This is a genomic window from Leifsonia sp. GW821-FHT13C09 (assembly GCF_058806435.1).
The window spans coordinates 679478-791909 of record NZ_JBXAPS010000001.1; the positions used below are offsets into that span (position 1 = coordinate 679478).

The 112432-nt window shown below is 70.8% G+C and carries 108 protein-coding genes and 1 tRNA gene (2 of these 109 cut by a window edge); 25 read left to right on the forward strand and 84 right to left on the reverse strand.

The window, feature by feature from the left end; genetic code table 11:
* From AC1ROW_RS03270 to AC1ROW_RS03325, 12 genes are all read right to left on the reverse strand, one after another.
* On the reverse strand, positions 1 to 457 hold the 5' portion of the coding sequence (locus tag AC1ROW_RS03270) for a PaaI family thioesterase (RefSeq protein ID WP_493017422.1). Its footprint begins 56 nt before the window's first position; 457 of the gene's 513 nt are visible here — the first part of the coding sequence; the start codon lies at positions 455 to 457; its stop codon lies off the left edge, out of view.
* Positions 454 to 2211: an APC family permease gene (locus AC1ROW_RS03275; protein ID WP_493017423.1), complete on the reverse strand. Its 1758-nt coding sequence runs from the start codon at positions 2209 to 2211 to the stop codon at positions 454 to 456. The genes AC1ROW_RS03270 and AC1ROW_RS03275 overlap by 4 nt, the downstream gene beginning before the upstream one ends.
* 121 nt (positions 2212 to 2332) lie before the next feature.
* Positions 2333 to 3253: an oxygenase MpaB family protein gene (locus AC1ROW_RS03280; protein ID WP_493017424.1), complete on the reverse strand. Its 921-nt coding sequence runs from the start codon at positions 3251 to 3253 to the stop codon at positions 2333 to 2335.
* Positions 3250 to 3810 (reverse strand): YbaK/EbsC family protein, encoded by a 561-nt coding sequence (locus AC1ROW_RS03285; protein ID WP_493017425.1) that lies wholly within the window; start codon positions 3808 to 3810, stop codon positions 3250 to 3252. The genes AC1ROW_RS03280 and AC1ROW_RS03285 overlap by 4 nt, the downstream gene beginning before the upstream one ends.
* 94 nt (positions 3811 to 3904) lie before the next feature.
* A complete protein-coding gene (locus AC1ROW_RS03290; protein WP_493017426.1) occupies positions 3905 to 4462 on the reverse strand; it encodes a GNAT family N-acetyltransferase in 558 nt (185 codons plus the stop codon).
* The gene (gatB, locus tag AC1ROW_RS03295) at positions 4459 to 5958 is read right to left on the reverse strand and encodes an Asp-tRNA(Asn)/Glu-tRNA(Gln) amidotransferase subunit GatB (protein WP_493017427.1); all 1500 of its coding nucleotides are present in this window, start codon (positions 5956 to 5958) and stop codon (positions 4459 to 4461) included. Before gatB ends, AC1ROW_RS03290 begins: the two co-directional genes overlap by 4 nt.
* The gene (gatA, locus tag AC1ROW_RS03300; protein WP_493017428.1) at positions 5958 to 7505 is read right to left on the reverse strand and encodes an Asp-tRNA(Asn)/Glu-tRNA(Gln) amidotransferase subunit GatA; all 1548 of its coding nucleotides are present in this window, start codon (positions 7503 to 7505) and stop codon (positions 5958 to 5960) included. The genes gatB and gatA overlap by 1 nt, the downstream gene beginning before the upstream one ends.
* Before the next feature lie 2 nt (positions 7506 to 7507).
* A complete protein-coding gene (gene gatC / locus AC1ROW_RS03305) occupies positions 7508 to 7804 on the reverse strand; it encodes an Asp-tRNA(Asn)/Glu-tRNA(Gln) amidotransferase subunit GatC (RefSeq protein WP_185277619.1) in 297 nt (98 codons plus the stop codon).
* A gap of 125 nt (positions 7805 to 7929) precedes the next feature.
* Positions 7930 to 9243 (reverse strand): alpha/beta hydrolase, encoded by a 1314-nt coding sequence (locus tag AC1ROW_RS03310; protein WP_493017429.1) that lies wholly within the window; start codon positions 9241 to 9243, stop codon positions 7930 to 7932.
* Between the two features lie 154 nt (positions 9244 to 9397).
* Positions 9398 to 11680, reverse strand: a complete 2283-nt coding sequence (ligA, locus tag AC1ROW_RS03315; protein ID WP_493017430.1) for an NAD-dependent DNA ligase LigA — start codon at positions 11678 to 11680, stop codon at positions 9398 to 9400.
* A 238-nt stretch (positions 11681 to 11918) separates the two neighbouring features.
* Positions 11919 to 13019 (reverse strand): tRNA 2-thiouridine(34) synthase MnmA, encoded by a 1101-nt coding sequence (mnmA, locus tag AC1ROW_RS03320; protein WP_493017431.1) that lies wholly within the window; start codon positions 13017 to 13019, stop codon positions 11919 to 11921.
* 9 nt (positions 13020 to 13028) lie between these two features.
* On the reverse strand, positions 13029 to 14231 hold the full coding sequence (locus tag AC1ROW_RS03325) for a cysteine desulfurase family protein (RefSeq protein ID WP_493017432.1): 1203 nt from the start codon (positions 14229 to 14231) through the stop codon (positions 13029 to 13031).
* A 48-nt stretch (positions 14232 to 14279) separates the two neighbouring features.
* Between AC1ROW_RS03325 and glgX the strand changes: the two genes are divergently transcribed.
* Together glgX and ybaK are read left to right on the forward strand one after the other, a co-directional pair.
* Positions 14280 to 16379: a glycogen debranching protein GlgX gene (gene glgX, locus AC1ROW_RS03330; protein WP_493017433.1), complete on the forward strand. Its 2100-nt coding sequence runs from the start codon at positions 14280 to 14282 to the stop codon at positions 16377 to 16379.
* The gene (ybaK, locus tag AC1ROW_RS03335; protein WP_493017434.1) at positions 16379 to 16867 is read left to right on the forward strand and encodes a Cys-tRNA(Pro) deacylase; all 489 of its coding nucleotides are present in this window, start codon (positions 16379 to 16381) and stop codon (positions 16865 to 16867) included. Before glgX ends, ybaK begins: the two co-directional genes overlap by 1 nt.
* Before the next feature lie 68 nt (positions 16868 to 16935).
* Here the strand turns inward: ybaK and glgP are convergent, their stop codons facing one another.
* Positions 16936 to 19503 carry an alpha-glucan family phosphorylase gene (gene glgP, locus AC1ROW_RS03340; protein ID WP_493018350.1) on the reverse strand — a complete coding sequence of 856 codons (2568 nt, stop codon included), beginning with the start codon at positions 19501 to 19503 and terminating at the stop codon, positions 16936 to 16938.
* Positions 19504 to 19585: 82 nt separating this feature from the next.
* Here glgP and AC1ROW_RS03345 point away from each other — a divergent pair, with 82 nt between their 5' ends.
* Both AC1ROW_RS03345 and glgB read left to right on the forward strand, forming a co-directional pair.
* Complete coding sequence (locus AC1ROW_RS03345) at positions 19586 to 21655, forward strand: alpha-1,4-glucan--maltose-1-phosphate maltosyltransferase (RefSeq protein WP_493017435.1); 2070 nt, start codon at positions 19586 to 19588, stop codon at positions 21653 to 21655.
* Positions 21652 to 23859, forward strand: coding sequence for a 1,4-alpha-glucan branching protein GlgB (gene glgB / locus AC1ROW_RS03350; protein ID WP_493017436.1), 2208 nt, complete (start codon positions 21652 to 21654; stop codon positions 23857 to 23859). The genes AC1ROW_RS03345 and glgB overlap by 4 nt, the downstream gene beginning before the upstream one ends.
* A gap of 3 nt (positions 23860 to 23862) precedes the next feature.
* On the opposite strand, the gene AC1ROW_RS03355 is transcribed toward glgB, so the two are convergent.
* From AC1ROW_RS03355 to AC1ROW_RS03365, 3 genes are all read right to left on the reverse strand, one after another.
* Complete coding sequence (locus AC1ROW_RS03355; RefSeq protein WP_493017437.1) at positions 23863 to 24648, reverse strand: SDR family oxidoreductase; 786 nt, start codon at positions 24646 to 24648, stop codon at positions 23863 to 23865.
* A gap of 71 nt (positions 24649 to 24719) precedes the next feature.
* Positions 24720 to 25703: a tetratricopeptide repeat protein gene (locus tag AC1ROW_RS03360; protein ID WP_493017438.1), complete on the reverse strand. Its 984-nt coding sequence runs from the start codon at positions 25701 to 25703 to the stop codon at positions 24720 to 24722.
* Between the two features lie 39 nt (positions 25704 to 25742).
* Complete coding sequence (locus AC1ROW_RS03365; protein WP_493017439.1) at positions 25743 to 27623, reverse strand: DUF8094 domain-containing protein; 1881 nt, start codon at positions 27621 to 27623, stop codon at positions 25743 to 25745.
* 184 nt (positions 27624 to 27807) lie between these two features.
* On the opposite strand from AC1ROW_RS03365, the gene AC1ROW_RS03370 reads away from it, so the two are divergent.
* Complete coding sequence (locus AC1ROW_RS03370) at positions 27808 to 31101, forward strand: apolipoprotein A-IV repeat region-like domain-containing protein (RefSeq protein ID WP_493017440.1); 3294 nt, start codon at positions 27808 to 27810, stop codon at positions 31099 to 31101.
* Positions 31102 to 31138: 37 nt separating this feature from the next.
* Complete coding sequence (locus tag AC1ROW_RS03375) at positions 31139 to 32176, forward strand: AI-2E family transporter (protein ID WP_493017441.1); 1038 nt, start codon at positions 31139 to 31141, stop codon at positions 32174 to 32176.
* 16 nt (positions 32177 to 32192) lie between these two features.
* Here AC1ROW_RS03375 and AC1ROW_RS03380 read toward each other — a convergent pair whose 3' ends face one another.
* Both AC1ROW_RS03380 and AC1ROW_RS03385 read right to left on the reverse strand, forming a co-directional pair.
* A complete protein-coding gene (locus AC1ROW_RS03380; RefSeq protein WP_493017442.1) occupies positions 32193 to 32936 on the reverse strand; it encodes an alpha/beta hydrolase in 744 nt (247 codons plus the stop codon).
* A 56-nt stretch (positions 32937 to 32992) separates the two neighbouring features.
* Positions 32993 to 33292, reverse strand: coding sequence for an Rv1322 family protein (locus AC1ROW_RS03385; protein WP_493017443.1), 300 nt, complete (start codon positions 33290 to 33292; stop codon positions 32993 to 32995).
* Between the two features lie 62 nt (positions 33293 to 33354).
* Here AC1ROW_RS03385 and AC1ROW_RS03390 point away from each other — a divergent pair, with 62 nt between their 5' ends.
* Positions 33355 to 34041 (forward strand): hypothetical protein, encoded by a 687-nt coding sequence (locus AC1ROW_RS03390; protein WP_493017444.1) that lies wholly within the window; start codon positions 33355 to 33357, stop codon positions 34039 to 34041.
* Positions 34042 to 34050: 9 nt separating this feature from the next.
* Here the strand turns inward: AC1ROW_RS03390 and AC1ROW_RS03395 are convergent, their stop codons facing one another.
* The 8 genes from AC1ROW_RS03395 to AC1ROW_RS03430 form a co-directional block, all read right to left on the reverse strand.
* Positions 34051 to 34764 carry an aggregation-promoting factor C-terminal-like domain-containing protein gene (locus AC1ROW_RS03395; protein WP_493017445.1) on the reverse strand — a complete coding sequence of 238 codons (714 nt, stop codon included), beginning with the start codon at positions 34762 to 34764 and terminating at the stop codon, positions 34051 to 34053.
* A 71-nt stretch (positions 34765 to 34835) separates the two neighbouring features.
* Positions 34836 to 35384 (reverse strand): DivIVA domain-containing protein, encoded by a 549-nt coding sequence (locus tag AC1ROW_RS03400; RefSeq protein ID WP_493017446.1) that lies wholly within the window; start codon positions 35382 to 35384, stop codon positions 34836 to 34838.
* Positions 35385 to 35396: 12 nt separating this feature from the next.
* Positions 35397 to 36395, reverse strand: coding sequence for a phosphatidate cytidylyltransferase (locus AC1ROW_RS03405; protein ID WP_493017447.1), 999 nt, complete (start codon positions 36393 to 36395; stop codon positions 35397 to 35399).
* The gene (gene frr / locus AC1ROW_RS03410) at positions 36396 to 36950 is read right to left on the reverse strand and encodes a ribosome recycling factor (RefSeq protein ID WP_493017448.1); all 555 of its coding nucleotides are present in this window, start codon (positions 36948 to 36950) and stop codon (positions 36396 to 36398) included.
* A gap of 89 nt (positions 36951 to 37039) precedes the next feature.
* The gene (pyrH, locus tag AC1ROW_RS03415; RefSeq protein ID WP_493017449.1) at positions 37040 to 37753 is read right to left on the reverse strand and encodes a UMP kinase; all 714 of its coding nucleotides are present in this window, start codon (positions 37751 to 37753) and stop codon (positions 37040 to 37042) included.
* 125 nt (positions 37754 to 37878) lie between these two features.
* A complete protein-coding gene (tsf, locus tag AC1ROW_RS03420) occupies positions 37879 to 38709 on the reverse strand; it encodes a translation elongation factor Ts (protein WP_493017450.1) in 831 nt (276 codons plus the stop codon).
* 42 nt (positions 38710 to 38751) lie between these two features.
* Positions 38752 to 39645 (reverse strand): 30S ribosomal protein S2, encoded by an 894-nt coding sequence (gene rpsB, locus AC1ROW_RS03425; protein ID WP_493017451.1) that lies wholly within the window; start codon positions 39643 to 39645, stop codon positions 38752 to 38754.
* 275 nt (positions 39646 to 39920) lie between these two features.
* Positions 39921 to 41429: a sugar porter family MFS transporter gene (locus tag AC1ROW_RS03430; protein ID WP_493017452.1), complete on the reverse strand. Its 1509-nt coding sequence runs from the start codon at positions 41427 to 41429 to the stop codon at positions 39921 to 39923.
* Positions 41430 to 41703: 274 nt separating this feature from the next.
* Here AC1ROW_RS03430 and AC1ROW_RS03435 point away from each other — a divergent pair, with 274 nt between their 5' ends.
* Positions 41704 to 42465, forward strand: coding sequence for a M23 family metallopeptidase (locus AC1ROW_RS03435; protein WP_493017453.1), 762 nt, complete (start codon positions 41704 to 41706; stop codon positions 42463 to 42465).
* Here AC1ROW_RS03435 and AC1ROW_RS03440 read toward each other — a convergent pair.
* The 9 genes from AC1ROW_RS03440 to AC1ROW_RS03480 all read right to left on the reverse strand — a co-directional run bounded on the left by AC1ROW_RS03440 (position 42428) and on the right by AC1ROW_RS03480 (position 49898).
* Positions 42428 to 43411: a tyrosine recombinase XerC gene (locus tag AC1ROW_RS03440; protein WP_493017454.1), complete on the reverse strand. Its 984-nt coding sequence runs from the start codon at positions 43409 to 43411 to the stop codon at positions 42428 to 42430. The genes AC1ROW_RS03435 and AC1ROW_RS03440 overlap by 38 nt on opposite strands.
* A 193-nt stretch (positions 43412 to 43604) precedes the next feature.
* Positions 43605 to 44657: a DNA-processing protein DprA gene (gene dprA / locus AC1ROW_RS03445; RefSeq protein WP_493017455.1), complete on the reverse strand. Its 1053-nt coding sequence runs from the start codon at positions 44655 to 44657 to the stop codon at positions 43605 to 43607.
* Between the two features lie 319 nt (positions 44658 to 44976).
* Entirely contained in the window at positions 44977 to 46518 is a 1542-nt protein-coding gene (locus AC1ROW_RS03450) for a YifB family Mg chelatase-like AAA ATPase (RefSeq protein ID WP_493017456.1), read from the reverse strand.
* Entirely contained in the window at positions 46518 to 46874 is a 357-nt protein-coding gene (locus tag AC1ROW_RS03455) for a YraN family protein (protein ID WP_493017457.1), read from the reverse strand. The genes AC1ROW_RS03450 and AC1ROW_RS03455 overlap by 1 nt, the downstream gene beginning before the upstream one ends.
* Before the next feature lie 125 nt (positions 46875 to 46999).
* Positions 47000 to 47323: a DUF2469 family protein gene (locus AC1ROW_RS03460; protein WP_018190696.1), complete on the reverse strand. Its 324-nt coding sequence runs from the start codon at positions 47321 to 47323 to the stop codon at positions 47000 to 47002.
* 26 nt (positions 47324 to 47349) lie between these two features.
* On the reverse strand, positions 47350 to 48012 hold the full coding sequence (gene rnhB / locus AC1ROW_RS03465; protein ID WP_493018351.1) for a ribonuclease HII: 663 nt from the start codon (positions 48010 to 48012) through the stop codon (positions 47350 to 47352).
* A gap of 2 nt (positions 48013 to 48014) precedes the next feature.
* Positions 48015 to 48755, reverse strand: coding sequence for a signal peptidase I (gene lepB, locus AC1ROW_RS03470; protein WP_493017458.1), 741 nt, complete (start codon positions 48753 to 48755; stop codon positions 48015 to 48017).
* A gap of 82 nt (positions 48756 to 48837) precedes the next feature.
* A complete protein-coding gene (rplS, locus tag AC1ROW_RS03475) occupies positions 48838 to 49185 on the reverse strand; it encodes a 50S ribosomal protein L19 (RefSeq protein WP_179606412.1) in 348 nt (115 codons plus the stop codon).
* A 218-nt stretch (positions 49186 to 49403) separates the two neighbouring features.
* Positions 49404 to 49898: a hypothetical protein gene (locus tag AC1ROW_RS03480; RefSeq protein WP_493017459.1), complete on the reverse strand. Its 495-nt coding sequence runs from the start codon at positions 49896 to 49898 to the stop codon at positions 49404 to 49406.
* Positions 49899 to 50013: 115 nt separating this feature from the next.
* Between AC1ROW_RS03480 and map the strand changes: the two genes are divergently transcribed.
* Positions 50014 to 50778 (forward strand): type I methionyl aminopeptidase, encoded by a 765-nt coding sequence (map, locus tag AC1ROW_RS03485; RefSeq protein WP_493017460.1) that lies wholly within the window; start codon positions 50014 to 50016, stop codon positions 50776 to 50778.
* Between the two features lie 72 nt (positions 50779 to 50850).
* On the opposite strand, the gene trmD is transcribed toward map, so the two are convergent.
* Together trmD and AC1ROW_RS03495 are read right to left on the reverse strand one after the other, a co-directional pair.
* Positions 50851 to 51534 (reverse strand): tRNA (guanosine(37)-N1)-methyltransferase TrmD, encoded by a 684-nt coding sequence (gene trmD, locus AC1ROW_RS03490; RefSeq protein ID WP_493017461.1) that lies wholly within the window; start codon positions 51532 to 51534, stop codon positions 50851 to 50853.
* 9 nt (positions 51535 to 51543) lie between these two features.
* The gene (locus AC1ROW_RS03495; RefSeq protein WP_493017462.1) at positions 51544 to 52776 is read right to left on the reverse strand and encodes an MFS transporter; all 1233 of its coding nucleotides are present in this window, start codon (positions 52774 to 52776) and stop codon (positions 51544 to 51546) included.
* A gap of 50 nt (positions 52777 to 52826) precedes the next feature.
* On the opposite strand from AC1ROW_RS03495, the gene AC1ROW_RS03500 reads away from it, so the two are divergent.
* Entirely contained in the window at positions 52827 to 53501 is a 675-nt protein-coding gene (locus AC1ROW_RS03500) for a GntR family transcriptional regulator (protein ID WP_493017463.1), read from the forward strand.
* A 68-nt stretch (positions 53502 to 53569) separates the two neighbouring features.
* Here the strand turns inward: AC1ROW_RS03500 and AC1ROW_RS03505 are convergent, their stop codons facing one another.
* Genes AC1ROW_RS03505 through rpsP form a run of 4 tightly spaced genes read right to left on the reverse strand, consistent with a single transcriptional unit; the run spans position 53570 to position 55373 of the window.
* On the reverse strand, positions 53570 to 53965 hold the full coding sequence (locus tag AC1ROW_RS03505) for a type II toxin-antitoxin system VapC family toxin (RefSeq protein WP_493017464.1): 396 nt from the start codon (positions 53963 to 53965) through the stop codon (positions 53570 to 53572).
* A 2-nt stretch (positions 53966 to 53967) separates the two neighbouring features.
* Complete coding sequence (rimM, locus tag AC1ROW_RS03510; RefSeq protein ID WP_493017465.1) at positions 53968 to 54663, reverse strand: ribosome maturation factor RimM; 696 nt, start codon at positions 54661 to 54663, stop codon at positions 53968 to 53970.
* Position 54664: 1 nt separating this feature from the next.
* Entirely contained in the window at positions 54665 to 54895 is a 231-nt protein-coding gene (locus AC1ROW_RS03515; protein ID WP_431346278.1) for an RNA-binding protein, read from the reverse strand.
* A 4-nt stretch (positions 54896 to 54899) separates the two neighbouring features.
* Entirely contained in the window at positions 54900 to 55373 is a 474-nt protein-coding gene (rpsP, locus tag AC1ROW_RS03520) for a 30S ribosomal protein S16 (protein WP_493017466.1), read from the reverse strand.
* A 205-nt stretch (positions 55374 to 55578) separates the two neighbouring features.
* Here rpsP and AC1ROW_RS03525 point away from each other — a divergent pair, with 205 nt between their 5' ends.
* The 3 genes from AC1ROW_RS03525 (at position 55579) to AC1ROW_RS03535 (ending at position 58283) form a co-directional block, all read left to right on the forward strand.
* A complete protein-coding gene (locus tag AC1ROW_RS03525; protein ID WP_493017467.1) occupies positions 55579 to 56754 on the forward strand; it encodes a glutamate--cysteine ligase in 1176 nt (391 codons plus the stop codon).
* A gap of 44 nt (positions 56755 to 56798) precedes the next feature.
* The gene (locus AC1ROW_RS03530; protein ID WP_493017468.1) at positions 56799 to 57473 is read left to right on the forward strand and encodes an SGNH/GDSL hydrolase family protein; all 675 of its coding nucleotides are present in this window, start codon (positions 56799 to 56801) and stop codon (positions 57471 to 57473) included.
* 117 nt (positions 57474 to 57590) lie between these two features.
* Positions 57591 to 58283 carry an SGNH/GDSL hydrolase family protein gene (locus AC1ROW_RS03535; protein WP_493017469.1) on the forward strand — a complete coding sequence of 231 codons (693 nt, stop codon included), beginning with the start codon at positions 57591 to 57593 and terminating at the stop codon, positions 58281 to 58283.
* A 22-nt stretch (positions 58284 to 58305) separates the two neighbouring features.
* Here the strand turns inward: AC1ROW_RS03535 and ffh are convergent, their stop codons facing one another.
* The 3 genes from ffh to ftsY form a co-directional block, all read right to left on the reverse strand.
* On the reverse strand, positions 58306 to 59874 hold the full coding sequence (ffh, locus tag AC1ROW_RS03540; RefSeq protein WP_493017470.1) for a signal recognition particle protein: 1569 nt from the start codon (positions 59872 to 59874) through the stop codon (positions 58306 to 58308).
* Between the two features lie 68 nt (positions 59875 to 59942).
* On the reverse strand, positions 59943 to 60443 hold the full coding sequence (locus AC1ROW_RS03545) for a DUF2004 domain-containing protein (protein ID WP_493017471.1): 501 nt from the start codon (positions 60441 to 60443) through the stop codon (positions 59943 to 59945).
* A gap of 7 nt (positions 60444 to 60450) precedes the next feature.
* The gene (gene ftsY, locus AC1ROW_RS03550) at positions 60451 to 61326 is read right to left on the reverse strand and encodes a signal recognition particle-docking protein FtsY (protein WP_454108202.1); all 876 of its coding nucleotides are present in this window, start codon (positions 61324 to 61326) and stop codon (positions 60451 to 60453) included.
* 29 nt (positions 61327 to 61355) lie between these two features.
* On the opposite strand from ftsY, the gene AC1ROW_RS03555 reads away from it, so the two are divergent.
* Positions 61356 to 62141 carry a CHAD domain-containing protein gene (locus AC1ROW_RS03555; protein WP_493017472.1) on the forward strand — a complete coding sequence of 262 codons (786 nt, stop codon included), beginning with the start codon at positions 61356 to 61358 and terminating at the stop codon, positions 62139 to 62141.
* Here the strand turns inward: AC1ROW_RS03555 and smc are convergent.
* From smc to AC1ROW_RS03585, 6 genes are all read right to left on the reverse strand, one after another.
* Positions 62138 to 65707: a chromosome segregation protein SMC gene (gene smc, locus AC1ROW_RS03560; protein ID WP_493017473.1), complete on the reverse strand. Its 3570-nt coding sequence runs from the start codon at positions 65705 to 65707 to the stop codon at positions 62138 to 62140. The two genes, AC1ROW_RS03555 and smc, sit on opposite strands and share 4 nt — an antisense overlap.
* A 118-nt stretch (positions 65708 to 65825) precedes the next feature.
* On the reverse strand, positions 65826 to 66539 hold the full coding sequence (locus AC1ROW_RS03565) for an ABC transporter ATP-binding protein (protein ID WP_493017474.1): 714 nt from the start codon (positions 66537 to 66539) through the stop codon (positions 65826 to 65828).
* A complete protein-coding gene (locus AC1ROW_RS03570) occupies positions 66526 to 67461 on the reverse strand; it encodes an ABC transporter ATP-binding protein (RefSeq protein ID WP_493017475.1) in 936 nt (311 codons plus the stop codon). Before AC1ROW_RS03570 ends, AC1ROW_RS03565 begins: the two co-directional genes overlap by 14 nt.
* Positions 67458 to 68618 carry a branched-chain amino acid ABC transporter permease gene (locus AC1ROW_RS03575; protein ID WP_493017476.1) on the reverse strand — a complete coding sequence of 387 codons (1161 nt, stop codon included), beginning with the start codon at positions 68616 to 68618 and terminating at the stop codon, positions 67458 to 67460. The genes AC1ROW_RS03570 and AC1ROW_RS03575 overlap by 4 nt, the downstream gene beginning before the upstream one ends.
* Entirely contained in the window at positions 68615 to 69625 is a 1011-nt protein-coding gene (locus tag AC1ROW_RS03580; RefSeq protein ID WP_493017477.1) for a branched-chain amino acid ABC transporter permease, read from the reverse strand. The genes AC1ROW_RS03575 and AC1ROW_RS03580 overlap by 4 nt, the downstream gene beginning before the upstream one ends.
* A gap of 116 nt (positions 69626 to 69741) precedes the next feature.
* A complete protein-coding gene (locus AC1ROW_RS03585; RefSeq protein ID WP_493017478.1) occupies positions 69742 to 70848 on the reverse strand; it encodes a branched-chain amino acid ABC transporter substrate-binding protein in 1107 nt (368 codons plus the stop codon).
* A gap of 339 nt (positions 70849 to 71187) precedes the next feature.
* Between AC1ROW_RS03585 and AC1ROW_RS03590 the strand changes: the two genes are divergently transcribed.
* The gene (locus tag AC1ROW_RS03590) at positions 71188 to 72258 is read left to right on the forward strand and encodes a GNAT family N-acetyltransferase (RefSeq protein WP_493017479.1); all 1071 of its coding nucleotides are present in this window, start codon (positions 71188 to 71190) and stop codon (positions 72256 to 72258) included.
* A 10-nt stretch (positions 72259 to 72268) separates the two neighbouring features.
* Here AC1ROW_RS03590 and AC1ROW_RS03595 read toward each other — a convergent pair whose 3' ends face one another.
* From AC1ROW_RS03595 to AC1ROW_RS03650, 12 genes are all read right to left on the reverse strand, one after another.
* Positions 72269 to 72559 carry a type II toxin-antitoxin system RelE/ParE family toxin gene (locus AC1ROW_RS03595; protein WP_493017480.1) on the reverse strand — a complete coding sequence of 97 codons (291 nt, stop codon included), beginning with the start codon at positions 72557 to 72559 and terminating at the stop codon, positions 72269 to 72271.
* Positions 72556 to 72789, reverse strand: a complete 234-nt coding sequence (locus AC1ROW_RS03600) for a type II toxin-antitoxin system ParD family antitoxin (RefSeq protein WP_493017481.1) — start codon at positions 72787 to 72789, stop codon at positions 72556 to 72558. The genes AC1ROW_RS03595 and AC1ROW_RS03600 overlap by 4 nt, the downstream gene beginning before the upstream one ends.
* A gap of 26 nt (positions 72790 to 72815) precedes the next feature.
* Positions 72816 to 73727, reverse strand: a complete 912-nt coding sequence (gene mutM, locus AC1ROW_RS03605; RefSeq protein WP_493017482.1) for a bifunctional DNA-formamidopyrimidine glycosylase/DNA-(apurinic or apyrimidinic site) lyase — start codon at positions 73725 to 73727, stop codon at positions 72816 to 72818.
* Positions 73705 to 74418 carry a ribonuclease III gene (gene rnc, locus AC1ROW_RS03610; RefSeq protein ID WP_493017483.1) on the reverse strand — a complete coding sequence of 238 codons (714 nt, stop codon included), beginning with the start codon at positions 74416 to 74418 and terminating at the stop codon, positions 73705 to 73707. The genes mutM and rnc overlap by 23 nt, the downstream gene beginning before the upstream one ends.
* 53 nt (positions 74419 to 74471) lie before the next feature.
* A complete protein-coding gene (gene rpmF, locus AC1ROW_RS03615; RefSeq protein WP_055919953.1) occupies positions 74472 to 74675 on the reverse strand; it encodes a 50S ribosomal protein L32 in 204 nt (67 codons plus the stop codon).
* A 2-nt stretch (positions 74676 to 74677) separates the two neighbouring features.
* Entirely contained in the window at positions 74678 to 75184 is a 507-nt protein-coding gene (locus AC1ROW_RS03620) for a YceD family protein (RefSeq protein WP_493018352.1), read from the reverse strand.
* A 77-nt stretch (positions 75185 to 75261) separates the two neighbouring features.
* Complete coding sequence (locus AC1ROW_RS03625) at positions 75262 to 77526, reverse strand: transglutaminase TgpA family protein (RefSeq protein ID WP_493017484.1); 2265 nt, start codon at positions 77524 to 77526, stop codon at positions 75262 to 75264.
* Positions 77519 to 78874: a DUF58 domain-containing protein gene (locus AC1ROW_RS03630; protein ID WP_493017485.1), complete on the reverse strand. Its 1356-nt coding sequence runs from the start codon at positions 78872 to 78874 to the stop codon at positions 77519 to 77521. The genes AC1ROW_RS03625 and AC1ROW_RS03630 overlap by 8 nt, the downstream gene beginning before the upstream one ends.
* Positions 78875 to 78877: 3 nt before the next feature.
* A complete protein-coding gene (locus tag AC1ROW_RS03635) occupies positions 78878 to 80017 on the reverse strand; it encodes an AAA family ATPase (RefSeq protein WP_493017486.1) in 1140 nt (379 codons plus the stop codon).
* A 13-nt stretch (positions 80018 to 80030) separates the two neighbouring features.
* Positions 80031 to 80513 (reverse strand): pantetheine-phosphate adenylyltransferase, encoded by a 483-nt coding sequence (gene coaD / locus AC1ROW_RS03640; RefSeq protein WP_493017487.1) that lies wholly within the window; start codon positions 80511 to 80513, stop codon positions 80031 to 80033.
* A 159-nt stretch (positions 80514 to 80672) separates the two neighbouring features.
* Positions 80673 to 82886: an ATP-dependent DNA helicase RecG gene (locus tag AC1ROW_RS03645; RefSeq protein WP_493017488.1), complete on the reverse strand. Its 2214-nt coding sequence runs from the start codon at positions 82884 to 82886 to the stop codon at positions 80673 to 80675.
* A complete protein-coding gene (locus AC1ROW_RS03650) occupies positions 82883 to 83656 on the reverse strand; it encodes a hypothetical protein (RefSeq protein WP_493017489.1) in 774 nt (257 codons plus the stop codon). The genes AC1ROW_RS03645 and AC1ROW_RS03650 overlap by 4 nt, the downstream gene beginning before the upstream one ends.
* Before the next feature lie 79 nt (positions 83657 to 83735).
* Here AC1ROW_RS03650 and AC1ROW_RS03655 point away from each other — a divergent pair, with 79 nt between their 5' ends.
* Positions 83736 to 84311: an RsmD family RNA methyltransferase gene (locus AC1ROW_RS03655; RefSeq protein WP_493017490.1), complete on the forward strand. Its 576-nt coding sequence runs from the start codon at positions 83736 to 83738 to the stop codon at positions 84309 to 84311.
* 119 nt (positions 84312 to 84430) lie between these two features.
* Here the strand turns inward: AC1ROW_RS03655 and thiL are convergent, their stop codons facing one another.
* Positions 84431 to 85426 carry a thiamine-phosphate kinase gene (gene thiL, locus AC1ROW_RS03660; RefSeq protein WP_493017491.1) on the reverse strand — a complete coding sequence of 332 codons (996 nt, stop codon included), beginning with the start codon at positions 85424 to 85426 and terminating at the stop codon, positions 84431 to 84433.
* A gap of 26 nt (positions 85427 to 85452) precedes the next feature.
* On the opposite strand from thiL, the gene AC1ROW_RS03665 reads away from it, so the two are divergent.
* Positions 85453 to 85980, forward strand: a complete 528-nt coding sequence (locus tag AC1ROW_RS03665) for a DUF3515 family protein (protein ID WP_493017492.1) — start codon at positions 85453 to 85455, stop codon at positions 85978 to 85980.
* Positions 85981 to 86141: 161 nt separating this feature from the next.
* Here the strand turns inward: AC1ROW_RS03665 and AC1ROW_RS03670 are convergent, their stop codons facing one another.
* From AC1ROW_RS03670 to AC1ROW_RS03730, 13 genes are all read right to left on the reverse strand, one after another.
* Positions 86142 to 87236 carry a D-alanine--D-alanine ligase family protein gene (locus AC1ROW_RS03670; protein ID WP_493017493.1) on the reverse strand — a complete coding sequence of 365 codons (1095 nt, stop codon included), beginning with the start codon at positions 87234 to 87236 and terminating at the stop codon, positions 86142 to 86144.
* Entirely contained in the window at positions 87133 to 88290 is a 1158-nt protein-coding gene (locus AC1ROW_RS03675; RefSeq protein WP_493017494.1) for an NAD(P)H-dependent glycerol-3-phosphate dehydrogenase, read from the reverse strand. Before AC1ROW_RS03675 ends, AC1ROW_RS03670 begins: the two co-directional genes overlap by 104 nt.
* A complete protein-coding gene (locus AC1ROW_RS03680; protein WP_493017495.1) occupies positions 88283 to 89080 on the reverse strand; it encodes a lysophospholipid acyltransferase family protein in 798 nt (265 codons plus the stop codon). Before AC1ROW_RS03680 ends, AC1ROW_RS03675 begins: the two co-directional genes overlap by 8 nt.
* Before the next feature lie 16 nt (positions 89081 to 89096).
* Positions 89097 to 90467 carry a UDP-N-acetylglucosamine 1-carboxyvinyltransferase gene (murA, locus tag AC1ROW_RS03685; RefSeq protein ID WP_493017496.1) on the reverse strand — a complete coding sequence of 457 codons (1371 nt, stop codon included), beginning with the start codon at positions 90465 to 90467 and terminating at the stop codon, positions 89097 to 89099.
* The gene (leuD, locus tag AC1ROW_RS03690) at positions 90464 to 91063 is read right to left on the reverse strand and encodes a 3-isopropylmalate dehydratase small subunit (RefSeq protein WP_493017497.1); all 600 of its coding nucleotides are present in this window, start codon (positions 91061 to 91063) and stop codon (positions 90464 to 90466) included. Before leuD ends, murA begins: the two co-directional genes overlap by 4 nt.
* Positions 91063 to 92523, reverse strand: a complete 1461-nt coding sequence (gene leuC, locus AC1ROW_RS03695) for a 3-isopropylmalate dehydratase large subunit (RefSeq protein ID WP_493017498.1) — start codon at positions 92521 to 92523, stop codon at positions 91063 to 91065. The genes leuD and leuC overlap by 1 nt, the downstream gene beginning before the upstream one ends.
* Positions 92524 to 92687: 164 nt before the next feature.
* On the reverse strand, positions 92688 to 93428 hold the full coding sequence (locus AC1ROW_RS03700; protein WP_493017499.1) for a PP2C family protein-serine/threonine phosphatase: 741 nt from the start codon (positions 93426 to 93428) through the stop codon (positions 92688 to 92690).
* Positions 93425 to 94495, reverse strand: coding sequence for a TerC family protein (locus AC1ROW_RS03705; RefSeq protein ID WP_493017500.1), 1071 nt, complete (start codon positions 94493 to 94495; stop codon positions 93425 to 93427). Before AC1ROW_RS03705 ends, AC1ROW_RS03700 begins: the two co-directional genes overlap by 4 nt.
* A gap of 178 nt (positions 94496 to 94673) precedes the next feature.
* Entirely contained in the window at positions 94674 to 95477 is an 804-nt protein-coding gene (locus AC1ROW_RS03710; protein ID WP_493017501.1) for an MBL fold metallo-hydrolase, read from the reverse strand.
* 103 nt (positions 95478 to 95580) lie between these two features.
* A complete protein-coding gene (locus AC1ROW_RS03715) occupies positions 95581 to 97089 on the reverse strand; it encodes a GMC family oxidoreductase (protein WP_493017502.1) in 1509 nt (502 codons plus the stop codon).
* A 12-nt stretch (positions 97090 to 97101) separates the two neighbouring features.
* Entirely contained in the window at positions 97102 to 97800 is a 699-nt protein-coding gene (locus tag AC1ROW_RS03720) for a DUF2182 domain-containing protein (protein WP_493017503.1), read from the reverse strand.
* 70 nt (positions 97801 to 97870) lie between these two features.
* Complete coding sequence (locus tag AC1ROW_RS03725) at positions 97871 to 98476, reverse strand: DUF1326 domain-containing protein (RefSeq protein WP_493017504.1); 606 nt, start codon at positions 98474 to 98476, stop codon at positions 97871 to 97873.
* A 369-nt stretch (positions 98477 to 98845) separates the two neighbouring features.
* The gene (locus tag AC1ROW_RS03730) at positions 98846 to 99055 is read right to left on the reverse strand and encodes a hypothetical protein (RefSeq protein WP_493017505.1); all 210 of its coding nucleotides are present in this window, start codon (positions 99053 to 99055) and stop codon (positions 98846 to 98848) included.
* Positions 99056 to 99979: 924 nt separating this feature from the next.
* On the opposite strand from AC1ROW_RS03730, the gene AC1ROW_RS03735 reads away from it, so the two are divergent.
* Complete coding sequence (locus tag AC1ROW_RS03735) at positions 99980 to 100456, forward strand: hypothetical protein (protein WP_493017506.1); 477 nt, start codon at positions 99980 to 99982, stop codon at positions 100454 to 100456.
* A 327-nt stretch (positions 100457 to 100783) separates the two neighbouring features.
* Here the strand turns inward: AC1ROW_RS03735 and AC1ROW_RS03740 are convergent, their stop codons facing one another.
* Entirely contained in the window at positions 100784 to 100996 is a 213-nt protein-coding gene (locus AC1ROW_RS03740; protein WP_493017507.1) for a hypothetical protein, read from the reverse strand.
* Positions 100997 to 101309: 313 nt separating this feature from the next.
* Between AC1ROW_RS03740 and AC1ROW_RS03745 the strand changes: the two genes are divergently transcribed.
* Complete coding sequence (locus AC1ROW_RS03745; RefSeq protein ID WP_493017508.1) at positions 101310 to 101705, forward strand: hypothetical protein; 396 nt, start codon at positions 101310 to 101312, stop codon at positions 101703 to 101705.
* A gap of 88 nt (positions 101706 to 101793) precedes the next feature.
* On the opposite strand, the gene AC1ROW_RS03750 is transcribed toward AC1ROW_RS03745, so the two are convergent.
* A complete protein-coding gene (locus tag AC1ROW_RS03750) occupies positions 101794 to 102342 on the reverse strand; it encodes a hypothetical protein (protein WP_493017509.1) in 549 nt (182 codons plus the stop codon).
* Positions 102339 to 102947 carry a hypothetical protein gene (locus tag AC1ROW_RS03755; RefSeq protein WP_493017510.1) on the reverse strand — a complete coding sequence of 203 codons (609 nt, stop codon included), beginning with the start codon at positions 102945 to 102947 and terminating at the stop codon, positions 102339 to 102341. The genes AC1ROW_RS03750 and AC1ROW_RS03755 overlap by 4 nt, the downstream gene beginning before the upstream one ends.
* A gap of 182 nt (positions 102948 to 103129) precedes the next feature.
* On the opposite strand from AC1ROW_RS03755, the gene AC1ROW_RS03760 reads away from it, so the two are divergent.
* Entirely contained in the window at positions 103130 to 104272 is a 1143-nt protein-coding gene (locus AC1ROW_RS03760) for a tyrosine-type recombinase/integrase (protein ID WP_493017511.1), read from the forward strand.
* Positions 104273 to 104317: 45 nt separating this feature from the next.
* On the opposite strand, the gene AC1ROW_RS03765 is transcribed toward AC1ROW_RS03760, so the two are convergent.
* Positions 104318 to 104390 (reverse strand) — tRNA-Glu (locus AC1ROW_RS03765).
* A gap of 82 nt (positions 104391 to 104472) precedes the next feature.
* Positions 104473 to 105387 carry a diacylglycerol kinase family protein gene (locus AC1ROW_RS03770; protein ID WP_493017512.1) on the reverse strand — a complete coding sequence of 305 codons (915 nt, stop codon included), beginning with the start codon at positions 105385 to 105387 and terminating at the stop codon, positions 104473 to 104475.
* Between the two features lie 110 nt (positions 105388 to 105497).
* Between AC1ROW_RS03770 and AC1ROW_RS03775 the strand changes: the two genes are divergently transcribed.
* Positions 105498 to 106136, forward strand: coding sequence for an MBL fold metallo-hydrolase (locus AC1ROW_RS03775; protein WP_493017513.1), 639 nt, complete (start codon positions 105498 to 105500; stop codon positions 106134 to 106136).
* Positions 106137 to 106182: 46 nt separating this feature from the next.
* Positions 106183 to 107580, forward strand: a complete 1398-nt coding sequence (locus tag AC1ROW_RS03780) for a cryptochrome/photolyase family protein (RefSeq protein WP_493017514.1) — start codon at positions 106183 to 106185, stop codon at positions 107578 to 107580.
* On the opposite strand, the gene AC1ROW_RS03785 is transcribed toward AC1ROW_RS03780, so the two are convergent.
* Together AC1ROW_RS03785 and AC1ROW_RS03790 are read right to left on the reverse strand one after the other, a co-directional pair.
* Positions 107568 to 107831, reverse strand: a complete 264-nt coding sequence (locus AC1ROW_RS03785) for a hypothetical protein (RefSeq protein ID WP_493017515.1) — start codon at positions 107829 to 107831, stop codon at positions 107568 to 107570. The genes AC1ROW_RS03780 and AC1ROW_RS03785 overlap by 13 nt on opposite strands.
* A gap of 34 nt (positions 107832 to 107865) precedes the next feature.
* Complete coding sequence (locus AC1ROW_RS03790; RefSeq protein ID WP_493017516.1) at positions 107866 to 110682, reverse strand: helix-turn-helix transcriptional regulator; 2817 nt, start codon at positions 110680 to 110682, stop codon at positions 107866 to 107868.
* A 135-nt stretch (positions 110683 to 110817) separates the two neighbouring features.
* On the opposite strand from AC1ROW_RS03790, the gene AC1ROW_RS03795 reads away from it, so the two are divergent.
* The 3 genes from AC1ROW_RS03795 to AC1ROW_RS03805 all read left to right on the forward strand — a co-directional run bounded on the left by AC1ROW_RS03795 (position 110818) and on the right by AC1ROW_RS03805 (position 112211).
* Positions 110818 to 111066: an SCO4226 family nickel-binding protein gene (locus AC1ROW_RS03795; protein ID WP_493017517.1), complete on the forward strand. Its 249-nt coding sequence runs from the start codon at positions 110818 to 110820 to the stop codon at positions 111064 to 111066.
* A 31-nt stretch (positions 111067 to 111097) separates the two neighbouring features.
* On the forward strand, positions 111098 to 111343 hold the full coding sequence (locus AC1ROW_RS03800) for a hypothetical protein (RefSeq protein ID WP_493017518.1): 246 nt from the start codon (positions 111098 to 111100) through the stop codon (positions 111341 to 111343).
* 64 nt (positions 111344 to 111407) lie between these two features.
* Positions 111408 to 112211, forward strand: a complete 804-nt coding sequence (locus AC1ROW_RS03805) for a nuclease-related domain-containing protein (RefSeq protein ID WP_493017519.1) — start codon at positions 111408 to 111410, stop codon at positions 112209 to 112211.
* 21 nt (positions 112212 to 112232) lie between these two features.
* Here AC1ROW_RS03805 and AC1ROW_RS03810 read toward each other — a convergent pair whose 3' ends face one another.
* On the reverse strand, positions 112233 to 112432 hold the 3' portion of the coding sequence (locus AC1ROW_RS03810; RefSeq protein WP_493017520.1) for an alanyl-tRNA editing protein. It continues 673 nt past the right edge of the window; only the last 200 of its 873 coding nucleotides appear in the window; its start codon lies beyond the right edge, outside the window; the stop codon is at positions 112233 to 112235.

The following is a 112432-nucleotide window of genomic DNA, read 5'->3' on the forward strand; positions in this document are numbered from 1 at the left end:
TCCCGTCCGTCACCACCCCGTCCGCGAACGCGACCCGGTTGCCGGGCTTGGTCACCGTCGCGCTGGCGGTGAGCGGACCGCTGCCCGCGAACACCGGCCGCAGATAGTTCACCTTGATCTCGATCGACGTATAGCCTTGGCCCTGCCCGAGCGTCGACTGCACCGCGCAGCCGATCGCCGAATCCAGCAGTGTGCAGACCAGGCCGCCGTGCACCGTCCCGATCGGGTTGTAGTGAGACTCGTCGGGCTCGCAGACGAACACCGCCCGTCCGGTCTCCGCCTCCGTCAGCGTCATCCCCATCAGACCGGCGATGGGAGGCGGCGGCAGCTCGCCAGCGATCATCGCCTGCAGGTAGGCGAGGCCGCTCATCGTCGGCATGACGGCGACGCCCGGCGCCGGGTCCTCCCAGTGGACCGTTCGGCTGCGCTGGCTCTCTCGGCTGCTCCGCTGGCTCACTCGACCCCCTTGCGCGGGAGGTCGGGATCGGCCGGCGGCAGGTCCGCCGGCTCGTCGACCGTTTCGAGGGTCTCCGCGTTGACCGGGGTCTGTCCTTCGGGAAGGTTGGAGAAGTCAGGCGCGATGACTGTCGCCGGGATGCGCGACGCCGCGGTCCCGAACGGCAGTTCGTCGCCGACGAGGACCGGCTCCAGGATGATGTCGTCGCTCTGCCGCGGCAGGGTGAGACCCTTGAAGTAGTCGGGCCGGATGATCCGCCAGATGATCATCAGCACGACGCCGATCAGGATGCCGCCGACGCCGACCACGGCCTCCGCGCCGATGCCGAAGATGGTCACGTTCTTCCCGTTGGCGTCCTGCAGCCAGTCCGGCGCCGCGAAGCTGATCACGCCGTAGATGAACACGGCCAGCAGCATCAGGCCGCCGAGCAGCGGGAACAGCCCGCGCATGATCGCGTGCCGGAAGCTCGTGAACAGCGTCCGGCGGTAGTACCAGACGCACGCGAAGCCGGTCAGGCCGTAGTAGAACGCGATCATCAGGCCGATCGAGCCGATCAGGGCCGTCAGCAGCGTGACGCTGATCGCGGTGAAGATCAGGTAGAAGGCCGCCGAGATCAGGCCCATCCCGATCGTCGACCAGGTCGGCGTCAGGAACTTCGGGTGGATGCGCGCGAACTTCTCCGGGATCGCCTTGTAGACCGCCATCGACAGGGTCGTGCGAGCGGTCGGCAGGATGGTCGTCTGCGTTGACGCCGACGCAGAGGTCAGGATCGAGAAGCCGAGCAGCGTCATCAGGATGGCCCCGACCGGCCCGCTGCCGAACAGCGTCGGCCCGATCGCGGAGAACACGTCGCCCGAGTTCGCGGGGTTCGCCAGCCCGATGCCCTTCGTGCCGACGCCCGCGAACGCGACAGTCGCGACGGTCACGATCGCGTAGGTGCCGAGCAGGAGGAGGGTGCTGATGATCGCGGCGCGCCCCGGGGTCTTGTCCGGGTTCTTGGTCTCCTCGTTGATGGAGACCGCGGTGTCCCAGCCCCAGTAGATGAAGATCGCGGTCAGCAGCGCCGGGGCGATGGTCTGGCCGAAGTCGAGGGTGAACGGGTTGAACCACGACCACTGCGGGATCAGCGAGTACGGCTCCGCGTTGCCCGTGTACACCTTCACCAGCGCGAACACGGCGAAGAAGATCAGGATGACCACCTCGAAGCCGAGCAGGAAGTACTGCAACCGTGCGGACACCTCGATGCCGCGATAGCAGATCCACGTCATCAGGGCGATCCAGACCAGCCCCGCGATCGTCACCGCGACGTTGTTGTTGGCGAGCGCCGCGACGCCGGGCAGCCCGAAGCCGCCGACGAATGTGAACGAGTACTGGCCGGCGATCTGCGCCAGGTTGGACATCACGATCACGTCGGCGATGATGATGCCCCAGCCGCCCATCCACCCGGTGATCGGCCCGAAGGCGCGCGCCGCCCAGGTGAACGTCGTGCCGCAGTCGGGCTCCGCCTTGTTGAGTTCCTGGTACGCGACGGCGATCAGGTACATCGGGATGAACGCGAGCAGCACGATGCCGGGCGCCTTGACCCCGGCGGCGAGCGTGCCGCCCACGACGATGAAGCCGAGGCTCGCGGCGAGGCTGTAGGCCGGCGCCGTGGAGGCCACGCCGACGACGACGCCGGACACGAGACCCAGCGCCCCGCTCTTGAGGCCCTTCTTCCCGGCCTCGCCGGGCGCGGTCGGACTGATGGATGTCATGGCAACACCTCCGGTGAGTCGGGTCCGCTCGGCTGTGAGCGGCCCACCGGCCACAGCGTAGCTCCCGGAGGGGGCGGAGAGGTTGCAGGTTCTCAGCGACGCGCCGGAGCGGAATGGCCGCTCAGGCTTCCGTCGCCGCCGCGAGTCGCGCCAGCCGCCTCCGCGCGGCCAGCTCCGCCTGCGTCTTCGGCCCCAGCAGCACCTGCGCTCCCCCGAGCACGACGGCCGTCGCGCGGTGGATCGGCAGCCGGTCGGCGACGGGCAGCCCGAGCAGGGCGCGGTGGCGCGGCTCCAGCGTGGAGACCGCCGCGCGGAACAGCACGCGGTAGGACGGCCGCAGCGTCGAGCGCAGCGGAGCGCGCCGGATGAAGCGCACGATCTCCTCCACCTCGGGCCCGCCGCGCAGCTCCCCCGCGTCGGTCACCGCGTCGATGCGGGCGCGCAGCTCGGCGGCGGCGCGCGGCGGCTTCTCGACCCCCATCAGCTCGGCCGCGGTGGCCCACTCGCTCACGTACCCGTCCGCTCCGCCCGGGATCGGCGACCCCCAGCGTTCGTGCGCGGTGAGGAAGGCGTCGGTGAATGCCAGGTGCACCCATTCGGCGAGGTCGGGATCGTTCGCCGTGTACGGCCGGGTGACGCCGTGGCCGTCGACATAGCTGCCGTGCACGCGCTCGTGCAGGACCTTCACCATCTCGGAGCCGGCGACCGCCTGGCCACGGCTGCCGAAGGTGACCGTGTGGATCCACTGGATCGTGCCGGCCAGCCGCCCCAGCGGGTCCTCGCGGTAGCGCGAGTGCTCGCGCACGCCCGCGAGCGCGCCGGGGTGCAGCGCCTGCAGGAGCAGGGCGCGCACGCCCGCGACCAGGGTCGGCATCCCGCCATGCACGGTCCACGCGGCGCCGCCGGCCGGGAAGAACCCCTCGTCCTCGCCGTCCTCCAGCCGCAGCACCCAGCTCGGGATCCGATCGGAGCGCCCGGACAGCGTCTCGATCAGGTGCGAGCGCACCGGACCGAGGAGGCGGTCGACGCCCGCGCCGGTCATCGCGGGGGCAGCTCTTGGCCGAGCTCGTCGATCACCTGCGCGGACGGGAGGTCGCCAAGCAGCCGGCCGGGCAGCAGGATCTTGGACCGGCGGACGCCGGACCCGATGATGACCACGACGCCGTCGGCCACCACGCGGGAGTCGACCAGCAGCGGCCACTCGGGCGGCAGCCCGATCGGCGTGATGCCTCCGTACTCCATGCCGGTCAGCTCGACGGCGCGCTCCATCGGGAGGAAGGACGCCTTGCGCACGTCCAGCAGACGCTTGACGGTGTTGTTCACGTCGGCGCGCGTGGTGGCGAGCACGACGCACGCGGCGATCCGCTCCACGCCCTCGCGCTTGCCGCCGACCACGACGCAGTTGGCGAGCGTGTCGGCCTCCAGACCGAACTGCTCCCGCGTGGCCGCTGTGTCGGACACGTCCGGGTCGATCTCGACGATGCCCACCTCATCGAGCCAGCCGAGCTCCGTCAACGTCTCACGGGTCGCCGGTGCGAGCAGGTCGGTGCGGGAGGAGGCGGGGGCCGTGGTCAGCCCGCCGAGAGTGAAAACGCCCATACCCCCACGCTAGCGCGCCTGACGATTCGTGCCGAATGTCGACTCCGGCGGCGCGATACGCCGCATTCGTGACGAATCGCGTTTCCGCGATTCGTCACGAATCAAGAGCGAGGCGCTTGTACATGATGGTGGTGCCGCCGAGGGCGCCGGAGGGCGCGACGGCGTAGTCGGGGATAGCGCCGACGGTCTGCCAGCCCCAGCGGGTGTACAGGGACTCGGCGAGGCTGCCGGTCTCGGTGTCGAGGACGAGCAGGGTGATCCCGTTCGCGGCGGCGTGCTCCTCCAGAGCTGTCATCAGCGCGGGCGCGACGCCGCGGCCCCTGGCCTCCCGGTGCACCATGAGCTTGACCACCTCGGCGCGGTGCGGGCCGTTGCGCTTGGCCGCGCGCACCAAGGTGATCGTTCCGAGCGCGCGGCCGGCGTCGCGGGCGACCCAGGTCTCGGAGTCGGGGTCGTCCAAGAGGGCGCTCCACCACCGGATCGCCTCGTCCGCAGTGGGCGGCTCGATCCAGCCCACGCTCGCGCCCGACTCCACGGTGTCGATGAGGACAGGCGCGAGCGCCGCCGCCGTGGCGGCAGCGCTCGCGTCCGTGACCTGCTCGATCGAGGGGACCTGCTCGACCGAGGTCGTGCGCTCGGCGGCGCCGCTCACTGCGAGGCGCGCTCCAGCACCAGCTCGCGCACGCGGGCCGCGTCCGCCTGGCCCTTCATCGCCTTCATGACGGCGCCGATCACAGCGCCGGCGGCCTGAACCTTGCCGTCGCGGATCTTCTCCAGCACGTCCGGCTGCGCCGACAGTGCTTCGTCGATCGCCGCGATCAGTGCGCCGTCGTCGGAGACGACCGCGAGCCCGCGGGCGTCCACGACTTCCTGCGGTGCGCCCTCGCCGGCGATGACGCCCTCCAGCACCTGGCGGGCCAGTCGGTCGGTGAGGGTGCCGGCGTCGACCAGGGCGGCCAGCTCGGCGACGTGCTGCGGGCTGACCAGCGTGCCGGCCGGGACGCCCTGCGCGTTCGCGAGACGGGCGATCTCGCCGGTCCACCACTTGCGGGCGGCGCCCGGGGTCGCGCCGGCGGCGATGGTCGCCTCCAGCTCGTCCAGCAGTTCCGCGTTGTCGACGTCCTGGAACTCCAGCGCGGTGAAGCCCCACTCGGCGGTCAGCCGCTTGCGGCGGGCGGCGGGCGCCTCGGGCAGGGTTCCACGCAGCTCCTCGACCCACTCGCGGCTCGGCGCGACGGGCACCAGGTCGGGCTCCGGGAAGTACCGGTAGTCGTCGGCGTCCGACTTCGGGCGGCCGGCGGAGGTGGTGCCGGTGTCCTCGTGCCAGTGCCGGGTCTCCTGCGTGATCGTACCGCCGGCGTCGAGGATCGCCGCCTGGCGCTGGATCTCGTAGCGGACCGCACGCTCGATCGAGCGCAGCGAGTTGACGTTCTTGGTCTCCGTGCGGGTGCCGAGCTCGGACGAGCCGCGCCGGCGGAGCGACACGTTCGCGTCGCAGCGGACGTTGCCCTCCTCCATGCGCGCGTTGGAGACGCCGAGCGCCTTCACCAGGTCGCGGATCGCCCGCACGTAGGTGCGGCCGACCTCCGGGGCGTCGGCCTCCGCGCCCTCGATCATCTTGGTGACGATCTCGACCAGCGGGACACCGCCGCGGTTGAAGTCGACCAGCGAGTAGTCGGCGCCCTGGATGCGGCCGGTGGCGCCGCCGACGTGCGTCAGCTTGCCTGCGTCCTCCTCCATGTGCGCGCGCTCGATCTCGATGCGCAGCTCGCGGCCGTTCTCCAGCTCGATCATCACGACGCCGTCGTGCGCGATCGGCTCGTCGTACTGGGAGGTCTGGAAGTCCTTCGCCAGGTCGGGGTAGAAGTAGTTCTTCCGCGCGAACCGGCTCGACTCGGCGATCTCGCAGCCGAGCGCCAGGCCGAGGCGGATGCTCGACTCGATCGCCTTCTCGTTGACCTGCGGTAGGCCGCCGGGCAGGCCCAGGCAGGTCGGGCAGGTGTTCGTGTTGGCGCCGGAGCCGAACTCGTTGGCGCAGCCGCAGAACATCTTGGTCGCAGTGTTCAGCTCGACGTGCACCTCGAAGCCGAGCACCGGCTCGAACAGCTCGAGCGCCTTGTCGTAATCCATCAGGTCAGCTTTGGCCATCAGACGGCTCCCTCTTCGCTCGCGAACATCTCGGTGGCGCTCAGGTCCGGCGCCTGGCTCAGCAGGCTGCCGCCCCACTGCTCCTCCAAGAGCCGCTCCAGGGCGGCGCCGATGGTGTAGAGCCGGGCGTCGGCGCGGGCCGGCGTCATCAGCTGGATGCCGACGGGGAGCCCGTCCTCCGGCGCGAGGCCGATCGGGAGGCCCATACCGGGCACACCCGCGAGGTTCGCCGGGATGGTCGTGATGTCGTTGAGATACATCGCCATCGGGTCGGCCAGCTTCTCGCCGAACTTGAAGGCCGTGGTCGGCGCGCTCGGGCTGACCAGCACGTCCACCTTCTCGAACGCGGCCGAGAAGTCGCGCTGGATGAGGGTACGGACCTTCTGGGCCGAGCCGTAGTAGGCGTCGTAGTAGCCGGCGCTCAGCGCGTAGGTGCCGAGGATGATGCGGCGCTTGACCTCAGGGCCGAAGCCGGCGTCGCGGGTCGCGGCCATCACGCGCTCGACGGTGACCGGGCCCTCCTCGGGGCTCACCCGGAGGCCGAAGCGCACCGAGTCGAAGCGGGCCAGGTTGCTGGACGCCTCGGCGGGGAGGATCAGGTAGTAGGCGGCGACCGCGTACTCGAAGCTCGGGGCCTCGACCTCCACGATCTCGGCGCCTGCGCCCTCCAGGAGCGCCAGCGCCTCGACGAAGCGCTGCTTGACGCCGGCCTGGAAGCCCTCGCCGTTCAGCTCGCGGACGACCCCGACGCGCACGCCCTTCAGAGCGCCGTCACGCAGGCCCGCTCGGGCGGCCTCCGCCATCGACGGCCAGGAATCGGTCAGCGAGGTGGAGTCGAACGGGTCGTGCCCGGCGATGACGTCGTGCAGCAGCCCCGCGTCGAGGACGTTCCGGGAGACAGGGCCGACCTGGTCGAGCGAGCTCGCCAGCGCGATGGCCCCATAGCGGCTGACGCCACCGTAGGTGGGCTTGACGCCGACCGAGCCGGTGACGGCGGCGGGCTGGCGGATCGAGCCGCCGGTGTCGGAGCCGAGCGCGAAGGGCGCCTCGAAAGCGGCGACGGCCGCGGCCGAGCCTCCGCCGGAGCCGCCGGGGATGCGCTCCAGGTCCCACGGGTTGCGGGTGGGGCCGTAGGCCGAGTGCTCGGTGGAGGAGCCCATCGCGAACTCGTCCATGTTGGTCTTGCCGAGCGGCACCAGGTCGGCCTCGCGGAGCCTGCGGACGACCGTGGCGTCGTACGGCGGGATCCAGCCCTCGAGGATGCGCGAACCGGAGGTGGACGGCATGTCGTGGGTGGCGAGCACGTCCTTGATCGCGACCGGGACGCCGGCGAGCGGGCCGAGCGGGTCGCCCGCGGCCCGGCGGCCGTCGATCTCGGCCGCGGTGCGGACGGCGTTCTCGCCCGCAACGTGCAGGAAGGCGTGCACGTCGGCGTCGACCGACTCGATGCGGTCGAGGTGGGCGCGGGTGGCCTCCACGGAGGAGACCTCGCGGCTGGCGAGCAGGTCGGCGAGGGCCGCGGCGGAGAGCCTGGTCAGATCCGTCATGCTTACTCCTCGTCCAGGATGGTGGCGACCTTGAAACGGTCGCCCTCGCGCTCGGGGGCGCCGGAGAGCGCCTGCTCGACGGTCAGCGACGGGCGCACCTCGTCGGACCGGAACACGTTGGTGAGCGGGAGCGGGTGGCTCGTCGCGGGAACGTCGGGCCCGGCGACCTCCTGCACCTTCGCGACCGCCTCGACGATCTGGCCGAGCTCGCTCGTGAGGCTCTCGATCTCTTCCGGGCTGAGGTCGATCCTGGCGAGGTTCGCCAGGTGCGCGACCTGTTCTGCGCTGATTTCGGACATGCGTCTCCGTGGTGGTGTCTGAGTTGGTGGGCCCAAACGGTTGAACTCGTTCATTTCGTCGGGCGCGGTTCAATTCTAGGGTGACGCGTGTGGCACGCGCCTGCCCGACGAGGCCGCCGCCGCAGTCAGCTGAGGACGCGGCCGCCCTGATCGATCGCGATCAGGGCGAGATTGCGCATGCACTCGGTGCCGGCCGAGAAGTACTCGTTGTGGCCGCTCGACCCGGCGAGGCTCTTGTGAGTGATCGGGTCGGTGCCGCCGTCGACGCCCATCGTCTTCGCGCCGTAGGAGGGGGCTCCCGGGTCGCTGCCGAAGAAGGCGCTGTTGACGATCGGGTCCAGCGACGCCTTGCCCACGTACACGTTGCCGCCGCGGACGCCGAGCTGACGCACCGACTGGGCGTCGGACCCCGGCGACCCCATCAGCGCGAGCGCGTCCACCGTGACGGTGCCCTTCTCCAGGGCGAGAAGCGCGGCGGTCGAGCCGTACGAGTGGGCGAGCACGCTCAGGTACGGCGGATCCGCCTGCCGCAGCGTCTGGAGGCCGATCAGCGTGCGCTCCAGGCTGTCGGCGCCCTGCCGGGCGAGGTCCATGCCGCCGATGTTCGTCAGCACCGGGGTCTGGTAGCCGATCCAGGCCACGACCGCGACGCCGGGGGCACTGGGGTGCGACCGCGAGCCGAGGAACCGCTTGAGGAAGCCGGTCTCCTGCGAGTAGAGATTCTGGGCGACGCCGGCCCAGCCCTTCACCTGCTCCCCCACCGACATGTACATGCCGGGCACGAGCACGCTCACGTAGCGCGCGGTGCGGAGGTCGCCGACGACGATCGCGGCCCGGGCGTGCGCCGACGTGTCGAGCGAGACCAGCGTGCGCTTCACGCCGTCCTTCTTCTTCAGCGCGGTCTCGACATTGCCGAGCGTCGTGAGCTGGCGCTTGAGGGCGACCCGCTCGCTCTTGCCGCGCTCGGTACGCAGGTCGTTCTTGGCGGAGGCGATGGTGCGGTCGAGGTCGAGCACGTTCGCCTTGCCGCGGACGGCGTAGGGGACGCCCTCCAGGTTCCCGACCACGTGCGGCGCGAACTTCACCAGCGCGGCCTGACGGGCGGGGTCGAGGAGCTTCCAGAGCTGGCTGACGTCGCTCGCCGCCGGGGGGTTGCTCAACAGCCGGTTCAGGTCGGAGGCGTGAGCGCCGAGGAAGCCGGGAAGCGCCGCCGGGTCGACCGCGCGGATGGAGCCGAAGACCGCCGCCGCGCTCGTGCCGGGGAGGCTCGCACCCGCCGGGCCGGAGCTCGCGGGCGCGTCGCCGATGGCGATGGGAGCGGGCTGGGCGAGTGCGGACAGCCGCGCCGCCTGCGTGCTGTCGGCAGGCATGACGAAGGCCCCGGTCAGTCCTGTGACGACCGAGGTGACGATGGAAGCTGCTGCAAAGCCGACCAGCACTCCGTCCGGGTCCCTCCGAGAGCGAGCGAGCTAAGCCCTTGCGTGCACCGGGCGAGCGCACACCACGACTCTAGCCGCATCCGGGGGGTGGACGGATGGACGTTCTACCCCCGATTCAGGGGGATAACTTGTGGTCTGTCCACAAGTTGGCGGACTAGTTCTCCAGCGCTGAGGGGCCTTTTTCGACAAGGATCGCGAACTGCGCGGCGTCGATGACCCTCACGCCGAGTTCTTCCGCCTTGGCGAGCTTAGACCCCGCGCCCGGTCCCGCGGCGACGAAATCGGTCTTCTTGGAGACACTGGAGGCCGCTTTGCCGCCCGCGGCGATGATCGCCTCCTGCGCTCCCTCGCGGGTGAAGCCCTCCAGCGAGCCGGTCGCGACCACGGTCAGCCCCGAGAGGACACCGCCCGCGTCGGCCTGCGCGCCCGGGCCGGCGTGGCCGGGCGTCGTGAACTGCACGCCGTCGGCGGCCCAGCGCTCGATGATCTCCCGGTGCCAGTCGACCTCGAACCAGGCGAGCACCGCGTCGGCGATGATCCCGCCGACGCCGTCGACCGCGGCGAGCTCCTCGCGGGAGGCCCCGCGGATGGCGTCGAGCGACCCGAAGTGGTCGGCCAGGGCGCGGGCGGCGACCGGGCCGACGTGCCGGATGTTTAGCGAGACGAGGATGCGCCAGAGCGGCTTCGTGCGGGCCGCCGCCAGGTTGGCGACAAGCTCCAGCGCGTTCTTCGACGGCACGTACAGCTCGTCGCCGCCGAACTCCTCCGCATCGGGGACGAAGGGTCCGTCCTTCTTCTGCCGGCGACGCCGGAACGGCGTGTCCACCTTCTCTGCGCCGGAGTCGGTCAGCTTCGGCAGCCCCGTCTCGGAGTCGCGGACGACCACCTCGATCGGGAACAGCTCGCGCACGGTCAGCCCGAACAGGCCGGCCTCGGTCGGCAGCGGGGGCTTCTCCGGGAAGCGGGGCTGGGTGAGAGCGGCGGCAGCGACCTCCCCCAGCGCCTCGATGTCGAGCCCGCCGCGCGATCCGATGTGCTCGACCCGGCCGCGGACCTGGGCCGGGCAGAACTCGGCGTTCGGGCAGCGGAGGTCGATGTCGCCCTCCTTGGCGGGGGCGAGCTTCGTGCCGCACTCCGGGCAGAACTCCGGCATGACGAAGGGTCGCTCGGTGCCGTCGCGCAGCTCCACCACCGGGCCGAGCACCTCGGGGATCACGTCGCCGGCCTTGCGCAGCACGACGGTGTCGCCGATCAGCACGCCCTTCGCCTTCACGACCTCCTGGTTGTGCAGCGTCGCCTGGCGCACCTCAGAGCCGGCGACGCGCACCTTCTCCATCACCGCGAACGGTGTCGCCCGGCCGGTGCGGCCGACGCTGACGACAATGTCGAGCAGCTTCGTGTTGACCTGCTCCGGCGGGTACTTGTACGCGATCGCCCACCGGGGCGCCCGGGAGGTCGCGCCCAGCTCGTCGTGCAGGGCCAGCTCGTCCACCTTGATGACGATGCCGTCGATCTCGTGCTCGACGCTGCCGCGGTGCTCGCCGTAGTAGCGGATGAAGTCGTCCACCTCGGCCACCGTGCCGAGCACGCGGTAGTGGCTGGAGGTCGGCAGGCCCCACGACTGCAGCAGTTCGTAGACCTTCGACTGGGCGTCCACCGGCGGGTTCGCCCAGGCGCCGATGCCGTGCACCAGCATGTGCAGGCGGCGGAGCCGGTCGCGCATGAGCGCGAGCTGCGCGGCGTTCTTGCCCTCGGCTTTCTGGCGCAGCGAGCCGCTGGCCGCGTTGCGGGCGTTCGCGAAGACGCGCTCTCCGGCCTCCTGCTGGTGGGCGTTGAGCTCGTCGAACTGGGCGACCGGGAAGAACACCTCGCCGCGCACCTCGACCAGCGGAGGGAAGGGCCCTTCGCCGGCCAGCCGCTGCGGGATCGCGGGGATCTGGCGGATGTTCTCGGTGACGTCCTCCCCCACCACGCCGTCGCCGCGGGTGGCCGCGCTGACGAGCACGCCGTTCTCGTAGCGGAGGTTGATCGCGAGGCCGTCGATCTTCAGCTCGCAGAGGTAGTCGACCCGGCGGCCGGCGTCGCGTTCCACGCGCGCGGCCCACGCCTCGAACTCCTGCAGCGAGAACACGTTGTCGAGGCTCAGCATCCGCTCGGCGTGCTGCACCGGCGCGAACAGCGTCGTCTGCGCGCGGCCGCCGACCGTCTGGGTGGGGCTGTCCTGGCTCTGCAGCTCGGGGTGCAGCCGCTCCAGCTCCTCGAGGCGCCGCAGCATGCGGTCGTACTCCTCGTCGCTGACGAGCACGGTGTCGCGCTCGTAGTACGCGTCGCGCAGCTCGAGGATGCGCGTGGTCAGGTCCTGGGCCTCCGCGCGTGCCTGCACGGCGTCCGCTGTCTGCTCCGGCTCCGGGGTCTGCTCGCTCGTCTCGATCGCCACCCAGCAAGCATATTCACCCCCACCGACGCCGTGACGGCAACGGAGGAGTCCCGCCCCGACACGCCGGGCAAAGTCAGTCACCGGAGGACATTGGCCGCCTATTCACCCGTATCTCCTCCGTTGCCGACGCCCCTCAGCCCGCGGTGAACGGAGGAGGTCGGGGCCAGATCCGGCCGTATGTCCTCCGGTAGCTGCCGACACGTCGGGAGCGCGGCCGGTCGTCCTCCGTTGCCGACCGTCAGGCGGGGACGGCGGAGACGGTGCGGTCGATGGTGGTCTGGCCGAGGACGCGGGTGCCGACGTAGACGACGGCGGTCTGGCCGGGGGCGACGCCGTTCAGGGGCTCGTCGGGGCGGATGACGAGCTCGCCGTCGCGGACCTGGGCCACGGCGGGCACGGGGTCGGCGTGGGCGCGGATCTGGACGTCGCACGTGAAGGCGGTCTCCGGCGACGCCGGAGCCTGCCCGGCCCAGGTGAAGCGCGCGCCCGCGATCTCGGCGATGTCGAGCGCCTCCTTCGGGCCGACGACCACGGTGTTGTCCTTCGGCCGGACCTCCAGCACGAACCGCGGGCGGCCGTCCGGCGACGGGTAGCCGATGTTGAGGCCCTTGCGCTGGCCGACCGTGTAGGCGTGCGCGCCCTCGTGCGAGCCGAGCCGGTTGCCCTCGCGGTCGAGGATGTCGCCCTCCGCCGCGCCGACGTGCTCGGCCAGCCAGCCGCGGGTGTCGCCGTCGGGGATGAAGCAGATGTCGTGCGAGTCCGGCTTGTTCGCCACGCTCAGCCCGCGGGCGGCCGCCTCGGCGCGCACCTCCGCCTTGGAGGGCGTGGCGCCGAGCGGGAACATCGCGTGCGCGAGCTGGTCGGCGGTGAGCACGCCCAGCACGTAGGACTGGTCCTTGGCCCAGGCGCTCGCGCGGTGAAGCTCGCGGTTGCCGTCGGCGTCGGTCAGGATGCTCGCGTAGTGGCCGGTGCACACGGCGTCGAAGCCGAGGTCGAGCGCCTTCTCCAGCAGCGCGGCGAACTTGATCCGCTCGTTGCAGCGCATGCACGGGTTGGGCGTGCGGCCGGCCGAGTACTCGGCGATGAAGTCGTCCACGACGTCGAGCTTGAAGCGCTCGGAGAAGTCCCAGACGTAGTACGGGATGCCGATGATGTTCGCGGCGCGCTGGGCGTCCATCGAGTCCTCGATGGTGCAGCAGCCGCGGCTGCCGGTGCGGAGCGTGCCCGGCATCCGGCTGAGCGCCAGGTGCACCCCGACGACGTCGTGCCCGGCCTCGACGGCGCGCGCGGCGGCCACGGCGGAATCGACGCCACCGCTCATCGCTGCCAGAACTCGCACCCGCAGAGTCTACGCCGTGGCGGCTGAGCGGCTCCCGGGGGCGCGTTCGGCCAGCCCCGCGCGCGCCGCCTGCGCGTACGCGCCCGGCAGCGCCGCGAGCAGTGCGTCGACGTCCGCCTCCGTGGAGGTGCGGCCGAGCGTGAACCGCAGAGCGCTCCGCGCCTCCTGTTCGCTCCGCCCCATCGCGAGCAGCACGTGCGACGGCTCCGGGATGCCCGCTGTGCAGGCCGCGCCCGTGGAGACCGAGAGCCCGGCGAGGTCGAGCAGAAACAGCAGCGAGTCGCCCTGCGCGCCGGGGAAGACGAAGTGGACGTTGGAGGCCACGCGCTCGCCGCCCTCCGGCGACGGCCCGCTCAGCACCGCCTGCGGCACGGCCTCCCGCACCCCGCGGATCAGCCGGTCGCGCAGCCCGGCGAGTCGGCGTGCCTCGTCCTCCCGCTCGGCCTCCGCAGCGAGCGCCGCCGCCGCGAACGCGACCGCCGACGCCACATCCTGCGTGCCGCTCCGCACCTGGCGCTGCTGGCCGCCGCCGTGGATCAGGGGCACCACCGCCGAGCGCCGGCCGAGGACGAGCGCGCCGATCCCGACCGGTCCCCCGATCTTGTGCGCGGAGACGCTGAGCGCGTCCACCCCGAGCGATGCGAACGAGAGCGGCAGGTGCCCGTACGCCGCGACCGCGTCCACGTGGACGGGGACGCCGGCGTCGCGGGCGAGCCCGGCCAGCGCGGCGACCGGCTGGATCGTCCCCACCTCGTTGTTCACAGCGAGGAAGGTGAGCAGCGCGACGTCCGACGGCGAGGCGAGCGCGTCCGCGACCACACCCGGCAGGATGCGGCCTTCCGGATCGAGCGGCAGCCATTCCGCCCGCGCCCCCTCCGCGCGTTCCAGCCACTCCACCGCGTCGACCGTGGCGTGGTGCTCGCCGCCCGGGACCAGGATGCGCGAGCGGACACCGCCGCCGCCCGCCCAGTACATCCCCTTCACCGCGAGGTTGATCGCCTCCGTGCCGCCGGAGGTGAAGACGACCTCGATCGGATCGCAGCCCAGGGTGGATGCGACGGCCTCGCGCGCCTCCTCCAGCATCCGCTTGGCCTGCTGGCCCTGGCTGTGGATGCTCGACGGGTTGCCGACGACCCCGAGCGCGTCCGTGAAGGCGGCGATCGCCTCCGGGCGCATCGGGGTGGTGGCGGCGTGGTCGAGGTAGACGGGCACCGAGGCCTCCTCAGGGTGCGGCGCGGTGTGGTCACTACTCTAGATCGCATGAGCCCCGTCGATCCTCTGCGCAACCTGGGTGTACGCATCGGTCCGCACGGCGGCGAGCTGCGGGTGTACTCCGCGAACGCCGACGCCATGCAGTTCTGCCTGTTCGACCCGAAGGACCCGGACTGGCGGGTGAAGACCGTCGAGATGCACCGCGACGCCAACGGCGTCTGGATGGGCCGCTCCCGGAGCCTCCAGGTCGGCAGCCTGTACGCGATCAACGTCTCCGGCCCGTCCGGTCCGCAGAACACGTTCAACCCCGAGACGTTGCTGATGGACCCCTACGCCAAGGGCCTCACCCGCGTCGGCCCGGAGGAGTGGCGCTCGACGGTGGTCTCCGACGGCTTCGACTGGGGGGACTCGCGGAAGCCCGGCACGCCCCTCGACCACACCGTCGTCTACGAGGCGCACGTGCGGGGCATCAGCCGGCAGAACCCGGACGTGCCCGAGGAGCTGCGCGGCACCTACGCCGGTCTCGCGCACGAGTCCACCATCGGCTACCTCAAGCACCTCGGCGTCACCGCGGTGGAGCTCCTGCCGGTGCACGCGTTCACCTCCGAGCAGCGCCTCATCCGCGAGGGCCTGACCAACTACTGGGGCTACAACACCCTCAACTTCTTCAGCCCGCACGCCCCCTACGCCACCCGCGCCGCCCAGGCCGCCGGCCCGGAGGCCGTGCTCGTGGAGTTCAAGGGGATGGTGAAGCTCCTCCACGAGGCGGGCATCGAGGTGATTCTCGACGTGGTCTACAACCACACCGCCGAGGAGGGCATCGGGGGCCCGCGCACCAGCTTCCGCGGCATCGACAACGCCACCTACTACCGGCAGGACGCGAACGGCGTGTACATCGACGTCACCGGCTGCGGCAACACGGTGGACTTCGGGCATCCCGTCCCGCAGCGCCTGGTGCTGGACTCGCTGCGCTACTGGGCGCAGGAGGTCCAGATCGACGGCTTCCGGTTCGACCTCGCCGTCACGCTGGGCCGCGGAGGGGACGCCTCCTACAGCCGCGACCACCCGCTCATCAACGACATGCTGAGCGACCCCGCGCTCGCCGACGTGAAGCTCATCGCCGAGCCGTGGGACGTCGGGATCGGCGGCTGGCAGACCGGCAACTTCCCCGGGAGCCCGGACGGCCGGGACGGCTGGTCCGAGTGGAACGACCGCTACCGCGACCGCGTCCGCAACTTCTGGCTGGCCGACATCGCCGAGGCCCGGCGGAACGGACAGGCGCCCATCGGCATCGGCGGCTTCGCCACCCGGCTCGCGGGGTCGTCGAACACGTTCTCCCCCGAGCGCGGCCCGCTGGCCTCCATCAACTTCATCACGGCGCACGACGGCTTCACGATGGCCGACCTCACCGCGTACAACGTCAAGCACAACCTCGGAAACGGCGAGGACAACCGCGACGGCACCGACAACAACCGGTCGTTCAACCACGGCGCAGAGGGCCCCACACTGGACGAGCGCGTCCTGCTCGACCGGCACAAGGCCATGCGCAACCTGATGGGCACGCTGCTGCTCTCCGCGGGCGTGCCGATGATCACAGCGGGCGACGAGTTCGGCCGCAGCCAGCGCGGCAACAACAACGCCTACAACCAGGACAGCGAGCTCACCTGGATGAGCTGGCTGCGCACCCGGGAGCAGCGGGAGATGCTCGACACGACCCGCCGCCTCCTGGAGCTGCGCCGCGACAATCCGGCGCTGCGGCCGAGCAAGTACGCCGTCTACGGCCAGACCACGCCGAACGCCAGCCACATGGACTGGTATGACGCCAGCGGTGCGCTCATGGACGACGAGGACTGGAACTCCCCCGAGAACCGCACGCTCCAGTACCTGGCGGCCTCCACGCCCGACAAGGAGGAGTTCAACCGCGTGCTCCTCATCGTGCACGGCGTCGAGGACGACGTGGAGGTCTCCCTGCCGGTCGCGCCCGGCGTCGAGTCGTACCAGTTGCTCTGGGACAGCGCGACAGAGGTGCCGATCCTGGAGGACGGCGTCGAGCTCGCGCCCGGCAGCAAACGTCTGGTGGGCGGGACGTCGATGCAGCTCTACCGGGCGAACGGGCCGCGCGTCGAGACACAAGCCGGGGCCGCCTGATGGCGAAGCGTCCGGCCTCGGCAGGCACTCCCGCGACGGTCGCGCTCGGCGCCGCCGCCATCCCCTACGCGGTGCACGCCTACGAGCACGACCCGGCTGCGCCGTCGTACGGCCTGGAGGCCGCCGACGCGCTCGGCGTGGAGCCCGACCGGGTGTTCAAGACGCTGCTGGCCGACACCGAGGTTGGGCTCGTCGTCGGCGTCGTGCCGGTGACCGGGATGCTCGACCTCAAGGCGCTCGCCGCGGCGGTGGGCGCGAAGCGCGCGGTCATGGCCGACCCGGCCGTCGCCGAGCGGCGCACCGGCTACGTCGTGGGCGGCATTTCGCCCATCGGCCAGAAGACCCGGCACGTCACCGTCGTGGACGAGACCGCGCAGCTCTTCGACACGGTGTTCGTGTCGGGAGGCCGGCGCGGCCTCGACCTCGAGCTCGCGCACGCCGACCTCCTGGTCGCGACGGGCGCGAGCTTCGCGGCGATCGCCAAGTAGCGCGAACGACCTGGCAGGACACGCCGTCTCGGAGCGGTCCGAGGCGGCGTGTCCTGCCAGGAGGATGCTCAGGCCGCCGCGACGAGGCCGAGTTCGGCGGGCGACAGCAACAGGTCGTTGATCGGCACGACACGGACGGTGTAGCCGAACGAGCCCGCCCAGGTCAGCGTGACGCCGCCGGAGAACTCGTGCGCGACCGACGGGTCGGCGCCGGGGACGCCACGGTCGAGCGTCAGGCGCTCGTAGTGCACGCCGGTCAGGTCCTCGCCGTCGTAGCTGCGGCCGTAGACCAGCTGCACCTCCACGTCCTCCGGGCGCAAGCCGTTCAGGTGCACGAGCGCGCGCACCCGGAGCTCGTCGCCCACCTGCGGCACGGCGTCGAGGCCGCCCGCGTCGACATGGGCCACGTTCACGCCGGGCCACGCGGATCGCACCCGGTCCTTCCAGGCCGCGAGCTCGCGGGCGTCGCGGTAGTCGTCGGCGCTGAGCCGTTTCTCGTTCGCGGCGGCCGGGATGTAGAGCCGCTCCACGTACTCGCGCACCATCCGCTCGGCGCTCAGCGGCGAGGACAGCGTCGCGAGCGTGTGCCGGATCTGGCCGACCCAGGTCCGCGGCACGCCGTCCCCGTCGCGGTCGTAGAACCGCGGCGCGATCTGGTGCTCGATCAGGTCGTACATCGCCTCGGCCTCCAGCGCGTCGCGCTCGGCCCCGTCCCCGGCGGCGTCCGCCGAGGGGATCGCCCAGCCGTTCTCGCCGTCGTAGAACTCGTTCCACCAGCCGTCGAGGATGGACAGGTTGAGCGCGCCGTTCAGCGCGGCCTTCATCCCAGAGGTGCCGCACGCCTCCAGCGGGCGCAGCGGGTTGTTCAGCCAGACGTCGGTGCCCGGGTAGAGCAGCTGGGCCATCCCGATGTCGTAGTCCGGCAGGAACACCATCCGGGAGCGGATCTCGGGCTCGGAGGCGAACTGCACGAGCTTCTGGATGAGGCGCTTGCCCTCGTCGTCGGCCGGGTGCGACTTGCCCGCGATCACGAACTGCACCGGGCGCTCCGGGTGCAGCAGGATGTTCTTCAGCCGCTCCGGATCGTGCAGCATCAGCGTGAGCCGCTTGTAGGTCGGCACGCGCCGGGCGAAGCCGATCGTGAGCACGTTCGGGTCGAGGAGGTCGCTGATCCAGACCGGCGCGATCCCGCCGGGGTTCTGCGCCTCCCACGCCGCGGCGACCCGGTGCCGGGCGTCCCTGACGAGCTGCTCGCGCATCCGGGTGCGCACGCTCCACAGGTCGAGGTCGCTGACCGCACCGGAGTTGCCCCAGTCGGCGTGCGTGGTGTCGTCGGTGCCGAGCCGCTCCATCGCCAGGGAGCGCAGGATCGGGTCGGTCCAGGTCGGCGCGTGGACACCGTTGGTGACCGAGTCGATCGGCACTTCTGCGCTGTCGAAGCCCGGGAACAGGCCACCGAACATCTGCCGGCTGACCTCGCCGTGCAGGCGGGAGACGCCGTTCGCGTGCTGGCCGAGGCGCAGGCCCATGACCGCCATGTTGAACACCGCGTCGGAGCCGCCCGGGTAGTCTTCCGCGCCGAGCGCGAGCACCTGCTCCGGCGCGACGCCCGGTAGCAGCGCCGTGGAGAAGTACCGCTCGACCAGCGGCCGGTCGAACCGGTCGATGCCGGCGGGGACCGGGGTGTGCGTGGTGAACACCGTGCCGGCGCGCACCACCTGGAGGGCCTCATCGAAAGTCAGCCCCTCGCCGATCAGGTCCGAGATGCGCTCCAGGCCGAGGAAGCCGGCGTGGCCTTCGTTGGTGTGGAAGACCTCCGCCTCCGGCGCGCCGGTGAGCTCGGTCCACGCCTTGACGGCGCGCACGCCGCCGATGCCGAGCAGCAGCTCCTGCAGCAGGCGGTGCTCGCCGCCGCCGCCGTAGAGCCGGTCGGTCACCGAGCGCAGGCTCTCGTCGTTCTCCGGGATGTCGGTGTCCAGCAGCAGCAGGGTCACCCGGCCGACCGCGGCCTGCCAGACCCGGGCGCGCAGCTCGCCGGCAGGGAGGGCGAGCGTGATCTGCACCGCCGTCCCGTCCGGTTCGCGCAGGACGCTGAGCGGGAGCCCGTCCGGGTCGAGCGCCGGGTAGCTCTCGATCTGCCAGCCGTCCGGCGTGATCGCCTGCGCGAAGTAGCCGGAGCGGTAGAACAGGCCGACCGCGACCAGCGGTGCGCCCAGGTCGCTCGCGGCCTTGAGGTGGTCGCCGGCGAGGATGCCGAGGCCGCCGGAGTACTGCGGAAGCGTGGACGCGATGCCGAACTCGGGCGAGAAGTAGGCGATCGACTTCGGCGCGGAACCGTCGAGCGACTGGTACCAGCGCGGCTCGCGGATGTACGCGCGCAGCTCGTCGCGGACGTGGTTCGCCCAGTCGACGTAGCCCTGGTCGGCGGCGAGCTCGCTGAGCCTCGCCGGATCGACCGAGCCGAGCAGCGCGATCGGATCGTGTTCGACCTCCTGCCAGAGTTCCGGCGAGATGCGGGCGAACAGCTCCTTGGTCGGCTCGTGCCAGGACCAGCGGAGGTTGCCGGCGATCTCCTCCAGAGCGGAGAGGGTGTCGGGGAGGACTGCGCGGACGGTGAATCTACGGATGGCCTTCACTCGCACGAGCATAGACGCGCCTCGTGACGGGAGTGTTAATGAGGGCTCATGACGAAAGAGCGAATGAGTGTACGGTCGGCATGTGGCAAAGAGCGCAGCGACCAAAACATCAGCCGCCGCAGCACCGGAGGCGCCGGCAGCCGTCGAGTACGACCCCCTCCTCCCCCGGCTCCCCATCCTGGGGCTCTCGCCGCAGGTGGACGAAGGCCACTGGGCCGCGTCCGCGTTCAGCGGCGAGGTCGTCCCGTTCGAGGCGACGGCCTTCCGCGAGGGCCACGACCGGATCGGGGTGGACCTGATCCTGCTCGACCCGTCCGGGAACCAGGTCGAGCACCGCATGCGGCCGCTCGCGCCCGGCACCGACCGCTGGGGCGTGGAGGTCCAGCTCGAGGAGGAGGGCCTGTGGCGCTACCGCGTCCAGGCCTACGCCGACGAGTACGCGACCTGGCGGCACAACGCGGAGGTCAAGGTCCCGGCTGGGATCGACGTCGAGCTGATGCTGACCATCGGTCGCGAGTTGCTGGAGAAGGCCGCGACCGACAAGCGCCGCAGCACCGCCGAGCGCCGTCACCTCTCCGAGGCCGCGCGGGTCGTCGGCGACACGGCACGCGGCGTGGACGAGCGCTTCCAGGCGGCGGTCGACGACCGGATCCGCCGCATCCTCACCGAGCGTCCCGTGGTCGCGCTGCCGTCACTGTCGGCGACGCGCGCCATCCTCGTGGAGCGCACCCGAGCCGGGGTCGGCAGCTGGTACGAGTTCTTCCCCCGCTCCGAGGGCGCCAAGCGCCTGCCGGACGGCTCCTGGCAGTCGGGGACCTTCCGCACCGCGGCCAAGCGCCTCCCGGAGGTGGCGGCGATGGGCTTCGACGTGGTCTACCTGCCGCCCATCCATCCGATCGGCCGCACCTTCCGCAAGGGCCCCAACAACACCCTGGAGGCCGGCCCGAACGATCCCGGCTCGCCCTGGGCGATCGGCGGCCCGGAGGGCGGCCACGACGCGATCCACCCGGACCTCGGAACGGAGAAGGACTTCGTCTTCTTCCTCGGCAAGGCCAAGCAGGCCGGGCTGGAGATCGCCCTCGACCTCGCCCTGCAGGCCTCCCCGGACCACCCCTGGGTCACGACGCACCCGGAGTGGTTCACCACGCTTCCGGACGGGACCATCGCGTACGCGGAGAACCCGCCGAAGAAGTATCAGGACATCTACCCGATCAACTTCGACAACGACTACGACGGCCTCCGGGCCGAGGTGCTGCGGATCGTGCGGTACTGGATGTCGCTCGGCGTCCGCATCTTCCGTGTCGATAACCCGCACACCAAGCCGCTGCACTTCTGGGAGTGGCTGATCCACACGGTCAACGCCACCGACCCCGACGTCGTGTTCCTCGCCGAGGCGTTCACCCGCCCCGCGCTGCTGCACACGCTGGCGAAGGCCGGGTTCCAGCAGTCGTACACGTACTTCACCTGGCGCAACACGAAGGAGGAGCTGGAGGAGTTCCTGACCGGGCTCGCGACCGAGACGGCCGACTTCCTTCGGCCGAACCTGTTCGTGAACACCCCGGACATCCTCACCGAGTACCTGCAGTTAGGCGGTCCCGCCGCCTTCAAGATCCGGGCCGCCATCGCGGCGACCGCCGCGCCGACCTGGGGCGTCTACTCCGGCTTCGAGCTGTACGAGAACGTCGCCCGGCCCGGCGCCGAGGAGTACATCGACAACGAGAAGTACGAGTACCGTCCGCGCGACTACGCCAGGGCCGCCGCGCTCGGCCGGTCGCTCGCGCCGTACTTGACCATGCTCAACCGCACGCGCAGCGAGCACCCGGCGCTGCGCCAGCTGCGCAACCTGCGCGTGCACCGGAGTGAGGACGACTCGATCCTCGTCTACTCGAAGTACCTCGCCGGCGAGTTCACCCGCAGCGGGAAGCCCGACGCGGTGCTCGTCGTCGCCAACGTCGACCCGCACTCGGTGCGCGAGACGATGGTCCACCTCGACGTCGAGGCGTTCGGCATCGAGCCGGGCGCGCAGTTCGAAGTCCGCGACCTGGTCACCGGCCAGCGCTGGACCTGGGGCCCGGACGCCTATGTACGCCTCGACGCGTTCACCGAGCCCGTGCACATCCTGACCGTCAAGCCGTTGGAGGCCACCCGATGACCCCGATCCCCGAGGGCGCCGCCGCCGTCGACCTGCCCGCCATCGACGACGACGTGCTGCGCGCCGTCGCCGCCGGCAGCTATCACGACCCGCACTCCGTGCTCGGCCAGCACCAGGTCGCCGCGGCAGGTGTGGAGGACCCGATCACGGTGATCCGCGCGCTCCGGCCTCTCGCCGAGGCCGTCTTCGCCATCCTGCCGACCGGCGCGCACCTCGAGCTCGCCCACCTGGGCCACGGCATCTGGCAGGGTGTCGACATCGTCGGCCCCGGCGCCTACGAGCTGGAGGCGCGCTACGCCGGCGGCAGCACCTGGACCACGGACGACCCCTACCGCTTCCTGCCGACCATCGGCGAACTCGACCTCCACCTGATCCGGGAGGGCAGGCACGAGACGCTCTGGACCGCGCTCGGCGCGCACGTGCGCGACCTCGGCGGTGTCGCCGGCACCGCGTTCACGGTCTGGGCTCCGCACGCCCGCGCCGTCCGGGTCGTCGGCGACTTCAACGGTTGGGACGGCACTCTGCACGCGATGCGCAACATGGGCGCCTCCGGCGTCTGGGAGCTGTTCGTGCCCGGGCTCGGCGAGGGCTCGATCTACAAGTTCGACCTGCTCGGCGCGAACGGCGAATGGGTGCGCAAGATCGACCCGATGGCCCAGGCGGCCGAGACCCCGCCGAACACGGCGTCGGTCGTCACGGTCAGCCGCCACGACTGGGCGGACGGCGAGTGGATGACGCGTCGCGCCGCCACGGACCCGCACTCCGGCCCGATGAGCGTCTACGAGCTCCACTTCGGCAGCTGGCGCCCCGGGCTCGGCTATCGGGAGGCCGCCGACCAGCTCATCGACTACGTCGGCGGGCTCGGCTACACGCACGTGGAGTTCCTGCCGCTCGCCGAGCACCCGTTCGGCGGCTCCTGGGGCTACCAGGTGACCGGCTACTACGCGCCGACCAGCCGGTTCGGCTCGCCGGACGACCTCAAGTACCTGATCGACCGCCTGCACCAGGCCGGCATCGGCGTCATCCTCGACTGGGTGCCCGGCCACTTCCCCAAGGACGACTGGGCGCTCGCCCGCTTCGACGGTCAGGCGCTCTACGAGCACTCGGACCCGCGGCGCGGCGAGCACAAGGACTGGGGCACGTACATCTTCGACTACGGCAACTCGCAGGTCCGCAACTTCCTGGTCGCCAACGCGCTGTACTGGCTGGAGGAGTTCCACGTCGACGGCCTCCGCGTCGACGCCGTGGCCTCCATGCTCTACCTCGACTACTCGCGCAACGAGGGCGAGTGGGAGCCGAACATCCACGGCGGCCGCGAGAACCTGGAGGCGATCGGCTTCCTGCAGGAGGTCACCGCGACCTCCTACAAGCGCAACCCCGGTACGGTGATGATCGCCGAGGAGTCCACGAGCTACGCCGGCGTGACCGCGCCGACGTCCTCGGGCGGCCTCGGCTTCGGGCTCAAGTGGAACATGGGCTGGATGCACGACGCGCTCCAGTACATCCAGGAGAACCCGATGTGGCGCAGCTATCACCACAGCGAGATCACGTTCTCCTTCGTCTACGCCTGGAGCGAGAACTTCCTGCTGCCGATCAGCCACGACGAGGTCGTGCACGGCAAGGGCTCCCTGATCGGGAAGATGCCGGGCGACCACTGGCAGCAGCTCGCGAACGTGCGCGCCTTCCTGTCGTTCATGTGGGCGCACCCGGGCAAGCAGCTGCTGTTCATGGGACAGGAGTTCGGGCAGTACTCCGAGTGGAGCGAGGAGCGCGGCCTGGACTGGTGGATGCTCGACCAGCCGAGCCACCGCGGGCTCTGGAACCTCGTCTCGCAGCTCAACGCCGTCTACCGCGACAACCCGCAGTTCTGGGCGCTCGACAACGACCCGGGCGGCTTCGAGTGGCTGGACGGCTCCGACGCAGCAGGCAACGTGCTCGCGTTCCTGCGCAAGGACCGCGACGGCTCACCGATCGCCGTGCTGCTGAACTTCTCGGGCAACCCGCACGGCGACTACCGGGTGGGCTTGCCGTTCGCCGGCGAGTGGGAGGAACTGCTCAACACGGACGCCGAGGACTTCGGCGGGTCGGGTGTCGGCAACTTCGGCGGCGTCACGGCGCACGACGAGCCGTGGATGGGGCGGCCGGCCTCCGCCGTGCTGACCCTCCCGCCGCTCGGGGCGTTGTTCCTGCGGCCGAAGAGATAAGTCTCAGGCGGATTCGGTAAGCCACGCCGCGTAGGCGAGGCCGTCCACGGCGTGCTCCGGCGCGAGGTGACGACCGGCGCGCCATGCCGAGCCGAGGTGACCGGCGAGGCGGACCGACAGGATCGGCCGGCGCGTGCCGGTGGCGTCCTTCCACTGCCGCGCCAGCGACCGCGCGCTCTCGACCCGCGGGCCGCCCACCGTGCGGATCGACCCCGGCTCGCCTGCCCCCTCCGCCGCGTCCAGCAAGACGCGCGCGACATCGGTCACCGCGATGGGCTGGAACCGCGTCCCGGAGGGCGCCGTCAGCGTCCCGAAGCGGCGTCCGCGCTCGAACACCGACGTGACGAAGTCGTGGAACTGCGTCGCGCGCACGATCCTGACCTCCAGCGGCGACTCCAGGTAGACCTCTTCCTGCGCCAGCTTCGACCGGTAATACGGATAGCGCGCGCCGTCGATGCCCGCGATGGACAGCAGCACCGCGCGGCCGACGCCGTAGCGCGCCGCGGTGTGCAGGAGGTTGCGGGAGCCGTGCGCGAACACGTGCGACGCGCGGCGGCCGCCCGCGTTGCTCGCGTCGATGAGCACGTCGACTCCATCGACGGCCTCCTCGAGCCCGTCGCCCGTCACGAGGTCGGCCGTCACGTAGGCGGCGCCCTCGACGTACTGGGGCGAATCGTCATCGGGGGTGCGGCGAGCCGCGACCACGACCTGGTGGCCGCGTGCGACGGCCTCAGCGGTGACGGCACGACCGGCCAGACCGGTCCCACCGACGACGAGCACTCGGGACATGCGCGAGCCTTCCAGGCGAGGGGGATGTCATCCGCTCTCCGCGCTGGGCCCCGGGGGCTGGGGGAAGCGTGTCAGTAGAGCAGCGAGGCCAGCCTAGCCCTGGCCTTGCCGACGCGGGGGTCGTCCACGCCGACAATCTCGAAGTACTCGAGGATCCGTGCGCGCACGGCCTCCTTGCCCTCGGCGTCGAGCGTCGGGAAGAGCGTCAGCAGCCGGTCGAACGCATCGTCGACGTGACCGCCGGAGAGGTCGAGGTCGGCCACGGCGAGCTGCGCGTCCCTGTCGCCCGGGGCGGAGGCCGCGGCGTTCCGGATCTCGTCCAGCGTGCGGCCGGCCAGTCGCGCCAGCAGGCTCACCTGCGCGAGGCCCGCGATCGCCATCTGGTCGCGGGGGTCCTGCGCGATCGCGGTCTTGTAGGCGGCGATGGCCGCCGGATAGTCACCGCGGTCGATCGCGTCGTACGCCTCGGCGTGCAGCGGCGGCAGCGGCGGCTCCGGCGCGGGCTCGCCGGCATCGGCTCCCGGGGTCTCCCCCGCTGCGGCGTCGACCTGCGCCGTGCCGGTGACCCCGTTCTGCGCGGCCAGTTCGAGCAGCTGGGCGAACACATCGCGCACCTGGTCCTCCGGCAGCGCGCCCGTGAAGAGCTGCACCGGACGGCCGGACACGATGCCTGCGACCGCCGGCGCCGACTGGGCCTGGAAGGCCTGGACGAGCTGCGGATTGGCGTCCACGTCGACCTGGACGAGGACGATCCGGCCCGCGAGGTCGGTGGTGACCCGGTCGAGGACCGTCGCGAGAGCGCGGTCCGGGTCGGCCCAGGAGGCGGTCAGCGCAACCACGACCGGGATCCGCATCGACAGGTCGATGAAGTCGTTGAAGTTCGCGTCGGTGCCCTGGAAGAAAAGGCTGGGCAGCTCGATCGGCTCGCGGTTGGTCGCGCCGCCAGCGCCGCCGGCGCCGCCCGCGTCGCCCTGGCCGGGCTGCGGCCGGTTCACCAGGCCGCTCAGGTCCACGGCGCCGCGAAGATTGGTCGGATTCGGGGGAAGCTGACTCATGCGATCAAGCCTACTGCGCGGCTCCGAACGGGACGCGGGTCACTGCACCTCGCGGGCGGAGATGAGCCCCTGGGCGAACCCGAGCAGGCGCACCTTCCCGTTCGAGCCCGCCGGGGGCACGTAGAACGCGAGCTGGTAGCCGTAGACCGACTCGATCCCGGTGTTCGACTGCGCGACGCCGCTGAGCGCCGCCGTGGTGGCGCCAGCGATGACCTGCGCGCCGGCCTCCGTCACCTTGTGCAGCTGCACCTCTTCCGGGTTGACCCAGACGATGGCGCCGGAGTCGTTGGTCGCCATCGAGATGGTCGGCCCTGCGCCGGCGCGGCCGGTGAAGGTGAGGGAGGAGGTCTGGCCGAACTGCTGGGCGAGCCTGGCCTGCTCCTGCTGCTTCCACGAGGCGCCGACCTGTGCGACGAGCTTGTCGTCGGTGAGGTCGAAGCTGGAGTACCACTTGCTCTTGTCGTCGTTCAGCAGGATGTCGCTGTACGCGGTCGCCACCTGGTCGGGCTGCACCTTGAGCAGCTTGGAGTCAGGAGGGACCACCGCGGCCCCGATGCTCGCCGGCGCGAGGTTCGGCACCTTGACGTTCGGCTCGAGCGCGATGGCGTACTCCACCAGGTAGTTGTCGCGCGGCGTCTGCTGCACGAGGGCGAGCGCGAGCGGCGCCTGCGGCTTTCCGGTGGCGTCGTTCGGCATCTTCACGACGGCGGTGACGGTGCGCGGCCAGCTGTCGGTCGCCTGCGGGAGCGAGAGCTCGAGGGGACCGGCCGGGATGGCGGGAAGCGGCGGCTGGTCGGGCTTCTTCGCGCGGATGGCGTAGGTCGCCTCGCGCAGCTGGAGGGCGGGTCCGGCGAAGCGCTCCTTGGCGAGGTTCGGGTCGTTCTTGGCGTCCGCGTTGGTCGCCGCGACCGAGATCCGCTTGATGATTCGCTCGAGCTGCGGCGCCGTCACGGCCGGAGCCGGCGAGGTGCCGTTGTTGGGCGCGCTCGTCGCGGTGGTCGTCGGTGTCGGCGTGGGCGTCGACGTGTCGGCGAACGCGGCGCCCGCGCCGGTGCCGGTCAGGGCGAGGACGCCCGCGAGGAGCGCCGGCGCCATCACGCGCGTGCGCCGGCTCGACCGGCGGCCGCGCGGGGTCGCCTCGATGGACGCGGTCGGCTTGTACTTGGGGGCTTTGGGGAGCTTCGGCATCTTGGGTCCGCTCTTGCGCCGTGGCCCGCGCGACTTCCGGTGGGTGTACAGCCCCCACAGGTAGAGCGCGATGCCGATCACCAGGAGCACGAGTCCGCCGATGATGAGCGGGAACGCCAACGGCGTGCTGGTGTCGACGGGCCAGGTCAGGAGGATCTTGTTCGGGGCGGGGGTGGTCCCGTCGCCTGCGACGATGACGCTCACGCCGGACGGGACGTTCATCTTGGTGACCTGTGCGTCCTGGCCGTCGTACTCGTCGAGCCAGAGGTCGGAGCCGGCCGGGTTGGGGCCGGCGGTCGTCGGCGCCGAGCCGGAGGGGGCCGGCGCGGCGGTCGGGGCCGGGGTGGAGGTCGCGCCCGGCGAAGCGGTGGACCCCCCAGGGTCGGTCGAAGCCGCCTTCGGAGTCACGGTCTTCACCGACAGCGCGCCATCGCCCGCGCGGTACGAGATGGTCGCGTACTTCTGATCGTTCAGCCACGCTTTCACGTCGGCGGTGCGGCCATAGGCGACCATCTGCGTCTTGGCGTCCTTGGAGCCGGAGACGGACAGCGTCTGCTGTCCAGGATGGGCGTTCAGCACCGCGCTGTCGATGAGGACGTAGCGGGCGCCGCCCGGGACGGTCGCAGAGGCGGACACCTGCGACGGGGGTGCGAAGATCGTGCGCTGGGCGATGCCGGCCACGATCATGACGGCAGCGACCACGAACGCGACGATGGCCAGTACGAAACGCAAACAGAACTCCTCGGTGCCGGACGGGGGGCGGGCACAGTCACACAACGATAATGGAGCACCCTGAGAGGCATCTAACCGTTGTCTGCACGGTCACGCAGTCCCCCATGCGGGTACACGGCCTCGAAATGTAAGATCGATGCGGCGCGCGCGCGGCTCGCTCACTCGATCCCACAGGAGTAACACGGTGGCCACCGACGAATCCAACTTCACCCAGGTCTTTCGCGGATATGACAAGGACGAAGTCGACCAGGCCATCCAGGACCTTCGCCGCGAACTGATCAAATCCAACACCCAGTCCGCCGACCAGGCCAAGGAACTCAAGCGCCTCCAGCTCCGCATCGACGAGCTGAACGCCGAGATCGAGGAGGTCGGCAGCCCGACCTACTCCGGCCTCGGCACCAAGCTGGAGAACACGCTGCGGGTGGCCGAGGAGCAGTCCACCCGGCTCATCGCCCAGGCCGACATCGACGCCGAGAAGCTGCGCGCCGGCGTCGCCGCCGAGGTCGACAAGATCAAGAAGACCGCTGCGCAGCAGGCCGAGCGCGTGCTCGCGGACGCCCAGGCCCGCGCCACGACCGCCCTCGAGGACGCCCAGATCGAGTCCTCCGAGCTGCTCGCGCGCACCCGCGCCGACAAGGAGACCCTCCTCAACGACGCGATCCGGGAGGCCGCCGCCATCCGCGGCGCGGTGGCCACCGAGGCGGCGGAGCTGAGGGCGACCAGCAAGCGCGAGGCGGCCGCCCTCCGCGCGGAGGCCGACCGCGAGGCCGCCGAGCTGAGGGCCGTCGCCCTGCGCGAAGCCGAGGCCGCGCGAACGGAGGCGGCCGAGCTCGATCGGACGATCGCCGCCCGGCGCGCCGAGCTGGAGAACGCGCTCGCGGCCGACCGCGCGGCGTTCGAGCGGGAGGCCGCCCAGACGCGCCTCGAACTCGACAAGCGCGTCGCCGAGACCGCCGACCGTCTGGCCGCGGACGAGGCCGAGGCGCGCGGCGCCCTCGCCGCCGAGATGGCCCAGGCCCGCGCCGAGCTCGCGGACGAGGTCGAGCAGCAGCGCGCCACGCTCGCCGCGCTGGCGACGCAGACCCGCGCCGACCTCGACCACGAGGAGACCACCCGGCGTCAGGCGCTCGCCGCCGACGTCGAACAGACCACGACCGCCCTCGCCGCCGAGGTGGAGCAGACCAAGAGCTCCCTCGCAGCGGAGGTCGAGCAGACCAAGGCCCGCCTGGCCGACGAGGTCACGACGACCAGCTCCGCCCTCGCGGACGAGGTCACCCGGACCAAGACGGAGCTCGCCGACGAGGTGGCGCGCACGAAGGCCGCGCTCGCGGACGAGGTCACCAGCACGAAGGCCGCGCTGGAGACCGAGGTCACGACCACCCGCTCGGCGCTCGAGACCGAGGTGACCAGCACCCGGTCGGCGCTGGCCGAGGAGGTCGAGCGTACGAAGAAGGAACTCGCCGACGAGGTTCTGCAGACCCGTTCGACCCTGGAGCGCGAGACCACAGAGACCCGCAGCGCCCTCGAAGCCGACCGCACGACGACCGCCGCCCAGCTCGCCGCCGACCGGGAGCGCGTCGCGAACGAGCTCGCGGCCGAGGAGGAGACCACCCGCGCCCGCGTCGCAGCTCTGCGGGAGCGCACCGCCGCCGAGCTGGCGACGGAGGTCAAGGACACCCGCGCCGACCTTGCCGCGGAGGTCGAGACCACCCGCGCCGAGGTCGCCAAGGAGATCGACGCGGCGCGCTCCGCCCTCGCGAAGGACGTCGAGACCACGAAGGCCTCCCTCGCCAAGGAGGTCACGAGCACGCGCTCCGCGCTGAAGAAGGAGGTCGAGAACACCCAGGCCGCGCTGGCCAAGGAGGTCGAGACGACCCGGGCCTCCCTCGCCAAGGAAGTCGAGACGACGCGCGCCGAGCTCGCCGCAGAGGTGGAGACGGCACGCGCCGAACTCGCGGAGGAGGTCGAGACCACCACCTCCGCCCTCGCGGAAGAGGTCGAGACCACCAAGGCCGCCCTCGCGGAGGAAGTCGAGACGACCAAGGCCGCCCTGGCGGAAGAGGTCGAGACGACCAAGGCCGCGCTCGCCGAGGAGGTTCAGACCACGCAGGCCGCGCTCGCCGACGAGGTCGAGACCACCCGCGCCGAGCTGGCCGCCGACGCCGAGCGCCAGCGCCGCGAGCTGGAGGCCGAGGCAGCCGAGGTGCGCGCCGAGCTGGCCGCCGAGGTCGGGGAGGCCCGCACCGCGCTCGCCGAGGAGCTTGCGACCGAGCGCAGCGCGCTCACCGCTGAGGTCACTTCGACCCGCGCCCAGCTCGCCGCCGACGTCGACCAGACCGCCGCCCGGCTCGCCGCCGAGAAGGAGCAGACCCTCTCCGCGCTCGAGACCCAGGTCGTCACCACGAAGGCCGCTCTGGCCGCGGAGGTCGAGCAGACCAAGTCCGCCCTGGCCGCCGAGGTCGAGCAGACCAAGTCCGCACTGGAGACCGAGGTCACGACCACGACCTCCAACCTCGCCGCCGAGGTCGAGCAGACGAAGTCGGCGCTCGAGACCGAGGTGACCACCACCAAGTCGGCCCTGGCCGCCGAGGTCGAGCAGACCAAGTCCGCCCTCGCCGCGGAGGTCGAGGAGACCCGTTCCCGGCTCGCCGACGAGACCGAGCAGACCCGCAGCACGCTCGCGGCGGACGTCAAGCGCACCACCGCCGAGCTCGCCGATCAGCGGGCCCGCACCGCGCAGGAGCTGAAGAACGACCGCGAGCAGCAGCGCCTGGAGCTGGAGCGCGAGGCCGACCAGACCCGGGTGACCCTTGCCGAGGAGACCGAGCGCGCCCGCGTCACGCTCGACGCCGAGACCGCGAAGGCGCGCGCGCAGATCGCGCGCGAGAGCGCCGAGGCGAGCACCGCGCTCGACGCCGAGCTCGCCGAGCGCCAGGCCGCCTTCGACCAGGAGGCCGCGACCGCCCGCGCCGACCTCGACGCCGAGCTCACGGCCCTGCGCACCTCCACGCTCGCCGAGCTCGACAAGCGCACCCGCGAGATCGAGCAGGCGCGCATCGACCTCGACGTCGAGCTGCGCGCCCGCCGCGACGAGGCCGAGAAGGAGTACCTGAGCCGGCACCAGGAGGCCGTCGCCCAGACGCAGAAGTACTTGGACGAGGCGAACGTCCAGCTCGCCGACGCCGTCAAGCGCACCTCCCAGGCCCGCACGGAGGCCGAGACCCTCGACACGGAGGCCCGCGAGACGGTGAAGAAGGCGCGCAAGGAGGCCGAGAAGGCCGCCGCGGCCATCGTGCGGGAGGCGCAGGAGCGCGCCGACGCCCTGATCGCGGACGCCGAAGAGCGCACGCAACGCCTGGTCGCCGACGCGGAGGAGCGCCTCGCCCAGATTAGGATTGAGCGCGAAGCCGTCGCCGGGTACTTCGAGAACCTGCGGGGTATGCTCCAGCAGGCGGACAAGGTTTCCGCAGACGACTGAGTCCGCCTCCCGGGTGGACAGCCCGGAGGGGGACTGAGTGAAGATCCAGAACGCGTTCCGACTCGGACTGATCGGCACCCTCGGCGTCGGCCTGGGCGTCCTGATCCTGACGTCGATCGTGAGCCTGGCCACGATCATCACGTACATCGGCGCCGCCCTGTTCCTCGCCCTCGGGATCGAGCCGCTGATCTCCTTCCTGGAGCGCAGGAAGTTCCCGCGCTGGGCGGCGCTGGTCGTCACGCTCGTGGTCATCATCGGCGCCTTCGTCGGCCTGATCTGGGCGATCGTCCCCGTCGCGGTCGGCCAGGCGACCCAGCTCGTCCAGAACTCGATCAACTGGGTCAACAACGGCGGCGCGGAGAAGTGGTTCCTCAGCCTCCAGCACCAGTTCCCGACCATCGTCAACCAGCAGAACATCGACACGGTCACCCAGTGGCTGCAGAAGAACCTCCCGGACATCACGTCCAAGGTGCTGCAGACCGGCATCGGGATCGTCCAGGGCGCGTTCGGCGTCATCATCGTCGTGATCCTGACGATCTACTTCACCGCGTCGCTGCCGAGCATCAAGCGTGCGGCCTACCAGCTCGTGCCGGCCTCCCGCCGCTCCCGCTTCGCCGACCTCGGCGACCAGATCACCGACTCGGTCGGCAAGTACGTCGGCGGCCAGGTCTCGCTCGCACTCGTCAACGGCGTGCTGAGCGCGATCTTCCTGACGATCATCGGCGCGAAGTTCCCCATCCTGCTCGCGTCGATCGCGTTCTTCTTCTCGCTGATCCCGCTTGTGGGCACGATCACCGGATCGGTCATCATTGTGGCGGTCTGCTTCTTCTCCGGCACGCCTACCGCGATCGCCGCCGCGATCTACTACATCGTCTACATGCAGGTGGAGGCCTACGTGCTGAGCCCCCGCATCATGAACCGCGCGGTGTCGGTGCCGGGCGCGCTCGTCGTGGTCGCGGCCCTCGCCGGCGGCACGCTGCTCGGCATCCTCGGCGCGCTGGTCGCCATCCCGTTCGCCGCGGCGATCCTGCTCATCATCAAGCAGGTCGTCATCCCACGCCAGAACGAGCTCTAGGCGCGCGCAGGCCGCGTCAGGCCGGCGGCCACTGCGTCGGCAGGGGCGCCGCCGCGGCGTTCAGCCGTTCGACGATCTCGTCGAGCACGCGACGGGTCTGGTTCTCCCCCACCCAGAGGTGCTTGCCACCCTCTACGTCGACCAGCTCGATCTGCGGCAGCGGACGGAACCGCTCCGCCGCCTCCGCCGGCCGCAGGTAGTCGTCGTGCTCGGGAATCAGCGCCACGATCGGGCGGTGGTCCCCCGCCCAGGCCGCCAGGTGCTCGGGCTTGGCCCGGTGCAGCGGCGGCGACAACAGGATGATCCCGTCGACCGGGCACTCCCGCCCGTACATCAGCGCGAGCTCCGTGCCGAACGACCAGCCGAGCAGCCACGGGTGCGGGAGGCCGCGCTCGGCGACGAACGCCATCGCCGCCTCGACGTCGTAGCGCTCGTCCACGCCGTGGCCGAACTCGCCCTGGCTGCGGCCACGCGGGGACGCCGTGCCGCGCGTATTGAAGCGCAGCACGGCGATGTCCGCCAGCGCGGGCAGTCGCCCCGCGGCCTTGCGGAGGATGTGGGAGTCCATGAAGCCGCCGCCGGTGGGCAGCGGGTGCAGCGTGACCAGGGTCGCCACCGGCTCACGGTCGAGCGGCGAGGCGAGCTCGCCGACGAGGGTCAGGCCGTCGCGCGTGCGAAGCTCGATGTCCTCGCGCCGGGCGGGCAGCTCGACACCGCCGCGGATCTCGATCGGCCCCTCGGCCGCTGCAGTATCGGTCATCGTCCTGTCTCTCTCGTCGCTGTTTCTCTCGTCGCTGTTTCTCTCGTCGCTGCCGCTCACGCGATCCGCCAGCAGGAGGTGTGCCAGTGCCGGCGGGCGGCCAGGTCGGCCGCGTCGCCCATCACCCCGTCCGCGCGCCAGGCGACCAGGTGCGCGACGCCGGGGCCGATCTCGCGGCCGCAGCCGGGGCACACGTAGCTCTTCTGCGCCTGCACGGCCGACACGGGCTGCACATTCCATTCGACGCCGCGCCGGACCTCCGTGCGCCGCCAGCCGGCGAGGAGTCGGTCGAGGCCGTCCTGCTCCTCCTCACGCGGCTCGCCGTGGCGGCGGCGGGGACGATTGCTGCGGGGCACCGCTCCAGTCTAAGCAGCCCGCGGCTGTCGCCCGCCGACCCACGCGCAGTACCATCGGCGGCATGAGCGACGACGCTCGAGGCAGCGACTCCAGCAACACCGATGCTCTCACCGCGCAATTCCTCGCGACCGAGCACTGGAGCCTCCTGGCATCGCGCAGCACCACGCAGAGCGAGGTGCTGACCCGGATCAGCATGCTCCTGACCTTGATGTCGGCCGCACTGGTCAGCATCGCGCTGGTGGGCCAGGCGACGAAGTTCATGGGCATCTTCCCGGCGTTCGCCGACGCCCTGCTCGGCCTCGTGGTGGTGGTCGGCGTGCTCACCCAGGTCAGGGTGACGAACGTGTCCATGGAGGACCTCATGTACGTCCTCGCGATGAACCGCCTCCGCGCCGAGTACGTTCGGCTGGCGCCCGAGGTCGCCCGCGTGCTCAGCGCCTCCTGGCACGACGACAGGGAGGGAGTGACCCGCACCTACTACTTCCTCGGCCGCCGCGGTCAGAGCCAGGTCATCGGCAGCAGCATGATGTTCACTTTCGTCGTGAACGGAGCGCTGGTCGGCCTCTTCCTGGGCGTCGTGCTCGCGACGAACGGCGTGGGCGTGCCCGTAGCCTGGACGGTCGGAGTCGTCTGCGCGGTCATCTACATCATCGCGTCCGTCGCGATCGGCGGGCGGATCTACTTCCGGTTCTGGCGCGACTACACGCCGACGTCGCCCAGCGAGCAGCCGCCGTCTCCTGCGGAGTGAGCTTCCGGCTCAGTACCAGCCGCTGGACTGCGAGTGCGCCCAGGCGCCGCAGGGGTTCGTGTACCGGCCGGCGATGTAGCTGAGGCCCCACGAGATCTGCACGGAGGCGTCCGTCTGCCAGCCCGGGCCCATCTTGCTTCCGGGCAGGGCCTGCGGGATGCCGTATGCGCCGCTGGGGTTGGACGCGTTCACGCGCCAGCCGGACTCGCGGTTCCAGAGCGACACGAGGCAGCTGTACTGGTCGTCGCCCCAGCCGCGGGCGTGCACCATCTGGAGCGCGATCGCCTGCGCGGTGCCCGGCGACGGGATGGGGGCCGACGGGGCGCTCGCGCTGCCCGATGACCTCGACGACGACGAAGAGGACGACTTGGTCGGCGTGGGGGTCGGCGTCGGCGTGGGCGTCGGCTTCAGCTTGACGGCAGGGGCGTCACGCGAGACGGCCGTCCCCGAGGCGTCGGGAGCCGTCAGGCTCTGCACGGGCACGGCGCCGTAGCGGGACGACTGCTGGATGCTCTGGAGGGACTCGGCATAGGCGGGCGTGGCCGCAGACCCCGAGTACGGGTCGACGACATTGACCAGCGCGAAACCGACGGCCGCGGTGAAGGCGAACCCCCAGATGACGGCGCGCGAACGGACGTGAGGCCGTCGCGAACGGCGGAATGCGACTCCGACCGGGTTGGCAGGGGTCAGCGGAACGAGCTCTGCTGCTTCTTGTCTACCCACGATCACAGAACCATAACGAACATTTCAGCGGTTTCCAACACGGAGCTCCCCTATTCAGGTAACGGCCAGGATCAGCGGACCGCGAGCATCACGTCTGTGACGCTGTCCAGGAGGAGGTCCACCTGGGCCTCACGGTACCCCCCTCGCTGCTCGCGGAAAGTGACCGTGCGGACTTCGTCGACGCTCATCGGGCGGCCGTCCTGGAAGTACTTCACCAGCCGGCCGGCGAACCGGTCGACGTCCTGGCGGTTGTAGCCGAGAGTCAGGAAGCTGACCCGCTGGAAGCGCTCGCCCACCGGCCGCTCGAGCCGGTCGAGGATAGCCTGCGCCGTTGTGCGAGCCTCCTCGAACCATGCCGAGTCCCGTCCGCCGCTGCGGGCGACGTCGCGCTCACGGGCCGCGAAGGCGTCCTCCAGGCGCTCGAGGGCCGCATCCACATGCGAGGTCGAGTAGCCGCCCTTGGCCATCGAGAACGCGGTGTGGCGGATGTCGGCGGCCGACAGCGTGCCAGGGGTCGACGGGTCGGAGTCATAGGCGCGACGGGCGGCGACGAGGAACTCGTCGACCTGCGCGACGTCGTAGCCTGGCTTCGACTTGGGGCTCCGGGGGAACGTGCTCACCAGCCCATTGTGTCAGGAGAAGATGAGGAACAGCACGTAGGTGGCCGCCGCGGACGGCAGGATCGAGTCCAGCCGGTCGAGGAAGCCGCCGTGGCCGGGCAGCCACGAACTCATGTCCTTGATGCCCAGGTCGCGCTTGATCAGCGACTCGGCGAGGTCTCCCGCGGTCGCCGTCAGCAGCGCGACGACGCCGAAGATCACGCCGAACCACCACGGCTGCTGGATCATGAACAGCGAGACCAGGACACCGGCGACGATCGCCGCGACGGCCGCTCCCGCAAAGCCCTCCCAGGTCTTCTTGGGGCTGATGGTCGGCGCCATCGGGTGTCGGCCGAACGACAGGCCGCTCGCGTAGGCGCCCGTGTCGACGGCGACGACCACGATCAGGAAGCCGAGCACCCACCACTCGCCGCCGTTCTCCGCCAGCAGCAGGATCGCGAACGAGCCGAGCAGGGTCACATACATCTGGACGAGCACGCTCCACGCGAGGTCGCGGGCGAGCGGCACTCCCCCGGCCCGTTTGGCTGGTAGGACGGCCTCCTCCACCAGTCGCCAGACGACGACCAGGACGATGCCCGACGCCAGCGCAACGAGCTGGCCGCCCGCGTGGAACCAGAACGTGGCGGGGACGATCGCCAGCGACGCGACCAGCGACGGGGTCCGCGGCACGCGCCTCCCGGCGGCGCGGAACGCCTGGGTGAGCTCGAACGCCGCGAAGCCGATCATCGCGGCCCCGAAGACGAGGAAGAGTTCCTTGATGAAGATGAGGCTGACCACCAGCAGCGCGCCGGCGCCGAGCCCGATCAGGATCGCCAGGATGAGGTTGCGCCCCGTCCGGGCCGCGATGCGCTCGTTCGTGGCGTCGAGCTGAGCCTTGCGCGCCAGCACCTGCCGCTCGAAGTCGGCCCGGGTCGCCTGCACCTGCGCGCGCAGCTCGGCGCGCGCCGCGGACTTCCCCCTTCTGCCCGACGCCGGCGTGCGAGGCGCGCCGGGGCTGCTCCCCTCGCTCATCTAGACCTCGAGGAGCTCGGCTTCCTTGCGCTTGAGGGCCTCGTCGACCGCGTCGACGTTGGTGCGTGTGAGGGCCTCGAGCTCCTTCTCGCCGCGGGCCACTTCGTCGTCCCCGACCTCGCCCTTGAGCGCGTCGAGGTCGTCCTTGGCCTTGCGGCGGATGTTGCGGATGGCGACCTTGGCGTCCTCGCCCTTGCCGCGGACGATCTTGACGAACTCCTTGCGGCGGTCCTCGGTCAGCTCCGGAAGGGTGACACGGACGATCTCGCCGTCGTTGCCTACGTTCGCCGACAGGTTCGGCATGTTGACGATCGCCTTCTCGATGTCCTTGAGGGCGGACTTGTCGTACGGAGTCACCAGCAGCACCCGGGCCTCCGGGTTCTGCAGGCCGGCCAGCTGGGCCAGCGGCGTCGGCGAGCCGTAGTAGTCGACGAGCACCTTCTGGAAGAGGGCCGGGTTCGCGCGTCCCGCGCTCACCGTGCCGAAGTCGTCCCTCGCCGCGTCCACGGTCTTGGCCATCCGCTGGCGGGCGTCGGAAATCACATCGGCGATCACGGTTTCTCCTTCAGATCGATGAGTCGTGTCTAGTCTAGGGCCAGGCTGCGGATCACCCCGCGCAGGGCGGGGCGCTCCGGGCGAGGACGTCAACCGAGCAGGGTGCCGATCTCGGCGCCGAGCAGCGCGGCGGTGACGTTGCCGGCCGGCTCGATGCCGAAGATGCGCATCGGCATCCCGTTGTCCATGCAGAGGCTCAGCGCGGTGGAGTCCACGGCCTTCAGACCCTGCTGCAGGGCGTCCTGGTGGCTGATCTGGTCGATCTTGCGCGCATCCGGGTTGGTGCGCGGATCGTCGTCGTACATGCCATCCACGCCGTTCTTGGCGACCAGCACGACATCGGCGCTGATCTCCAGGGCGCGCTGGGCGGCGACGGTGTCGGTGGAGAAGTACGGCAGACCGGCGCCGGCTCCGAAGATGACGACGCGACCCTTCTCGAGGTGGCGCTCCGCGCGGCGCGGGATGTAGGGCTCGGCCACCTGCGTCATCTCGATCGCGGACTGAACGCGCGTCTCCGCACCGGCCTGCTCCAGGAAGTCCTGCAGGGCCAGCGAGTTCATCACGGTGCCGAGCATGCCCATGTAGTCGGCTCGGCCGCGGTCCATGCCGCGCTGCGACAGCTCGGCCCCGCGGAAGAAGTTGCCTCCGCCGACGACGATCGCGATCTCGACGTCCTCCGCCGCCTGGGCGATCTCACGGGCGATGCTGCTGACGATGTCGGGGTTCACCCCGAGCTGACCACCGCCGAAGGCCTCGCCGGAGAGCTTCAGAAGGACCCTGCGTCTGTGAGTGGCTGCCGTCATGTGTGTAGGAGTCCTTCCGTGTGTTTCGTTAACGCTAGTGCGTGCCCCATCGCCTGAATAGGCGCGGCGGGCACAGAAAAGGAGTCCGGATCGTGGTTCACGATCCGGACTCCTTCATGCCTGGGTCAGGCGCCGACCTTGAAGCGGGCGAAGCCCGAGATGGTCAGACCCGAGTCCTTGAGGACCTGGGCGATGGTCAGCTTGTTGTCGCGGGCGTACTCCTGCTCGAGCAGGGCGACCTGCTTGAAGTAGGCGCCGAGGCGACCCTCGATGATCTTCGGGAGCGCGGCCTCCGGCTTGCCCTCGTTGCGCGAGATCTCCTCGACGATGCGACGCTCGTTCTCGACCTCTTCAGCCGGGACGTCCTCACGGCTGAGGTAGGTCGGGTTCGCGAACGAGATGTGCTGCGCGATGCTGCGGGCGGTCTCCGCGTCGGCGCCGGCGTAGCCGACGACCACGCCGACCTGCGGGGGCAGGTCCTTGGAGGTCTTGTGCAGGTAGATCGCGAAGTTCTCGCCGGAGACGACGGCGATGCGGCGGAGCTCCACCTTCTCGCCGAGGATCGCGGCCTCGTCACCGATGAGCTCGGCGACGGTCTGCGAACCGGCGGTGGCGGCCAGCGCCTCCTCCACGGTGGTGGCGCCCGCGGCGGCGGCCGCGTCGAGCACCTTGTCGGCGAGGGCGATGAACTTCTCGCCCTTCGCGACGAAGTCGGTCTCGCAGGCGAGCTCGATCATCGTCGCGGTGCCGTTGCCGTTCTCCTTCGCGGCCACGAGGCCCTCGGAGGTGGAGCGGTCGGCACGCTTCGCGTTGCCCTTGGCGCCCTTGAGGCGGAGGATCTCGGTCGCCTTCTCGATGTCGCCACCGGCCTCCTCGAGGGCCTTCTTGGTGTCGACCATCCCGGTGCCGAGCTGCTCGCGCAGGGCCTTGATGTCAGCGATGCTGATGTTTGCCATGTTCTGAGTGGAACCTTCTGACTCGAAGTTTGGTGAGTGTGGTTACTTGGCCTCGGCGTCGGCTTCGCCCTCGGCCACGACCTCGGCGGAGTCCGCCTTGGCCTCGGCGAGGTCGGCGTCGGCCGCCTTCTCGGTCTCGGCAGACGCCTGGACCTCGTCCTGCGACGCGCTGTCGCTGGACTGGGCCAGGAGCTCCTGCTCCCACTCGGCGAGCGGCTCGGCCGGCTCGGCGCCCTCTTCCGGCTTCTGGTGACGCTGGATGAGGCCCTCGGCCGCGGCGTCGGCGACGATGCGGGTGAGGAGGGTGACGGAGCGGATGGCGTCGTCGTTGCCCGGGATCGGGTACTGGACCTCGTCCGGGTCGCAGTTCGTGTCGAGGATGCCGATGACCGGGATGCCCAGCTTCTTCGCCTCGTCGATCGCGAGGTGCTCCTTCTTGGTGTCCACGACCCAGATGGCGCTCGGGGTCTTGGCCAGGTTGCGGATGCCGCCGAGCGACTTGTGGAGCTTGTCCAGCTCGCGCTTCTTGATCAGCAGCTCCTTCTTGGTGAAGCCGCTGGTGGTGCCCTCGAAGTCGAGCTCCTCGAGCTCCTTCATGCGCGCGAGGCGCTTGGACACGGTCTGGAAGTTGGTCAGCAGACCGCCCAGCCAGCGCTGGTTCACGTAGGGCTGGCCCACGCGGGTCGCCTGCTCGGCGATCGCCTGCTGCGCCTGCTTCTTGGTGCCGACGAAGAGGATGGTGCCGCCGTGGGCGACGGTCTCGCGCACGAACTCGTACGTCTTGTCGATGTAGGCGAGCGACTGCTGCAGGTCGATGATGTAGCTGCCCGAACGCTCGGTGAGGATGAAGCGCTTCATCTTCGGGTTCCAGCGGCGGGTCTGGTGTCCGAAGTGGACGCCGCTGTCGAGCAGCTGGCGCATGGTGACGACGGCCATTTGCCGTTCTCCTGTTCTTGCGCGCCCGGCCTCACGGCGGGGACACGACTCTCGGTTGTCCAGCGGCAGCCGGTCGGCCGCCGCTCCTGGTGCCCCGCGCCTCCCCGCACCCGCGCTTCCGCACGGAGGACCGTGGTGGATGAGCGGGAGACCGGTGGAGAAGCGCACACCCTCGGGTGAAGGTGTTCCGGACACGCGTAGTCACTCCGACGTGCGGAGTGCAGTGGACATCCTATCAGGAACCGGGCCCCGGCCGGGGCCGCGTCGGGCAGGGCTCAGCGCCGCGTGACCGTGTCCCCTGACGAGCGCACCTGCGGGCCGCGGCTGCGCCCCGCGTTGGCGAACAGCGTCTCGGCGTGCTCCAGCGCCATCCCGTTCGTCTCCGGCACCTTGAAGAAGACGAAGAAGAAGGACAGTGCGGCGAAGACCGCGTACATCCCGTAGGTGAAGGGCAGGGAGAAGTCCGACATCGGCGGGAAGGAGACCGTGACGAGGAAGTTCGCGATCCACTGCGCCGAGGCCGCGACGCCGAGCGCCGCACCGCGGATGCGCGGCGGGAAGATCTCGCCCAGCAGCACCCAGACCAGCGGGCCCCAGGACGCGCCGAAGCAGATCACGAAGACGTTCGCAGCGATGAGCGCGATCGGCCCCCACGGGTTGGGCAGCGTGACGGCGCCCGCCGCCTTGTGCGCGAAGCTGAACGACAGCGCCATCACCGCCAGCGAGATCGCCATGCCCACGGAGCCGGTGAGCAGGATCGGCCGCCGGCCGACCCGGTCGACCAGAAGGATGGCCACGATCGTGACCAGCACGTTGGTGACCGAGGTGATGACGGTGATCAGCAGCGAGTTGCTCTCGGTGAAGCCGACCGCTTTCCAGAGCGTCGTCGAATAGTAGAAGATCACGTTGATGCCGACGAACTGCTGGAAGACGGACAGGATGATGCCGATCCAGACGATCGGCTTCAGGCCGAATCGGTTGCCGCGCAGCGTGCCCTTGGCGCCCTCCTTGTCCTCTTCGATCGCCTGCTCGATGTCCCGGACCTGCCGGTCGACGTCCTCTTCCGGCACGAGGGTCGAGAAGATCGCCCGCGCCTCGTCGTGGCGCCCGGTGGAGAGCAGGAAGCGCGGCGACTCCGGCAGGATCAGCGCCAGGATGCCGTAGACGACCGACGGGATGACGCCGACGAGGAACATCCACCGCCAGGCCTCCAGGCCGAGCCAGAGCTGGCTGGCCGCGGCGCCGGCCGCCCCCGCGAGGAGGGCGTCTGACAGCAGCGCCACGAAGATACCGATCGTGATGGCGAGCTGCTGCAGCGAGGCGAGGCCGCCGCGGCGCTGCTTGGGCGCGATCTCCGCGATGTACGCCGGCGCGACGACGGACGCGATGCCGATGCCGAGACCGCCGATGATGCGCCAGAACCCGAGATCCCACACGGAGAACGAGAGCCCGGCGCCGATGGAGCTGGCGAGGAACAGGACGGCGCCGATGAGCATCACCCGGATGCGGCCCCACCGGTCGGCGAGCCGGCCTGCGAGGTAGGCGCCCACGGCGCAGCCGAGCAGGGCGATGGCGACGATGAACCCGGTGACGAACGCGTTGAGCGCGAAGTGGTGCTGGATCGAGTCGACGGCTCCGTTGATGACCGAGGAGTCGAACCCGAACAGGAATCCGCCGACCGCCGCGGCGGTGGCGAGCCCGACGACTTTCCGCCGCATGGCCGCGGTCGGCCGGGGAACGTTCTCGTCCTCCCGCTCGGTTCCGGTGCTGCGCTGATCGGACATGAGACCCCTCCTCCATCGGGTCGCCGTCCTCGCTCTGGAGGACCGGCGGAACGTGCGCTGGTCACGGTACGCCGACTCGTCCGCGTTCATAAGAGTCCTGCACAGGCAGCGTGCGCGAGTGATTTGTGCACGGATCGTGGCGATGTGGGGGTCCGCGGGTGGGCGATGCCGAAGGCTGGGCGCAGGGGTGGTCGGAATGCGGAGAAGGAATGCCGGGCTGCGGGAAGCGGTTCGTGGGGTGCCCATGCGAGCGGATGGGGCGAGGTGGTTGCCGATGGGGTGGCTCGGGTCGTGGGTGGTGGCGGCGCTCGTTGTTGTGGTCGGCTTCGGGGCGGGTGCTGCGGCGGCGGACGGGCGACCGGGAACGGCGACGGCGACGGCGACGTCGGTGATGGCGGTGATGGCGGGAGCGGAGGGCGGCGATTCGCGCCGGTTCGTCTCGACCACCCCCGACGCCCGCAGCTCGCCGGACGGTCCGCTCGACCGTGCGGGCGTCTCGCCGCGGTGGTCGTGGCCGCTCGCGCCGGTCCGAGTGGTCGAGGCGCCCGCGGCCCCGCCGTCGCCCTACGCCGCCGGGCATCGCGGGGTCGACCTCGCGGCGCGGCCCGGTGCGACCATCGCGGCGCCCGCCGACGCGACGGTCCACTTCGTCGGGGTGGTCGTGGACCGGCCGGTACTCACCCTCGACCACGGTTCGGGTGTGCTCTCGTCCTACGAGCCCCTCGAGGCGGCGGGCCTCGCCGCCGGCGACCGGGTGACGCGCGGGACGGTGCTCGGTGTCGTCGGCGAGGGAGCGCACTGCTCCGGGGCGTGTCTGCACGTCGGGGTCAGGGTCGACGGCGAGTACGTGTCCCCGCTGCTGTTCTTCGACCGGCTCCCGCGGTCCGTGCTGCTTCCGTTACGCGCGGGCGGGCACGTGCGGGCGTCTTCGCCCGTCGTCCCGCCTTCCACCCGCGACGCCATCACCCTGGCTCCTGTGGGTCGCCGCGATGGTCAGGTCAGGCGCGGGGGTGGGCGATGCGGTAGGCCTCCTTGAGTCGTTCGCTGGAGACGTGCGTGTAGATCTGGGTGGTGCCGAGGCTGGCGTGTCCGAGGATCTCCTGGACCGCCCGCAGGTCCGCTCCGCCGTCGAGCAGGTGGGTCGCGGCGGTGTGCCGGAGCGTGTGCGGACCCGCGGGTCCACCGCCGGGGAGGTCGGCCAGAAGCGACGCCACCAGCTGGTAGACCGCCCGGGTGCCGAGCCGCCCGCCGCGCGAGCCGAGCAGTAGGGCCGGACCCGATCCTTCCGCGGCGAGCGCCGGGCGTGCCACCTGAAGGTACCGCCGGATCGCGCGCAACGCGGGGACACCGAACGGCACGACGCGCTCCTTGTTCCCCTTGCCGACCACGCGGAGCGTCAGCCGTTCGACATCGACATCGTCGACATCGAGCCCGGTGAGCTCGCTGACGCGGATCCCGGCCGCGTACAGCAATTCGATGACCGCGACGTCCCGGATCGCACCGGGGTCCCCGCCTTCGGCCCGCGCGGCGAGCGCAGCGAGCAGCCCGTCGATCTGCGCCCGCGTGATCACGCGAGGGAGATGTTTGTCGGCCTTCGGCGCCCGCAGCCGGGCGGCGGGGTCGGCGGAGGGAGCCGAGGCGCCGGACCGGGCTGCCGACGCAGTTGCGGTGACCGGCTCGATCACAGCGCTCCTCGCGTTGCGGGCGTTCCATCCGCTGAATCCGCGCACTGCGGCCGATCGTCGTGCGAGCGTGGCCTTGGCGAGCTGCTGCTGCGCACCCTCCCAGAGCCAGTCCCGGAACAGGTCGAGTGTGAGCGCCTCTGTCTTGGTCACCCCGCGCGCCTCCGCGAACCGCTCGAACTGGGCAAGGTCGGACCGGTAGGCCCGCACCGTCTGCGCCGAGTACCCGCGCTCCACCTCCAGATGGCGCAGGTAGCCGTCGACGGCGAGCCGGAGGTTCACTCCCCCAGCATCCGCCATCGGCGACCCGCTCCGGGCGCGGACGCACCGGCGGCGACCGATTCCGGGTGAGTCGGGTCGCGCATGTTCGGCGGTCGGACGTCAGTCGATACCGCCCAAGCCGCCGGCGTCGCACGCGATCCGCACCTCGATCCGCACCTCGATCGGCACCTCCCCGGCCTCATCCCCTCCCTCCGTGCGACCGTCCCGTGTCTCACCCGTCTCCCTCGGGCCCGAGGCGTGCGCCCATCGGTTCGGCCAGTTCCGCCATCTCGTCCGGGGTGGTGACGCAGGTCGCTCCGTATTCGCGGATGAGGCGGTGGCAGCCGGCCGACGCGGGCGAGGTGATCGGACCCGGCACGGCTCCGAGAGGCCTGCCCAGTTGGGCGGCATGGCCGGCCGTGTTCAGGGAGCCGGAGCGGGCGCCGGCCTCCACGACGACGGTCGCGCTGCTGGCGGCGGCGATCAGCCGGTTGCGCATCAGGAAACGCCAGCGCGTCGGGGTCGAGCCCGGAGGGAGTTCGGCCATCAGGAGGCCGGAGCGGGCGACCCGCTGCAGGAGGTCGTCGTTGCCGGCCGGGTAGAGGCGGTCCACGCCGCCGGCCAGGAATGCGACGGTGACCTGATCGCTGGACAGCGCGGCTCGGTGGGCGGCCGCGTCGATGCCGTACGCGCCGCCTGAGACGATCGCGAAGCCGCGGTCGCTGAGGCCGGCTGCGCTCTCCAGCGCGACATGCTCGCCGTATGCGCTGGCGGCGCGTGCACCGACCAGCGCGATGGAGTGCGAGAGCCGGCCGAGTCGCGCCGGGTCGCCGCGCACCCAGAGGGCGAGGGGCGCGCCGAGTTCCAGGCTGTCGACGGCGGTGGGCCACGCTGGGTTCTCCGGGGTCACGAGCCGTGCGCCGAGGCGCGCGGCGCGTTCGAGCGGGGCGTGGAGCGGTGCACGCGGCAGACGACCGCGCCACCGGTCGAGGGCGTTCCGCAGACGGTCGATCGGAGGCGGCTCCACGCCCAGCTCGCGCAGCGCGGCTTGGAGGGACTGCGGCTCGGTGTCGCCGATCACGGCACGGAGAGTCTGCAGGGCACCGATCGAGCCGACCAGCAGCGCAGCGTCCGTGTCGCCCGGCTCGACCGCGGACGCCAGCGCCGCGCGCGCCACGGCCGCGATCATGGACGACTCGTCCGGATAGAGCATGCCCGTCGACACCTCGCGCACGAGGGATGCGACCTCCCGGGAGGTCAGGCCAGGGAAGGTGGCGGCGCTCATCGGGCGCTCCCGCGGGCGGTCGGCGGGGACGTGGGCGTCGACCCGGGCGTCGACACAGGCGTCGATCCGGGCGGGAACGCCGACGCAGGCGTCGACATGGGCGCAGGCGTCGCCGTGAACGCCGACGCAGGCGTGGACGAAGTAGGCATGGATATCCGCGTGCGCTGGTCCTCCTCCGCACCCATCTCCCCCACGCGTCCCTCTCCCTCCGCGTCAGCCCCGCATACCGCCCTCCACACCGCGCACCTGCCGCACCACCGCTCCCGCTCGCGCTCGGGGTGGTCGCGTTCCTGACGGATCAGTTCGACCCAGCTCCTGTTCATGCGGCCGCACCCCGCCTCAGGTAGAGGGCCCGCGCCACCTGGTCGGCGGTCGGGCTTCCGGCGCCCTCGAGGTCGGCCAGGGTCCAGGCGAGGCGGAGGGTGCGGTCGTAGCCGCGCATGGTGAGGGCGCCGCGTTCCAGGGAGCGGTCGATGCTGGCGCGGGCGGACGCGGCGATGCGGCGTTCCGGGGCACGGAGCCAGGTTCCCGCGGCCTGGGAGTTGGTCGTCCAGCCAGTGCCGCGCAGGCGGTCGCGGGCCGTGGCGCGGGCGTGTTCGACTTGGCGGCGGAGTTCTCTGCTGGCGCGCGTCGGCGCCGTGCCGTCGGAGGCGGTTCGCAGGGCGCCGAGGCCCAGGCGCCGCACGGTGAGGCGGATGTCGACGCGGTCCAGGAGCGGGCCCGACAGGCGCGTGAGGTAGCGGCGGCGGGCGGCCGGAGTGCAGGAGCACTCCTCCTCGGTCGAGCCGTAGCGGCCGCACGGGCACGGGTTGGAGGCAAGCACCAGCTGGACGCGCGCGGGGAACGAGGCGCTTCCGGCCGCCCGGTCGACGGCGATCGTGCCGGACTCCAGCGGCTGGCGGAGGGCGTCCAGGACCTTCGGCTGGAACTCGGCCGCCTCGTCGAGGAACAGCACGCCGTTCGACGCCCGGGCGATCGCGCCCGGCACCAGCCGTCCACTGCCGCCACCGACGAGCGCGGCGGACGACGCGGTGTGGTGCGGGGCCTCGAACGGTGGCCGCAGGATCAGCCCGCCGCCCACGGCGCGCCCCGACAGGGAGCGGATCGAGGTCGTCTCGAGAGCCTGCTCCGGGGTGAGGTCGGGCAGCAAAGACGGCAGCCGGCGCGCCAGCATGGTCTTGCCCGCTCCGGGCGGCCCGATCATCGAGACGTTGTGACCTCCCGCGGCGGCGACGACGAACGCGTCGACCGCGTCGTCGTTGCCGGCCACGTCGGCCATGTCGGGCTCGTCATCGACCGGGCCGGCGTCGTCGGCCAGGGCGACCGGGGCCTCCTCGACCGGGTCCAGCTCGGCGCCGTGGGCGATCGCCGCAGCGCGCAGGCCGACCACCGGCACCACCTCGACGCCGTCGACCAGGCCGGCCTCCTCGGCGTTCGCCGTCGGCACCAGGACCCGGGCGAATCCGGCGTTCCGCGCGGCGAGCACGACGGGAAGCACACCGGGGACCGGCCGCAGCCGGCCGTCCAGGCCGAGCTCGCCGACGTGCACGGCGCGGGAGGCCGACTCGGCGGGGACCTCCCCGGAGGCCGCCAGCGCGGCCACAGCTATCGCGAGGTCGAAGCCGGACCCCTGCTTGCGCAGCGAGGCCGGCGACAGGTTGACCGTCAGCTTGCGCTGGGTGAGAGCGCAGCCGGCGTTGGCCGCCGCGGCGGAGACCCGCTTGCGCGACTCGCCGAGCGCGGCGTCGGGTAGACCGATCAGCACGAACGCCGGCAGCCCGGCCGAGATGTCGGCCTCCACCTCCACGATGTCGCCGCGCATCCCGGTCAGCGCTACGGCGAACGTGCGTGCCAGCGCCATCACGCCACCCCCGCGCGGTGCTCCACCGACGGCGCCGCGCTCCACGCGTCGAGCACCGCGATCGCGTCGATCCGCGTCTCGCCGCGGACCGGCCCGTTCGCCCGGCACCACTCCGCCGCCAGGCGGCGCAGGCGGGCGGCCTTCTCCCCGGTGATCGCCTCGAACGGATGCCCGAACACGACCGAACTCCGGGTCTTCACCTCCACGAACGCGGTCACGCGCCCGCGGCGAGCCACCAGATCGAGCTCTCCGCTCGCGCAGCGCCAGTTGCGGGCCACGATCGCGTAGCCCCGCGCCTCCAGCCAATCCGCCGCCACAGCCTCGCCGCGACGACCCAAACGGTCTTTCTCTGCCATGTGTCCTCCCACGACCAGCGTGGTCGGAGAGGAACGGACAGAACCGGGCAGCGCGAAATCTGTGGAGAAGTCGTCAGCGATTCAGGCTGTGCAGGACGACCTCGGAACGGACGAACTCGACGAACTCACTCGTCGAGCGCCAGCTCCTTCGGGAGCTCGAACTCCTTGCTCGAGAGCTCCTCGATGTTCACATCCTTGAACGTCAGCACCCGCACCGACTTCACGAAGCGGTCGGCGCGGTAGACGTCCCACACCCACACGTCGTTCATCGTCAGCTCGAAATAGAAGTCGTGCTCGGTGTCGCGGCGCACGAACTCCACCTCGTTCGCGAGGTAGAAGCGGCGCTCCGTCTCGATCACGTACTTGAACTGCGAGACGACGTCCCGGTATTCGCGATACAAAGCCAGCTCGACCTCGCGGTCGTAGTCGTCGAACTCGTCCTCATCCATCGTTCGACAAGTCTAGCCGTGCCGCCTCAGCTCGGCATGTCCAGCGTCGCGAGGTCCTTCAGCCAGGTCAGCCGGTGCAGCGCGCTCGGGCCCAGTTCGGCGATCGCGGCGAAGTGCTCCGGGGTGGAGTAGCCCTTGTTGCTCACCCAGCCGTAGCCGGGATAGTCGACGTCGTGACCGATCATCAGCCGGTCCCGACGGACCTTCGCGATCACGGAGGCCGCGGCCACTGACGCGCAGTCGCGATCGGCCTTGATGCGGGTGACGACGCGCGCCGGCCGCATCAGCGCGGGGCTCAGATAGTCGTAGTTCCCATCCAGGATCATCGTGCTCTCCCGCACCTGCGCGCCCTGCTCCTCCAGAATCGCGAGAGCGCGGGCGCCGGCGAGGCCGAGGCAGCGGATGATTCCCAGCGAGTCCACCTCTGCGGCCGAGGCCATCCCCACGGCGTGGAACAGCGACCAGCGCCGACAGGCCGGCTCGAGGGCCTCGCGCACCGGCTCCGGCAGCAGCTTCGAGTCGCGCAGTCCCGGCGGGATGCGCTTGACCGCGGTGTCGATGACCACCATGCCGACCGCCACCGGGCCCGCCAGTGCCCCACGGCCGACCTCGTCGACGGCCACGATCGAGGTGACGCCGTCCCGGTAGAGCGCCTTCTCGAAGCGCAGCGACGGCGAGACCGGGGTCATCATTACTTCTTCTCCTCCACGCCTCGGAAGACTTCAGGATAGTCCGTCAGCCAGCTCCATCTGCTGACCGGCCAGCTGACCACGGCGGCCCTCCCGACCACGTGGTCGAGCGGCACGAAGCCGCGGCCGGGGAGCGCCTGATTGCGGGAGGAGTCCTGCGAGTCGTACCGGTTGTCACCCATCACCCAGATGCGGCCCTTCGGGACCGTCACGTTGAAGGCGAGCGTCGCCGCGTTCTTCTCGCCGGCGGGGATCTCGATGTACGGCTCGTGGATCGCGACGCCGTTGACGGTGATCCAGCCCGCCGTGTCGCAGCAGACCACGTGGTCGCCCGGCAGTCCGATGAGCCGCTTCACGAGATGGTCGTCGCTGTCGGAGGCGGAGAGCCCCACGAACGTCAGCGCGGTGTCCGCCGCCTGGGCCAGCGGGTTGCGGGCGGCCGGCGGCGTCTTCGGGAGCCAGCCTCCTGGATCGCGGAACACCACGACATCACCGCGGCTGAGCGGGAAGAGCGACGGCTGGAGCTCGTTGACCAGGATCTTGTCGTTGATCTGGAGGGTGTTCTCCATCGACCCGGACGGGATGTAGAACGAGCGCACGACGAAGGTCTTCACGAGGAAGGCCACCAGCAGGGCGACCACCACCACGACCAGCACATCCCGCAGGAACACCAGGCCGCCGCGCCTGCCGCGCTCCCGCCGCGCCACGCGTTCGGGCCGCGTGGGCAGTGTCTCGTCCGTCATCAACCCTGCCTGGCTCGTTAACCGCCTGAGCTCCCGGTCCAGTGTAGGACCGGGAGCTCAGGATGAGACGCGCGCGAAACGCTCAGTTCTCGCGCTTCTCCTTGATCTTCGCCTTCTTGCCGCGCAGCTCGCGGAGGTAGTACAGCTTGGCGCGACGGACGTCACCGCGGGTGACGACCTCGATGTGGTCGATGACCGGCGAGTGAACCGGGAAGGTGCGCTCGACGCCGACCTGGAAGCTGACCTTGCGGACCGTGAAGGTCTCGCGGACGCCTTCGCCCGAGCGGCCGATCACGACGCCCTGGAAGACCTGGATACGAGAGCGGCTGCCCTCGATGATGTTGACGTGCACCTTGACGGTGTCGCCGGCACGGAACGCGGGGATGTCCGACTTGAGGGACGCGGCGTCCACCTGATCGAGGATGTGCATTGCTGTTCGCTCTCTGTACCCGCCGGCAGGTCGGGGACGGATTCGGGGCCGCCGCTGGACGCGCAGTCAGCGCGCGGGCGGACGACCGGGATTCGATTGGGTGTGCTCGCTCGATTTGCTGGCTCCCCTGCGGCAGAGCCGGGCGGCGGCACGAACAACCATTCTGCCACGCGCGAGGCCCTATTGCCAAAGCGCCTCGACGCGGGACGGCGGGAGGCTCAGTCCTCGCGGTGCTCTTCGATGATGATCACGTCCGCGTCGTCCACCACGACGACAGGCGGCCGCGGCACTTGCTGCGGCTGGGCGACCTGCTGGTACGCGGCGAAGGTCACCGCCACCCGCTCGCGCGTCTCGGTCACGAGCTCCCAGAGCCCCACCCAGAACAGCGCGAGGAAGAACAGCACGCCGAGCACGGCGAGCCAGCCCGTCGCGCCGGGTGGGAAGAACCCGAAGGCGATGATGGAGGCGCTCCAGCCCGCGAGCAGACCGGTGTCGTACCAGGAGACCGCGCGGGCCTCCCTGACGGACTTGCGGGCCATCACGATGCCGCCGATCGCGAGCAGCGCGACGAACAGGATCGGGCACAGCACGAGCAGCCCGAGGAACGTCCAGCCGCTGCCCTGGTGGAACGCGGCCCAGCCGATCAGCAGCCAGACGGGCAGCACCACGGCGGACGGGAAGAGCCACCAGTAGAACGCCTTGCGGATGAACACGCCACCAGCGTAACCTCGCGCGGCTGTGCGCTGGCTAGGGGTTCGCCCACGGCGGACTCGGCGCCGCGCCGCATGGAAGACTGGACTCACGCCACCACAGAAAGAGGACACCCCCGTGATCGAGCTGAGGACCCCCGCCGAGATCGAGCAGATGCGGCCGGCCGGCCGGTTCGTCGCCGAGGTCCTGGCCGAGACCGCCGCCGCGGCGAAGGTGGGCGTCAACCTCCTGGAGCTGGACCGGATCGCGCACGACCTGATCCGCCGCCGCGGCGCGGAGTCCTGCTACATCGACTACCACCCGTCGTTCGGCGCGAGCCCGTTCGGCAAGGTGATCTGCACCTCCGTCAACGACGCCGTCCTGCACGGCCTCCCCCACGACTACCGGCTGCGGGACGGCGACCTGCTCAGCCTGGACTTCGCGGCGAGCGTCGACGGCTGGGTGGCCGACTCCGCAGTCAGCCTCGTGGTCGGCTCGGCGCGCGACGAGGACCTCCGGCTCATCGACACGACCCGGCGCGCGCTGACCGCCGGGATCGCCGCAGCACAGCCCGGCGGCCGGGTGGGCGACATCTCGGCGGCGATCGCGGCGGTCGCTCACGCCGAGGGCTACTCCGTGAACACGCAGTTCGGCGGCCACGGCGTCGGCCGCACGATGCACGGCGACCCGCACATCCCGAACGATGGCCGCGCCGGGCGCGGCTTCCCGCTGCGTCCCGGCCTGGTCATCGCGATCGAGCCGTGGTTCCTGGAGACGACCGACAAGATCTTCACCGACCCCGACGGCTGGACCCTCCGCTCCGCCGACGGCTCGCGCGGCGCCCACTCCGAGCACACCGTCGCCATCACCGAGGACGGCCCCCTCATCCTCACCGCCCCCTAACCATCCGTTCCGGAGTTCTGCACGCACCAGCACGGCGTGTCGCGTGCACAACTCCGGAATCGATGGAGGGGGCTACGGGAGGAGGTCAGGGCGGACGCGGGCGGTGCGGGCGAGGGACTGCTCGCGGCGCCAGGCGTCGATCGCGCCGTGGTTGCCGGAAAGCAGGACGGGCGGGACGGCGTGGCCGCGCCATTCGGCGGGCTTGGTGTACGACGGGTACTCCAGGAGGCCGTCCTCGTGCGACTCCTGCACCAGGCTCTCCGGGTTTCCGACGACACCGGGGATGAGCCGGCCGATCGCCTCGATCATCGCCATGGTGGCGACCTCGCCGCCGTTGAGCACGTAGTCGCCGATGCTCACCAGCCGCACCCGCGCCCGGGCGGCGTACTCGTCGAAGACGCGCTGGTCGATGCCCTCGTAGCGGCCGCAGCCGAACACCAGGTGAGATTCGGTTGCGAGCTCGCGCGCCATCGCCTGGGTGAACACCTCGCCCGCCGGAGACGGGAACAGCAGGACGGGATCGTCGGAGTCCGCCAGCACCCGGTCCAGCGCCTCCCCCCACGGCTCCGGCTTCATCACCATGCCGGCGCCGCCGCCGTACGGGGTGTCGTCGACGGTGCGGTGCCGGTCGTGGGTGTGGTCGCGCAGGTCGTGGACGCCGAGCTGGATGATGCCCGCCTGCCGCGCCTTGCCGAGCAGCGAGATGTCGAGCACATCGAAGAAGGTCGGGAAGATCGTGACGATGTCGATGCGCATGGGGGAATTCTATTCGGGGACGACGGCGAGCTCCCGGTCGCGCGGAACCAGCGGAGTCGCCACCGCCGGGCAGATCGCGACCGCGGCGAACGCGAGCGGAAAGCCGATCCAGCCGATCAGCGCGCCGACGGCGGGGCCGACGACCGACGCCGCCAGGAACTGGCCGGTGTTCTGCGCGCCGAGCGCGCGGCCCGACCAGAACGGCCCGGCGATCTCGGCGACGGACGTGTAGGCGAGGCCGTTGTCGGCGACGGTCACGATGGCCGCGACGATCAGGATCACGGCCGCGGCGACCGAGCCGAGCGCGGAGGCCGCGCCCATCAGCAGCATGACGGCGACCGCCGCGAGCGACACCCAGCGCAGCGGCACCAGGTGGCTGCCGACGCGGTCGCTCAGCACTCCGACGCCGATGCGGCCGAGCGCTCCCGCGAACTGGCTCACTGCGATCACGACACCCGCGGCGAGCGACGTGAAGTGCAGCTCAGTGACCAGCCAGACCAGCCCGAACGTGGACACGGTGAACTGCGGGACGACCAGCAGCATCGACACGACGTGGATGCGCCACAACAGGGAGGTCTCCCGGTAGGGGCGCCACGCGGCCTGCGGATGCGTGTCCGCCCCCGCGGCGGCGCGTCGGGGCGGCCGGGGCGGATCGACGATGCCGACCGCACAGAGCACGGCAGAGACGCCGCACAGCACAGCGGGCACCGCCAGCGCGGCGCCGATGCCGCCGGATGCCGCCAGCAGCGGGACGCTGATGGCCGCGATCGCCACACCCAGCGGCTGGCACATCTGCCGGATGCCCATCGCGAGTCCGCGCCGCTCCTTCGCGAACCAGCCGATGACCACGCGGCCACTGGCGGCGTTCGGGCTCGCAGCGGCCATCCCGCCGACGAGGAACAGGGCGCCGAGCGCGACGTACGACGAGACGAACATCGCGGCGACGGCGGCTGCCGTTGTCACGGCCAGCCCGGACGCGATGACCCAGCGCTCGCCGATCCGGTCGCTCAGCGCGCCCCAGGCGATCAGGGCGAGCACCAGCCCGAGGGTGGGCGTGGAGGCGAGCAGCCCGGCCTGCGCCAGGCTCAGCCCGCGCTCGGTGTGCAGCAGCGGGATGAGGAAGGCCGGTGTCGAGACGAACACCGTCGAGCTGGCCTGCCCGATGACGCCGAGGGCGAGCATGAGCCACGGCCGAGGGGTCCTGGTCGCCTGCCCGGTTCGTTCTCGTATTTCGCGGCTCATGCGGTATACCCTAGCGGTATACCGGCTTGGTATACCAACGGAGGAGCCCCATGCCCGAGCAGCCCCACGTGTACGAGCGTCTGCGCTCCGCGATCCTCGACCTGGAGCGCGTGCCCGGCTCGCGCATCACCGAGCGCGGGCTCGAAGCCGAGCTCGGCGCCTCGCGTACTCCGCTGCGCGCCGCCCTCATGCGCCTGGAGGCGGAGGGGCTGGTCCGGCGCGAGGGCCGCGGGTGGGAGGTCTCCCCCATCGACCTCGGCGAGATCGCCCGACTCAGCGAGCTGCGCGACGCCCTGGAGACCGCCGCCGTGCGGCTGAGCGCCGTCCGCGCCACGGACGACGAGCTGCGCGCGCTGCGCGACGACCTGGGCGCCTACGACCCGGACCGCCGTGACGAAGACGCCGTGGGCGCCGGCGCGGGCTTCCACGTGCGGCTCGCCGCGCTCAGCGGCAACCACTTCTTCGCCGACTCGGTGTCCTCCGCGATGACCCGGCTGGCCCGCACCCGCTGGCTGGAGGTGCGGGTCGCCGACGCACGACGGACGGCGTGGGAGGAGCACCGCACGATCGTCGACCAGCTCGCGGCGCGGGATGCCGACGCGGCAGCCGACAGCATCCACCGGCACATCGTCGGCACGCACGAACGACTGCTCGCGGCGCTGGACGCCGACACACGACTGCTAAGGGCTCGCGGGCTCGCGATCGTGGGGCCGGCTGCGTCCTAGCGGCCTCGTAGTGGATGCGGACGCCGCCGGTTCGCGCAGCGGCATCCACGACGCTACGGGTGACAGCGTCAGGAGCGCAGCAGGTCCGCGCCGCTCCGCAGCGGGACACTGGCGCCCGCGTAGAGCTCCGGCACGTCGGTGACGAGCGCGTCGCCGTGCAGCACGGTGAGAGCGAGGTACTCGGCTGCGAACGTGTCGGCGAGCTCGAGTTCGGCGGCGAGGCGCCAGGCGGTCTTGCGCAGGACGCGGTCGCCCAGCAGTCGGACCGGGAGGCGGTCGACCGCGGCGATCAGAGTCCGCGCCGCGCGCTCGTCCCGTTCACCTGCGGCGACGGAGCGGCGCAGCAGCGCGAGCACCTCCGAACGCAGCAGGGTGGGCGCCAGCAGGGAGTCGCCGGTCGCCGGGACGTAACCGGCCTCCGCCAACTCGATGGCGGCGGAGGCGTCGATCACGTAGCGGGCCACGATCAGTCCTCGGGATTCTCCGACTCCGGGGTCTCCGACTCCGGGCTCTCCGGCTCGTGGCTCTCCGACTCAGGGCCTTCCGGCTCGGCACCCACGGATTCGACGGGAGCCTCGGGCTCGTCGTCCGGCAGCTCCTCGAAGAGGCCGGCCGGTGGCGTCAGCGTCACGGTGCCCGCCGCGATGTCGACCTCGGGCACGATCGCCTTCACGAACGGCACGAGCACTTCGCCGTCGGCCGTCCGCACGACCAGCAGGTCCTGCGCCGGAAGGTGGTCGACCCGGGCGACCGTGCCGACCTCCACGCCGTCGCGACGCGCGCTCAGCCCGACGAGCTGGTGGTCGTACCAGGCGTCCTCCTCCTCGGGGAGCTGCTTGGCGTCCTGGCTCACCCAGAGGATGGCCTTCACCAGCGTCTCCGCCTCGGTGCGGTCGTCCACGCCGGCGAAGAAGCCGACCGGGTGACCGTTGTACCAGCGCAGCTCGGTGAGCTCGATGGTCTTGCCGTGCCACTTGGAGGCCGTGGGCACCTGCAGAGTGAACACGGCGCCCGGCACGAAACGGCGCTCCGGCTCGTCCGTGAACAGTTCGAGCTTCAGAGCGCCCTTCAGACCGTGCGCCTTGGTCAGCCGGCCGACGCGCAGCTCGGTCTGACCCGGTCGCGGTGCGACCTCCTTGCGGGGCAGCTTGTGGTCCGCCACCTCAGTCGTCGACGACGTCGACGCGGACGCGGCGGCCGTCGGCCAGCGCGCCCACGACCGTGCGGAGGGCCTTGGCGGTCCGGCCGGAACGGCCGATGACCCGCCCGAGGTCCTCGGGGTTCACTCGAACCTCGAGGACCTCGCCACGCGGCGAACCTTTGGCCACGACGTGCACGTCGTCCGGGTGGTCGACGATGCCCTTGACCAGGTGCGTGAGAGCGGGAGCGAGCACGGTGTTACGCGTTCTCGCCGTCAGCGGCTTCGGTGATCTCCTCGGCCTCGGCGACGACCTCGGCCTCAGCGGCCTCCTCGGCCTCGACCTCGGCCTCGACGACGGCCTCCGCCTTCGCGGGGGTCTCGTCCTTCTTCGGCTTCAGGACCGGCTTCTTCTTCTCGTCGGCGACGAAGGTCTCCTTGGCCTCGGCCGTCTTGACGGTCGAAGCGGCGTTCTTGTCGCCCTTGAACTTGCCCCAGTCGCCCGTGAGCTTGAGCAGCACGAGGACCTGCTCGGACGGCTGAGCGCCGACGCCGAGCCAGTACTGCGCGCGCTCGGAGTCGACCTCGATGCGCGAGGGCTCCTCGGTCGGGTGGTACAGACCGATCTCCTCGATCACGCGGCCGTCGCGCTTGGTGCGCGAGTCGGCGACGACGATGCGGTAGTACGGAGCGCGGATCTTGCCCAGGCGCTTCAGACGGATTTTGACAGCCACAATTCTCCTGTGTTGACGTCCGGAACCCGCTGAGGTTCCGGTGGATTCGTTGTCGAACTGACTGCCGTGGGCGTGGGGGCACACGCGGCAGGAGGTCTATTGTTCGTCCGCCGTGCCGGATAGAGGGTCGGGCACGTCGAACTCAACTAGATATTCTGTCAGAAAAGCGCTCGCAATGAACAATCGGACGGACGGGGTCCCCAGGATGCAGATCCAATTCGCAGAGTCCGAGCGCTCGACCGTCGGGATCGAGTGGGAACTCGCGCTGGTCGACGGCGCGACCGGCGACCTGGTGCAGATCGCCGACGAGGTGCTGCGCGAGCTCGGCACGCCGGACGGCGAGGAGCACCCGCAGATCACGCACGAGCTGCTCCTCAACACCATCGAGCTGGTCAGTCGCGTGCACCACACGGTGCCGGCCGCGATCACCGACCTCCAGGAGCTGATCGCGCTGACCCGCGAGGTCACCGACCCGCTCGGCGTCGAGCTGATGTGCGCGGGCACGCACCCGTTCGCGCAATGGTACGACCAGAAGATCACGCCCAACGAGCGCTACGACCGGCTGCTGGACCGCACGCAGTGGTGGGGCAGGCAGATGATGATCTGGGGCATCCACGTGCACGTCGGCATCGACGATCGCGACAAGGCGCTGCCGATCGTCAACGGGCTGCTCACCTACTACCCGCACCTCCAGGCGCTGAGCGCGTCGAGCCCGTTCTGGGCCGGGGCCCGCACCGGCTACGCCTCGAACCGGGCGCTGATGTTCCAGCAGCTTCCGACCGCGGGGCTGCCCTGGCAGTTCGGCACCTGGGCGAACTACGAGGAGTACGTGCAGGACCTGGTGACAACGGGCGTCGTTGAGGACCACAGCGAGGTGCGCTGGGACATCCGGCCGTCGCCGCGCTGGGGCACCGTCGAGATGCGGGCGTGCGACGGGCTCTCGACCGCGGACGAGGTGGGCGCGGTCGGCGCGCTCATCCACTGCCTGACCGACCGGATGTCCGGCGACCTGGACGAGGGTGTCGAGCCGGTCACCCTCCAGCCCTGGTTCGTGCGCGAGAACAAGTGGCGCGCCGCACGGTACGGGCTGGACGCCGAGATCATCGTCGCGCCGGACGGCTCGGAGCGCCTGGTGCGCGACGAGCTCCTCCAGCTCGTGGACGAGCTCGCCGACACGGCGGAGCGGCTGGGCTGCTCCGCCGAGCTGGCCACGGTCGCCGACGTGCTCGGTACGGGCGCGAGCTACCAGCGCCAGCTCGCCGTCGCGGAGGCCAACGGCGGCAGCCTGCAGGCGGTGGTGAGCTCCCTCACGCACGAGTTGCGCACCGGCTTGGACCGGACGCCGCGGGAGGCGGCCCAGCGCGTTACAGGCGGCTCATAATGGTGCATAGGGTATCCATAGACTCCTCCCCTAGGCTCGGAGACATGTTCCGCCACCGTCCCCTCGCAACCGTCGCCACGGCGCTCGCCGCGCTGCTGCTCGGGACGGTCGCCCTCAGCGGATGCACCTCGGTCTCCTCCCAGCTCGCCGTCGGCTCCGCCGTGGCGGCCGGCAAACACCCCGTGGTGGCGATCGTCGGCGACTCCATCGAGTCGGGCATGGGCCTGGAGCCGTTCGAGTCGTGGCCCGCCCTCGTCGCCGTCGACCGGCGCTGGGGTCTGGAGAACTTCAGCGAGCCCGGGGCCGGCTTCCTCGCCGTCGGCGCGACCAACGCCGACTTCAACGCGCAGATCGACCAGGCGATCGCCGCCAAGGCGAACGTGGTGTTCATCGGCGCCTCCGACAACGACCTCGGCCAGGACAACGCCGCTGTCGCCAAGGCGATGGCCGCCGCGGTCGAACGACTGAGCGACGCCCTTCCGAAAGCCCACCTGATCGGGTACAACGCTCTCACGGGCGAGGCCAGCGACAGCGACCTCGCTCCCCTGAACGACGCCCTGAAACAGGCCGTCACCGCGGCGGGCGGCAAGTGGATCGACCTCGGCCAGCCGTACCGCGGTCAGATCGGCCTCGTCCAGGACGACGGCGAGCACCCCACGCTCCAAGGCCAGCAGGCGATCGCGTCGGTCGTGCTGTCGCGGCTCGACGGGATCGTGTGACACTCCCGGCACGTACCAGAAGGATGCTGCGTCAGCCATAGCCTCCGGAGGACGCCGCCGACACGCCCGGGCTGGATGCACAGCGATCTGTCAGTCGGCGCGGTCTACCCTCACTCCGTGCCCACCCGTCCCCACCTGCTCGCCGTCGTCGCGATCGCCCTCGCAGCGGCCGCTCTCGCCGGCTGCACCTCCGCCGTCACCGCGCGCCCGGTGGCCGCGGACGGCACGGCCGTGGCGGCTCCCGGAGGGCGCTCCAAGCCGCAGGTCGTGGCCATCGGGGACTCCATCGCGTTCGGCAAGGGGGTGCGCCCGGAGCAGGCCTGGCCCGCGCTCGTGGCAGCGCAGCACGGCTGGTCGCTGACCGACCTCGCCGTCTCCGGCTCCGGGTTCGTGAAGCCGGGCTGGAACGGCGACACCTATCGCGAGCAGATCGACACCGCGCTCGGCCTGCACCCCGATTACATCCTGGTCGCGGCCACCCGCAACGACCGCACGGAGGACCCGGCGCTGGTGGCGTCCTCGGCGGATGAACTGCTGGGCGAGTTGCGCGACACCTTCCCGCGGGCCCGCATCATCGGCATCACCACGGTCTGGGGCGCGGACACGCCGCCGCCGAGCGTCGCCACGGTCAACGGGATCGTCGGGAAGGCCGTGACGGGCGTGAACGGCACGTTCCTCGACATCGGCTACCCGTTGGCGGGGCACCCGGAACTGGTCCAGGCGGACGGCATCCACCCGAACGCGGCCGGCGAGCGCGCCGTCGCGAAGGTCATCGAGGACCGGCTCGCGCCGCTCGGCGTGACGTCCTAGCGGTCGCGGTCGGCCGCGGCGCTCAGCGCCCCATGAACTTCTGCAGCGCGGCCAGCTCCTCCTCGGTCGGGCCTCCGGCCTTCGCCTTGTTGCCCGAGCCGAGCCCGAAGCCGGTGCCCGCGGGCGCGCCCGAACCAGGCTTGACCCCGGCCGCGAGGGCTGCGTTCTCCGCGGCGCGCTTCGCCGGGTTTCCCGAGCGGGATCCCTTCTTCTTCGGCTGCTGCTTGCCGCGGCCCGCGTAGCCGGCGCCGGGGATCGGGCCCATGCCCGGAACCTGCGGCACGCCGCCCTTGGCGACCGTCTTCATCATCTTGGCGGCCTGCTCGAAGCGGTTGACGAGCTGGTTCACCTCGGTGACCGTCGTGCCGGAGCCCTTGGCGATGCGCAGGCGACGGGAGCCGTTGAGGAGCTTCGGGGTGGTGCGCTCGGCCTTCGTCATCGACTGGATGATGGCCTCGGTGCGCACGATCTCGCGCTCGTCGAAGTTCTCCAGCTGCTGCTTCATCTGGCCGGCGCCCGGGAGCATGCCCATCATCTTCTTGATGGAGCCCATGTTGCGCAGCTGCTGCATCTGCTTGAGGAAGTCGTCGAGCGTGAAGCTGTCGGTCGCGAACTTCTCGGCGACCTTGCGCGCCTCCTCCTCGTCGAAGGCCTCCTGGGCCTGCTCGATGAGGGTGAGGATGTCGCCGAGGTCGAGGATGCGCGAGGCCATCCGGTCGGGGTGGAACGGCTCGAAGTCGTCCAGTCCCTCGCCGGTGGAGGCGAAGATGATCGGGCGGCCGGTGACGGAGGCGACCGAGAGGGCCGCGCCGCCGCGGGCGTCGCCGTCGAGCTTGGAGAGCACAACGCCGGTGAAGTCGACGCCGTCCTGGAACGCCTTGGCCGTGGCCACCGCGTCCTGACCGATCATGGCGTCGATCACGAACAGCACTTCGTCCGGGTCGGTGGCCTTGCGGATGTCGGCGGCCTGCTTCATCAGTTCGGCGTCGACGCCGAGGCGACCCGCGGTGTCGATGACCACGGTGTCGTACTGCTTGGTCTCGGCGAACTTCATGGCGTCCTTGGCGACCTTCACCGGGTTGCCGACGCCGTTGCCGGGCTCCGGCGCGTAGACCGGGACGCCGGCCTGCTCGCCGACGATCTGCAGCTGGGTGACGGCGTTGGGCCGCTGGAGGTCGGCGGCGACGAGCAGCGGCGTGTGGCCGTCCTTGACCAGCCACTTGCCGAGCTTGCCGGCGAGCGTCGTCTTTCCCGCACCCTGGAGGCCGGCGAGCATGATGACCGTCGGCGGGCGCTTGGCGAACTGGAGGCGGCGCTGCTGGCCGCCGAGGATGGCCACCAGCTCTTCGTTGACGATCTGGACGACCTGCTGCGCCGGGTTTAGCGCCTTGTTGACCTCGTCGGACAAGGCGCGTTCGCGCACCTTGCCGGTGAACTCCTTGACGACGTCGAGCGCGACGTCCGCGTCGAGCAGCGCCCGGCGGATCTCGCGCACGGTGCCGTCGACGTCCGCCGGCGAGAGCTTGCCCTTGGTGCGCAGGTTCTTGAAGGTGTCCGTAAGACGGTCGGACAGCGAGCCGAAAGTAGCCATGATCGTGCCAGTCTACCGGGCGAGCCTGGCCGCCTGCCGAGCCGCGGCCGTGCGAGCCGGCCCTGCGCTCAGCCTTGCGTGTCGACCGCGACCACGTCGCCGCGCACGTCGAAGGAGACGGTGAGGATCGCGTCGGTCTCGTCCGGGCTGATCGAGTAGTCGAACGTCGCGAAGACCTCGTCCTCGCCCGCCTGATCGGCCTGCACCGTCACGGTCAGGAGCTGGAGCGAGCGCAGCACGTCGATCGCGATGTCGCCCGAGTTGTAGACCAGGAGGTCGAGCAGCGACTCCCCCAGCTTGTCCACGTGCTCGTCGATGTAGGCCGTCGTCGCCGACTGGCGCGAGCTGAGCTCGGCGACCAGCGCGTCCCTGGCCCGGGCGTCGAAGCCCTCCAGTGCCTGGATGAGCGCAGCGGCCGAGTCGAGGGCGTACTCCCCCACCGCCTGCTCGTCGTCGGCGCGCAACTCGACCTCCACGGCCTGGTCGGCCAGGTCCACGGTGTCGTTCCAGGCCAGGCCGCCCGAGGCGGTCTCGTCGATGACGCCGAAATAGTCGTGCTCGATGGCCATGCCGCCCCTATCCGACGAGCTGCTGCGCGAAGACGTGCGGGGTGAAGCCGGTGAGGTCGTTGATGCCCTCGCCCTGGCCGATGAGCTTGATCGGGAGCCCGGTGCGCTCTTGCACGGCGAGCACGAAGCCGCCCTTCGCCGAGCCGTCGAGCTTGGTGAGCACGAGGCCGGTGACGCCGGCGTGCTCCAGGAAGGCTTCCGCCTGGGCGAGGCCGTTCTGGCCGGTGGTCGCGTCGAGCACCAGCAGCACCTCCGCGATGGGCGCCTGCTTCTCGACCACGCGCTTGATCTTGGACAGCTCGTCCATCAGGCCGCCCTTGGTCTGCAGCCGGCCCGCGGTGTCGATGATGACGATCTCGGTGCCGTCGCGCTTGGCCTTCTCGACCGTCTGGAACGCCACGGACGCCGGGTCCTGGCCCTGCTGCTGCGGCCGCACGATCTCGGCGCCCGCCCGCTCCGCCCAGGTGGCGAGCTGCTCGACCGCGGCGGCGCGGAAGGTGTCGGCCGCGCCCACGACGACCGAGCGGTCGTAGGTGCGCAGGAACTTCGCGAACTTGCCGATGGTGGTGGTCTTGCCGACGCCGTTCACGCCGACGACCAGCACGATCGCCGGCCGTTCGCTGAGTTTGAGGGTGGTGTCGAGCTTGGACAGCCGCTCCTCCATCGTCTCGCGCAGCATGCGCTGGAGGTCTTTCGGGTCGGTGGTGTGGTAGCGCTCGACCTTGGCGCGCAGATCGTCGACGACGGCCTCGGTGACGTCGGGGCCGAAGTCGGCCGTGATGAGCGCCGTCTCCAGATCGTCCCAGGTGGTGTCGTCGATGGTCTTCTTGGCGAACATCCCGCGGAGGGCGCCCGACAAGGACCAGGGGGTGCGGTCTGCCATGCACTCAGACTAGTTGGTACGGTGGCGGCATGTTCTCCCTCGTGGCGGTGTCGGCCGAGCTCGCCGAGCAGCTCGTCGCGATCGAGACGGACGGGGACGACGCGGTCCACCAGGCGCGCATCCGGGTGCGCCGCCTGCGCAGCATCCTCCGGGTCTTCCGCGCGGCGTTCGACGCGGATGCCGCCCTCGGCATGCGCACCCGGCTGAAGACGCTCGGCGACCGGCTGGGGACCGTGCGCGACCTGGAGGTGAAGGCGGCGACGCTCGACGACCTCCTGGAGGTCGACGACCCGCCGGACGTCGTCGACGCGGTCACCGCGGAGGCGGAGGCGACCCGGGCCGAGCACGACGCGGCGCTGGCGTCGCTGCTGCGCTACCTGCAGGGCGGGACGGTCCGTGCCCTGCTCGCCGACCTGCAGATGTTCGCGGCAGAGCCACCGCTCTCCAGGAAGGGCCGGAAGCATCCCGGCCGGGTCAGGACGCGCGGCCTCGAGAAGGCCGTGGCGAAGGTGCACCGCGACCGCGGGGACAGCCTCGAGGAGCGCCACGCCACCCGCAAAGCGGCGCGCAAGGTGCGCTACGCCGCCGACGCGGTCGCCGACGACCTCGGCCGGCAGGCCGTGCGGCTGTCCTCGGCGGCGAAGGCCGCCCAGGACGCGCTCGGCGACAACCGCGATGACCTCCTGCTGGCGCACGAGCTGCGCGAGAACGGCCACATCGGTCTCGCGATGCGCTGCGAGCGACGCGCCGCTGACGCCCTCGACGGCCTCGACGCCAAACTCGCCGCCATCGCCTTCGAGGGGGCGGGCGCCTAGGCGGAGGCCTTCTCGGCGGCGACGCGCTGGCCGACGACGGCGGAGACGCCGTCCTGGCGCATCGAGACGCCGTAGAGCGCGTCGGCGATCTCCATCGTGCGCTTCTGGTGGGTGATGACGATGAGCTGGCTGTTCTCGCGGAGGTCCTCGAAGATCGTCAGCAGCCGGCCGAGGTTGGCGTCGTCGAGCGCAGCCTCGACCTCGTCCATGATGTAGAACGGGCTGGGCCGGGCCTTGAAGATCGCGATCAGCAGCGCGACCGCGGCCAGCGACCGCTCGCCGCCGGACAGCAGCGAGAGCCGCTCGATCTTCTTGCCGGCGGGCTTCACCGACACCTCGATGCCGGTGGTGAGCAGGTCGTCGGGGTTCGTCAGCGCAATGTGGCCGGAGCCGCCGGGGAACAGGATCGGGAACACCCGCTCGAACGCGGCCTCGGTGTCCGCGAAAGCCGACTCGAAGATGGTCTGCATCTTCTCATCGATCTCCTCGATGATCGTCACCAGGTCCTTGCGGGTGTTGGTGAGGTCGGTGAGCTGCTCGGTGAGAAACTTGTGGCGCTGCTCCAGCGCGGCGAACTCCTCCAGCGCGAGCGGGTTGACCCGGCCGAGCTGGCCGAGCTTGCGCTCGGCGGCGGCGAGGCGCTTCTGCTGCTGCTCGCGGACATAGGGCGCGCCGGGGCGCTCGTCGGGATCGGCCTCGGAACCGGGCCGGGCGGCGTCGCTCTCGTCCGCATCGCGGGTGTCCGGCGGCACCGGGACCTCTGGCCCGTACTCCGCCACCAGGACCTCCTCGACCAGGCCGAGCTCGCTGCCCGCCCGCTCCAGCAGGCTCGACAGGTGCAGCTTCTTCTCGTAGATCTGCAGTTCCAGGCCGTGCACCGACTCCGTGATGCCGTGCAGGCGCTCGCGCAGGGCGGACTCCTCGCGGCGGACGGTCGCCAGTTCCTCGTTCTGGCTCGCGCGCTGCGCCTCGGCGGCGGCGAGGTCCAGGCGCGCCTGCGACACCGAGCGGTCGGCGGAGGCGAGCACCGCGGGGAGGACGTCCACGACGCCCTGCGCGGCCGCCAGCTGGCGCCGGCGGATGACGGCGCGGCGGGCGGCCTCCTCGGCGGCGGCGCGCTCGGCCTCCAGCTGACGGGCGAGGGCCTCTCCCCTGGCCTGCTCGGCGCGGACGCGCTCCTTCGCGGTCTCGACCGCCAGGCGCGCCTCGACCTCGGCCTCGCGGGCGGCGTCCAGTTCGGCGGAGAGCGAATCGCGCGCGGAGACGTCGAGGATGGGCCGGGGCCGGGCGCGGGCGACCTCCAGCTCCGACTTCGCGGTCTCGGCGGCGGACTCGGCCTCGGCGACGCGCTCGGCGGCCTGCTCCAGCGCGCGGCTCAGCCGGTCGGACTCGGCCGCGGCGGACTCGTACTGCACCTTGACCCGGTTGAGTCCTTCCGTCTGCGCGGCGAGCTGGGCGTCGAACTCCCGCAGCGCGGTCAGTGCCGTCTGGGACTGCTCCTTGGCGACCTGGAGCACGCCGCGCTGCTCGGCCAGCGCGAACCGCGCGCGGTCGATGAGCGAGGTCACCTCGCCGAGCCGGTCCTCCGCGGCGTCGCGGTCGGCGATCAGCTCGATGCGGCTCTGCTTCGCGCCGGAGCCGCCGCGCAGCACGAAGTCGGTCAGCACCTCGCCGGTGCGGGTGATCAGGGTGACAGGGCCGCCGAGCTTCCGCGCGCGGAACGCATCGGCCGCGGCGCGTGCCGCCGCCACGTCGTCCGCGATGGCCGTGAACGCCAGCAGGCCGAGCACGCCGCTCGGCGCCTCCACGACGGAACGCGCGGGGACCACCCCGGCGACGCCGGACAGGTCCACCTCGGGAGCGGCGGCGTCGGCGACGACGACCTCCACCCGGCCGAGGTCGTCGGCGGCGGCGTGCGCGACCGCGTCGAAGGCGGTGTCGCTGCTCTCGGCGAGCACAGCGTCGGCGAGCGTGCCGAGGGCCGCGGCGATCGCGGCCTCGTTGCCCGGATGCACCCGGATGTGCTCGGCGACCAGGCCGCGGACGCCCGGGAGGCGCGCCGCCACGAGCGCCGCCGACCCGTCCTTCTGGTCCAGGGCCAGCGACAGCGCGGAGGTGCGCGCCGCGAGGGCGTCGCGCTCGCGCTCCAGCGTGTGCAGGTCGTCGCGCAGCTTCTCGATGAGGCCCTCGGCCTCGAAGACGTCGGCCTGCGCGAGCTCGTACGCCTCGTCGAGGGCGCCTTCCCCGAGGTCCGTGCTCGCGGCCTCGGCCTCCCGGGCGGCGAACTCGGCGCGGGCCTTCTCGAGCCGTTCGGCCGCGGCGTCGAGCGCGTTCTGCTGGCGCAGCACCTCGCCGCGGACGGCCGCGAGCCGCTGCGCTGCGGCCTCGGCCTGGCCGTTCAGCTTGCTGATCTCCAGGTCGTGCTTGGAGACGAGCGCGCTCTGAGCCGCGATCTCGTCGTCCACCGCGTCCAGGCGGGCGCGCGCGGCGCGGGTCGCGGCCTGCGCCGCCTGCCAGGCCGCCTCGGCCTCCACGACGGCGCCGCGCAAACGCTCGACCTCGTCGGCGGCGTCCTGCACTTGCTGGGGACTGACGCGCGGCCCGTCGTCGGCGCTCTCGGCCTGACTGCCGAGCAGGGCAAGCCGCTGGGTCGCGAGCGTGTAGAGGCCGCGCAGGCGGTCCTGCGCCTGCTCCAGCGCGAACGCGGTGCTTCGGGCGACATCGACGGCGTCGCCGATCTGCGCCTGTTCCAGCCGGGTGCGACGCAGCTGCTTCTGCTCCAGTTGCTCCTGCAGGACGATCTGCTCGCTGTGGCGTTCGGCCTCCGTGCGGGTGTGGTCGTCCAGCGCCCGGCGCAGCCCGACCACATCGTCGGCGAGCAGGCGAGCGCGCGCATCGCGGACGATCGCGGCGATGGACTGCGCCTCACGGGCGATCTCGGCCTGATGGCCGAGCGGCTTGAGCTGACGCCGCACCTCCCCGGCGAGGTCGCTCAGCCGGGTCAGGTTGGTCTGCATGGCCTCCAGCTTGCGGAGGGTCTTCTCCTTGCGGCGGCGGTGCTTGAGGATGCCGGCGGCCTCCTCGATGAAGCCGCGGCGCTCCTCCGGAGTCGCGCGCAGCACGGCGTCGAGCTGGCCCTGGCCGACGATGACGTGCATCTCGCGGCCCAGGCCGGAGTCGCTCAGCAGCTCCTGCACATCCAGCAGCCGGCAGGACTGCCCATTGATGGCGTACTCGCTGCCGCCGTTGCGGAACAGCGTGCGCGAGATCGTGACCTCGGTGTACTCGATCGGGAGGGCGCCGTCGCTGTTGTCGATCGTGAGCTGCACCTCGGCGCGGCCGAGCGGGCCGCGGGTGGAGGTGCCGGCGAAGATGACGTCCTCCATCTTGCCGCCGCGAAGCGTCTTGGCGCCCTGCTCGCCCATCACCCAGGCGAGCGCGTCGACCACGTTCGACTTGCCGGAGCCGTTCGGCCCGACGACGCAGGTGACGCCCGGCTCGAAGGCGAATGTCGTCGGCGTGGCGAACGACTTGAAGCCCTTGAGCGTCAGACTCTTCAAATACACGTGGAGAATCTACCCGACCCCCGACCCGACCCCCTTTCCCCAAGCCGTCGAGTACGCGAAAAGTCCGCCGTTCCCAGCGGAAACGGCGGACTTTTCGCGTACTCGGCGGTTGCCGGCGTCAGCCGACGCCGAGGTAGGCCTCCTTGATGGCCGGGTCGGCGAGGAGCTCGCGGCCGGTGCCGGCGCGCGTGATGCTGCCGGTCTCCAGCACGAACGCGCGGTTGGCCCGCGCGAGCGCCTGGTTGGCGTTCTGCTCCACCAGCAGGACGGTGGTGCCCTGCTGGTTGATCTCCGTGATGATCGAGAAGATCTGCCGGATGAACTGCGGGGCCAACCCCATCGAGGGCTCGTCCAGCAGGAGCAGCCGCGGGTTCGACATCAGCGCGCGGCCGATGGCGAGCATCTGCTGCTCGCCGCCGGACATCGTGCCGCCGACCTGCGTCTTCCGCTCGGCCAGGCGCGGGAACAGCGAGAACACCCGCTCGAAGTCCGGGCCCATGTTGGACCGGTCCTTGCGCCCGAAGGCGCCCATGTCGAGGTTCTCCATCACCGTCATGCCCGGGAAGATCCCGCGACCCTCCGGCGCCTGCGAGATGCCGCGGACGACGCGGATGTGCGCCTTCATCTTGGTGATGTCCTGGCCGTCGAACAGGATGGAGCCCTTCGACGGGTTCAGGATGCCCGAGATGGTCTTCATCGTGGTCGACTTGCCCGCGCCGTTGGCGCCGATCAGGCTGACGATCTCGCCCTCCTCGACGGAGAACGACATGTCGTGGATCGCCTCGATGCGTCCGTAGGAGACGCTGATGTTCTTCAGTTCAAGCAACGTCATCTTCGGGCTCCCCGAGGTAGGCGGCGATCACGCGCGGGTCGTTCCGGATCTCCTGCGGCACGTCGTCGGCCAGCTTGCGGCCGAACTCCAGCACCACGATGCGGTCCGTCACGCCCATGACCAGCTTCATGTCGTGTTCGATGAGGAGGACGGTGTACCCGTCGGCCCGGATGGTCCGGATGAGGTCCATCAGGTCCTCCTTCTCGGCCGGGTTGAAGCCGGCGGCCGGCTCGTCCAGGCAGAGCACCTTGGGGTCCGTCGCCAGGGCACGCGCGATCTCCAGGCGGCGCTGCGACCCGTAGGGCAGCGACCGGGAGAGGTCGGCGGCGTGATCGGCGATGCCCACGAACTCGAGCAGGGCCATGCCGCGCTCGATCGAGGACTTCTCCTCCCGCGTGTGCCGCGGCAGCCGCAGCAGCGCGCCGGGCACCGACGTTCGGTGCCGGGCGTCGAGGCCGACGACCACGTTCTCCAGTGCGGTCATCTCGCCGAACAGGCGGATGTTCTGGAAGGTGCGGGCGAGGCCCAGCCGGGTGATCTGGTGCTGCTTCTGACCCTTGATCGACTGGCCCTCCAGCAGCACGTCGCCGCTGGTCGGCTTGTAGACACCGGTCATCGCATTGAAGCACGTGGTCTTGCCCGCGCCGTTCGGGCCGATCAGGCCCAGGATCTCGCCGCGGCGGATGTCGAACGAGACGTCGTCAAGGGCCAGGAGGCCGCCGAACTTCACCGTGAGGTTGCGGACCTCCACGATGTTCTCTCCGACCTCGACCGCGATCTCCCGGTCGGGGGCAGCGGCCTCCGCGACGTCGAGGTCGATGCCCGCAGCCTCCAGCTCGTCCTCGTTGGCGCCGAGGACCGGCTCCTCCTCCGGGGTCTCAGGGGCCGCCGGGGTGGGGGGTGTGGTGGGTCCGTCGCTCATCGCGCGCCTCCCTTCGCCGCCTCGGCGACTCGTCGGTACGCATGGCGGCCGTAGGCCAGGAGCTTCTGCCGCGCCGGGAACAGGCCCTGCGAGCGGAAGATCATGATCAGCACGAGCGCGATGCCGAAGATCAGGTACTTGTAGTCCGCGATCGCGGTGAAGCGCAGCGGGATGTACGCCACGATCGCGCCGCCGATCATCGCGCCGACCTTGTTGCCCGCGCCGCCGAGCACGACGGCCGCGAGGAACAGGATCGACGTCTGGACGTCGAACTTCTGGTTGTTGACGAAGCCGACCTGCCCGGCGAACAGCGCACCCGAGAGGCCGCCGACGCCGGCGCCGATCGCGAACGCCCACACCTTGTACTTGAAGGTGGGCACGCCCATGATCTCGGCGGCGTCCTCGTCCTCGCGGATGGCGATCCACGCGCGGCCGACGCGGCTGCGCTCCAGGTTGCCGACCAGCAGCAGGATCACGATGATGATCGTCACCGTGAGCCAGTACCAGGGCACGCCGTTGGAGTTGGAGAAGATCGGGATGCCCTTGGCGGTCTCCCCCGGCGGGTGCCCGACGTTCTGGAAGCCGACCTGGCCCTTCATCGCCGGGATGATCGTGGCGAGGATGCGCACGATCTCACCGAAGCCGAGCGTGACGATCGCCAGATAGTCACCGCGGAGCCGCAGCGTCGGCACGCCGAGGATGACGCCGAAGGTCATCGTGACCGCCATCGCGACCGGGATGGTCCACAGGTACGGGATCTTCAGGAACGGCGAGTCCGGGCTGGTCAGCATGGCCGCGGTGTACGACCCGACGGCGAAGAACGCGACATAGCCGAGGTCGAGGAGGCCGGCGTAGCCGACCACCACGTTCAGGCCGATGGCGATCAGGCCGTAGGTGGCCATCGCGAAGCACGCGAGCGGCCAGTCGTTGCCTGGCTCGGTGGTGAGCGGGAAGAAGTTCAGGTACGGCAGCGCGTAGGCGATGGCGACCACGATCAGCAGCCACGCCCACTGCACGGCCCGCGGGAGACCGTTCCAGTAGTCGCGCAGCGGCTGGAGCGGACCCTTCTTCCGCTTGGCGCGCGCTGCCTCCAGCGCGTCGGCCGCCTGCTCCGAACGTCCGTCGGGCAGGACCTTGGGGCCTTCGGTCGTGCTCATGCGCGGCTCCTTCCGAGGGAGGTGCCCAGGATGCCGGTCGGCTTGACCAGCAGCACCAGCACCAGCACGACGAACGCGACGACGTCGGTCCACTGCGAGTCGCCGAGCAGGATCTGGCCGTAGTTGCCGATCACGCCGAGCAGCAGGCCGCCGAGGAGGGCGCCGCGCACATTGCCGATGCCGCCGAGGACGGCCGCGGCGAATGCCTTGACGCCGAGCACGAAGCCGCCGTTGTAGATGACGCCGGAGGGCACCAGCATGACGTAGAACAGTGCCGCAGCACCGGCGAGGATACCGCCGGTGATGAAGGTGATCTGGATGATCTTCTCCTTGTTGACGCCCATCAGCGTCGCGGTGTCGGCGTCCTGCGCGACCGCACGGATGCCGCGGCCGGTGCGGGTGCGGCGGATGAACATGTCCGTCGCGATCATCAGGATGACCGAGGCGATCACGATGATGAGCTGCTGGCTGCTCACGATCGTCCCGAAGACGTCGAAGATCGGCGTCGGGATGAACATCGTCACCGCCGGCTCCGCGTTCGCGCCCCGGATCAGGAAGATCAGGTACTGGATCGTGAACGAGGCGCCGATCGCCGTGATGAGGAACACGAGGCGGGGCGCGTTCCGTTTTCGCAGCGGCCGGTAGGCGACGCGTTCGAGGACGTACGCGGTGGCGGCGGAGGCCGCCATGCCGACCAGCAGCGCGAGCAGCAGGTCGCCGATGATCGCGACCGGGCTCAGGTTGGGTGCGCTCGGGCCGAAGCCGAGCGAAGTGAGGGTGATCACCACGCCGTACGCGCCGACGATGAACACCTCGGAGTGGGCGAAGTTGATCAGGTTGAGCACGCCGTAGACGAGCGTGTAGCCGACGGCGATCAGACCGTAGATGGCGCCGAAGGTGAGGCCGTCGAAGGTGGCGCTCCAGAAGTTCTGGACGAGGGCGCCGACATCGAAGTTGATCCACGAATTGTCGAGGACGGGATGGACGAGGAGGAGGGTTTCGAGCATTCGAGCTTCCAGGTGTCAGTGCCGGATCGTCGTTGGTCCGGCTCAGGTCTTACGAGCGTAAGTCGAAACAAAGGTGCCGCGGGCCACGGTGGCCCGCGGCACCTTCGCGTGTCGCGTTATCCGATGGTTCCGATCGGGACGATCTTGCCGCCCTCGACCTTGTAGCCGTAGACGGTCGGCGCCTGGAGCTCACCGGTGGAGTCCCACTTGTAGTGCTTGCTCAGGCCGTCGGCGTCGTAGTTCTTCACCCAGTCGACGAGCTTCGCGCGGGTCGTGTTGCCCTTGTCGATGCCGGCGAGCAGGACGGTGGTGGCGTCGTAGCCCTCGATCGAGTAGGTGCCGGGCTCGGCGCTGGCGAGCGTCTTGTAGGCAGACTCGAAGGTGGGGATGAGCTCACCCGGGATGCAGGGGCAGGTGAAGTACGCGTTGCTGGACGCGTTGCCGGCCAGCTTGATGAACTGGTCGTCCTTCACACCGTCGGGGCCGACGAACGTGCCCGTGTAGCCCTTGTTGACCAGCTGCTGGTCGAACGGCGCACCCTCGGCGTAGTAACCCGAGTAGTACACGGCGTCGGGCTTCGCGTTCATGATCTTGGAGATCACGGCCGAGAAGTCCTTCTGGCCGGTCGTCACCTTGTCGGTGCCGATCAGCGCGCTGCCGAGCGCCTTGGAGGTCGTGGTGCCGAGGCCGATCCCGTAGTCGGAGTCGTCCTGGACCAGGTAGACCTTCTTGGCCTGCAGCTTGTCGGTCAGGAACTTCGCCGCCGCCGGGCCCTGGACGGCGTCGTTGCCGAGGCCGCGGAAGAAGGTCTTCCAGCCGTTCTGGGTCAGCGCCGGGTTGGTCGCGGACGGGGTGATGTGCACCAGGCCCTGCTGCTCGAAGATGTTCCCGGTCGCCTTGGACTCACCGGAGAACGGGAGGCCGACGACGCCGACGATGTCGGCCTCGTTGACCGCCTGGGTCACCGGGCCGGTCGCCTTGTTCGGGTCGCCCTCGGTGTCGAACTTCTTGAAGCCGACCTGGCATCCCTTGTTGGACTGGTTGTGCTGGTTGATGGCCAGCTGGATGCCGTTGAAGATATTGATTCCGAGCTGGGCGTTCGGGCCGGTCTCGGCTCCGACGTACGCGATGGTGAGCCCGGAGGGGCAGGTGGCCTTGCCATCACCCGCGGGGAGCACCGCGTCCTTGGGGGTGGAAACCGAGGTGATAGCAGGGATGTTCACCTTCGAGTTGGTGTTGGTGGAGCCCCCGCCTGACGGCTGGTTGGCACACCCAACGAGGAGCAGTGCGACTGACGCTGCAACAGCCGCACCGATCGTGACTTTCTTTCCTAGCATCTTCTGCCTCTCGACGTGAATCCGTGTCGAACGCGGCGTGTTCGCCTCGTCGCACCACGAATATGTGTGCTGAGACTACCTGTAGTGCAAGCATTTGCACCCGCCATTTGCGCGCAGATTTACACGATCGAAACCAAACGGTTCGATGCTCTTCACAGCGGTCTGGACCCGAGTTATGGTGAGTAGTTCGCCGCACATCCGATACGACGAGAGCGGGAGGCAGCGGTGCGCATCGAGCGACTCTCGCCACCCCCGGCGCTCGGCACTGCGGAGTCCCTTCTCTTCGAGGAGCTGGTCGGCGTCCTGAACGGGATCAGCGTGGCGCTCTGGCGGTCGGACGACTTCGTCGCGACGGCCGAAGAGGCCCTGGCCGCATTCCGCGCGCAGGAGTACCAGGAGAAGATCCTCCTGGTGGCGATCGAGGACGGCGTCGTCGTCGGGCGCGTCCAGGCCGACTTCCCGCTCGACGAGGCGGCCGAGACGGTCAGCCTGCTGGTCGACGTGGCGCCCGCCGCGCGCGGTCGCGGGATCGGGTCCGCACTGCTCGCCGCCGGCGAAGAGCTCGCGGCGGAGGGCGGACGGCGTGTGGTCAGCACCTACACCGAGCATCCGGCGGCCACCCTGGGCGACAGCGTGTCGGTCATCCGGGCCCGTGCGGGCTCGGCCGGGCTCCCCGCGGAGTCGCGCGACGTGCGCTTCGCCCTCCGGCACGGCTACCGCCTCGGCCAGATCGAGCGCTCCAGCGAGCTGCTGCTGCCGCTGCCGCGCGCCAGGGAGGCCGGCCTGGCGAGCACAGCGGCCTCCGCCACCGGCTACCGCGCGGTGTCCTGGCTGGGACACGCGCCGGACAGCCTCCTGGAGCCCTTCGCGGCACTCAAGGCGCGCATGTCGACGGACATCCCGCAGAGCGGCATCGCGGTCGACCGCGAAGAGTGGACGGGCGAGCGCGTGCGCGCGCAGGAGCGCGAACTCGCCGAACGCGGCGAGCCGCTGCTGGTGACCGCGGCGGAGCACATCGACACCGGCGAGCTGGCGGCCTACACCGAGATCGCGGTCCCCTCCGACGGCGACAAAGCCGAGCAGTACGACACACTGGTGGCCATCCCGCACCGCGGCCACCGTCTCGGCACGCTCGTGAAGCTCCAGAACATCCACGAGCTGGCGCACCACGCACCCCACATCCACCGGCTGCTGACTTGGAACGCGGACGAGAACGTGCCGATGCTGGCGATCAACCGGGCCTTCGGATTCCAGCTGCACGCCCTGACGGGGCACTGGCAGAAGACGCTGGGGTGAGGGGCTTCTCTTACAGGTGGCGCGTCGGATCCATGCGCTGATGCAGGATGCGGATGACGTCGACACCGCCACCGTTCTCGACGTAGAAGATCAGATAGCTGCCGATCGCGTAGCGCCCATAGCCCGCGCGGATGTCGTCGCAGGCACGGCCGCGGTCGGAGCTCTCCGCGACGCGCTCGATTGCCGCGCGGATCTCGGCCACGTACGTCTCGGCCTGACGCGCATCCCAGTTCTCTTGGGTGAAGTCCCAGATCGAGGAGAGATCGCGTTGCGCCGCCGGGGTGAGCCGGATTCGCGTCACGACTTCTTCGCCGCGATGAACGCGTCGAAGTCGAACTCCTCCGGTTCGCCGCTCTCTTCGCCGGCGACCAGCGCAGCTCGAAGGGCGGACATCTGCGTCTCCTGGTCTTCCAGCAGACGCAACCCGGCGCGCACGACTTCGCTCGCAGAGCGGTAGCGACCGGTCGCCACCTCGTGCGCGAGGAATCCGGCGAAGTGATCATCCAGGCTGATCGAGGTGTTCGTAGCCATGCGGCCAGGTTACCAAGATTTGGTACTCACCGCACCCGCTGACACCGCGGGCAGAAGTGCGACGACCGGTTCATGAACCGCTCCCGCACGATCGCCGTCCCGCACCGCGGGCACGGCTTCCCCTCCTGCCCGTAGACGTTCAGGCTGTGCGAGAAGTACCCCGAGTTCCCGTTGACGTTCACGTACTGCGCGTCGAAGCTCGTGCCGCCCTCCGCGAGAGCCTTCTCCAGGACGTGCCGCGCCTCCGCCAGCAGCATGCGCGCCTTCGCCCGGCTCAGCGTCGACGCCGGCTGCTCGTAGTGGATGCGGGCCGCCCAGAGCGCTTCGTCGGCGTAGATGTTGCCGATTCCGCTGATCACCGTCTGGTCGAGGAGGACGCGCTTGATGCCGCTGTTCTTGCGGGCGAGCGCCGCGAAGAAGCCGGCGTCGTCGAAAGCCGGGTCGAGCGGGTCGCGGGCGATGTGGGAGACCTGGGTCGGGATGAACGGCTCGCGCGTGCCGAGGCCCGCGGCAGCTCCGTCGGCGGTCGGCACCAGCGCGTCCACCGCCATCGAGCCGAAGATGCGCTGGTCCACGAAGTGCACCCACAGCTCGCGGTGGTCGCCGGGCAGCGTGGCCGCTGTCTCGATGTGCAGGCGGATGCGGAGCAGCCCCGCCTCGTCCCAGCCGGGCTCGCGCAGCAGGATCTGGCCGCTCATCCCGAGGTGGGCGACGATGGCGCGGCGCGGAGTGCCCTGCAGCGGGATCCAGAGGAACTTCCCGCGGCGGGCCGGCTCCTCCATCACGCGGCCGGTCAGCAGCGTCTCGAACGCCCCCGCGACCGGGTCGTGGCGTTTCAGCGAACGCGGCTCGAAGACCTCGACCCCGAGGATGGTGGCACCCGTGACCGCCGGCGCCAGGCCGGCGCGGACGACCTCAACCTCGGGGAGCTCGGGCACGGCGGCGGTTCAACTCGGTCCAGGCGCTGAGCGCCGCGGCCATCTCGGCCTGCTTCTTGCTCGTGCCCTCGCCCGTGGCGGTGACGAGGTCGCCGACCGAGACGGTGGCGTGGAAGGTCTTGGAGTGGTCGGGACCCGTGTTCGTCACGGTGTAGACCGGGAGCCCGGCGCCGCGGTGGGCCGCGGCCTCCTGGAGGCTCGTCTTGGGGTCCATCGCCGCCCCGAACCGGTCGGGGTCGGCCAGCAGCGGGTCGACCAGCCGCAGCACGAGCGCCGTCGCCTCGTCGCCGCCCGCGTCGAGGTAGGCGGCGCCGATCAGCGCCTCCACGGTGTCCGCGAGGATGGAGGCCTTGTCGCGGCCGCCACTCTGGTTCTCGCCCCGGCCGAGCCGCAGGTACTGGCCGAGACCGATGCCGCGGGCGACCTCCGCGAGCGCCACCGAGCTGACCAGGCTGGCCCGGCGCTTCGCGAGCTCGCCCTCGTCGAGGTCCGGGTTCTCCCGGAACAGCTTGACGGTGACGGCCTGCCCGAGAATCGAGTCGCCGAGGAACTCCAGGCGCTCGTTGTTCGGGATGCCGCCGTTCTCGTACGCGTACGAGCGGTGGGTCAGCGCAAGCACGAGAAGCTCGGGGTCGATATCGACCCCGAGCTTCTCCAGGAGGGCGGAGTGGTCAGTGTTCTCCCCGACCACGTACTCCCTACCCCCTACTTCTTGTCGTGCGCTGTTCAGCCCTCAGGGCCGGATCAGACGTCGGCGACCTTGCGGCCCTTGTACTCCATGAAGAGGGCGGTGCCCGCGGAGTCCTCGACGACCTTGGCACGGTGCGGGAGGCTGTAGACGACCTTGCCGTTCTCGATCGACTTGACGAGGGTGGGGACCTCGGCCTTCCACTGCGAACGACGGGCGTGGGTGTTGGCGCGAGACTGCTTCCGCTTCGGAACGGCCATGACTATCTCTCTTCTCCAGCCCCGGCGGCCGGGGCGTTGTTGCTGGTGGACTCGGTGTCGGAAGCCTGGAACGCCGCGAGCGCGGACCAGCGAGGATCGATGGTCTCGTTCGGCTTGCGGTCCGGTACATCCGCCAGCCTCTCCCCGGTCTCTGGATCGAGACCCGGGCAGTCCGGCCGGCACACCGGCTGAAACGGCAGTGACAGCACCACCGCATCCCTGATCAGAGGTTCAAGATCCACGTGGTCGTCGTGAACCTCATAATCGAAAGCTTCCGTAGAAGGATACGCGAAAAGTTCCTGGAAATCGACTTCGACAGGCTGGGCGATGTCGATCAGGCACCGTCCGCAGACGCCGGTGGCGGTCGTGTCGGCCTCCGCCGTGACGAGGATGCCCTCGTGCATCGACTCCAGCCGAAGGTCGAGTTCGAGGGTCGCGCCCTCCGGGACCGACAGCAGTCCCTCCCCCAGCTTCTCGTCGACCGGGATGCTGAGGTGCTGCTCCCGCATCTCGCCGGGTCGGCGCATCAGGTCGTACACGTTGACGGTGTACGGAGTCTTTCTGTACGTGCTCACGGTCGACTATTTTACGCGGAGCCGCCGACGCTCGCAGGCGACCGCCAGCCGGCTGGCAGCAACGACACAGGAATCAACGCCGCCTTCAGCCGCACGCCGCGTCCCGCCTGCGCCTCGAGCGCGGCGATCACACGCTGCAGGTCGTCGGCGAGGCCCACGGCGACGGCGCGGGTCGGCGGCCCGAACGCGTCGCGCTCGCGCACGTCCAGCAGGCGCAGCACGGCCTCCTCGCCCGGCGTGCCCGCGACGGCGGCGGCGATGCGGCGCGCGAACACGCGCGGCGTCTCGGTGTCGGGCGCCGACCAGCCGAGGTCGCGCGCGGTGTCGCGCAGCTCGTCCCACACGATCGAGGCGCCGCCCCAGGACTCCGAGAGCCGTCTCAGCCGGGCCCGCCTGCGCATCCGGCGCATCACCGCGGGCGTCAGCAGCACCGCGAGCACGAGCAGCGCGACTCCGAGCCCGGATAGCACCGGCTGCAGCGGCGACGGCGGCGTGGTGCCGCCGGCGCCTGCGACGTTCGGCTGGTCCGTGGGGACGAGACGCTTCGGCGCCGCCGACGCGCCGGGCGCCGACGTCGGAGCGGCCTGGTCCGGCGTGGCGTTCGGCCGGGTGTAGCTCGGGATCGTGCCGCGGCCGACCGTCGGCTCGAACGGCACCCAGCCGACGCCGGCGAAGTACAGCTCCGGCCACGCGTGCAGGTCGTCGCTGGTCACGGTGTACGTGCCAGGGCTGTTCGCCGTCCCGCCGGTGGACGTGCCGGGCAGGTAGCCCTCCGCCACGCGGGCCGGGATGCCGAGGCTGCGCGCCATCAGCGCCATCGCCGACGCGAAGTGGACGCAGTAGCCGCTCTTGACCTGGAGGAACTTCGCGATCACCTGCGCGCCGTCGCCGTCATAGCCCTGCTTGAGCGGCGTCTGCGTGGAGTAGATGAAGCCGTTGTCGCGGAAGTAGTCCTGCAGCGCCACCGCCTTGTCGTACTCCGACACCGCCCCCGCCGTGGCCGTCAGAGCGGTCTGCCCGATGATCGCCGGGAGGTTGGAGGGGACGAAGAGGTCGCGTTGGAGGTCGGCCGGCACGATGCCGCCCGCCGCCTTGAGCTGGTCGGCCGTCGGCGCGAGCACCAGGCTGGTCGCGGTGTACTTCTGGCCCTGTGTCGTCACGTTGATGCCGCCGAGAGTCAGATCGTCGGGATCCCACGACCAGGTGCCGTTCAGGCCCTTCACCGCCTGCACCGGAGCGGGCACCGGGAGCCAGCGGCTGGTCATGTCGTCGATCTCAACGGAGGTGCTGATCTTGGACCGCTTGACGCTGTCGGAGAGCCCGGGGATCGGGCCCACCGTGACGCCGTCGGACAGCCGCTTGGTGTCGCGCTCCCGGTGCTTCCAGACCGAGCCGGTGAACTGGTCGAGCGAGGCGAGCTTGAGGTACTGCCCGGCGGCGGCGGTGGTCGTGTACGTAAGCGCGCGCACCGCGGCGGGCCGGCGGAGGTCCTTGCCGAGGTCGATCAGCGGGGTCACGGTGCCGCCGATCGAGATGCCGCCGGCCGTGAAGGAGGTCGCGCCGCCCTTGTCGAACCCCGGCGCCGTCCCGGACAGCAGCATCGCGACGACGATCGCCGCGGATCCCACGGACAGCGCGGCTCCCGGCCGGCCCGCCCCCGCGCGCCGGGTGCGCACGTCGCTGCGCAGCAGCCACAGGTACGCGACCGCCGACGCCGCCAGCGCGACCGGGTCCAGCCCGTCCCCCAGCAGCGCGCCGGGAACCACGAGCACGGCGGCGACCCCGACCGCGGTGAAGGCAGGGGTGCGGATCGCCACGGCCAGGACGTCCAGGACGATCGCGATGAGGCACGCGCCGCCCACGACCAGGAAGATGAACTCGGGCAGGCTCTCGGCGGGCGTGCCCTGCTGGTAGATCGACAGCATCGCCTGCTGCAGGTACACGCCCCAGCGCTGCACGGTCGCCGCCGTCGGGATGAGCCCGAGCAGGCCGGTCCCGGTGCCGAACGCCGCCGTCATGATCATGGCCGCGAGCACGAGCTCCAGCACGGGGACGAGCCCGCGGTGCACGCCGACGGCGCGCAGACCCGCGCCGCTGACCAGCAGGAAGGAGCTGGTCAGCATGAGCGCGAACCACCAGGTCGGTCCCTGGATGAGGCCGCCCAGGGCGAAGCTGAGCGCCAGCATCTGCAGCACCAGTGCGCCGGTGATCCGCCAGTAGGCCTGGCGCCGGCGCCGGACCCCGGTCAGCCCGAGCGGGACGGCCTCGCTAACCATGGCCCACCACCGCCCGCTGACGGTCGAGGGCGCGCTGCCAGCACTCGGCGGCGTCGTCGCCCGCGGCGAACGGCACGCAGAGCCAGCCCGCGTCGCCGAGCACCTCCTCCACCTCGGGCGCCGCGCCCTCGCCGACGAACGCGACCGCGGGATCGCCCATCCCGCGCAGTGCGGCGAGCGAGCCGAGCTCGGGCGTCCCGTCGAGGAGCACCGCGAAGATCGGGACCGCCCGGCCGGCCCGGCGCAACCCCGAGGCCAACTCGGCGACCGCGTCGTCGCGCGTGACCGGTGACGCCTCGACCGCGGCCAGGTCGGCGAGCAACAGCCGGTCGGCTGTGCCGCGGTCGTAGGTGGGCGTGATCGACCCCAGCGTGCCTGTCCTGCCCGCGCCGCTGCGGCCCGAGAGCTGCCGCGGGGCGGTCTCCACCACGCTGAGGACGAAGCCCTCGTCGAGAAGGTGCACGCCCACCGACGCGACCAGCTCCATCAGCGTCTCGAACAGCGCGTCCTCCGGCTCGTACGCGCTCCGGGCGGCCGGCGGACGGACCGCGCCCACCTGCGCCGGCGCGGGCCGGGTGTCCATCAGGATCCAGGCCTCCGGGTTGCTGCGCTGCTCCTCCTGGCGGACCATCAGCTTGTCGTGCCGGGCCGTCGCCCGCCAGTGCACGCGGCGCAGCGGGTCGCCCGGCCGGTACTCGCGCGCGATCAGCTCGTCGGCGCTCGGGATGCTGTGCCGCTGCAGCTCGTGCTCGGCGCCCTCGCTGTGCGCCACGTCCAGCTCGCCGCTCGACAGCGGCACCACGCGCGGCGTCACCAGCAGCTGCCGCGGCTGCCCGACCGCGTATTCCGCGTACGCCACCCCGAACGGGTCCGTCCGGCTCACGATCAGCGGGCCCACCGGGTGCGACCCGCGCTTGAAGGCGACCACGTCCTGCCGCAGCACGACCGTGTCGCGGCCGTGCGCGACATTCACCTGGTGGGCGCCCAGCCGCGGGAACGGTGCGGATCCCTGCACCTCGATCCCGGCCGGGGCGTACTCGCGCCACCGAGCCGGAGGGCTGGGCCGGGCGGCCTGGTTGCGCGCGGTCGTGACGATGGTCGCCTGCTCCCCGACGGCGACGACGTCCGGATGGAAGCTGCGGGCGACGGTGAGCCGCGGCCGGTCGAGGGTGACCGAGATCATCGCCGCCAGCGGCAGCACGGTCAGGAAGACGCCGACGAAGAGCACGTCGGTTCGGCCGAAGAACGCGGAGGCGGCCAGCGCGACGACGCCGACGGCGCCGAAGGTCCAGCCGCGCGCGGTGGGGCGCGGCTTCTTCAGGGGCGAAGGCCCCCCGCGCCCGGCCACGGCCTACTCGCCGCCGGTGCGCGCGGCTCCGGAGGCGGCCCGGGTGCCGGTCGCCGCGCTGTTCCGTCCCGCGCTGTTCCGCTCCTGGCCGCTGGCGCCGCCGATCGCGCCGGAGCCGACCGGCACCGGCGTCGCCGCGACGATCCGGCGCACGATGTCCGCGATGACGGGAGCGCTCTCGTGGTGGTGGCCCAGCGCGCGGCTGGTCGGCAGCAACCGGTGACCGAGCACCGGGACCGCCAGGGCGTCGATGTCGTCCGGCAGCACGAAGTCCCGGCCGTCGAGCGCCGCCATCGCCTTGGCCGCGCGGACGAGCTGAAGCGTCGCGCGCGGGCTCCCGCCCAGACGGAGGTCGCGGTCCTCGCGGGTCGCCCGCACCAGATCCACCGCGTACTGCTTGACCGGCGTCGACGCGAACACCGCCCGCGCCGTCGTCATCATCGAGCGCAGCTCCTCCGACGTGACCACCGGCCCGATCCGGGACAGCGGGCTGGAGGTGTCGCGAGTGGTCAGCATCGCGAGCTCGGAGTCGTCGTCCGGGTAGCCCATCGCGATGCGGGCCATGAACCGGTCGCGCTGCGCCTCCGGGAGGGCGTAGGTGCCCTCCATCTCCACCGGGTTCTGGGTCGCCACGACGATGAACGGCGCGGCCAGCGGATACGTCGAGCCATCGACCGTGACCTGCCGCTCCTCCATGCACTCCAGCAGCGCTGACTGCGTCTTCGGGCTGGCCCGGTTGATCTCGTCGCCGATGACGATGTTGGCGAAGACCGCGCCCGGCTTGAACTCGAAGCGCCGCTCCGCCTGGTTGTAGACCGAGACGCCCGTCACGTCGCTCGGCAGCAGGTCGGGGGTGAACTGGATGCGGCTGACCGAGCAGTCCACCGACTTCGCCAGCGACTTGGCCAGCATGGTCTTGCCGACGCCCGGCACGTCCTCGATCAGCAGGTGGCCCTCGGCCAGCAGGACGACGAGCGCCGTCTGCACGGCCTCGTGCTTGCCGTCGATGACGGACTCCACATTGGCGGTGATCTGCTCCGCGGCGCGCCGCAGCTCGTCCAGGTCCATGCCCGGCGCGGGCAGGCCCACCTCCTCGGGTGCGACCGAGGACTCCGTGGGCTGGCGCGTCGCGTAACTGTTCATCTCTCCACCCGGGTCATGTGGTTGACAGCAGCTCTGATACGGCGGGAGGCACGTAGGGGCTCACGTCCCCGCCGAGGTTGGCGACCTGGCGCACGAGGGAGCTCGACACGTGCGCGTTCGCCGGATCGGGAAGCAGGAAGACCGTCTCGACGTCGGCGAGGTGGCGGTTCACGATCGCCATCGGCGTCTCGTATGCGACGTCCACCTGGGAACGGATGCCCTTGACGAGCACGTCCGCTCCCACATCGGTGCAGTAGTCGACCAGCAGGCCGACCGACCAGGAGGCCACGATGATCCGGCCCTGGATGCCGGCGTTCTCGATCGAGCGCTCGATCAGCGCGACGCGCTGCGCGATGGGCAGCAGCGCCGACTTGTCCGGGTTGTGCACCACGAGAACGTGGACCTCGTCCCACAGCCGAGCGGCTCGCTCGATGACATCGAGATGCCCGAGAGTGACCGGGTCGAACGATCCAGGGACTACGGCGATCCTGTTCATAGGGCACCAGACTATTACGCGATTCCCGGCTATTCGTTGTGAATCCGTTATCTTCCCAGGGCAGCGCGCCGCGTGGCCCGGCGGCGCTGCGATTCGTGACGAATGTCGCGAATAGCGGCGCCAGAGTCGACATTCGTCACGAATGTCCGGGCGCGCGCCTCACGACTTGCCGAGGAAGGCCCGCTCGGACTCGTCGAGGCGGCGGGCGAGCGCCGCGGCGAGGGCGGGATGCGCGGCGAGGCCGCCGTCGTCCAGTGTCTCGGCGGCGGCGACGCGCGCCTCCGCGATGAGCTCGCCGTCCGAGACCACCCGCAGCAACTTGAGCGACGACCGGCCGCCCGACTGCCGGCTGCCGAGCACGTCGCCCTCGCGGCGCAGTTCGAGGTCGACGTTGGCGAGCTCGAACCCGTCGAGCGTCGCCGCGACCGCGTCGACCCGCTCGCGGGCGAGCGAGCCCTCCTCTGCGGAGGTGACGAGCAGGCAGAGCCCGGGGATGTCGCCGCGCCCCACCCGGCCGCGGAGCTGGTGGAGCTGCGAGACGCCGAACCGGTCGGCGTCGAGCACGATCATCGCGGAGGCATTCGGCACGTTGACGCCGACCTCGATCACGGTGGTGGCGATCAGGAGGTCGAGGTCGCCGGCGGCGAAGGCGCGCATGACCGCGTCCTTCTCGTCGGAGGACAGCCGCCCGTGCAGCACGCCGACGCGCGACTGCGCGAACAGCGGGTCGGCGCGGACCTGGGCGGCGACGGACTCGACGTTGGCGGTGGGCCGGGGCGGACCGCCGGCCTCGTCCGCGTCGGGAGCCGGAGCGTCCTCACCGTCGTCCTCCGCCTCCTTGGCGCTGATCGCCGGGCACACCACGAACACCTGCCGGCCGCGCGCGATCTCCTCGGACGCCCGCTCCCAGATCCGGCGCTCCCAGCCCGGTCGGTCGGCGAGCGGGACGACGAAGCTCGCGATGCCCTGACGGCCGGCGGGGAGTTGCGCGATCGTGGAGACCTCCAGGTCGCCGAACACCGTCATCGCGACCGTGCGCGGGATGGGCGTCGCCGTGAGCACGAGGACGTGCGGAGGCGTCCCACCCTTCGCACGCAGCGCCTCCCGCTGCTCGACGCCGAAGCGGTGCTGCTCGTCAACCACGACGAGGCCGAGGTCGAAGAACGTGACGGCGTCGCCGAGCAGCGCGTGCGTGCCGACCACGATGCGGGACTGCCCGCTCACCGTGCGCAGCAGCGCCCGCTTGCGCTCGGCGGTGGAGAGCTGGCCGGTGAGGAGCGTCGGCATCAGCTCGGCTGACAGGTCGGGGCCGAGCATGTCCGCGATCGAGCGCAGGTGCTGGGCGGCCAGGACCTCCGTCGGCGCGAGCAGCGCGGACTGGCCCCCGCTGTCGGCCACGGCGAGCATCGCCCGCAGCGCGACCAGGGTCTTGCCCGAACCCACCTCGCCCTGCACGAGCCGGTGCATCGGCTCGGCCGAGTCGAGGTCCTGGGAGATCTCGCGCCCGACATCGGCCTGGTCGCCGGTCAGGGTGAACGGCAGGATGGCGTCGAAGCGTTCCAGGAGACCGCCGGGCGCCGCCTGCCGCGGGGTGGCCGCGACCGAGCGGTTCTCCGCGCGCTGCTGCAGGAGCGCGGCCTGCAGCACGAACGCCTCCTGGAAACGCAGCGCGTCGCGGGCCCGCTGCCACTCGGCGTTCTTCTGCGGCCGGTGGATGCCCTCCAGCGCCTCGCGGAACCGCAACAGCCCGCGCTCGGCCGCGATCGCCGTCGGCACCGGGTCCGGGCACGGCCCCAGCGCGTCGAGCGCCAGGCCGACCGCTTTCTGCACCTGCCAGCTCGCGACCGTGCCGGTCGCCGGGTAGATCGGGATCGGAGTCTGCGCCCACTCCTTCGCCGCCGCGCTGCCGGGCGCCACGGCGTTCTCCGCGTCCTCGGCGAACAGCTCGTAGTCGGGGTGGGCGAGCTGGAGGGCGCCCCGGTAGGCGGACACCTTGCCGGCGAAGATGCCGCGCACGCCCGGCGCGAGCTCCTTCGCACGCCAGGCCTGGTTGAAGAAGGTGAGGGTCAGGATGCCCTCGCCGTCGGAGATCTTGACCTCCAGGATGGACCCGCGCCTGGCTCGCATCGGGCGCTCCTGCACCCGCACCACCTCCGCCACGATCGTGACGTGCTCGTCCAGCGGAAGGTTCGCCAGCGCGGTCAGTTCGCCGCGCGACGCGTACCGGCGCGGGTAGTGCGCGAGCAGGTCGGCGACGGTGCGCATCCCGAACGCCTTCTCGAAAGCGGAGGCCGTGCGGCCGCCCAGCACCCCGGTCAGCCGGGTCTCGAGCGCGACGGTGCCGCCGGAGGCCGGGGCGGTGCTGGAGGTCATGGTTCGATCGTAGGGGCCGCCTCCGTCGCCGCGTCGCGCACGTGCGCCTCGACCTCGGCGAGTGCGGCGAGCTCGTCCGCCACATCGCCCTCCCCCGGGCGCTCTGCCGCGAGCCGCATCTGGATGTCCAGGGCCTCCTGCCAGCGGCCGACCTCGCGCAGGCAGCGCGCGAACGACCAACGCGCGGCGAACTGCTGGTCGAGCGTGCCGTAGCGCTCCGCGGCCTCCAGGGCGGACTCGAACGAGCCGAGCGCTTCGTGCGGGAGGCCGGCGTCGAACAGCGCCCAGCCGCGGTTGTTGTGCAGGGCGACGCCCCAGCGCAGCGTGCGGGGATCGGTGACGTCCGCGAGCTCGGCGAGACCCTCCTCGGTCCACTGCTCGGCGCGGGCCGGATCGGCGATGGCGAGCATGTGGGCGGCGTCGACCGCGAGGTACGGGTCGTCGTCGCGGCGCGCCGCCAGCAGCGCGCTCTCGAACAGCGGGATCGCCTCCGACCGCCGCCCTTCGGTGTTGCGGAGCCGGCCGCGCTCCAGCAGGATCCGCACGGCGAGCGTGCCACCGGCCGGCTCCAGGGAGTCGAGCAGAGCGTCCGCCTCGGCGAAGCGGCCCTGGAGGCCGAGGGCTCGGGCGCGCTGGGTCTCCAGCTCGGCGCGCACCAACTCGGGGCGGTCGGGTTCGGCGGCGGCGATCGCGAAGCGTTCGGCGGAGGCGACCGGGTCGTCGAACCGCCACAGGGCGTCGAGTTCCGCCTGCTGGAGGCGTTCGTCCATCCTCCTATTCTGCTGGCGGCGCGGCGGCACCGCTAGGCTTTCCGAACTCGCGGGGCGGCACCGCTAGGCTCGGAAGGCTATGACCCGAATCGTCTCCGGCTTCGCCGGCTCGCTGACGCTCCAGGTGCCGAAGAGCGGCACGCGCCCGACCAGCGACCGCGTGCGCGAAGCGGTGTTCTCCGGGCTGGATGCGCGCGACGCCGTCCGCGGGGCACAGGTGCTCGACCTGTTCGCCGGCTCGGGCGCCCTCGGGCTGGAGGCCGCCAGCCGCGGAGCCGCACGGGTGCTTCTGGTGGAGAAGTCGGCGGCGGCCGCGGCGATCTGCCGGCGGAACGCCGAAGCCGTCGTGCGCGCGGCGCCGAAGGAGGCCCGGCCCGAGGTGGACGTGCGAGCGACGGCGGTGCTTCCCTACCTGGCGTCCGCCGGGTCGTCGGCCGCCCGCTTCGACCTGGTGTTCGTGGACCCGCCCTACGACCTCCCGGACACCGAGCTGCTCGCGGTGCTCACCGCGCTGGCCCCGCTGCTCACCGACGACGCCCTGGTCTGCGTCGAGCGAAGCACCCGCGACGGCGCCCCGAGCCTCCCACCGGCCCTGGTCCTCGACCGCACCCGCACCTACGGCGAGACCGCCGTCCACTACCTCTCCCCCGCCTGACCTCCGCCGCCCCGCCACCGTCGCCACCGGAGGACTCAAGCCCTCCGCAGCCGCCGATCTCCTCCGCTGGCTGATCCGGCCCGGCGTGTCGGCTCCGATGTCCTCCGCTGGCCCCGGCCTCAGCCGCTGTGCCCGTCCCACTCCAGGTACGGGTCCCAGCCGCCGCGCTCGTCGAAAAGGTGGCCGTCCACCAGGAGTCCGGCGCCCTCGCGGACCGTGCCGACACGGCGGAAGCCACCGGGAAGGGCCGTGCCGGGCGGGAAGCAGGCGAGAAGCCCGTGGTCCTCTCCCCCGGTCAGCGCCGTGAGCGGGTCGTCGCCGAGGGCCCCACGGTCGAGGTCGATGGCGACGCCGCTCGCCTCGGCCACCCGGCGGGCGTCGAGGGCGAGGCCGTCACTGAGGTCGAGCATCGCCGTCGCGCCGGCGTCGGCGGCGAGCGGGCCGTCTGCCACGGGAGGTCGGGGCCGCAGTTGCGCGCCGACCAGGTCGGGATGCGCGGCGGCGACGGCCGCGAACCGCTCGCGGTCGGGCACGCCGTCCACATCCACGGCCTCTGCGAACAGCAGCCGGAGGCCCGCCGCCGCGGCGCCGAGAGCCCCGGACACCGCCACCACGTCACCCGGGCGCGCCCCGCTCCGCAGGACCGGCGCGCGCCCCTGCAGGTCGCCGAACGCCGTCACCGCGAGCGTCAGCGTGTCCGAGGCCGACAGGTCGCCGCCGACCACGCCGCAGCCCGGCGCGAGCTCGGCGCAGGCCGCGCGGAAGCCGTCCGCGATGTGCTCGAGCGCGGACACCGGGAATGTCTGCGGCGCGGCGATCGCGACCACGAGGGCCGTCGGCACCGCACCCATCGCGGCGACGTCGGACAGGTTGGTCGCCGCGGCCTTCCAGCCGAGGTCCTCCGGCGACGACCAGGCCAGCCGGAAGTCGGGGCCGTGCACCATCATGTCCGTCGTGACGACGAACCGGCCGTCCGGCGCTGCGAGCACCGCGGCGTCGTCGCCGGGCCCGACGAGCGTCGCCGACGACTCCGGCAGCCGCGGGAAGATGCGCTTCAGCGCCTCGCGTTCCGACGCGCCGGCGACGGTCTCCGCCGCGCTCCCAGAATCCACCATGACTCCCAACGGTAGCCTGAATCCTGATGTCCGCTCGCCGCTCCGCCCTCGCCCTCGTGCTCGCCGCCGCCGCGCTCGCCCTGACCGGGTGCGCGCCCGCGGTCTCCCTCGATCCCGGCGCCGACGCGAACAACCCGGGCTGCGCCGAGATCTCCGTGCGCCTGCCCGACACGGTGGCAGACAAGGGCCGCCGCCAGACCGACGCGCAGGCGACCGGCGCCTGGGGCGACCCGGCCGCCGTGCTGCTGCGCTGCGGCGTCCCGCCGATCGGGCCGACCACCAAGCCGTGCGTCAATGTGAGCGGCGTCGACTGGGTGCTGATGTCGAACCCCGCCGCGAAGCAAGTCGTCTACCAGACCTTCGGCCGCACACCGGCGACGGAGGTCATCATCGACCACGTCTCGGGAGCCTCCGACGCCGCCGTCCTCCCCGAGTTCGCGTCGGCCATCTCCAGCGTCAAGCAGACGGAGAAGTGCCTCTCCACGCTGGACACCACGCTCACGCCGCCGCCCACGGCGCCCACGCCGACGCCCACTCCCACCCCGACGCGCTGATCCCTCGCACATTCGGCACGAATGTCGCCTTATGTGCACGCATTCGCGACATTCGGCACGAATCGCGGCGCGCGCAGCTGCGCACCTTCGTGACGAATGTCGCGTGAGGCGCCGCGATACGCGACATTCGGCACGAATCGCGGCGCGGAGGGCTACGGGGGCTACGCCGCGCGAGCGACGGCGACCTCGACCAGCTCGGTGATCAGCTCCGGGTACGCCAGCCCCGACTCCTGCCAGCAGCGCGGGAACATGGAGATCGGCGTGAAGCCCGGCATGGTGTTGATTTCGTTCACCACGAAGCCATCGGCGGTGAGGAAGAAGTCCACCCGGGACAGCCCCTCCGCTCCGATGGCGTCGAACGCCCGGACACCGAGGTCGCGCATCTCGGCCAGCTCGGCCTCCGTGAGCTCGGCCGGGCAGACCAGCTCGATGCCGGGCGCGTCCAGGTACTTGGCCGCGAAGTCGTAGAAATCGCGGCCCGTGATGACGATCTCGCCGGCGACCGAGGCACGCGCGGGCTGCCCCGGACGCCCTCCCAGCACCGCGATCTCCACCTCGCGGCCCACCACCGCCGACTCGATGAGCACGCGGTCGTCCTCGGCGAGGGCGGTGTCGATCGCCGCTGGCAGGTCGTCCCAGGACGTCACCTTGGAGACGCCGACGCTGGAGCCGGCGCGGGCCGGCTTCACGAACGCCGGGAGCCCGAGCAGCTCGGCCTCGCGGCGCACCGCCTCCCGATCGGTCGCCCACTGGTACGCGGTCACGGTCTGCCACGGCGCGACGGGGATGCCCGCCTGCTGCAGCACCGTCTTGGTGAAGTGCTTGTCCATCCCGAGCGCACTCGCGAGCACACCGCTGCCGACGTACGGCAGTCCGACGAGCTCGAGCATCCCCTGGACCGTGCCGTCCTCGCCCCAGGGCCCGTGCAGGATCGGGAAGACGACGTCGACGGCGCCGAGCGACGAGCGCGTGCCGTCGGCTCCCACCACGGAGAGCTCGCGCGACGCCGACGACTCCGGCCAGACGATGCGCGAGCCGTTGTCCTCCACCTCCGGGAGGGTCTCGGTGTTCAGCGCGAAGCGCGCCGCGTCGTCCGGCTGGAGTGTGAAGGCCCCGTCGTGGGTGATGCCGACGGGGATGACGTCGTAGCGGTCACGGTCGATCGCCGCCAGCACTCCCGCCGCCGTCGCGCAGCTGATCGAATGCTCGCTTGAGCGACCTCCAAACAGAAGTGCGACTGCGACCTTGTCCGTCATCCGTTGTCCTCTCTCCCTGGGGTTCGTCGTCCTCGGTGGTCAGATGGGGGGCGATGTCCTTGGGGTCGAGCGTGCCGGCGAGCACCTGGCTCACCTGGCGGACGATCGGCATGTTCACGCCGCGCTCCTCCGCGAGACGCAGGATGGGCGCGACCGAGGCGAGGCCCTCCGCCGTCTGGTTCATCTGCTTGACGACGTCGTTGAAGCTGTAGCCCTGGCCCAGCAGGCGTCCGGCCGTGTTGTTGCGGCTGAGCGACGACTCGCAGGTGGCGATCAGGTCGCCGAGGCCCGCGAGGCCGGAGAGCGTCACGGCCTCCGCGCCGTAGGCGACGGCGAAGTCGGTCATCTCGACCAGGCCGCGCGTGATGATGGAGGCCTTGGTGTTCTCGCCGTAGCCGACGCCGTCCACGATGCCGATCGCCACGGCGATGAGGTTCTTGAGCACGCCGCCGAACTCCGTGCCGATCACGTCGGTGTTCACGAAGCTGCGGAAGTAGCGGTTGGTGGCGGCCATCGCCACGGCCTGGGCGGTCTCCAGGCTCACCGACGACACCACGGCGGCGGTCGGCTGCTCGCGCGCGATCTCCAGCGCCAGGTTGGGGCCGGAGGCGACCGCGATCCGCTCGAGGTCGATCGGCAGGCCCTGCGCGATCACCTCGCTCATCCGCAGGCCGGTTCCCTTCTCGACGCCCTTCATCAGGCTGACGAGGATGGTCTCCGGCCCCAGGTGCGGGGCGATGGCCTCCAGGTTGGAGCGCAGCGTCTGGCTCGGGATCGACACGAACACCTGCTCGGCGCCGCGCATCGCCTCGCCGATGTGGGAGGTCGCGCGCAGGTTGCGCGGCAGGTTGATGCCCTCCAGGTAGTCGCTGTTGCGCTTCACCTCGTTGATCTCGCGCGCCAGCTCCGGGCGTCGTGCCCAGAGGACGACGTCGTTGCCGCCGTCGGCCAGGATCTTCGCGAAAGTGGTCCCCCAGCTTCCGGCGCCGAGCACGGCGATGCGGCGGGGAGGCGGTGTCGGTCGTGCGGCCGTCCGGCCTTTCCTGTCAGCCATCAAAGCGGCCGGTCTCCTTCTGGTTGTGCGCCGCCGGGTCCCAGCGGGTCGCCGGCGCCTTCTCGCCGCGCAGGTCCTCCAGCAGCGCGGTGATCGCGTTCATGATGACCTCGGTCGCCTCGGTGAGGGTCGCCTGGTCGAGGCTGCGGCCCCGGAACGCCGACAGGTCGACCGGGTCGCCGACCTTGACCGCGATGGTCTTGCGCGGGAAGAAGCTGATCTTCTTCGCGTAGCGCGCCATCACCTGCTGCGTGCCCCAGTGCGCGATCGGGATGACGGGGAGGTCGTGCTCCAGCGCCATCCGGGCCGCGCCGGTCTTGCCGCGCATCGGCCACATGTCGGGGTCGCGCGTCAGCGATCCCTCCGGGTAGATGATGACGACCTTGCCGTCGTCGACGATCTTCTGAGCCTCGGCCAGCGGAGCGGCGCCGCGAGCGGACCCGCCGCGCGCGACGGGCACCTGACCGGACTTGCGCAGGAACCAGCCGGCGACCGGGATGCGGAACAGGCTCTCCTTGGCGAGGAACCGCGGGAGGCGCCCGAGCTTCCAGACCACCATGCCAATCATGACCGGGTCGATCTCGCTGTAGTGGTTCGGCGCGATGATCGCGGCGCCGTGGCGCGGCAGCTTCTGCCCGTCGGTGATCCGGAACCGCGCGAGGATGCTCGCCAGCGGGATGACGAGAGCGGCCAGCACCCAGAAGATCGAGGGCCGGCCCTTCTCGGAGCGCTGCCGAGCGGAGGACGCGGGCGCGGACGGGTTCACGGGTTCATCGGGACGGGGCACCATCCCATTATCGCGGGCCTCAGCCCTCGAGGACGAAGTCCGCTCCGAGCAGCTGGAGCTTGGTGATGAACTTCTCGTACCCGCGGCTGATGATGCCGACGTTGCTGACGGTCGAGCGGCCGTCCGCCGACAGGGCGGCGATCAGGTGGCTGAACCCGCCGCGCAGGTCGGGGATCTCCACGTCGGCGCCCTTCAGCTCCACCGGGCCCATGATGACCGCGGAGTGGTTGAAGTTGCGCTGGCCGAAGCGGCAGTCGTGGCCGCCGAGGCACTCCTTGTGGACCTGGATCTTCGCGCCCATGTCGATCAGCGCGTCGGTGAAGCCGAAGCGCTGCTCGTACACGGTCTCGTGGACGATCGACACGCCCTCCGCCTTGGTCAGGGCGACCACGAGCGGCTGCTGCCAGTCGGTCATGAAGCCGGGGTGCACGTCGGTCTCGATCACGACGGGCTTCAGCTCGCCGCCCGGGTGGAAGAAGCGGATGCCGTCGTCGTGGATCTCGAACGCGCCGCCGACCTTGCGGAAGACGTTGAGGAAGGTCAGCATCTCCGGCTGGCGGGCGCCGCCGACGTAGATGTCGCCGTTGGTGGCGAGGGCAGCGGCGGCCCAGCTGGCGGCCTCGTTGCGGTCGAACAGCGCGGTGTGGCTGTAGCCGACGAGCTTGTCGACGCCCTCGATGCGGATCACGCGGTCGGTGTCGACCGAGATGATCGCGCCCATCTTCTGCAGGACGTTGATCAGGTCCATGATCTCGGGCTCGATCGCCGCGCCCTTGAGCTCGGTGATGCCCTCGGCGCGGACGGCCGTGAGCAGCACCTGCTCGGTGGCGCCGACGCTCGGGTACGGGAGCTCGAGCTTGGCGCCGTGCAGGCCCTCGGGAGCCGTCATCCGGATGCCGCTGGGGAGCTTGTCGACCACGGCGCCGAACTTGCGCAGGACCTCGAGGTGGTAGTCGATGGGGCGGTCGCCGATGCGGCAGCCGCCGAGGTCGGGGATGAACGCTTCGCCCAGGCGGTGCAGCAGCGGCCCGCAGAACAGGATCGGGATACGGCTGGAGCCGGCGTGCGCGTCGATGTCGGCCATGTGCGCCGACTCGACCGCGCTCGGGTCGAGCAGCAGCTCGCCCTCCTCCGCCCCGTCGGTGACCTTGACGCCGTGGACCTCGAGGAGGCCTCGGACGACCCGGACATCGCTGATGTTCGGGACGTTCCGCAGCACGCTCGGGCCCTCGCCCAGGATCGCGGCGACCATCGCCTTGGTGACGAAGTTCTTGGCGCCGCGCACCTCGATGCGGCCCTTGAGGGGGATTCCGCCGTTGATCGTGATGCGGTCGGCTGTGAGGCCGACGTGGGCGCCTGCCGCCTGGGAGTCCTGAAGAAGCGAGTTCAAATTTTCACCGGGAGTGTCTTGGGCCGCCAGCTGGCGCGAGCGGCTTCGTATTCGGAGATGCGCGCCTCGTCGCGCAGGGTCAGAGCGATGTCGTCCAACCCTTCGAGCAAACGCCAGCGAGTGTAGTCGTCGATGTCGAAAGACACCTGGACCCCACCGACGGTCGCAGTCTTGGCAACCAGGTCCACCGTCGCGGATATTCCCGGCTCGGCCTCGATGGCCGCCCAGAGCCGCTCGGCGTCCTCCTCGCTGATGATGCCCGTGAGGAGGCCCTGCTTGCCCGAGTTGCCGCGGAAGATGTCCGCGAACCGGGGGCTCAGGACGACCCGGAAGCCGAAGTCGCGCAGCGCCCAGACGGCGTGCTCGCGCGACGAGCCTGTACCGAAGTCGGGCCCGGCGACGAGGACGCTCGCACCCTGGTAGGCATCCTGGTTGAGGATGAACTCAGGATCCTTGCGCCACTCGTGGAAGAGCGCGTCGTCGAAGCCGGTCTTGGTGACCCGCTTGAGGAACACGGCGGGGATGATCTGGTCGGTGTCCACGTTGGACCGGCGGAAGGGCACGGCCACGCCGGTGACGGTCTCGAACTTCTCCATCAGGCGCCCACCTTCTCCCCGGCGTTCGTATCGACGTCGTCGTGCTCCAGGTCCCACGGGCTGGACAGCGTGCCGCGGATGGCCGTGGCCGCCGCGACCAGCGGCGACACCAGGTGCGTGCGGCCGCCCTTGCCCTGCCGGCCCTCGAAGTTGCGGTTGGAGGTGGAGGCGCAGCGCTCCCCCGGCGCGAGCTGGTCGGGGTTCATGCCGAGGCACATCGAGCAGCCGGCGAACCGCCACTCGGCGCCGAACTCCTCGACGATCTTGTCGATGCCCTCGGCCTCGGCCTCGATGCGCACGCGGGCGCTGCCCGGAACGACCATGACACGGACGCCGTCAGCCTTCTTGTGCCCCTTGATGACGGAGGCGAAGGCGCGGAGGTCCTCGATGCGGCTGTTGGTGCAGGAGCCCATGAACACCGCGTCGACCGGGATGCTCTTCATCGGCGTGCCGGGGGCCAGGTCCATGTACTCCAGCGCGCGCTCGGCGGCGGCGCGGGCGTTCGGCTCGGCGATCGCGGCCGGGTCCGGGACGGCCTCGCTCAGCGAGACGCCCTGGCCGGGGTTCGTGCCCCAGGTCACGAACGGCTCGATCTCGGCGGCGTCGAGGTAGACCTCGGCGTCGAAGACCGCGTCGTCGTCGGTCGCGAGCGTGTCCCAGTAGGCGACGGCCTCGTCCCAGTCGGCGCCCTCCGGCGCGTGCGGGCGGCCCTTCAGGTAGGCGTAGGTGGTCTCGTCGGGCGCGACCATGCCGGCGCGCGCGCCGGCCTCGATCGACATGTTGCAGATCGTCATGCGGCCCTCCATCGAGAGGGCGCGGATCGCGCTGCCGCGGTACTCGAGCACGTAGCCCTGGCCGCCGCCGGTGCCGATCTTCGCGATGACCGCGAGGATGATGTCCTTGGCCGTCACGCCGGGGCGCAGCTCGCCCTCCACCGTGATCGCCATCGTCTTGAACGGCTTCAGCGGCAGCGTCTGCGTGGCGAGTACGTGCTCGACCTCGCTGGTGCCGATCCCGAAGGCCATGGCGCCGAACGCGCCGTGCGTGGAGGTGTGCGAGTCGCCGCAGACCACCGTGATGCCCGGCATGGTGAGACCGAGCTGCGGGCCGACGACGTGCACGATGCCCTGCTCGACGTCGCCGAGCGAGTGCAGGCGGACGCCGAACTCCTCGGCGTTGCGGCGAAGCGTCTCGATCTGCGTGCGGCTCGTCAGGTCGGCGATCGGCCGGTCGATGCCGATGGTCGGCGTGTTGTGGTCCTCGGTCGCGATCGTGAGGTCGGGCCGGCGGACCGGGCGCCCGGCCATGCGCAGGCCGTCGAACGCCTGCGGGCTGGTCACTTCGTGGACCAGGTGCAGGTCGATATAGATGAGGTCGGGCGAGCCGTCCTCGCCCTTCACGACCAGGTGGTCTCGCCACACCTTCTCCGCCAGCGTCAGCGGACTGTGTTGCGTCGTCATCTCGGTACTCCTTGAGCTTCGTTCACGGTTCAGCCGTCGACGGACTCCGCGGCGAGGGTGGCCTGAGGATTAGGACTCGCCGCGGCGGCTAAGGAGGAGCAGACCCGCGAACACGCTCTCAGGCTATCACCCGTCCTGGGGACGGCACGGACGGCTCGCGGCCCTCAGTCGCGGCCGGCACCGGGGCGCACGACGAGCACCGTGACGTTGTCGTGGCCGCCGGCCGCGAGGGCCGCCTCCACGAGCACCGCGGCGGGGTCGGCCGGGTCGCCGGCGAGGATGTCCGCGATGGTCTCGTCGGTGAGCTCCCTGGTGAGGCCGTCCGAGCAGATGAGGAAGGTCCGGGAGTCGTCCGGGGCGAGCAGCTCGCTGTCGGTGTCGACGAAGTCCTCCGCTCCGAGCGCCCGGGTGATCACGTTGCGCTCCGGGTGCACGGCCGCCTGCTCCGGGGTGATGAGCCCGGCGTCGACCAGCTCCTGGACCGCCGAGTGGTCGACGGTCAGCCGGCTGAGCTCGCGACCGTCCCAGGAGTAGACGCGGGAGTCGCCGACGTTGACGACCATCCACTCCTCCGCCGCCCGTTCGGGGACGCGCACCCGCACGACGCCGGTCAGCGTGGTCCCGGCGACGGCCGCGCCGGTCTCGTCGGCGTCGGACAGCGCGCGGACCGCCGCGTTCGCCTCGTCGATCGCTGTGACGACCTCCTCCGGCGTGGGGGCGGCCCCGGCCGGGAGGGTGCGGGCAAGGCTCTCGACCGCGGTGCGGCTCGCGACGTCGCCGCGGGCGTGGCCGCCCATCCCGTCCGCGACCACGAACACCGGGTCCTGCGCGAGGTAGCTGTCCTCGTTGATCTGCCGGACCGCTCCGGTGTCGCTTCTGGCGCTCACCTCGACGCGGGAAGTCATGTGCGTGGGTCCTCCGGGGATGTCGCGGCCGGGGTGGCCTCTGCGGTCGTCGTCGCGGTGTCGTCATCCCCGTGGATGGCGTCCTCGACGGTGGTGCCGCTCAGGTGCAGCCTCACCAGACTAGCGACGGTCGCGACCACCATCGCACCGACGATCACCGCGAGGGAGGTCCAGGTGCTGATGTCGGGCGCCCACTCGATGTGGTGGCCGCCGTTGACGAACGGCAGGGTGTTGTCGTGCATCGCGTGGAAGACCAGCTTGACGCCGATGAACGCGAGGATGAACGCGATCCCGTAGCGGAGGTAGACGAGCTTCTCCAGCAGGTGGCCGAGCAGGAAGTAGAGCTGGCGCAGCCCCATCAGCGCGAACACGTTCGCGGTGAACACGATGAACGCGCTCTGAGTGATGCCGAAGATCGCCGGGATGGAGTCGAGCGCGAACAGCAGGTCGGTGGTGCCGAGCGCCAGGAAGACGATGATCAGCGGAGTGAACATCCGCCGGCCGTCCACCGTCGTGCGCAGCTTGTTGCCCTCGTACTGGTCGGACACTTTCAGCCGGCGCCGCGCGAAGCCGATGAACCAGCTGTCCTTCGCGCCCTCCTCGTCGTGCTTCCCGAACGCCTGGTGGAACGCCGTCCAGAGCAGGAAGGCGCCGAACAGGTAGAAGATCGCGCTGAAGCTCGCGATGAGGCCGGCGCCGAGCAGGATGAACACGCCGCGGAAGACCAGCGCCAGGATGATGCCCACCATGAGCACCTCCTGCTGGTACTTCCTGGGCACGGCGAAGCGCCCCATGATGATCACGAACACGAACAGGTTGTCGATGCTGAGGCTGTACTCGGTGAGCCAGCCGGCGAGGAACTGACCGGCGTGCTCTGCGTCGCCGATCAGCAGCATGAGCAGGGCGAAGACGAGTGCGAGGCCCACGTAGAAGGCCACCCAGAGCGCGGACTCCTTCGGGCTCGGGATGTGCGGCCGTTTGAAGACGATCAGCAGGTCGAACGCGAGGATGAGCAGCAGGACGACGAAGCTGCCGACCTCGAACCAGAGCGGGAGAGCGAGTTCCACGGGGCGGGACCTTTCGAAGGGCGTACGGGACGGGCCCGAAAGTCTCTCCCGCACATCCGTGCCGCTGCGCCCGGGCCCGAACGGACCGTGATGACGTTCACAGCGCGAGGCCGCCCGGCCTCTTCGGGATACTCCCCTTCGCGAGCATCCAGTCTAGCGTGTCGGCGCGTGGTGCGGGCTACCGCTGCGCGAGCATGCCCGCCTGCCGCTCGTGCACGCCGGCCACCCAGTCGTACGCCGCGTCCGGACCGAGCCGCGGGTCGCCGTCCGGGTGATCGCCGGCGCGGAGAGCGAGGAGGTAGGCGCGGTCGAGGTCGATCCGCTCCCGGAGGCCGTCTGATCCCGTGACGGAGCCGTGGCCGGGGACGACCGTCCCGACGCCGTCCGCGATGGTCTCCAGGAGGGTCAGGGCGGCGAGGTAGTCCTCGATCGGGTCGTCGGCGCTGTGGTCGAGCAGCGGCACCAGGACGTCGGACAGGAGGTCGCCGGCGACGAGGACGCCGCTCGCCTCGATCAGCAGGGCCGCGTGGCCGGCGGCGTGGGCGCGGTGCTCGATCACGCGCACGCGCGGCCCGTCCCACGGGATCCACTCGGCGCCGTCCGGGAGGGCGGCCAACTCGCCGAACAGGGTGAGCGGCACGCGCTCGGCGATGTCGGCCGGGATCAGCGGGGCGAGCCGCTCCCGCCACGCCTCGTTCGCGAGGAACTCCCGGATCGCGCCGGCGGCGCGCGCGGTGGCGAAGCGGGGCGCCGTGCCGAGCGCGGGATGCCAGAGGACGTGGTCCCAGTGCGGGTGCGTGGCGAACCCGGCCGCGACCGGCGTGCCGGACGCGCGCAGGTCGGTCGCGACCACGCCCAGCTCCTCGTCGAGGATCCCGGGATCGATCACCAGTGCGCCGGCGTCGCCGTCGACGACGACGGTGTTGGTCTGGCAGAACTGGCTCTGGTGGACGCGCACGCCCTCGGCGACCGGATTCAGCATGGTGGCGACGGTAGCAGTGGCCGACACAGGCGACCAGCCCAGGCAGGCAACGCAGACGAGAAGCAGAAACCCTCCCGGACGAGTGTGCGACGGCTCCGCGGCGCTAAGGCGTTCTCCAGTCAGTGCGCAACGTGGCGATGTGCTCCGCGATCATGATGGTGGGGATGTTGGTGTTCGCCGATGGTGTTTCGGGGATGACGGACGCGTCGACGACGGACAGGCCGTCCAGCCCGAACACGCGTCCCGTTGTGTCCACGACGGCGCCGGTGCGTGGGTCGGTGCCCATCGAGCATGTGCCGACGGGGTGGTGGTAGGTCGCTGCTGTCGCCCTGATCCACTCGCGGACGAGGTCGGCGTCATCGAGAACCGCACGCCTCGGAGTGGGCGGGTCACCGCCCGTGACGCTCGTGAGTTGGGGCTGGTCCGCTGCGGCGGCGGCGAGCTGCACGCATTCGATGAGGCGGTCCTCGTCGGCGGCCTCGCGGAAATACCCCAGGTCGATGTCGGGCCCCACGGCCGGGTCGAGCGACCTGACGCGCACCACGCCGCGCGATGCCGGCTTGACGAGCGCTGCGGCGATCATGCCCTCGTAGCCGTCCCCGACCGGATAAGGCCCGCACACCATGAGCTGGAGGTCCGGGGGGCTCGCGGCCGGGCGTCCAGCGCTCCGGGCGGTGGCTCCGAGCTGGAACAGTGCCGGGTCCCCGTCCGGCGGCCGGCACGGCAGCGTGATGGCGACCCAGACGTGGTCGCCGAGGTTGGCGCCCACCCCGGGAAGGTCGACGACGACCGGCCGACCCAGTGCCTCGAGGTCTGCCGCTGGGCCGATGCCCGAGCGGAGAAGAAGCGCTGGAGACAGGTACGCCCCGGCACAGACGATGACCTCATCGGCCTCGACCAGCTCGCCCGCCAGCGTCTGGACGCCGGTCGCGCGCCCGCCGTGCACGATGATTTCTGCGACAGGGGTGCTCGCGCGAATCGTCAGGTTGGCGCGGGAGCGCGCCGGCTCCAGGTACGCAAGCGCAGCGCTGATGCGGCGACCGTCGACGCAGTTGACCGGGAAGGCAGAGACACCGACGGCGCCCGGTGCATTGTGGTCCGGGATCTTCGGGAAACCTGTGGCAGCGATGGCATCCTCGACCGCTGCCGTGAACTCGGACTTCTCAGCGCCCCGATACCGGCGGATCGGCACGGGGCCCTCGGAACCGTGATACGGCTCCGCCCCGAAGTCCAGATCGTTCTCGAGGGCCATGAAGGATGGCAGGACGTCGGCAAAACTCCACCCTGGCACACCCCAGGCGTCGTAGTCCGCGGGGTGCCCGCGCAGTGCGACTGTGGCATTGACGGCCGACGATCCGCCTGTCACCCGCCCCCGCGGGAGCGGAAGCTCTTGGCCTCCCGGCGCGCCCCTGCCGTGTAGTCCCCAATCGTGCGAGGCGGTGCTTGTGCCGTGGATGCCGTCCGCCAAGTCTCCGGGGAGCGTCGCCGCAGTGTAGTCCGGCCCCGCCTCGAACAGGACCACTTCCCGTTCCAGGTCCTCGCTCAGCCGCGCGGCGAGCACGCAGCCCGCACTGCCTGCCCCCACGATGGCCACATCCGAATGCGCGTTCATGACGACCACCCCTCACATCATGGGAGCCGCATACAGGCCGGGCAGAAGCCAGGGGAACGCGGGCACGAAGAATGCGAACGCGATCAGCAGCACGCCGGTGACCCGGCTGAACATCCGACCGTGCTTCCAGGTCTTCTCCAGAAGGATGGCGGCGGTGAGCACCGCCATCCACGCCAGATTCATCACCCCGACCGCGATGAGGACGATCATCAGTCCCCAACAACAGCCGATGCAGTACGCGCCGTGATAGGCCCCGACACGCACATCACGGAGCCGCCCCGTGTAACCGGAGACGTGCAGGAGGAACGCCATCGGTGAGCGACAGTGCCTGAGGCAGAAATCTTTGAGGGGCGTCAACTGATAGACGCCCGCGGCGACGATCAGGGCCGCCCCGACCCAGGGCGCGATCGCAGGAGCGTTCGAACTCAGCTGTGCGCCGAGGAGTGCTGCACCGTAGGCGAGGATCCCGAACGCGGCCCACGCCAAAAGGTAGCCGAGCACCAGGGCCACAGTGCGGGCTGTCCTGGCGAAGCGACTGCCTGTCGACCGGATCGACCTGAGATACATGGAGGTGAGCGGCGCCAGCGCAGGCAGCATCATCGCGGCCATCATCAGCGTCCACACCACGAGAAAAGCCGCCGGCCCCAGTCCCATCGTTCCCGGACCGGCAGCCATGCCCGCGAAGCTGACGACGGTGAAGTACCACGCCACAAGGGCGCAGCCGATAAGCGCAGCAACGGCGACACGATTGCTGGCGGCTACAAAACTGCGCCCTGGCAACTCACGCTGACCATGCGAACGGGGCAGAGAACGAGTTCTTCCCTGTGTTGTCCCAGCTCATGCCGAGCACGTCGACCTTCGCGGTCACCGCGTGGCCGGCCGCGAGCGTGTCCGCCGGGAACCCGACACCGCTCACCCTCACACCCTGGCCGGTGGCGTCCAGGGGCGAGACGAAATCCTCGACCGTCATCTCCACGGCGTTTCCGATCCGGACGTTGTGCTGCTTACCGTCGTCGGCGTACGCCATCTCCAGCGACTCCATACCGGCCAGCTCGCCGATCAACGGAACCAGCCCGGCCATCGGGCCGCCCAGCTGTCCGCCGAACACGGCGCCAAGGGCTTCGGCCTGCGGAGGGGAAGCGGCCGAGTCCATCAGGAGACCCAGTTTCCAGTTCCCTTCACCCATCACGGCCGGCGTATCCGCCACGACGCAGACGGTGAGGCCGCCGACATCGACGCCGTTGATCTCCCCCGTAGCCACATGGAACGCCAAGGCGACCTGGCACCGCTCGGTGTCCGCCGGGGCCGTGAGCCCCGATGTCGTGCAGGGGCAGACCATGTCGCAACTGCAGTTCTCGAAATATGTTCCTTCGATGTGCCAAGCCATCGCAGACACCTCCCGCTGGAACCTGACAGCGGAATTGTGCTCCTCGTGCCAGAAGAGTGGCAATATCCCACCGGCTGCCGGCAAATAAAAAAAGCCCGCTTCCCTTGAAAATCAAGGGAAGCGGGCGAATGTGACCCCAGCGGGATTTGAACCCGCGTTACCGCCGTGAGAGGGCGAAAGCGGCTCTGGGATTTGGCGGCCGTAGGCCCGCGATCCCAGTAAATTCGCGGGATTCAAGATCACCCAAAATGACGTGAACCACTCGAATCCTCGTGCGGTTGTTGCCATTTCGTTGCCATTTTCATTACCGTCCCACGCGGGCACGCCGGGTTAGCGCCGCGCATGCTGACGACGGCGGTGTCTGGCAAGCTAGCCGCGACCGATATAGGTTTCGCCGATCTCGATCGCTAACCCGGGATCGAACCCGGCGGTCAGGTCGTATTCGATATCTTCATCGACCCGCCCGTCGGTGAGGGACACGATCCCGACTTCGCCTACTCTGCGGAGCCGCGTATAGCGAATCGGCCCGAAGTCGGCCAGGAGATCCGGGAGCGATGCAATCTCGCGATGCAACTCCACCCACCAGTCTTCGGGGGTCCTTACGGTCCGTGGCGGCGGAAAGGTCCTTTCCAGTCCGCGACCACGTCTGAATTCCGCGAACGCTGCTATCGGGTCGGCGCGGACGCTCCATGAAAAAGCTCCATGGTCTGGCCACGCTATCCGGATGTGCTCTCCGTCTGACCCATCGAAGTCCTCCGCGGTCCACCCTGAATGCCCATGACCCAGCTCCAGAACGCAGAGCTGCCAGAGCCACGAACCGAACGCGCGGTTCCACTCGAGAGGGGCAAGAGCACTATCCAGCAATGTTGGTCCTTCGATCCGTGCGCTAGCACCTATGACCACACAGTACGCTGAGCCGGTCGCTGCGGACGCGACCCGCCCGCCACACCTAGACGTTGAATCGCCGCGGAGATCCCTAGAAACCGCGGGCGCTTCGGCGCTATTCGTGTGGTTGTCTGATGCGCTTCACCAAGAAGCAGCCGAAGTTCGCAAGCACTGCTCCCAACAGCATTGCAGGTATGGAAATTAGGTCCCCCGGATGGTCGACCAGCTCACCGAGTCCACCGATCAGCAATCCCGCCCCGAGAAATAGAAAGAGTTCGATTCTGGTGCGCCCCGACGCCTGATGATGGCGCGCTGAACGACCGTGTCAAGGGCGCTAGGCGTCGCTCCGCGATGCAGCGGAGCTGCACCCTTGACTCGGTCGTTCAGAGCGCGAGGATCCTTCGGCGGGGCAGACCGGATGTTCGGTGCACCCTCCTCCCCCGTAATGGGTGGACGCGCCGGTATACCGAGTCTCGGTTGGTGCAATAGCGTCAGGTTGACACCGCTCAAGAGACAGATGAGCCTCGACGAACTCAAGTCCTCGCGAGCCACCGTAACGTCGACAACTTCGAAATTGTCGTTGCCCTAACCATCGCGCCGAACCGTCTAGGAGCATCGTTGGAGAATCGCAGCAAGGTCATCGCGTCGGTCGCTACCGTCGCCGGCGTTGTTCTGGTGCTCTCCGGGTGTTCGTTCTCCGTGTACAGGACGTATGATCCTGCTCTCGGTAAGCAGTATCTCTCCGCGGTGTGTCCGGTCTACGCGGATCAGACCCAGCTGGCGGCGGCGGAGAAGGCGCAGGACATACCTGCGTTCGCTGCTGCGGCCGGTAAGGCGCATGACGACCTCGGCCGGCAGATCACCGCGTTGCAGTCCCCGGGGATCCCGTGGCCGTCACCGATCGACAGCCAGGTCCATGTCCTGGTCGACGCGGACGCGAAGCTGATCACCATGTTCGGTGATCTCTCCGCGGCGACAACTGGTGCCCAAATTCAAGCGGTTCGAAAGCCGGATACGACCGCAGCTCAGAAAGCGGCGAACGAGATTCGGGCGGAACTCAACCTGCCGGCGAGGACCGCTGGCGGTGGGTGCTGACGGGGCGACAAGCCGCGGCTTTTTCGCCAGTCGGCCGCCGCGCCGCCGCATAGGGATGCCCAGGAGCCGTCCACCGATTAATGCGGAACACTGAAAGTGCAGTCGAGGGCGGACTCTCTCACCGTCGGGTACGCCGACACGCTCGGCAAGCGCTGAGGTCCGGTGGCACGCACCGGTTGCAGTTTCGCGGCACGGTCGGGTGGTTCGACGGACCCGCGGGATCGTCGACGCAACCGGCGAAGACGACGCCCGTTGCCCCTGCCAGGCGAGCAGCGGCTCCTGGCCCGGGACAACCCACAAATCAGCCAGGACGCTCCTAACGGAGGTTCAGCCCTCCGACCTCTCCTCGTCACGAAGCTCCCACGGAAGCTCGTCGGGGTCGAGCTGCGCAGGCTCTTCGACGAGCCCTTGGAAGGGTGCCGGGTCAGCGGGCCTGCCGGTCCACTCGAGCTGGCCGACGTTCCGGATGACATCAGCGACATTGGATGGATCCTTGCCGCCGTAAACCGCCCGCCGGATGCGTTCCATGAACGAGGTCACACCCGGATCGTAGCGCCACACCTGCTCCATCGTCCCGCGGTCGCGTCCCGACATCTGCGTCGGGCCCTAGTCCTGCGCTGCGAAGGCGGCTGAATACGGCGGAGAAGTCAGGGGTAAGCGAGATACGACTACCAACGAGAAGTAGTCGAAACGAAGAACGATGGAGACCAACACAAAGAAGACGCGGATTGAAGCAGACAAGGAAGACGACGATTGAAGCAGAGACAGATCGAAAGCGAATGCACGCAGGCACTTTAAGTGGACCTCTTCGGCAGCCCAGTTAATGACAGAGGTCGCGTGTAAACCCGGTTGCATGGCAAATCGAGGCAATTCGGGCAACGGAAACCGGCGCGAAGCGGCCTACGCGCGACAGCGTCAAGCACACGACGCCGCGGCGGTGCGGCACGCTGAGGTTCGCGAGCGGGAGGCCGCGCAGCGTCACGCCGCCGACGCGATGTTTGAGCTGCAGGCCAAATGGGGCACGCGCGTCGACGCCCTCAAGCGGCTCGCCGAGGTTTCGCGAACCATCGATCGACTCCGGGACGAGCAGGACGCGGCCCTCCTCGAGCGGGACGATTTGATTGCGCAGCTTCGCGAGGTCGGTGAGAGTTGGAACTCACTCGCGGCCCGGACGGGCCTCAGTCGGCAAGCGCTATCCAAGCGGAGGCCTGGAGCAGACGAATCGGTGAAGACTTACCGGCTCACGTGACGGCGGCCTTCTCGTCCTGAGCGTGCTCGACGAAACGTCTCAATCAACGCGATCTTCGGACCTCGGCGGCGCGGCTCGGGCCGAGGAGCTACGCGGTGTTACGGGCCGAGCCGTCCGCGGCGTGCTGTTGGAACGAGCCCAGCAGGCACGCCACGCCAAGGAGAACACCACCAGCAAACAAGGAAAGACGGCAAGCACCGCCAAGTACATCCGCGAGACCCGGCGGGAAGTCGCTCCAAGCGAACACCCCAGCCCCGCCAGATGAGAGCCAGTCCGTGCCGAGCTGCAGCGTGGTGACGGTGACATCACCTGCAACATAGGCTCCTGCCAATATGGATGCCGCAACGACAAGGTGGCGAACAGTCGGCGGTCCCATGCGGCGCGATGCGGCGAGCGCGTTTGGAAGCGCACGGCGAAGGATCGCCGCACCAGCGGCGGCGCAGGCGAATGCCAGGAAGCAGACGAAGGACAGCCGGATGAGATAAATGTCGGCGATCAACGCTAACGAGACTGCCGGTCGGGTACTGCTTGGCAAGTCCTCCCAGGGGGCAAGTGGTGGCAAAAAGGCCACGAGAAATATCGTTCCCGAGATTGCGGCGGCGATCACGAGTCGTTGTGATCGGATGCTCCGTGTCATGCGTCAGCCTCCCGCGGTTCGAAGGGTCCGGCCAACGGCCCTGGCTGGTCATTCGTGTCTGGCGCAGGGCTGGTAAGCGAGCCAATAGTGGCCGCAGTGCACACGAACAGAGCGCAGGCGGCGAGGAACACGTAGCTCAAGTAGTAGGCGACCTCGAGCACGCCTTCGGGAAGGCCGGTACCGCTTGCCCGCAACCATCCGGAGTCCCCGCCGAATGCAAAAGCCTGCCCGAAGAACGTGGGGGCCGCCGAGCCATCGATTAGCAGCGAGATGCCCGCAGAAACAGCCGCGCCGACCGCGAGCAACTTGACCGCTCGCCCCCTTTGGTCGCGCACCTGCGGGCTGTGCGGGAGTCGCCGGTCACCGGAGGGAACCCCACCGAGTCCGAACGCAAGCGTGCCCGCTGCGGCGAGCGAAAACGCCAGAACAAACACCAGCTGCGAGAGCCTGATCCCTGCGGCAAACAGAACCTCAATGATCACACGCAAGGCCGGAGGCCCGGCTACGTACGGATCAACGAACTCGGTGAGGCAGTAGAGCGCGACTCCAACACCACCCGAAACGACCGCAAAGACGAATAGCCGTCGCGATGACAAGGCCCACATGAGCCTTGATCCTACGGTGATCCCGGACTCACACCCCGCCAACAAACGGTCGCCGAGTGTCACACGCGATTACGCCGAGGACTGATGAGTTGGAAAGGTCTTCGGCTCACACCATACGCACAACCGTTAGGCCGCCCGGATTTTGTCGGAGGCTCGGTGCAGTGTCTTCCAAGGGGGGCATCGTGGGAAGCATCGAGGCGTACGAGACAACAAAAGGTCGGCGATATCGGGTGCTCTACCGACGACCCGATCACCTACAGACTTCGAAGCGCGGCTTCCGAACTAAGTTCGACGCCCAGATCTTTCTGGCATCTGTCGAGGTGGACAAGGCCACCGGGCGTTACGTCGATCCTGCGAAGAGCCGGACAACCGTCTCGAACTGGATGAGTCGATGGCTCGCGACCAGGCCCGACCTCCGCGCCACTACGCGAACCCGCATCGAAGGCATCATCGCGAACTACATCGAGCCGGAACTCGGACGCATCCCCATTGGCAATCTGAGTCGGCTTCGCGTGCAGGAGTGGGCTGCCGGGTTGCCCGGCTCCCCGGAGACCATCCGCAAAGTCGTGAACGTGCTCAGCGGGGCTCTGCAGCTCGCTGTAGACGACGGACGGCTTCCAGCCAATCCGGCGATCAAGCTGAAGCTCCCGAAGCGCGTACGGGCCATCAAGCGCTATCTCACCCACGATCAGGTCGCTGCGCTCGCTCAGGCCGTCGGGGAACGCTCCAAGGGCTCCGTGTACGGCTACGACATTCTCGTCCTCACACTCGCGTACTGCGGGCTTCGCTGGGGCGAGCTAGCAGGGCTCCGGGTGCGAGACATCGACTTCGCGCGGAAGCGGCTCACGGTCCAGCAAACGGTCGTGGCCGATAAGGGCTACCAGCGCATCGAGCCGCCCAAAGACTACGAGCACCGCTCGATCCCCATCCCTGCATTTCTGGTCGACGCGCTCAGATCGCAGACCAGAGGCCGTAGCGGAGACGATCCGGTGTTCTACGGCAGTCGAACGAAGATCTGGCTACGGAATCACACGTTCCGAAACGGCTGGTTCGATCCCGCAGCGGCCGCGATCGGGCTCGAGGCGCTAACGCCTCACGAGCTGCGACATACTGCAGCGAGCCTTGCTGTGTCGGCCGGCGCCAACGTCAAGGCCGTGCAGCGGATGCTCGGCCACGCGTCGGCCAGCATCACCCTCGATGTCTACGCCGACCTCTTCGAAGATGACCTGGACGCCGTTGCCATGGCGCTGGATGACGCAGCTATGAGATCGAATGTTGCCAAAGTGTTGCCACGGAGCCGGTTTTCGTCACCCGTTGCCGAGTAAGAAAAAAGCCCGCTTCCCTTGTAAATCAAGGGAAGCGGGCGATTGTGACCCCAGCGGGATTTGAACCCGCGTTACCGCCGTGAGAGGGCGACGTCCTAGGCCGCTAAACGATGGGGCCGTTTTTGCAACTCATTGATAATGCCACAGATGGGGGCCGTCCGCCAAAACGGCGCAGTCACCCCGGGAGTGTCGCGCGGCCCTCAGACCAGGACGCGGAGCGCGCCAGGGACGACCGTGACCTCGACCGGGAGGGGCCCGATCCGCTCGCCGTCGGCGTACGCGACGACGCCCTCCGCCTCGATCCTGACCGTGTTGAGCGTGCGGAAGGACACCTCGGGCAGGTCGGTGTGCTCGCCGCGGAACACCTTCGGGAACAGCCGGAGGAAGCGCGGCCGGGACATCCTCGTCACCACGAACAACTCGAACCGGCCGTCGGCGAGGTCGGCGTGCGGGACGATGCGCATCCCGCCGCCCCGCGAGCGGTTGTTGGCCACGGATACCAGCATCGCCTCCGTGGCGATCGGCTCGCCGTCCGCGACGATGCGGTACGGGCGGGCGTGCAGGACGGCCAGCTCGCGCAGCAGCGCGAAGACGTAGCGGCTGCGGCCGCGCGGGCGCGTCATCAGATTGGCGCGCTCGTTCACGGTGGCGTCGAAGCCCGCCGAGAGGACGCAGCCGAACCAGGTGCTGAGCTCGCCGTGCTGCTCGCCGTGCCGGATCAGCCCGGCGTCGATCGTGCGCGGCGGGCGTCCCAGCGCCTCCAGGAGCCGGTCGGTCGCCGCGTCGGCGTCGTCGGTGGGGATGCCGAGGCCGTCGGCGAGGTCGTTGCCCGTGCCGCTCGGCACGATCCCGAGCGGGACCGGGGTCTGCGCGACGATGTTGATGCCGAGGTTCGCCATGCCGTCTCCCCCGACGACCACGAGCGCGTCGGCGCCGGCCTCGACGGCGCGGATCGTCTCACGGCGCAGCAGCTCGATGTTGGCTTCGTCCACCGCGACCACCCTGTGACCGGCGGCGCGCAGCCGCTCGACGACGCGCGGCCCGACATCGCGACGCCGCCCGAAGGACGCCATCGGGTTGACCGCGACCACCACGGTCCGAGGGGAGACAGACATAGACCACGACTATGGCACAGCCGTCGTCCCCCGAAGCGCGACACGGCCGGAACGGGCGCGCGACACGACCGGCCCTGGCGCGCGAACCCCGCTGGCGGTTTGATGAAGCCATGAGACTGACGAAGTTCGAACACGCCGCCCTGCTCCTGGAGGAGTCCGGGAAGAAGCTCTTCATCGACCCGGGCAGCTTCACCTCGCCACTGACGGACACCGCGAACACGGTGGCCGTGGTCATCACGCACGAGCACGCCGACCACTGGACCCCGGAGCAGCTGAAGCGCGTCGTGGAGATGAACTCCGACCTGGCGATCTTCGCGCCGGAGGGCGTGGCCCGCGCGGCGGCCGACTTCGACGTCACGGTCGTGAACGCGGGCGACACAGCGGAGGCCGGCCCGTTCACCCTCCGCTTCTTCGGCGGCCGGCACGCGGTCATCCACGAGAGCATCCCCGTGGTCGACAACCTGGGCGTGCTGGTCAACGACGAGCTCTACTACGCGGGCGACTCGTTCGTCATCCCGGAGGGCGTCGAGCTCGACGTGCTGGCGGTGCCCGCGGGGGCGCCGTGGATGAAGGTGGCCGAGACGATGGACTACGTCCTGGCGGCGAAGCCGAAGCGCAGCTTCCCCACCCACGAGATGGTGCTGTCGCGCGCGGGAAAGGACCTCTCGAACGCCCGGATCGCGTGGGCGACCGAGCAGAACGGCGGCGAGTTCTTCGCCCTCGAGCCGGGCGACACGCTCGACCTGTGAGCGTCCGCACCTGCTCGGTGACCGACCGGGCCGCGAGCGCGGCCCGGTGACCGCCGCCGACTCCCGTCCGGCCGTCGTCTGGTTCCGCGACGACCTCCGGGTCGCCGACAATCCCGCGCTCGACGCGGCCGGCCGCACCGGCCGGCCGGTCGTCTGCGTGTATGTCTGGGACGACCGCTCCCCCGGCCTCCGGCCGCCCGGCGGCGCCGCACGGTGGTGGCTGCACCACAGCCTCAGCTCCCTGGACGCCGACCTCCGCGAGCGGGGGGCACGGCTCGTCGTGCGACGCGGCGCGGCCGAACCGGCGATCGCCGAGCTGCTCTCCGACGTGGACGCCGCTGCCGTCTACTGGAACCGCCGCTACGGCGGCGCGGAGCGGCGGATCGACACCGCCGTGAAGGCCGCCACGCGGGCGGCCGGGATCGAGGCCGAGAGTTTCGGCGCGAGCCTGCTCTTCGAGCCGTGGACCATCCGCACCGGGTCCGGGACGCCGTTCTCGGTCTTCACCCCGTTCTGGCGGGCGTGCCTGTCGGCCCCTGCGCCGCGGAAGCCGCTCGCCGCGCCGGCCGAGCTGACGCACGGCCCGGCCGTCGACGGCATCGCGATCGCCGACCTCGACCTGCTGCCCAGCCACCCGGACTGGGCAGCCGGCCTCCGCGACACCTGGGCGCCGGGCGAGGACGAAGCCCACACCGCCCTCCGCGCCTTCGTCGACGACGGCCTGGCGGGCTACCGCGACGACCGGGACATCCCCGGCGTCGACGGCACGTCCCGGCTGTCCCCGCGCCTGCGCTGGGGCGAGCTCAGCCCGCACCAGGTCTGGCACGCGATCACGGCCGCGCGCGACAGCGCCGGCAGCCGGAGCGCCCTCGCGGACGCCGCCACCACCTTCCTCTCCGAGCTCGGCTGGCGGGAGTTCGCCTACCACACCCTCTTCGAGCACCCCGACCTCGCCACCGTCAACATCCATCGCGCGTACGACTCCTTCCCCTGGCCGCGCCTGCACCCGTCCGTGCTGCGCGCCTGGCAGCAGGGTCGCACCGGCGTCCCGCTCGTGGACGCCGGAATGCGCGAACTGTGGAGAACCGGCGTCATGCACAACCGGGTGCGGATGGTCGTCGCGTCCTTCCTCACCAAGAACCTGCTGATCGACTGGCGGCTCGGCGAGCAGTGGTTCTGGGACACGCTGGTGGACGCCGACCCTGCGAACAACCCGTTCAACTGGCAGTGGGTCGCCGGCTCGGGGGCGGACGCGGCGCCGTACTTCCGCGTGTTCAACCCCGAGCTCCAGCGGAACAAGTTCGATCGGCACGGCGACTACGTGCGGCGCTGGGTGCCGGAGTGGGACACCGCCGACTACCCGGAGCCGGTCGTCGACCTGGGCGAGTCGCGGCGCGCCGCACTGGCCGCCTACGACACCGTCAAGAACGCTCAGCGGGCGTGATCGGCGAGGATCTGGTCCACGTCGATCTGCTGCAGCAGCGCCGGCCAGTCCAGGCCGCGCGCGACGTCGGCCAGCTCCTCGTCCGCCAGCACCTTGCCGCTGCGCTCCACGACGATCCCCCTCGGCAGCTTGCGGTTCAGCTCGGCCAGGATGGCGTCGTCCACCGCCTCGGTGTCGAAGTCGGCGCCGACCTGCGCGTAGTAGTCGGAGGACAGCGTGTAGGAGACGATCCCGGTCTCGATCTGGCTCATGTGCGGCATGGTAGACCGGCGGGCAGGAGGGCCGTCAAGTCCTGCGCCCGGCCGCCCAGGCCGCGATCTCCGAGCGTCTCGACGCCCCGAGCTTCGCGAGGATGTGCTCCACGTGGGTCGACACGGTCTTCGGGGCGATGTGGAGAGCGGCCGCGATCTCCCGGTTGGTCGCGCCCCCGGCGATCTGCGCGGCGACCTCCTCCTCCCGTGCGCTGAGCGTCGACGGCTCGACACCTTCGGCGAGGCGCGCCGCCAGCTCGTCGGCCCGGCGTTCGAGGACCGTCCCACGCGCCCGTGCTCGGGCCTCGGCGACGAGGGCGGCGGCCTCCGCCGGGCTGCGGGTGCGCCGGGCGCACTCGGCGCGGTCCAGGAGCGCCTGCGTGCCCTCCCACCACCGGCCGAGCGCGTCCCACCCGGCGGAGGCGGACTCCAGCAGCTCCCGGGCGTCGGACGGATGCCGCTCGCGCAGCGCGAGGACGCCGGCGGCGTGCTGGAGGGCGAACTCCGTCCCCGGGATGCGCCGGCGCTCGACCAGGACGCCGATCCGCTCCAGCCACGACCGCGCTGCGGCGACGTCACCGGCGGCCAGGTGCGCCCGCACGCCGGTGACCGCGAACGGGAACGCGTAGGCGGAGTCGTCGACGCGGTGCGACTCGACCGCGCCGCGCTCGCAGTAACCGACGGCCGCCGCGGGGTCGTCCGCGAGCAGCGCCGTCTCGGCGAGACCCCAGAGCGCAGGCGACTTCCGCTGCAGCTCCTGCATCCGCTCGCCGATCCCCTCCGCCCGGTGCAGCAGCTCCTCGGCGCGGCCGACGTCGCCGGACGAGAACGCGCAGTAGCCGAGCACGTGCAGGGCGGTCACCTCGGTGGTGATGCCCCCTCGGCCGTCGGCGAGAGCGTGCCTGGCGAGCTCCGCCGCGGAACCGAGGTCGCCGACGGCCCAGCGGAGGTGCGCCAGGTGCGCGGTGAGATAGTGGGCGTCGTTCCAGCGTTCGATGCGCTCGGCATAGGCGATCCCGTCGGCCAGCCAGTCGGCGCCGCGCTCGTACTGGAGCAGCACGGACGCGCTCGATCCGAGCATCCGGTACGCGCGGGCCGCAGCCTCCTCCCGGCCGTGCGCCGCACCGTCCTCGGCCGCGCTGCGCAGCAGGTCCCACGCCGGCTCGCCCTCCCCGGCGAACACCTGGACGGAGCCGAGCGTGGCGTCGACGCCGATCCGGTCGCCCTCCGCGGTCAGCAGCGCACACGCCTCCTCCGCGACCCGGCGCGCGTCGTCCAGCCGCCGCTCGAGCATCGCGGCGGCGGCCTGGGCGGCGAGGAGGCGGCCACGCACCGGGACGGCCGCGGCGTCGTCGTCGTCGTCGATCCAGCCGAGCGCGGCGCGGAGGTCGGCCACCCGGGAGCGGTAGTCCGCGCCGAGCAGGTGCCGCGCGGCGACGAGCGCCGGCACGACGGCGGCGGCCTCCCGTGCAGCACCCGCCGCCCGGAACAGCTCGACGGCCCGCGCGAACTCGGCCTCGGCCTCCCGGTTCGCGTCGACCGCGGCCAGCTCGGCGCCCAGCCGGAACAGGAGGTCGGCGCGGTCGCGGCCGGCCACGGCGAGCGGCATCGTCCTCTGGGCGCGCCGGTAGAGGTCGGCCGCCTCGCGGTGCGCGGACAGCGTGGCGGCCCGCTCCGCCGCGCGCCGGGCGAGCGCGTAGGCCTCCCGCGCCCGGCCGGCCCGCTCGGCGTGCAGCGAGAGCAGTGCGTCGGACAGTCCCGCGCCCGCGTCCACGACCCTCCCGTGCAGGATGCGGCGGCGCGCAGAGGGCACGGCGGAGTACACCGCATCGCGGATCAGGGCGTGCCGGAAGTCGTAGGACCCGGGAGTCGTGCGGACCAGGAGGTGCTGCGCCGCGAGGTCATCGAGGGCGGTCTCTCGCGCGGGGCGGTCCCACTCGTCGCCGACGACTACGGCCAGCAGCCGGGCGTCGGCCTCCCGCCCGATCACCGCGGCCGCCTCCAGTACCGCCGACGACGCCGGGGCGAGGGCGCGGGTGCGGGACAGCACGGCCGCCGCGACCGTCTCCGGAGCGCCGTCGGTGCCCTCGGCGAGCAGTTCCTCGACATGCAGCGGGATGCCGTCGCTGACGGCGTGCAGCCGTTCGGCCTCGTCGGCGGACGGCTCCGTCCCCCGGATCGCGGCGACCATCCGCGCGACTCCGTCGCTGCCGAGCCGCACGGGGCGCACCTCCTCGGCCAGGCGGTGGCCGACCAGGTCGAGCCGCCACGCGGTCGCCTCGGGCGCGACCTCCGGGTCCTCGGTGCGGAACGTCGCGACCAGCAGGCTCGGGCGCTCGCGCACGGCGACCGCCACCCGGCGGAGGACGTCGAGGCCGAGCTGATCGGCCCAGTGCACGTCCTCCAGCGCGAGGACCGTCGGGAGCGTCAGCGCAGTGGAGAGGGTGGAGGCCAGCTCCGCGACCAGCAGCCGGCGCCGGGCCGAGCGCGTCGCGGGATCGGCGCCGCCGGACGCGTCTCCGCGCAGCACCAGCCCCCTGATCCGCTCGGCCGCAGGGCCGTCCCCGGCCTCGGCCAGCGATCCGGCGACCGCGAGCAGCAGCATCCCCGGCGTCTCGCGGTCGTCCGCGTACGCGTCGGCGTGCACGCGCCGCACGGCGCTGAGGGCGACGACCTCCTCCATCAGCCTCGACTTGCCGATCCCGGCCTCGCCCGCGATCAGGAGCAGGCCGCCCCGGCCGTCCAGCGCGGCGGACAGACGGCGGCGCGCCAGCGCGAGCAGGTCCTCCCTGCCCACGAACACCGGGCACACGCGTTCGGCGCCCCGGAACGACGCCGGCGCCGCATCCATGCGCGAAGCATAGCGCCGCGCGAACGCGCGCCGCACCGGGATCGGTCGGATGACCGATGCCGCACCGCCGCCCGCGCGAGGAGACTCCCGACGTCGCAGGGCGGATCCCGGCGGCACGAGAAGAAGGAGCCGATCATGTCACGATTCATGGACGTCCACGACGGATTCGTCGGCGTCACCGAGGACCAGCTCGCCGAGGCCCACGCCGCGGACCTGGCGGTCGAGGGCGAGGAGGGCGTGCACTTCGAGACGGCCTGGCTCGACCCGGAGAGCGGCAAGGTGTTCTGTCTGTCGACCGGGCCGTCGAAGGAGGCGGTGATGCGCGTCCACGAGAAGGCCGGGCATCCCACCGACCAGGTCTACGCCGTCGACATCATGGTCTGACGCCGGGCCCGCGCGGCGTAGAGTGCGCCGCATGACGGATCGACACGACGACACCCCCGAACCCGCCGAGTACCGCGAGCAGGAGCTGCGGGACAGGGTCGCCGGGCTCGGCGAGACACCCGAGGACGCCCTGGACGAGATCGCGAGCCGCAACGAGTCGCTCGAAGAGCGGCTGCCGGACGAAGAGCTGAGCGTCAGCGGCAACCAGGCGCCCGCCGGTGACGGCGGAGGCGACTCCGAGGCACCCCGCACCGAGGGGGCACCCGGCCAGGGGTAGGCCGCCGCGGTCGTCCCTTACTGGGGACTGGGGAGCCCTTCCCCGCGTCCGTACGCTGGCGGGGATGAACGAGGACGGACGGCGCACGACGCGCATGCGCGACCGCGCCGCAGGCGCCGCGGTGATGGAGCAGGTGGTGCGCCTGCACACCCAGTCGCCCCCGCGGTCCGCCCTCGCCCGCGCCCTCGGCGCCCGGCCGATCGGCGCGGAGGCCGCCCCCTGGTTCGCCGGCGCGCTCGGCGAGCGCGAGGTGGGCGCGCTGCTCGACCGCCTGCCGGAGGGCTGGAGCGTCTTCCATGCCATCCCGGTCGGGACGCGCCCGGACGCCACCGGAGCCGTCGCGGACGTGGACCACATCGTGGTCGGCCCCGCCGGCGTCTTCGTAGTCAACACCAAGCACCACCGCGGCCAGCGCGTGTGGGTGGGCGAGCGCGCGGTGCTGGTCGCCGGTCAGAAGCAGCCGTACCTGCGCAACTCGGATCTGGAGGCCTCCCGGGTGCGCGGCGTGCTCGCGCAGGCGGGGATCGCGGCTCCGGTGACGGCCGTCGTCGCTCTGGTCGGGACCAAGGAGGTCACGGTGCGGCAGCAGCCGCGCCGGGTCGTCGTCGTGCGCGCCGAGCAGCTCGTGCGCTGGCTGTCGCGCCGGCCCGCCGTGCTGGACGCCGCGACCACCGCGGAGGTGGCCCGGCTGTTCGACGACCCGGCGACCTGGCGCCCGGTGGACTCGCCGGCCGACACGGTGGAGCGGTTCCTGGTCATCGAGCGCGAGGTCAGGACCGCGCAGCTCGTGCGCGCCGGCTGGCTGCTCGCGGTCGCGCTCGGCGCGGTCGCCGTCACCCTGCCGGTTGCCTCGGCGCTCGTCCGCTGATCCGGCACCGCGCGCTGAGGGTCAGACCGGGACGGCGGTCGTCCGCATCGTGAGCGTTGCGGCGTCCGGGTCGTAGTCGAGCTCCACGCGGATGGCCGCGACCTCGGCGAGCGAGTGCAGGTGCGTCCCGCCGCACGGGATCTCGACCACGCCCTCCGGGAGCTGGGCGCGCCAGCGCCGGCGCTCCCCCAGTCCCTGGCCCTCTCGCTCGATCGAGATGG

Bases quoted from the DNA above. Each gene is read 5' to 3' on its own strand.
- thiL (WP_493017491.1), bottom strand. From the start codon at position 85,426: ATGGTGGATTCTGGGAGCGCGGCGGAGACCGTCGCCGGCGCGTCGGAA.
- coaD (WP_493017487.1), bottom strand. From the start codon at position 80,513: ATGAACAGGATCGCCGTAGTCCCTGGATCGTTCGACCCGGTCACTCTC.
- AC1ROW_RS03565 (WP_493017474.1), bottom strand. From the start codon at position 66,539: ATGACGTTGCTTGAACTGAAGAACATCAGCGTCTCCTACGGACGCATC.
- AC1ROW_RS03355 (WP_493017437.1), bottom strand. From the start codon at position 24,648: ATGTCCCGAGTGCTCGTCGTCGGTGGGACCGGTCTGGCCGGTCGTGCC.
- AC1ROW_RS03275 (WP_493017423.1), bottom strand. From the start codon at position 2,211: ATGACATCCATCAGTCCGACCGCGCCCGGCGAGGCCGGGAAGAAGGGC.
- AC1ROW_RS03725 (WP_493017504.1), bottom strand. From the start codon at position 98,476: ATGGCTTGGCACATCGAAGGAACATATTTCGAGAACTGCAGTTGCGAC.
- AC1ROW_RS03600 (WP_493017481.1), bottom strand. From the start codon at position 72,789: ATGGCTACGAACACCTCGATCAGCCTGGATGATCACTTCGCCGGATTC.
- AC1ROW_RS03530 (WP_493017468.1), top strand. From the start codon at position 56,799: ATGTTCCGCCACCGTCCCCTCGCAACCGTCGCCACGGCGCTCGCCGCG.
- AC1ROW_RS03455 (WP_493017457.1), bottom strand. From the start codon at position 46,874: ATGGCAGAGAAAGACCGTTTGGGTCGTCGCGGCGAGGCTGTGGCGGCG.
- leuD (WP_493017497.1), bottom strand. From the start codon at position 91,063: ATGGAGAAGTTCGAGACCGTCACCGGCGTGGCCGTGCCCTTCCGCCGG.
- ybaK (WP_493017434.1), top strand. From the start codon at position 16,379: ATGGCGAAGCGTCCGGCCTCGGCAGGCACTCCCGCGACGGTCGCGCTC.
- rpsB (WP_493017451.1), bottom strand. From the start codon at position 39,645: ATGGCCGTCGTCACCATGCGCCAGCTGCTCGACAGCGGCGTCCACTTC.
- AC1ROW_RS03770 (WP_493017512.1), bottom strand. From the start codon at position 105,387: ATGTCTGTCTCCCCTCGGACCGTGGTGGTCGCGGTCAACCCGATGGCG.
- rplS (WP_179606412.1), bottom strand. From the start codon at position 49,185: ATGCACATCCTCGATCAGGTGGACGCCGCGTCCCTCAAGTCGGACATC.
- AC1ROW_RS03580 (WP_493017477.1), bottom strand. From the start codon at position 69,625: ATGCTCGAAACCCTCCTCCTCGTCCATCCCGTCCTCGACAATTCGTGG.
- AC1ROW_RS03755 (WP_493017510.1), bottom strand. From the start codon at position 102,947: ATGTGGGCCTTGTCATCGCGACGGCTATTCGTCTTTGCGGTCGTTTCG.
- AC1ROW_RS03360 (WP_493017438.1), bottom strand. From the start codon at position 25,703: ATGAGTCAGCTTCCCCCGAATCCGACCAATCTTCGCGGCGCCGTGGAC.
- tsf (WP_493017450.1), bottom strand. From the start codon at position 38,709: ATGGCAAACATCAGCATCGCTGACATCAAGGCCCTGCGCGAGCAGCTC.
- glgX (WP_493017433.1), top strand. From the start codon at position 14,280: ATGAGCCCCGTCGATCCTCTGCGCAACCTGGGTGTACGCATCGGTCCG.
- AC1ROW_RS03710 (WP_493017501.1), bottom strand. From the start codon at position 95,477: ATGCTGAATCCGGTCGCCGAGGGCGTGCGCGTCCACCAGAGCCAGTTC.
- AC1ROW_RS03390 (WP_493017444.1), top strand. From the start codon at position 33,355: ATGAGCGACGACGCTCGAGGCAGCGACTCCAGCAACACCGATGCTCTC.
- AC1ROW_RS03800 (WP_493017518.1), top strand. From the start codon at position 111,098: ATGACGGATCGACACGACGACACCCCCGAACCCGCCGAGTACCGCGAG.
- AC1ROW_RS03680 (WP_493017495.1), bottom strand. From the start codon at position 89,080: ATGGTGCCCCGTCCCGATGAACCCGTGAACCCGTCCGCGCCCGCGTCC.
- AC1ROW_RS03555 (WP_493017472.1), top strand. From the start codon at position 61,356: ATGTTCTCCCTCGTGGCGGTGTCGGCCGAGCTCGCCGAGCAGCTCGTC.
- ffh (WP_493017470.1), bottom strand. From the start codon at position 59,874: ATGGCTACTTTCGGCTCGCTGTCCGACCGTCTTACGGACACCTTCAAG.
- AC1ROW_RS03790 (WP_493017516.1), bottom strand. From the start codon at position 110,682: ATGGATGCGGCGCCGGCGTCGTTCCGGGGCGCCGAACGCGTGTGCCCG.
- lepB (WP_493017458.1), bottom strand. From the start codon at position 48,755: ATGACGGACGAGACACTGCCCACGCGGCCCGAACGCGTGGCGCGGCGG.
- leuC (WP_493017498.1), bottom strand. From the start codon at position 92,523: ATGACGACGCAACACAGTCCGCTGACGCTGGCGGAGAAGGTGTGGCGA.
- rnhB (WP_493018351.1), bottom strand. From the start codon at position 48,012: ATGACCCCGGTCTCGCCGTCGCTGCGCTTCGAGAAGGCGCTCTACCGG.
- AC1ROW_RS03785 (WP_493017515.1), bottom strand. From the start codon at position 107,831: ATGAGCCAGATCGAGACCGGGATCGTCTCCTACACGCTGTCCTCCGAC.
- AC1ROW_RS03460 (WP_018190696.1), bottom strand. From the start codon at position 47,323: ATGGATGAGGACGAGTTCGACGACTACGACCGCGAGGTCGAGCTGGCT.
- AC1ROW_RS03495 (WP_493017462.1), bottom strand. From the start codon at position 52,776: ATGAGCCGCGAAATACGAGAACGAACCGGGCAGGCGACCAGGACCCCT.
- AC1ROW_RS03545 (WP_493017471.1), bottom strand. From the start codon at position 60,443: ATGGCCATCGAGCACGACTATTTCGGCGTCATCGACGAGACCGCCTCG.
- AC1ROW_RS03625 (WP_493017484.1), bottom strand. From the start codon at position 77,526: ATGGTTAGCGAGGCCGTCCCGCTCGGGCTGACCGGGGTCCGGCGCCGG.
- AC1ROW_RS03715 (WP_493017502.1), bottom strand. From the start codon at position 97,089: ATGAACGCGCATTCGGATGTGGCCATCGTGGGGGCAGGCAGTGCGGGC.
- ftsY (WP_454108202.1), bottom strand. From the start codon at position 61,326: ATGGCAGACCGCACCCCCTGGTCCTTGTCGGGCGCCCTCCGCGGGATG.
- AC1ROW_RS03805 (WP_493017519.1), top strand. From the start codon at position 111,408: ATGAACGAGGACGGACGGCGCACGACGCGCATGCGCGACCGCGCCGCA.
- gatA (WP_493017428.1), bottom strand. From the start codon at position 7,505: ATGACGGATCTGACCAGGCTCTCCGCCGCGGCCCTCGCCGACCTGCTC.
- AC1ROW_RS03675 (WP_493017494.1), bottom strand. From the start codon at position 88,290: ATGGCTGACAGGAAAGGCCGGACGGCCGCACGACCGACACCGCCTCCC.
- trmD (WP_493017461.1), bottom strand. From the start codon at position 51,534: ATGCGCATCGACATCGTCACGATCTTCCCGACCTTCTTCGATGTGCTC.
- AC1ROW_RS03745 (WP_493017508.1), top strand. From the start codon at position 101,310: ATGGCAAATCGAGGCAATTCGGGCAACGGAAACCGGCGCGAAGCGGCC.
- AC1ROW_RS03795 (WP_493017517.1), top strand. From the start codon at position 110,818: ATGTCACGATTCATGGACGTCCACGACGGATTCGTCGGCGTCACCGAG.
- AC1ROW_RS03700 (WP_493017499.1), bottom strand. From the start codon at position 93,428: ATGACTTCCCGCGTCGAGGTGAGCGCCAGAAGCGACACCGGAGCGGTC.
- AC1ROW_RS03750 (WP_493017509.1), bottom strand. From the start codon at position 102,342: ATGACACGGAGCATCCGATCACAACGACTCGTGATCGCCGCCGCAATC.
- AC1ROW_RS03670 (WP_493017493.1), bottom strand. From the start codon at position 87,236: ATGACGGACAAGGTCGCAGTCGCACTTCTGTTTGGAGGTCGCTCAAGC.
- AC1ROW_RS03440 (WP_493017454.1), bottom strand. From the start codon at position 43,411: ATGGCGGATGCTGGGGGAGTGAACCTCCGGCTCGCCGTCGACGGCTAC.
- AC1ROW_RS03405 (WP_493017447.1), bottom strand. From the start codon at position 36,395: ATGAGCGAGGGGAGCAGCCCCGGCGCGCCTCGCACGCCGGCGTCGGGC.
- glgB (WP_493017436.1), top strand. From the start codon at position 21,652: ATGACCCCGATCCCCGAGGGCGCCGCCGCCGTCGACCTGCCCGCCATC.
- AC1ROW_RS03435 (WP_493017453.1), top strand. From the start codon at position 41,704: ATGGGGTGGCTCGGGTCGTGGGTGGTGGCGGCGCTCGTTGTTGTGGTC.
- gatB (WP_493017427.1), bottom strand. From the start codon at position 5,958: ATGGCCAAAGCTGACCTGATGGATTACGACAAGGCGCTCGAGCTGTTC.
- AC1ROW_RS03575 (WP_493017476.1), bottom strand. From the start codon at position 68,618: ATGAGCACGACCGAAGGCCCCAAGGTCCTGCCCGACGGACGTTCGGAG.
- pyrH (WP_493017449.1), bottom strand. From the start codon at position 37,753: ATGACGGCAGCCACTCACAGACGCAGGGTCCTTCTGAAGCTCTCCGGC.
- AC1ROW_RS03620 (WP_493018352.1), bottom strand. From the start codon at position 75,184: ATGCGGGAGCAGCACCTCAGCATCCCGGTCGACGAGAAGCTGGGGGAG.
- AC1ROW_RS03285 (WP_493017425.1), bottom strand. From the start codon at position 3,810: ATGGGCGTTTTCACTCTCGGCGGGCTGACCACGGCCCCCGCCTCCTCC.
- AC1ROW_RS03635 (WP_493017486.1), bottom strand. From the start codon at position 80,017: ATGAACAGTTACGCGACGCGCCAGCCCACGGAGTCCTCGGTCGCACCC.
- AC1ROW_RS03570 (WP_493017475.1), bottom strand. From the start codon at position 67,461: ATGAGCGACGGACCCACCACACCCCCCACCCCGGCGGCCCCTGAGACC.
- AC1ROW_RS03380 (WP_493017442.1), bottom strand. From the start codon at position 32,936: ATGACCGATACTGCAGCGGCCGAGGGGCCGATCGAGATCCGCGGCGGT.
- AC1ROW_RS03450 (WP_493017456.1), bottom strand. From the start codon at position 46,518: ATGGCGCTGGCACGCACGTTCGCCGTAGCGCTGACCGGGATGCGCGGC.
- dprA (WP_493017455.1), bottom strand. From the start codon at position 44,657: ATGAGCGCCGCCACCTTCCCTGGCCTGACCTCCCGGGAGGTCGCATCC.
- AC1ROW_RS03775 (WP_493017513.1), top strand. From the start codon at position 105,498: ATGAGACTGACGAAGTTCGAACACGCCGCCCTGCTCCTGGAGGAGTCC.
- AC1ROW_RS03645 (WP_493017488.1), bottom strand. From the start codon at position 82,886: ATGACCTCCAGCACCGCCCCGGCCTCCGGCGGCACCGTCGCGCTCGAG.
- AC1ROW_RS03430 (WP_493017452.1), bottom strand. From the start codon at position 41,429: ATGTCCGATCAGCGCAGCACCGGAACCGAGCGGGAGGACGAGAACGTT.
- AC1ROW_RS03650 (WP_493017489.1), bottom strand. From the start codon at position 83,656: ATGGACGAACGCCTCCAGCAGGCGGAACTCGACGCCCTGTGGCGGTTC.
- AC1ROW_RS03500 (WP_493017463.1), top strand. From the start codon at position 52,827: ATGCCCGAGCAGCCCCACGTGTACGAGCGTCTGCGCTCCGCGATCCTC.
- AC1ROW_RS03655 (WP_493017490.1), top strand. From the start codon at position 83,736: ATGACCCGAATCGTCTCCGGCTTCGCCGGCTCGCTGACGCTCCAGGTG.
- AC1ROW_RS03525 (WP_493017467.1), top strand. From the start codon at position 55,579: ATGCAGATCCAATTCGCAGAGTCCGAGCGCTCGACCGTCGGGATCGAG.
- rpmF (WP_055919953.1), bottom strand. From the start codon at position 74,675: ATGGCCGTTCCGAAGCGGAAGCAGTCTCGCGCCAACACCCACGCCCGT.
- AC1ROW_RS03665 (WP_493017492.1), top strand. From the start codon at position 85,453: ATGTCCGCTCGCCGCTCCGCCCTCGCCCTCGTGCTCGCCGCCGCCGCG.
- gatC (WP_185277619.1), bottom strand. From the start codon at position 7,804: ATGTCCGAAATCAGCGCAGAACAGGTCGCGCACCTGGCGAACCTCGCC.
- AC1ROW_RS03280 (WP_493017424.1), bottom strand. From the start codon at position 3,253: ATGACCGGCGCGGGCGTCGACCGCCTCCTCGGTCCGGTGCGCTCGCAC.